This is a genomic window from Microbacterium sp. ARD31, assembly GCF_031844425.1.
In genome coordinates, this window is record NZ_JAUZVE010000019.1 from 1 (window position 1) to 108,529 (window position 108,529).

Sequence of the window (108,529 nt, forward strand, 5' to 3'; positions counted from 1 at the left end):
TGGAAGATCCGAGCCATCCGGTGGCTCGGATCTTCCACGCTCTCGGCGTCGACGCTGTCGGCGCCAGCCGAGGATCCCCAGCCGGTGGGGCGGGGCTCCCGCCCGAGGCGGCCGATCAGGTCCCGGCGTGGGTTTGCCCGTAGGCTTGCGTCTCGTGGCAGGCATCGACTTCGACGTAGAGATCAAGCAGCTCCAGGCGACCATGAAGACCATCGGCCAGGTCCTCGACCTGGACAGGATGCGCGCCGAGATCGCCGACCTGGGCGAGCAGGTCGCTGCGCCCGACCTCTGGGACGACCAGGGCAACGCCACACGCGTCACCGGTCGCCTCTCCGCCCTGCAGGGCGAGCTCGACCGCTTCACCAGCCTGGAGACCCGCATCGAGGACCTCGGGCTGATGGTCGAGATGGCGCAGGAGGAGGGCGACGCCGACACGCTGGCCGACTCCGAGGCCGAGCTCGGCCGCGTCAAGAAGGCGGTGGAGTCCCTCGAGATCCGCACCCTGCTCTCCGGCGAGTACGACGAGCGCGAGGCGATCGTGACGATCCGCTCCGGCGCCGGCGGCGTCGACGCCGCCGACTTCGCCGAGATGCTGATGCGGATGTACACGCGCTGGGCCGAGCAGCACAAGTACGGCGTCGAGGTCTACGACGTCTCCTACGCCGAGGAGGCGGGCATCAAGTCCGCCGAGTTCGCCATCCACGCCCCCTACGCCTACGGCACCCTCTCGGTGGAGGCCGGCACGCACCGCCTGGTGCGGATCAGCCCGTTCGACAACCAGGGGCGCCGCCAGACCTCCTTCGCGGCCGTCGAGGTCGTCCCCGTGCTCGAGCAGACCGACGAGATCGAGGTCGACGAGAACGACATCCGCGTCGACGTCTTCCGCTCCGGCGGCCCCGGCGGCCAGTCGGTCAACACCACCGACTCCGCCGTGCGCCTGACGCACATCCCCACCGGCATCGTCGTGTCCTGCCAGAACGAGAAGTCGCAGCTGCAGAACAAGGCGTCCGCGATGGTCGTGCTGAAGGCCAAGCTGCTCGCGCAGAAGAAGGCCGAGGAGGCCGCCCTCAAGAAGGACCTCAAGGGCGACGTCGCCGCGAGCTGGGGTGACCAGATGCGCAACTACGTCCTCAACCCCTACCAGATCGTCAAGGACCTGCGGACCGGACACGAGTCCGGCAACCCCAGCGCCGTCTTCGACGGGGACCTCGACGACTTCATGGAGGCCGGCATCCGCTGGCGCCGCGGCGCGGAGAAGGTCGAGGCCTGAGCCGGTGACGTCCTGGGAGGACGTCCGGCTCCAGCTGGCGCGCGAGCTGCTGACGCTCGACGACGACGAGTTCGTCGTGGTGGGCGAGCCCGAACCCGCCGCTGCCCCGGCCCGGGGCCTGCTCCGCAGGCGACCGGCTCCCGCACCGACCCGCTACGTCCAGGTCCGCCGCGACGGTGAGCACTGGTACGCCGAGTGCGTCGGCGCCATCGCGTTCGGCGGCGACTGGGACGTCGACGACGCCACGCACGACCGGCTGCGCGACCTCGGCTGGCTGGTCCCGGGCGACGACGACCCCTCCGGCGTGCAGCCGTCCTACCCGAACTACTGGCGGGTGCTCCCGCGCGCGGAGGCCGACCGCACGGCGGCCCTGTGCGCAGGGGCGCTGGAGCTGCTCGGTGCGGACTCGTCCACCCTGGAGTGGCGCCGCGACGCCTGACGGCTGGTCAGCCCGTGGGCTCGAGCGCCCCGGGCGGCAGCGCCGTGGCGAACACGCGGTAGAGCGACGTCGCGGAGACCGGCAGCAGCGCGCCGGCCTCGTCGTCCACCACGTGGGCGCCGTCCGGACCGTCGACGACGACCAGGTCGCGGTGCTCGCCGGCCCACCCGACCCGCAGCCGCCACGCGAGAGCGGCCCCGGCCTCCCGCAGCGCCTCGTGTCGTACGGCGTCGTCGGCCGACAGCAGCCGTTCCGCCGCGTCCTCCGGGACGGAGCGCGGCTCGCTCGCGGACGCCCGGCGCGGACCCGTGCGGGTCATCCGCACCAGCGCCGCCGCGAGGTGGGAGGGCGGCAGCACCATCAGCTGGTGGAGGCCGGGACGCACCGCCAGGAGCACCACGGCGCGCTCGGCGTCGACGCCGGCACGGTGGAGCTGGACCGACGTGCCGGCGACCAGCACCTCCACGGTGACCAGGGGACGGCGCAGCGTCTCCAGCGCGGGTCCGAGACCGACGCGCTCGAGCTCGCCGACCGCCCCGGGGTCCTCGCCGCCGAGGAGGGCTGCGACGCCGTGGTCGTCGAGGCGCACCACGCCGTCCTGCACGCTGATCATGCGGTCGCCCCCGCCCGGGGGCCGGTGAGCGGCCGCCAGGCGGCCGCCACCTCGGCGAGCTCGTCGGCGACGCCGTCGTAGGCCCAGGTCTCGACGGTCGCGGTGAGGGTCCACCCCAGCTGGTCGTCCGCGACGAACCACTGCTCCATGGTGAGGGCGCGACCCGTCTGGTCGACGTGGTGGGCCAGCCGGCGGCCGCCGGGACGGCCGTCGACCACGAGCCGCTCGAGGTCGACGAGGAGGTAGTCGTCGAGCATCGTCGGGAGGACCTCGTCGGACCCGACCTGCCAGTCGCGGAAGGTGAGCCCGCCGAGGTCGTCGCAGGTGAGCACCAGGTTGGACCGGAACCCGTCGGGCCGGTCGAGGTCCACCGGCTCGACCGCGGTCCACACCGTGCCCGGACGCGGCCGGGCGACCTTGTCCCAGCCCCGGGGGATGGCGGGTGCCGCGAACGCCACGTCAGCCACGGGCACCCGTGCCGCTCCTGCCGCCGCGGGCGACCTGCTCGCGGTACCACCGCGGCTGGACCGCCGCGGGCACCGGCAGCGGCAGGACGGCGTACGCCAGCCAGGTCAGCAGCCCGGCGAGCGCCAGCACGACGCCCGGCCACGTGGGCAGGTCCAGGCGCTCGGCCGCGCCGATCAGGGCACCACCGACGAGCGCGACCGCGAGCGCCGGCCAGAGGACCAGCACGTTGCGCTGGGCGAAGTCGCGGTAGGGGCCGCGCGCCCACTGCCGCGCGCGGGAGGTCTGGCCGCGGCGCTGCCACAGGTTGACGGCGACGAGCGCCAGGGCGCCCACGAGCATGAGGAGGTAGATCATCGTCTCAGTCCCAGAAGCTGATGGCGTCGCCGACGTCGGACAGGGCGTCGCCGGCGTTGGAGAGCTGGTCACCGGCCCAGTCGGCCGCCGCGTCGGCCGCGTCGCCGACGGGGTCGAGGATGGCCTGGCCGACCTCGGAGCCCACGAAGCCGCCGATCGCACCACCCACGATGCCGCCGACCACGCCGCCGACGACGGTGCCGACGCCCGGGCAGATGGCCGTGCCGATCGCGCCGCCCGCCCAGGCGCCGCCCTGGGCCCCGGCCCACGCGCCGGCCGCGGTCGTGGCGCCCATGGTGGCCGCGCGGGTGCCCTGCTCGACGTCGCCCATCGTCGGGTCGTCGGCGTCGGCCTGCCACTGGTTCCAGCCGGCGCTCACGGCGGTGACCACGGTCCCGGCCCGGCCGGCCCACTTGCCGGCGGTCGCCCAGGCGTTGCGGGTGGCGGCGTTGTAGGACGTGGCGTGGAAGTTCTTCGGGTCGGTGGCGGCCCAAGCGCGCTGCCAGAACGTCATGCCGCGGGCCGTGCCGAAGCGGCCGTTGACGCGCGGCTGGAAGACGCCGTAGCGGCTGTTGACCATCCAGCTGACGCCGGCGCCCAGGCCGAGGCCGCCGAGCCCGAACAGCCAGGCGCCGATGTCGTCGCCGTCGGCGAAGTCGGGCGGGAGGAAGCCGAGGCGCTGGAGCAGGTCGACCACGAAACCGTCGCCGGTCGACTTCTTCACGCCGTCGCCGAGGCGCTTGTGCGCCTCCTGCTCCTTGGTGCGGGCCGCGTCGGCGATCTCGACGGCCTCGTTCCACGCCGCGACGACGTCGTTGTGGGCGGTGGCCTGCTCCGGGGTGGGGTCGGTGGGCGCGACCGGTCGGACGAGCGACTCGCCGCTGGTGCGGACGCCGCCCGCGACGCCCACGCTGCGGGCGTGGGCCATCCGCGACCGGACCACGTCGAGCTCGCCGGCGAAGTCGGTGAGGGCGGTGCCGAGGCCCTCGAGGCGGTGGTCGAGCTCGCGCAGGTCCTTGCCGGCGGCTTCGACGCGCAGCTCGAAGCCCTGGGCGGCGTGTCCGTGCCAGGTGCCCGTGGCGGTCGCGGCACGGCGTACGTCGCTGGCGGCGCGGGTCACGGTCGTGCGGGCGGTGCCGATGTCCGAGGCGGCGGTGCGGCAGGCGGCCGGGTCGCCGTGGACGACGAGGTCGAGGAGGTCGCTCACGGGACCAACCCCGCTCCGCGCTGCTGGGTCGACGTCGCGACTGCCTGGTCGGTGGCCCGCACGTCGGCCGCGGTGGTGCGCAGCGACTCGGCCGTGGCGCTCACCTCGCCGGCGACGGCCGCGACCGCCTCGGCGAGTGCGGCCAGCGCGGTGCCCACCTCGTCGGTGGACACCCCCGCGTCAGGACGCGTGCGGAGGGAGGGTGCGCCGTCGGCGAGGGCCGTGCCGGTGCTGTCGAGGATCCCGGCCGCGGAGTCCAGCGCCGCAGGGTCCACCTGCAGTCCCGCGGCGGATCCGCCGGTGCTGGTCGAGGTCATGGCCGGGATCCTCCCACCCGCGGCCGGGTCCGAAACCTCCCGGCCCACCCGAAGGGCTCACCTCCAGGGCAGTCGCAGCCACCCGTCGAGGACCTCGGCCACCGCGGCGTCGACGCCGGCGGGCATCGATGCCGACGCGCCGTCGACCGCGACCACGCCGGCGCGGTCGCCGACGGCTCCGAGCCACAGCGCGCCGTGCCCGCCGCCGTACTCGTAGGTCGCCAGCGTGACGCCGTTCGGGAGCGTCCGGATCGCCATCTCCGGCCCGCCGCTGCACGAGCGGAGCTCCTCGACCATGCGGTCGACGTTGCGCCGGCCGGTCGTCTCGTCCAGGAATCCGCCCAAGGCCCAGGTGATGCCACGGGGGCTCCCCGACGCCGAGCTGCTGCGGGCGCCCTCGGTGACCTCCAGGGACAGGCAGGGGGTGTTCGGCACGCCGGACCCCCTGCCCCCCTCGGCTGCACGCCACCCGGCCAGCGCGTCGGTCAGGTCGCTGTCCATCACCTCCGGCAGCTGCGGCACCTGCACGGCGGCCGGGGCGTCGGGATCGTCCTCGAAGGTCTCCTGGACCTCGCCCGAGCGCAGCCCGGCCACGACCGCCTCGGCGACGCGCTCGACGACGTCCGAGGGGGCGACGCCGGCGCGGCCCCCGACCTGGAGGGTCAGGCGTCGCGCACCGATCTGCGTCGTCCACACGTCGGTCATCGCCGTGTCCGCGTCGGTCGGGGGTACGGCGACGTGACGCACCTCGGTGCCGTCGACCTCGATCGTGGTGGCTCCCGTGCAGGCGCCGTAGGCCGCCTGCTGCTCGTCCGCGGCTGTCGCGGCGTCCGGGTAGTCAGTGAAGAGGGCTTGACCGATGGCGAAGTCGTCACCCAGGAAGCGAGAGAGCCCGCCTCCCGTGTCGGGCGCCTTCGTGCGTCCGTCCTCGGTCGAGAAGCAGGTGGGCAGGCCGAACCCGCCGCCGCCCTTGGGGGAGAACCGCTCCCACGCCTCCCAGCCCGTGAGCCAGCCCTCGGTGGCCGCGTCGAGCGCTGCGGCGTCGAGCGGCGCGCCGTCGGCACCGCCGGCGACCCCGCCGCCCGACGGCAGCAGGCGCGGCACGGCCAGCCCGCCACCCACGAGGAGCGCGGCGGCGAGCGCGGCGGCACCCACCCGCGTACGGCGTCGCCGGCGGGCGGTCGCGACCGCCGCGGCGGCGCCGGGGGAGGGGGCATGGGCGAGGTCGCGGGTGAAGGTGGTGAAGGCGCGCTCGAGGACGTCATGGTCAGGCATGGGTGTGGGCTCCGTTCGTCTCGTCGGCGAGGAGGGCTGCGAGGGCGGTGCGACCGCGGGAGAGCCGGGCCTTGATGGTGCCGACGGGGGAGTGCTCGATACGGGCGACCTCGTCGACCGGGAGGTCGGCGAGGTGGTGGAGGACGATCGCGCGCCGCTGGGCCTCGGGGATGAGGAGCAGCGCCTGCACGAGGGCGGTGCTCGTCTCGTCGGGTGCGGCGGTGACCGGCTCGGTGCGGTGGCGGGCCAGCCAGGCGGCGGCGACCCGGCCCCGCCGCCAGCGACTCACCGACAGCCGGGTGGCGACCTGGCGCACCCAGGCGGCCGGCTGGTCGTAGCCCGACACCCGGCCCCAGTGCGTCCACGCCTTCACGTAGGCCTCCTGGGCGAGCTCCTCGGCGACGCCGCGGTCCCCGGTGAGGGCGTACGTCACCGCCAGCGTGCGCGACCACGTGGCCTCGTAGAACTCGGCGAAGTCCGCCTCGGCGCTCCCGCGCATGCACTACCCCCTGTCGGTCCGGCTGTCAGGGCGTCCCTGCCGGACCCCGTCACCCACCCAACACGCTCGTCGGGCCGTGGTGGTTGCACCGCGGGGCGGGTTTCGGGGATGCGCACACCCCTCACGTAGCCTCGACGCCGTGATTCGCTTCGAGAAGGTCACCAAGACCTATCCCGGCCACCCCCATCCCGCGCTCGACAACATCTCCGTCGACGTCGAGAAGGGGGAGTTCGTCTTCCTCGTCGGATCCTCGGGCTCCGGCAAGTCGACCTTCCTCCGCCTCGTGCTGCGCGAGTACCGGCCGACCACCGGCCGCGTCTACGTCGCCGGCAAGGAGATCAACCGGCTCGCCAGCTGGAAGGTGCCGCGGCTGCGCCGCGACATCGGCACCGTCTTCCAGGACTTCCGCCTGCTGCCCAACAAGACCGTCACCGAGAACGTCGCCTTCGCGCTGCAGGTGATCGGCAAGTCCCGCAAGGAGATCAAGGACGTCGTCCCGGAGACGCTGGAGCTGGTGGGCCTCAGCGGCAAGGGCGACCGCATGCCCGACGAGCTCTCCGGCGGCGAGCAGCAGCGCGTCGCGGTGGCCCGCGCCTTCGTCAACCGGCCGATGATCCTCATCGCTGACGAGCCCACCGGAAACCTCGACCCGACGACGTCGGTCGGCATCATGAAGCTGCTCGACCGCATCAACCGAACCGGTACGACGGTCGTGATGGCCACGCACGACGCGGGCATCGTCGACCAGATGCGCAAGCGCGTCATCGAGCTCGAGAACGGCCACGTGGTGCGCGACCAGGCGCAGGGCGTCTACGGCCACCAGAACTGACCTTCCCCAGAACCCGATCGAGAGCCCCCACTCCATGCAGCTTCGCTACGTCTACTCCGAGCTCGGCCAGGGCCTGCGCCGCAACCTCTCCATGCACCTCGCGGTGGTGCTGACCCTGTTCGTCTCGCTGACCCTCGTCGGAATCGGCGTCCTGTTCAACCAGCAGGCCGCGAAGGCCGCCGACCACTGGGGCAACCAGCTCCAGATCACCGTCTACCTCTGCCGCGCCAACGACAGCGCCGCGGTGTGCCCCAACGCGGTCACCGACGCGCAGAAGACCGAGATCTCGCAGGTGGTGCAGGACAACCCGGAGGTCGACGACTTCCACTTCGAGTCCAGCGAGCAGGCGCTCGACAAGGCGCGCGAGCTCTACGGCGACGAGCTGTTCTCCGGCGACAACCCCGCGATCACCGCCGAGGACATGCCCCAGACGATCTGGATCACCCTCCAGGACCCGGAGCAGTACGAAGGCATCACCAGCGCGGTGCAGGGGCTCGACGGCGTCTCCAAGGTCCGCGACATGCGCGAGCAGGTCGCGCCGATCCTCGAGTCGATCAACATGCTGCAGTGGGTCGCGCTCGGCACGGCCGCCTTCCTGGTCTTCGCCGCCCTGCTGCTGGTGGCCAACACCATCCGCCTCGCGGCGTTCGCGCGCCGCAAGGAGATCGGCATCATGCGGCTGGTCGGCGCCTCCACGCTCTACATCGCGCTGCCGTTCCTCCTCGAGGCGCTCGTCACCGCCCTCGTCGGTGTCGTCCTCGCGGGCGGGGCGCTGTGGGGCTTCATGTACTTCGGCATCGACGAGCTCTCGCAGAACCGCCTGAAGTTCGTGCCGTGGATCGGCTGGGACGAGTTCTGGCTGGCCGCTGGAGCCGTCGCGATCCTCGGTCCGCTGCTGACGTTGCTCCCGACACTCGTGTTGACGCGGAAATACCTCAAAGTCTGATCCGCGGAGGTTAGCGTCTAGGCGTCTTCCCGGCCTCGGCCCGGGACGGCGACCTTCCCCGCTTCCCCAACGCAAAGGCTTCCCCCGGTGCGTACCTTCCCCCGTACCGCTCATCGCCGCATGGCCGCACTCGTCGCGGTCATGGCCCTGGGCGTCTCCACGGTCCCCTCAGCACAGGCCGACGACCTCAAGGACAAGAAGCACAAGGTCGAGCGCCAGCTCAAGGGCGCCCACGAGGACCTCGACGAGTCGAGCGCCCAGCTGCGCAAGGCCAGCGCCCGCCTCGAGGCGGCGCACCAGCAGCTGGGCGTCGCCAAGACCCGGCTGGCCACCGCGCGGGGCAAGGTCGAGGTGGCCCGCGAGCAGGACGCCCGGATGCAGGCCGAGCTGGCGCAGGCGGAGGCCGACCTCGCGGCCGCCGAGGCTGCCCTGGCCCAGGGGCAGGTCGACCGCGAGCAGCAGCGCCAGCGGGTGGCCACGACCGTCGCGGACATGTACTCCGAGGGTGACCCCGAGCTGATCGCCTTCTCCTCGCTGCTCGACGCCGAGTCGACCGAGGAGCTCACCCGCCGCGACGGCGTGCGCGACGTGGTCGTGGGCCAGGAGGCCCGGGCGTACGACGAGCTCAAGGCCGCCGAGGTCCTCCTCGAGGTCCAGGAGCAGCAGGTCTCCGACGCGCGGGACGACGTGGCCGCCAAGCGCCGCGCCGCCGCCGAGCACCTCGAGCTGATGCGTGCGCTCGAGGCCGAGCAGCAGGCGGCCAAGGACTCGGTCGTCTCGCTGGTGGTCGAGCGCCGCGACGCCCGCGGCGACGCGCGTCGGGCCCGCGCCCAGGACGTCGCGAAGCTGCGCAAGCTGGCCGCGCAGCAGAAGAAGATCGAGGAAATGCTGCGCAAGCGCGCCCTCGCCGCGCTCCGCCGCCAGCGTGCGCAGGCCCGCTCCCAGGCCGGCGGCCCGTCCAACGGCCTGCTCGCCCACCCGGTCGACGGCTACGTCACCTCGCCGTTCGGCTACCGCGAGCACCCGATCTACCACTACTGGGGCCTGCACGACGGCGTCGACTTCGGCGGCGGCTGCGGCACCCCGCTCAAGGCCGCCGCGCCCGGCAAGGTCGTCGCGTCGTACTGGAGCGACGTCTACGGCCACCGGCTCGTCATCGACCACGGCGTCATCGCCGGTCGTGGCGTCGCCACCATCTACAACCACGCCAGCAGCTACAGCGTCGGCGTCGGCGCGCAGGTCTCCGAGGGCCAGGTCATCGGCTACGAGGGCTCCACCGGCTGGTCCACCGGCTGCCACCTGCACTTCACGGTGATGGCCAACGGCCGGGCCGTCGACCCGATGAGCTACTTCTGATCGGTCTCGGCCGTCCACCGCTCGACTCGAGCGGACAAGTGGTCGCTCGAGCGGACCCGTGGTCGCCCGACGGCCGACGTGGGCGCCGTACGACACTGGTCGACCGCAATGGTCGCCTGACGCCCGGCATGCCGGGTGTTGAGCGGCCACATGTCCGCTCGAGTCCAGATCTGGTCGGGCGGAGAAACCCGCCGTGAAACCGCCGTGCACGCAGCTGGAACGCTCTGGGAGGATGGCTCCATGGCGAAGGAGCAGGGCCAGAAGATGGTCGCGCAGAACAAGAAGGCCCGCCACGACTACCACATCGAGGACACGTGGGAGGCCGGCCTCGTCCTGATGGGGACCGAGGTGAAGTCCCTGCGCCAGGGGCGCGCGTCCCTCGTCGACGGCTTCGCCGAGATCGACAACGGCGAGGCCTGGCTCCTCGGCGTGCACATCCCCGAGTACAGCCAGGGCACGTGGACCAACCACTCGGCCCGGCGCCGTCGCAAGCTGCTGCTCAACCGCTCCGAGATCGACAAGATCGAGCGCAAGATCACCGACAAGGGCTACACGATCGTGCCGCTGTCGCTGTACTTCAAGGACGGCCGCGCCAAGGTCGAGATCGCGCTCGCCAAGGGCAAGAAGGCCTACGACAAGCGCCACACCCTCGCCGAGCGGCAGGCCAACCGGGAGAAGGTCGAGGCGGTCCAGCGCCGGCTCAAGGGCCACCGGGACTGAGCGCCCGCATGGATCCCCGCGCGTTCGCGGCGGACCTGGGCCTGCCCGGCCTGCAGGACCTGCACACCCACTTCCTCCCGCCACGGGTGATGGCCAAGGTGCGCGCCCAGTTCGACTCCGCTGGGCCACTGATCGGTCGGCCGTGGCCACTGCACTACCGCGACGAGGACGACGCGCTGGTCGAGACCCTGCGCTCCTACGGCGTCCGGCGGTTCACGGCCCTTCCCTACGCCCACAGGCCCGGCATGGCCGAGTTCCTCAACGACTGGGCCGCCGGGTTCGCGGCGCGGGTGCCGGAGGCGGCGGTGTGCGGCACGCTCTTCCCCGAGCCCGACGTGGCGGCGTACGTCCGCTCCCGCTCGGAGACCGTCCAGGTGTGGAAGGTCCACGTTCAGGTCGGCGCGTTCACCGTCACCGACCCCCTGCTGGACGAGGCGTGGGGCATCGTGGCGGAGACCGGCACGCCGGTGGTGCTGCACGCCGGCAGCGGGCCGGTGCCTACCGAGCACACCGGCCCCGGCCCGGTCGCCGAGCTGCTCGCACGACACCCGCGGCTGCGCCTGGTGATCGCCCACGCCGGCGCGCCGGAGTACGCCGAGTTCCTCTCGCTCGCGGAGTGCCACGAGCGCGTCGCGCTCGACACCACCATGGCGTTCACGCCCTTCTTCGAGGAGATGGGCGGCGCCTATCCGACTGACCTGCTGCCCCGGCTGCGCGACCTCGGCCTGGCGGGCCGGGTGCACCTGGGCAGCGACTTCCCGAACATCCCCTACCCGTACGCCGTCCAGCTCGAGTCGCTCGCGCGGCTCGGCCTGGGGGAGAAGTGGCTGCGGGCGGTCTGCTGGCACAACACCGCCGCACTGCTGGACTGATCCACCCCGGGAATCTCGGCGGGGACCCTTGACGGGGGATAAGTAAGTGCGGTGAACTAACTAATGTGACCCCGAACACACCCGTCGGACGCCCGCTCCGGCCGCAGGGCAAGCTCCTCCAGGAGGACGCCCGACGGCACCACCGCTCCCTGCTGCTGCAGCAGCTCTTCCGGGAGGGCCCGGCCAGCCGCGCGGACCTCGCCCGCGCGAGCGGCCTGACCCGCGTGACGGTCTCCGACCTCGTCGGCGAGATGCTCGCCGAGGGGTTCGTCACCGAGCTGGGCGCGCCGGCGGAGAGCCGGGTGGGCAAGCCCCCGACGCTCGTCGGCCTGGCGGCCGACTCCCACCACATCATCGCCCTCGACCTGTCCGAGACCGACTCGATGTCCGGTGCGGTGGTCAACCTCGCCGGCACCGTGCTCTCGCGCCACGAGGTGCACGTGGACGGCGCCGAGGGGGAGCAGGCGGTCGAGCTGGTCCAGCAGCTGGCGGCGGAGCTGATGGAGATGACCGAGCGTCCGGTGCTCGGCATCGGCGTCGGCAGCCCCGGCGTGGTGGACACTGCTGGGACCGTCATCGACGCGCCCAACCTCGCGTGGAGCGACACCCCGCTCGCGGCCCGGCTCGGCGAGGTCTTCGACGTGCCCGTCTTCGTCGCCAACGACGCCAACACCGCGGTGCTCGGCGAGCACACCTTCGGCGAGTCCGGCGACGGCGGCCTGATGGTGATCCGGGTCGGCACGGGTGTCGGCGCCGGGCTGGTGCTGGGCGGCTCGCTGCTGCACGGCCACCTCGGTGCCTCCGGCGAGATCGGACACGTCGTGGTCGACCCCGACGGCGAGCGGTGCGCGTGCTCGCGCACCGGCTGCCTGGAGACCGTGCTGTCGGCGCCGCGGCTTCGGCGTCGTACGGCCGAGGAGGGGGTCGACGGGCCGGCCGCCCTGGCCGAGGTCGGCACCCGGCTGGGGGAGGTGCTGGCGCCCATCGTCGCCGCGCTGAACCTCCACGAGATCGTGCTCAGCGGCCCCGCTGAGCTTCTCGGCGGTCCGCTGCTCGACGCAGCGGACCGGACCATCCGCGAACGGACGATGCCGGTCAGCTCGGCCGGCCTCACCGTCCGCACCTCCAAGCTCGGTGATGACGTCGTGGTCGTTGGTGCGGCCGTCCTCGTCCTCGCCGGCGAGCTGGGCGTCTCGTGAGCCCCGCTACCCCAACAGGTACCCGCACGAGGTACACCGATGAGAGGAACACTGTGGTGCGCATCAAGAAGTCACTGACCGGGGTGGCGGTCGCAGCTCTCGCGCTGACGACGCTCGCCGCGTGCGGAAGCGACGACGACAGCTCGTCGAGCGACGACGGCGGCGCCGAGTCCGCCGACATCCGCGTCTGGCTCAACGGCACGGACACTCCCCAGGAGGCCCGTGACTGGCTGAAGAAGACCTTCGAGGACCAGAACCCCGGCTCCACGCTGACCATCGAGCAGCAGGAGTGGGACGGCCTCGTGGAGAAGCTCACCACGTCCCTCTCCAGCGAGTCCGAGACGCCCGACGTCGTGGAGATCGGCAACACCCAGGCGCCGACCTTCACCTCGGCCGGCGCGTTCGCCGACCTGACCGACGAGCTCGACGACCTCGGCGGCGACGACCTGCTGCCGGGCTTCGTCGAGGGCGCGACCGTCGACGGCAAGACCTACGCCGTGCCCTACTACGCCGGCTCGAAGTACATCTTCTACCGCAAGGACCTCCTCAAGAAGTCCGGCCTCGAGGTGCCGACGACGCTCGAGGAGTTCGTCGACGCGGCGATCACGCTGAAGAAGGACAACCCCAAGCCGGCCAGCTTCTCCGGCTTCTGGTTCCCGGGGCAGGACTGGCGCAACGGCGCCGCGTTCATCTGGGACGCCGGGGGCGACCTGGCCACCGAGGACGGCGGCGAGTGGACCCCGGCGCTCAGCTCGCCGGAGTCGGTCGCCGGCCTGGAGACCGCGCAGAAGCTCTTCATGGAGGCCTCCGGTGCGCCCAAGGACGGCAACGAGGCCGACCCGTGGACGCCGTGGTGCGCCGGCGAGGTCGGCATGATGTCGACGCCCGGCTGGGTCAAGGGCCTCATCGAGGACCCGGAGACCGGCTGCCCGGACACCTTCGCCAAGCAGATGGGCGTCTTCGCGCTGCCCGGCAGCGACGGCTCGCCGGCCCCGGTGCTGCTCGGCGGCTCCGACATCGCGGTCGCCGCGAAGTCGCCGAACCAGGACCTCGCCCGTGAGGCGGTCGCGCTCATGCTGAGCGACGACTACCAGACGATCATGGCCGAGAACGGCCTGACGCCGGCCAAGGAGTCGCTCGCCTCGCTGCTCGGCGACGACGAGTACGCCGCCGCGACCATCGAGGCCGCGTCCAACGCCAAGCTCACCCCGGCCGCGCCGGGCTGGGCCAACGTCGAGGGCTCGCGGGTCCTCGAGGACCTGTTCAGCGCGATCGCCCAGGGTGGCGACGTGGCCGAGCTCGCCGGCAAGGCCGACGAGCAGATGAGCGGTCAGCTGAACGGCTGACCCCGCAGACGGCACGGCGGGGGCGGCGCGAGCCGCTGCCCCCGCCGCAGCCTGCCCGGGAACGGATGACGAGCCAGCATGATGAGCACGCGCACCGCCGCACGTGAGGAGGCCGCGATGACCGAGCGCGAGGACGCCGTCCGTCCTCCCGTGCGCTCCCGTCGCGCTGCCCCCCTGCCGTACCTCCTGATCACCCCCGCCGTCCTCGCCCTCTGCCTGGCGCTCGGCTACCCGCTCGTGCGGCAGGTGCTGCTGTCCTTCCAGGAGTTCGGCCTGGCGCAGCAGTTCGGGCGTCCGCCGGAGTGGGTCGGGCTGGCCAACTACCGTGAGCTGTTCACCGACGCCTACCTCTGGCGGGTGACCCTCCGCACGGTCGTGTTCTGCCTGGTCAACGCGGCCGTCACGATGCTCGTCGGCGTCGGCCTCGCGCTGGTGATGCAGTCGATGTCGCGACCGGTGCGGCTGCTCGCGCAGACCGGGCTGCTGCTCGCGTGGGCGATGCCCGTGGTGGCCTCGCTGACCGTGTGGCAGTGGCTCTTCGACACGCAGTACGGCGTCATCAACTACCTGCTCACCGCCCTCGGGGGCGACTTCCAGGGCCACGGGTGGCTGCTGCGGCCGCTGTCGTTCTACTTCGTCGCCACCGTGGTCGTGGTGTGGATGAGCGTCCCGTTCGTCGCCTTCACCGTGTACGCCGCCCTGACGCAGGTGTCCGGCGAGCTGGTCGAGGCCGCGGAGATCGACGGGGCCGGCCGGGCCCAGCGCCTGCGCCACGTCGTGCTGCCGAGCATCCGCCCGGTCCTGATGGTGGTCGGGCTGCTGCAGGTGATCTGGGACCTGCGGGTCTTCGCCCAGATCTACATCCTGCAGAAGGCCGGCGGCAGCGCCACCGACACGAACCTGCTCGGCACCTACATCTACCGGCTGGGCATCGGCGGCGGCGACTTCGGCACCTCGGCGGCCGTCGCGATCTTCATGCTCGGCCTCACCGTGCTGCTGACCTTCCCCTACGTCTGGGCGATGATCCGCCAGGAGAGGACCGACGCCTGATGTCCCGCTCGACGCCCCGTTCGACCCGCTGGCTGGCCGACGGCCTCGGCGTGCTCACCTTCGTGGTCGCGGCCTTCCCGGTCTACTGGATGGTCAACAGCTCCTTCCTCGACCGCAACGAGATCCGCAACCCGGTCCCGACGTGGGTGCCGTTCGGCGGTGACCTGGACAACTTCCGCACCGTCTTCGAGACCGACCAGTTCGTCGACGCGCTCAAGGTGAGCCTGATGGTCACCGGCCTGACGATCGTGGTCGCGCTGTCCTTCGCGTTCGTGGCCGCGGTCGCGGTGTCCCGCTTCCGGTTCCGCGGGCGGATGTCGTTCATCGTGACGCTGCTGGTGATCCAGATGATCCCGGTCGAGGGGCTCTTCATCTCCCAGTACAAGATGCTCGAGACGATGGAGCTGCTCAACACCGTCGTCGGCCTGACGATCGTCTACGTCGCCGGCGTGCTCCCCTTCACCATCTGGACCCTGCGCGGCTTCGTCGCCGGCGTCCCCTACGAGCTCGAGGAGGCCGCGATGATGGACGGTTGCCCCCGCATGCAGGCCTTCCTACGGGTCACCTTCCCGCTGCTCGCGCCGGGACTGGTCGCGACGGGCGTCTTCGGCTTCATCCAGGCCTGGAACGAGTTCACCCTCGCCCTCGTGGTGATGACCCGCGAGGACCGGCGCACCCTCCCGCTCTGGCTCTCGACGTTCACCGACGTCAACAGCGGCACCGACTGGGGCGGGATCATGGCGGGCTCGACGCTCATCGCGGTGCCGGTGATCATCTTCTTCCTCGTCGTGCAGGGTCGGATGGTCAGCGGCCTCACGGCAGGCGCGGTGAAGGGATGAAGACCACCCCACGACGTTCTTCTCCTCCGCTGCGCTCCCCCGAACAACGCCGCGGGGACCCCGGTGCGGCAGAGGATCGAGCCACTGACGTGAGAGGGCTCGCGCTGCAGGTGCTGCTGCCCGGCTTCACCGGTACGACGCTGCCCGACGACTACCGCGCGCTGCTCGAGGAGGGGCTAGGCGGGATCTGCTACTTCGGCAGCAACACCGCCGACGGTGCCGACGCGACGGCTGCGCTGAGCGCCGCGATCCGGGCGGCCAACCCCCGCGCGGTGATCGCCGTCGACGAGGAGGGCGGCGACGTCAGCCGGCTGCACACCCGCGCACCCAGTCCGGTGCTCGGCGCCGCTGCCCTCGGCGCGATCGACGACCTCGACCTGACGGAGGCGGTCGGGCGCTGGGTCGGGCAGGAGCTGGCCGCGGTCGGCGTCACCCTCGACCTCGCCCCCGACGCGGACGTCAACAGCGACCCCGACAACCCGGTCATCGGCACCCGCAGCTTCGGCACCGACCCGGAGCGGGTCGCCGAGCACGTCGCGGCGTGGACGCGCGGCCTGCAGTCCACCGGCGTCGGCGCGTGCGCCAAGCACTTCCCCGGGCACGGCGACACCGCCACCGACAGCCACCTCGACCTGCCGCGGATCGCCGTCGACGCCGACACCCTCGCCGCCCGCGAGCTCGTCCCCTTCGACGCGGCCGTCGAGGCCGGGACCCGCGCCGTGATGACCTCGCACATCGTGGTGCCGGCGCTCGACCCCGACCGCCCGGCCACGTTGAGCCCGGTCGTGCTGGGCATGCTGCGCGACGTGCTCGCCTTCGACGGCGTGGTCGTCAGCGACGCGCTCGACATGGCGGGCGCCTCGGGGCGCCACGGCATCCCGGAGGCAGCCGTGCTCGCGCTGGTGGCTGGCTGCGACCTGCTCTGCATCGGGCCGGACAAGCCGGCAGCGCTGGTCGAGGAGATCTGCGACGCGGTGCTGGCCGCGGTAGCGGACGGCCGGCTCGACCGGGCTCGCCTGGCCGAGGCCGCCGCCCGCGTGGCCGCCCTGGAGGCTCCCGTCGGGGGCGACCGCGAGCCTCCCGACCGGCTGCGCCAGACCGAGGCCGCCCACGGGGCGCTCCTGGTCGAGGGCGCGCTGCCCGACGTCACAGGCGCCGCGGTCGTCAGCGTCGCGACCACGGCCAACATCGCGGTCGGCGACGTCGCGTGGGGTCTGGGCCCCGACGTCACGGTCGACCCGGACGCGCCGGACGGGATCCCCGACGGCGTACCCCTCGTCGTGCAGGTCCGCGACGCGCACCGCCGCCCGGAGGTGCTGGCGCTGCTGGACCGGCTGTCGGGCGACGGCCGCACGGTCGTGGTCGTCGAGTGGGGCTGGCCGGGGCCGTACGACGGCGGGCTTGCCAGAATCTGTACGCGTGGGTCGTCCGCACCGGGCGTCGCCGCGGTGGTCGAGGTGTTGCGAGAGGCAGGGTGGACGCGGTGAGTGCCGCACTGGCAGGGACTCGATCGGTCGGTCTCGACATCGGCGGGACCAAGACCCACGGGGTGGTCCTCGAGCCGGACGGCACGATCCTGGCCGAGGTGCGGGAGTCGACCGTGCCCGGTGCCGACGGCGTCACCGCCACCGCCGCCCGGGTCTTCGACGCGCTGCGCCGCTCGACCGGCCTGCCGCTCGACGCACGGGTCGGCGTCGGCGTGCCGGGGCTCGTGGACGGCGGGCGCGGCATCCTGCGCCACGCGGTCAACCTCGACCTCAACGGTGACGACCTGCCCCTGCGCGACCTGCTGGCGGACCGGCTCGGCGTCCCGGTCGTCATCGAGAACGACGTCAACGCGGCCGCGCTCGCCGCGCGCGCCCTGGCCGGGGTCGACGACGTGGTCTACCTCAGCGTCGGCACCGGGCTGGCGGCCGGGCTGGTGATGCAGGGCAGCCTGCGCCGCGGCGAGCACAGCGCGGCGGGGGAGATCGGGCACATCCCCGTCGACCCCGAGGGCGCCCGGTGCGGCTGCGGCCAGCGCGGCTGCCTCGAGACGATCGCGTCCGGCGCCGCGCTGTCGCAGGCGTGGCCGACGACCGAGCAGTGGCCGGCCGCGGCGCTCTTCGCGGCCGCGGAGTCCGGCGATCCCGCGGCACTCGCCGTGCGCGACCGCTTCTGCTGGGGCGTGGCGAGCGCGATCCGGGTGCTGGGCCTCACCATCGACCCCCAGCGCATCGTGCTGGGCGGCGGCGTCGCCGAGGTCGGTGAGCCCCTGCGGCTCGCGGTGGTCGAGCGGCTGAAGGTGCTGGGGGAGGGGTCGCCGTTCCTGGCGTCGCTGGGGCTGGCCGACCGGCTGACCGTGGTGCCGCCGGGCTATCCGGTGGCCGCCGTCGGTGCGGCGATCCTCGGCCGCTGAGCCCGTGCCGGGTTCCTGTCCCTCGCTACGGTGAGGGGCGTGGAGCCCGGTACCTGGATCGACGTCCTGCTCGTCCTCGCCTTCGTGCTGATGGGCGGCGTGTTCGCCGCGACCGAGCTCGCCCTGGTGTCGCTCCGCTCGGCGCAGGTCGACAAGCTGGAGGCCGAGGGCGGCCGCGGCCACGCCGTCGCGTCCTTGGCCCGCGACCCCAACCGCTTCCTCTCAGCGGTGCAGATCGGCGTCACCGTCGCCGGCTTCTTCTCCGCCGCGTTCGGCGCCTCGACCCTCGCGCCGTCCTTCGCGCCGGCCTTCGAGAGCCTCGGGGTGCCGGCGCCGGACACGGTGTCTCTGGTCGTCACGACCCTGGCGGTGTCGTACCTCTCGCTGGTCCTCGGTGAGCTCGTGCCCAAGCGGCTCGCGCTCCAGCGCTCAGTGCAGGTGTCGCGGCTGTTCGCGCCCCCGCTGGGTCGCTTCGCGCGGGTGATGACTCCGGTGATCTGGCTGCTCTCGGTGTCGACCAACGCGCTCGTCCGGCTGCTCGGCGGCAACCCCGACGCCGCCGGGGACGAGGTCGACGAGGAGGAGCTGCGGATGATGATCTCGGGCCACGAGGACATCCCCGAGGACGAGCGCAAGATCGTCGACGACGTCTTCGAGGCCGGTGACCGCTCGCTCAGCGAGGTGATGAAGCCCCGTGGTGACGTGGTGTTCCTGCGCGGCGACCTGCCGCTGGCGAGCGCCGTCGCGGTGATCGCCGCCCAGCCCTACACCCGCTATCCCGTCACCGGGCAGTCGTTCGACGAGGTGCTCGGCTACCTCCACCTGCGCGACATCCTCGGCCACGCCGACGAGCGCAACCTGACCGTCGCCGACATCGCCCGTGAGCTTCCGGTGCTGCCGCGCACCAACCGGGTGCTGCCGTCCATCGACCAGCTCCGCCGGCTCGGGGCCCACATCGCCCTCGTGGTCGACGAGTACGGCGGCACGGACGGCATCGTCACCCTCGAGGACCTGATGGAGGAGCTCGTCGGCGAGATCCAGGACGAGTACGACACCGACGCCGATGTCGACGCCTCCGCCGACCCCGCGACCGTCGACGCCGGCCTCACCATCGAGGAGTTCGGCGAGCGGACCGGCGTCGCGCTCGAGGACGGCCCCTACGAGACCGTCGCCGGCTACGTCCTCCACCGCCTCGCGCGGATGGCCGGGACCGGCGACCGGGTCCCCGTGGGCGACCACGTGCTGGAGGTGGCTGACGTCGACGGCCACCGGATCACCCGCGTCCGCCTTCACCGCACCCCGGTCGAGGCGGACGAGCCGGCCGGCGGGGCGTCCTCCGCCGAGGTGTGAACCAGGCACACCCGACCTCCGGCGGGTTGAGCGTCACCCACCGGCGCGTGCTGCCACGATGGGCGCACCTCGGACCATCGGGAGACCCATGCGCGCCAGCCCCCCGCTCGCCGTCCTCGCCAGCGGACTGACCCTGCTGGCTGCCCTGCTGGCCGCGCCGGCCCACGGGCTGGCGCTGCGGCTCGACCGTGCCGCGTCGGCCGTCCTGGCGCTCTCCGGCTCGCCCGCGCGGGCGGGGGAGGCGGCGCCCCTCGCCCTGTCGCTCACCGACCCGGCGGGCGCGCCACTGGCCGGCGCGACCGTCACCCTCGAGCGGCGGGTGGCCGGGACTTGGCAGCCGCTGGCCACGGTCGTGACCGACGCCGCGGGGGCCGGCGCGGCGGCCCTGCCGATGTCGACCGTCGCGGACGACAACGTGGTGCGGGCGTCGTACGCCGGCGACGGGACGCAGCCGCCCGCCACCAGTCCCGAGGTGGCCGTACCGCTCGTGCGCTGGAGGAGCAGGGTGGTCCTCGACGCGCCGCGGAAGGTGCGCGACGAGCAGGCGATCACCCTCTCGGTCCGGTGGGCCACGGCAGCCGGCGCTCCTGTGTCCGGTCCGGTGCGGGTGCAGGAGCGCACCCGCCGGGGCTGGCGCACCCTGGCCGAGGTCGTCACGGACGCCGCCGGTGCCGCCACCGTGACCGCGACGCCCCGCACCGACACGGCCTACCGTGCCGACGCGCCTGCCCTGGACTGGGTCGACGGCGACACGAGCACTCGCGCGCGGGTCGACAACGTGCCGCCCGTGTCGCCGGTGTCGGTGCGGGGCGCGCCGCGGCCCCGGGTGCGGCTCCCGGCGCAGCCGCGGGCGGTGGAGGCGGGCGCGCACGCGCGCGTCGGTCCCGTCCCCGACGGGGTCTGGCGGTCCATGGTGGGCCGCTCGTGGCGCCCGGGCTGCCCGGTCGGGCGCGAGGGCCTCCGGCTGCTGCGCACCAACTACGTCGGGTACGACGGCTACCGCCACCGCGGCGAGCTCGTCGTGGCCGCGTCGGCCGCTCCGGCTTTCGCCTCGCTCTTCACCGAGCTCCACGACCGGCGGATCCCGGTCCGGTCGATGTACCGCGTCGACCGGTTCGGCTGGTCGCCTCGCCTGCACGGCGCGGACGACGTGCGGTCCATGGCCGCCGGCAACACCTCGGCCTTCAACTGCCGCCACGTCGTCGGGCGCCCCGGCGTCCGGTCACCGCACGCCTGGGGCCGTGCGCTCGACCTCAATCCCTGGGAGAACCCCTACCGCGTGGGCGGCCGGTGGCTGCCCAACGCGTGGTGGGCCGGCCGGTCCCACCCGCGGGTCGCCTGGCGGGGCCGTGGGCACGCCGTGGTGCAGGTCCTGCGCCGGCACGGCTTCCGGTGGACCTACGGCACGATGGACTCCCAGCACTTCGACGCGCCCGGCGGCGCACGGATCACCACGCGGCTCTCCGCCCGGTGCCACGGCGTGTGCCACTGACCCGCAGGAATACCGGTGGGCGCGGGTCGGTTGGACCACGTAGACTGTGGTCATTGACAAGTTCAGAGGGGCTGATCGGTTTCGACTTGGGACGTTAGTTCCAGGGGAAGCGGGTCGAGAAGCCAGCGTCATCTCGTAAACGATCGCTGGAAACACATAGTTGCCAACTCCAAGCGCAACGACTTCGCTCTCGCTGCCTGAGCAGTGATCGAAGGGTCTGACCGGGCATCCGTCTCCGTCCCGGACCCAGGCCTCATCTAGGAGACTTGCTGGTCACTCTCTGTCAGGAGGGGTGACCGGGACTCAATCCTGACTGAGCCCGTCGGCGACGTGTCTGTGCGAGCGCCGGGGCCGAGAAAAGCGACAGCACAGACTGCACCCGGAGAAGACCTGGTTCGGCGCTCGAGGACCGGGGTTCGATTCCCCGCAGCTCCACGCTCGACCGAGGGCGACGTGTGTCACGGCTACGCCGTTGACCACGTCGCTCTCGCCATTTCTGCCGCGCCCTCAGCGCGGGCCGGTGTCGGTCCAGGGCGTGCTGGCCGCCATGGCGAGCGCGCGCTTCTTCACGAACGGGTCGGCCTGGTTGTAGAGCCACGGCCGGCCGAACCAGACGAAGCCGTCGACGTACGCCGCCGCCTGTTGGCGCTGCGGATCCGGGAGGCCCCACTGGGGGTCGGCGGGGCGCGGCGTGGGCGGGATGCCCAGGGTGACGCAACGCTTCATCGTCGGTCTGCTGCAGGTGCGGGCGTTGTTGCGCAGGCCCCGCGGCGTCGCCGAGATCATGTCGCGCCACATGGTGGGCCGGCCGGACTTCGCGGTGTCGATGATGAAGTGCGGCGCGGCGTAACCGTCGGCCACGAGCTCGGCGATGATCTCCATCCCGCGGTCGATGTTCTCGACCGGTCCGGTGTAGTGGGTGGAGTCGAGCGCGAACCCGCGGGCGTGCTGGATGCCGCTCAGCTTCAGGATCTCCGCGCACCTCCACGACTCCTGCGCGGTGCCGTTCTGGCACCAGTCGGCCGCCCCGGCGTCGATGTAGACGCTGGTGTTCGGCAGCGCGCTCAGGGTCTGGGTGGCCCAGGTCAGCAGCTCCGACTTCACCGCGCGGTCCGGGGCGCAGAGCAGGAACGGCCCGTCGGGCTGCATGACCACGAGCGTGTGCGCGTCGCCGATGCCGGCGGCGAGCTCCTGGACGTAGGTGCGGTAGCTCGCGGCCTCGGCCGGCGTCGTCGGACGTCGGCACGCCTCGCCCTCCCACGGCACCATCCGGAAGACCGCCATCTGGGAGAGGGTCTCGGGGTTGCCGGCCTGCGAGTTCGCGACGTAGTCGGTGACCGTCGCCCGGACCCGGGCGTCGGGGAGGTACTTGCCGTACCACTTGGTCCGCGGGCGCTCGGCGATCGTCGCCAGCGCAGCGCGGGTCGCGCCCTTCGCGCGCATGTAGGGCCGCCACACCTGGTCCTGCGGCCCCCGGTACACGCCCCACAGGCGGTACGCGAGCGGGTTGGTGGGGTTCTCCGCGTGCGGTTCGGCCGGCGCGAGCCAGACCGGCAACGACGTCGCGCGTTCGTGCCGCTCGCTCGGGGCGATGGCCGCTGCGCCGGTGGTGGGTGCGACGGCCGGCGCCGTCAGCAGGAGCAGGACGGCGAGGGCGCGGACGATGAGTGGGCGTGACATGGCGACGTCCATGGTGCGCGAGGCAGCGGCGACTCGTGGGCTTTTCGGCGGATTGGCCCGACAGTGGAGCGTACGGCCGGACCTAGCGGCCGTTGGCTCCACTGTCGGCTGGCAGGCTCTGCCCATGACCGACGCCGCGCCCTTCGACACCCTCGCCGCCCTGCTCGACGAGCGCTGGACGTGCCGGCAGTTCCGCCCCGACCCGGTGCCGCGGGCCGACATCGAGCGGCTGCTCACCCTCGCCCAGCGCACGCCGTCGTGGTGCAACACCCAGCCGTGGCAGGTCGTCGTCACCAGCGGGGAGGGGACCGACCGGCTGCGCGCGGGGCTCGCCGAGCACGTCATGTCGCAGCCGCAGGCGCCCGACTTCGCGTTCCCGGCGGCCTACGCCGGGGTGTTCCGCGATCGGCGCCGCGAGTGTGGCTTCCAGCTCTACGACTCGGTCGGGATCCGCAAGGACGACGCCGATCGCCGCCTGGAGCAGATGCTGCGCAACTTCGACCTCTTCGGCGCCCCGCACGTCGCGATCCTCACCACCGAGGCCGACCTCGGCGTCTACGGCGCCGTCGACTGCGGGCTCTGGACCAGCTCGTTCCTGCTGGGCGTCCAGGCGCTCGGGCTGGCGGCGGCCCCACAGGCGGCCCTCGCGGGCTATCCCGGCTTCCTGCGCGAGCACCTCGGGCTGCCCGAGCACCGCCTCGTCGTGGCCGGCATCTCGTTCGGGTTCGCCGACACCGACCACCCGGTCAACGGCTTCCGCACCTCGCGGGCGTCGCTCGACGACGTCGTCACGTGGGCCGACTCCTGAGGAGCACCGGTCGCGGGACGGGTGGGAGGCTGGCTGCATGGACACCGAGACCACCCGTGGCTGCGTCTTCTGCCGGATCGTCGCCCGCGAGCTCCCGGCCGAGGTCGTGCTCGACAGCGAGGACTTCGTCGGGTTCCTCGACACCCGGCCGGTGTTCAAGGGGCACGTCCTGCTCGTGCCCCGCGAGCACGTTGGAACCCTGCCGGACCTGCCCGCCGGGCTCCGCGACGGCTTCCTGGCGGCCGCCCAGCGGCTCGCGACCGCGGTGAAGGACGGCCTCGGCGCCCAGGGGTCCTTCGTGGCGATGAACAACACGGTCAGCCAGTCGGTCCCGCACCTCCACCTGCACGTGGTGCCGCGCACCAAGGGCGACGGCCTGCGCGGGTTCTTCTGGCCCCGCACGAAGTACGCCGACGGCGAGGCGGCGGCGTACGCCTCGAGGCTCCGCGACGCACTGGCCGGCAGCTAGGGACAACCAAACCGCCCGCTGCGACGTCTCCCGGTCAGACAAAGGGGGACACATGCACACCACACCGACCATCCGCCGTGGCCTGGCCGCGCTCGCGCTGCTCGGCGCCGGCCTCGGCAGCACGCTGCCGGCGAACGCCGACGCCACCGAACCCGGCCCGGCGATCGCCACCGCGGACCGCGCGGGACTGCCCGTGCCGACCACGGCGACCGTCGCCGCCGACCAGCTCGGCCCGGACTCCGTCGTGGCCGTCGTGACGCAGGGCGACCTCGAGAAGCGCAACGCGGCAGGCCTGGCCCGGTCGCTCGAGGTGATCACGCCGGACGGCGTCCGGCACCCGGTCTACACCGTCGACCTCGAGGAGGGCCCGCCCGACGTCTACCCGGGCGACTTCCTCATCGCCGACTGGCGTCCGGAGACGCACACGGCGCTGCTGCGCGTCCTGACCGGCGGCGAGCGCGACCGCCTCGTGTCGTACGACGTCACCACGGGCGCGACGCACGCGATCGACCCGCCCCGGCGAGGCGCCTTCTTCGCGCTGCAGCCCGACGGGTCGGGCGTGCTGATGGGGACCTACGGGACCGGGCGCCGGCCGGGCCGGGTGGGCACCCTCGACTGGGACGGCACGCGGACGTGGCTGCCGGCGCGGACCGAGGGGTCGGCGATCACCAGCGCCGACGGCCGCACCCTGGTCACGGCGGCCGGTCGCCGGTGGTGGGTCACCGACCTGGCCGCGGGCACCAGCAGGGTGATCGACACCCGCGGGTCCTGCATCCCGCGCCGCTGGCACGACGCCGACTCGGTCGTCGCGATGTGCGGCACCACGCGGTGGAGCCAGCTGCGCCGCGTCGACCTCGCCGGCACCTCCGGTGCGCTGGGGATCCGGCACACGGCGAGGACCCGCGCCGCAGGATCGCCGGTCTTCGACGACGGCGACGTCCGGGAGGTGCAGGGGCGGTCCTGGTACGAGTCCTACGGCGGCTGCGGCGGCGCCTTCCTCACCCGGCAGACGGATGCGGGGAAGGCCCGACTGGTGCGGGTGCCGGGCAGCACCGGCGCCCTGTCGCTCCTCGGGACCCGCGACGACCGGCTCGTCCTCGCCCACCAGAGCGACGACTGCGCCTCGGACAGGACGCGTGCGACGCTCACGCTCTTCGACCCCGTCGGCAAGGACGAGACGGTCCTGACCCGGCTCGGTCGCCACGAGGCGTGGCGCGAGGTCCTCACGGCGACCGAGGTCCGGTCCTGGATCTGGTGAGTCGCTCAGCGGTGCCCGGCGAGCGGGTCGGCCTCCGGTGCAGGCGCCGAGACGTCGAGCGCCGCGCGGAAGGTCCACGGCTCGTGGCGCCGTCGTAGCGGGTTGCCGGTCGCGCGCGCGGCGATCACGAAGGCCGCCGCACCCACGACGAAGCCGGCGAGGACGTCGACGAAGAAGTGCCAACCGAGGTAGACCGTCGCCACGCAGGTGAGCGCCAGGAAGGTCCAGCTCGCGACCCGGATGGTGAGGGGCAGCCGCATCACCGTCACGGTCAGGCAGATCGTGAGCATCACGGCCACGTGGAGGGAGGCGAAGGCGGCGATGGTCTGGACGGCTCCGGTGTCCCACGGACCCGCCAGCACCTTGATCCGGTCGGTCAGCAGCATGTCGCGCACCTCGCTGTTGGGCGTGCGCGGCAGCGAGGCGAACCACTCGGGACGGGAGTACGTCGGCCCGAGCGAGGGCAGGACGTAGTAGAGGACCACGCCCAGGCACCAGTCGACCGACACCGCGGTGACGTACCAGGCGCCGTAGGCCGACCGGCGGGTCCAGACCAGCGCGATCGCCAGGCTCGCGGGAACCAGGCCGATCCAGATCAGGTAGACCGCGGCCATCACCCAGTTGGCCCACGACGTGCCGAGCACGTCGTGGAGCAGCACCGCGGGATCGTGGCCGAGCCACAGGACGCGGTCGATCCTCGCCAGCTCCGGGTCGGCGATGCGGTCGGTGACGAACGGGACGAAGCTCTTGAGGTTGCGGAACGCGACGTAGGCGACGTACCAGGTGACCAGGCCGGTCAGCGTGAACCAGATCTGGTCCCGGTTCCACCGCTCGACCAGCACCGACCTGACCGAGGTGCCGATGAACGTGCGGTTGCGCCGCACGACCAGCGCCCACCGGGCGAGCACGTCGAGCAGGACGGCAGAAGCCACGATCACCGGCAGCCGGAACCACGTCGGCAGCGAGGCCCCGTCGGGGTCGCGCAACGGCAGGTGGTGCGTCCACGCCACGAGCGCAGCAGTCAGCGCCATCACGACCGCCACGACCGCAGCGGCCCCGAAATCCCTCCGGCCCATCCCCACACCGTAGCGAGCCGGGCGGCTCGATAGCCTGATCGGCGCAGTTCCTTCACCGATTTTCCACCTCGAGCGCAGGAGTTCCCATGGGCCGTTTCGACCAGCGAGTCGCCGTCATCACCGGAGCAGCACGAGGCATCGGCTTCGGCATCGCCCAGCGCTTCGCGAGCGAGGGAGCCTCGATCGCGATCCTCGACCTCGACGAGTCCGCCGCCCAGGAGGCCGCCGGTCGGCTGGACCTCACCGACGGCGCGCGGGCGATCGGCATCGGCTGCGACGTCGTCGACGGCGCCGCCGCCGAGGCAGCCGTGCAGCGCGTGGTCGAGGAGCTCGGTGGCATCCACATCCTGGTCAACAACGCCGGCATCACGCGCGACAACCTGCTGTTCAAGATGACCGAGGAGGACTGGGACCTCGTCATGGGCGTGCACCTCAAGGGCGTCTTCAACATGACCAAGGCCGCGCAGTCGCGCTTCGTGGAACAGAAGTACGGGAAGATCCTCAACCTCTCGAGCGTCTCCGCGCTCGGCAACCGTGGCCAGGCCAACTACTCCGCCGCCAAGATGGGCATCCAGGGGCTCACCCGCACCCTGGGCATCGAGCTCGGCCCGTTCGGCATCACCGCCAACGCGATCGCGCCCGGGTTCATCGTCACCGAGATGACCGACGCCACCGCGCGACGCCTGAAGATGGAGCCCGAGGAGCTGCAGCGCGTCAACGCCGAGGCGACCCCCGTGCGCCGGGTGGGCCAGCCCGAGGACATCGCCGCAGCGGCTGCGTTCCTCTGCAGCGACGATGCGTCGTTCATCACAGGGCAGACGCTCTACGTGGACGGCGGGCGCAAGCTCGGCTGACCGCGATTTGGACCACGGGACGGGGTCTGCCACGTTGGATGGCGATTTCAGCACCTCCGTCCCGGGCAACGCCGAGTCCTGCCCCACCGGGACGGTCCCCCGAGAACGTCGAGGGCAGGAGTGGGGGACCCACAGGTTCCACGCCGGTCCGCGCAGGCCCAGGTCAGCGCGCGCCCGGCTCGGGGTGAAGCCACCACCCGGTGGCGGGGCACTTTCCAGCCCCAACCCGACAGCTCACCTCACAGGCGTGGGAAAGGACACACACTCATGCCTGCGATCACTCGTACGGCGCGAGCCTGCGCGCTCGCCCTCGCCGGACTCGGCGTCACCGCATCCACGATGACCGCCCTGCCGGCCACCGCCGCCGGGGACACCGTGACCCGCGACCCCGGCGCCACGACCCCGACCAGCGCAAAGACCAGCGCAAAGACCAGCGCCAAGGTCACCGCCCGCAAGCGCGTCAGCCGGCGCGTCGTGGGCGCCAAGGACACGGCCATGCGCCAGCGCGGCGACGCCTACGCCTACGGCGGTGCCGGGCCGTCGCGCTTCGACTGCTCCGGCCTGGTCTTCTACAGCTACCGCCGCGCCGGCTTCGACGTCCCGCGCACGTCCGGCGCCCAGGCCGGCTTCGCCCGCCGCATCGCGAAGAAGGACATGCGCGCCGGCGACCTGATGTTCTTCTACGGCAGCGGCGGGGTCTACCACGCGGCGATCTTCCTGCGCTGGTCGCGCGGTCACGCGGTGATGGTGCACGCGCCCGGCTCGGGCCAGCGCGTGCGCGTCGCGGTGCCGTGGACCTCCCGCTGGTTCGGCGGCACGCTGCGCCGTCGCTGAGCCGCCTCCGGATGCCGGTGAAAGGCTCGGATTGGTAGGCACATCCTGCTGATCTACCCTGTGGCGCGCCTTCCCTCCTCGGGGAGGGCGCGCCCCCACACTTGCTAGGCAGCAAACCCCCGCTCGATCGGAGTCCCCCGTGCGTCACCGTCCCCACACCTCCTCGTCCAAGGCCGTCGCGGCCGTGGTCGTCGCAGCCTCGCTGCTGCTCGCCGCGTGCGGCGGTGGCGACGACGAGGAGGCGCCCGCGGCGTCGCCCGAGGAGCCCAGCTCGGAGGCGACCAGCGAGCCGCCCGAGCCGACGTACTGGCCCCTGACGGGTCTCGAGCGCACGGGCAAGGCACCCAAGCACCCGGTGATCGTCACCAAGGTCGACAACACGTCCTCCAGCGCCCCGCAGGTGGGCCTGGGGGCCGCGGACCTCGTCGTCGAGGAGCTCGTCGAGGGCGGCTACACCCGCCTCGCGGCCTTCTACTACTCCACGGTGCCCTCCGACATCGGTCCGGTCCGGTCGATGCGCGCCAGCGACATCGGGATCGTGCCCGAGGGTGCCACCGTGGTGACCAGCGGCGCCGCGCAGGTCACGCTCAACCGCGTCCGCGCCGCGGGCATCCCGTGGATCACCGAGGGCGCGCCCGGGGTCTACCGCGAGAGCTCCCGCTCGGCCCCCTACAACCTCTTCGCCCGCCTCGGCGAGATCTCCAAGCGGCTCAAGGCCGACGAGGAGCCGCCGCCGTACCTGCCCTGGGGCACGAAGGCCGACCTGCCCAAGGGCGGCAAGGCGCGCACCCTCACCGCCGACTTCGGCGCGCACTCGACCTCCTGGCAGTTCCAGGGCGGTGGCTACGTCAACACCGACTCCTACGCCGCCGAGGGCGACCAGTTCCCGGCCGACTCCGTGCTCGTGCTGCGGGTCAAGGTCGGCGACGCCGGCTACCGCGACCCGGCCGGCTACCCGGTCCCGGAGACCAAGTTCGAGGGCACCGGCGCCGCGCTGCTGTTCCACGGCGGCCGGGTCATCCGGGGCACGTGGACCAAGGACGGCCTGACCGGCGCGATCGAGCTGGCCACCAGGTCGGGCGACCTCACGGTGCCCGCGGGCCGGGTGTGGATCGAGCTGGTCCCCGCCGCCAACGGCAACGTCACCTTCGCCAAGTAGCGCCCGGTCCGGGAGTCCCGGCGCCGCCCTCGAGCAGCTGCCGGAGCCCGGTCAGGACGAAGCCGATCGCGGCCTCGGCCCGGTCGGCCGCGGCCGCCGGGTCCTCGCTCGCCGCGACCGACCCGCCGGCCGCCGACATCGCGCCGAAGAAGATGTGCGTGAAGGTGTCGAGCATCGGTGCGTCGAGCTCCCACTCGTCCGAGGTCAGGACCGAGCGCACCACCTCGTCCACGACGGCGTACGTCGAGCGCTCCTCCTGCTCGCGAAAGCGGGCATGCCCCAGGACCGAGGGTCCGTCGGAGACGACGATCTGGCGGTACGACGGCTCCTGCACGGCGGCGAGGAAGGCACGCAGCCCCGCGAGCGCCTGCTCCCACGGGTCGTCGTGCCCGGTCCTCGCCGATGCGATGCCCTGCGTCGCGCGCTCCTCCACCCGCTCGAAGGCCGCCTCGAAGATCGCCTGCTTGCCACTGAAGTGGTGGTAGAGCGCGCCCTTGGTGACGTCGGCCCCGGCGACGATCGCGTCCAGGGAGGTCGCCTGGTAGCCGTGCTCGGCGAAGAGCCGCTCGGCCGCGTCGACGAGGGCGTCGCGGGTCGAGGCGGACCAGCGCTGCCGGCGCGAGGGGGTCGGCTGCGAGGCGGGCGTGGTCATCCGCGCAGCCTAGGATTCAGCGGCGCCGCTCGCACCCCTTCAGGGACTCCCCACGCAGGCAGCGGTCGCGGCCGCGGCTGGCGTCGAGGCGGTCGCGCCCCGGCCCACCGTCGAGCACGTCGGCGGCATAGCCGCTGACCAGCACGTCGTTGCCGCCGCCGCCGAAGGCGTGCACCTTCGCCTTCATGACCCAGCGCAGCCGGAACAGCTCCGGAACGTCGCTGCCGCGGAACACGATGAGCCCGGGGCCGTCGTTGCCCTCGACCTGGAACTCCTCGGTGCTGGCCACCTTGGCGAAGCGCCCACCGCCGACGTCGATGCGCCGCTTCGGCACGCTGATCGTGACGTCGTAGCGGTTCTTCCCACCGACGTACGACGACAGCGCCACCTTGTCGCGGCCCTGGCCACCGATGACGGTGCGGGGCTCGTCGGCCTTCATGCCGCGGCCGATGCCGAGCTCGAAGTCGTCGTTGCCGGCGCCGCCGCGCGCGAACGTGTCCTGGGCGGTGCTGAAGCCGTCGTCGCCGTCGCCGCCCAGCAAGGAGGTCCCGCGGGCGTCCTTCGCTGCGACGAGGTAGTCGTCGCCGTCGTCACCGCGGAGGGTGTCGGCGCCGTGGCCACCCCCGACGACGTCGTCGCCGACGCCGCCCTCGACCACGTCGACGCCGGGGACCGAGGTGTCGGAATTTCTCTCGTCGGGAGCCCAGCTGAGGTCGCCGTGCAGCAGGTCGTCGCCCGGGCCGCCGGAGATCCGGTCGTCCCCTCCTCCGCCGTGGACCTGGTCGTCCGCCGGGCCGCCGGTGAGCACGTCGTCGTACCGCGAGCCGACGATGCCGGTGAACTTGCCGGCGGGCGTCGCGGCAAAGGTGTCGGTGCCCTCGCCGGTCGCGGTGAGGGTGGTGAGGTCGACGGTGACCGGACCGGCCGCGTTGGCGTAGGAGACCTGGTCGGCGTAGACGCTGTCGACGAAGTCGATGTCCTCCCAGCCGCCGTCGGCCCCCAGGTCGACGTGGTCGTCGCCCGGGCCGGGCTCGACCACGTCACCCCAGTAGTCGTCGTCGGGGTAGTACCAGTCCAGGCCGCCGAAGAGGCGGTCGTCGCCGGCGCCGCCGACGAGGTGGTCGTCGCCGTCGAGGCCGCAGATCGTGTCGTTGCCGCCTCCGCCGTCGATCCGGTCGCGCTCGTCGGTGCCGACGATCACGTCGTCGCCGGGCGTGCCGACCGTCCACGGGACCGGGTACGTCGTCGCCGGCGCGACCACGATCGTGGCCGCCTTGCCGTCACAGGTCTCCCCGGCGGCCGAGGCGGGGGTGGTGCCGGTCAGGGCAGGGGCGATGGTCACGGTGGCGGCCAGTCCGAGTGCGGCGGCCAGGGGCGTCGTACGCATGGTGTTCTCCTTCCGAGGACGGGAGGGAGACTCGCAGGACGGCCGATTGGTTGTCATAGTGGACGACATGCACCTGGCGTCGGGGATGCTGCTGGTGGCGACACCAGCGCTGCAGGACCCCAACTTCGCGGACACCGTCGTGCTGCTCCTCGACGTCACCGAGGAGGGCGCCCTCGGGGTGGTGCTCAACCGGCCCTCCCACATCCTGGTGGCCGACGTGCTCGAGGCGTGGCACGAGGTCGTCTCCGAGCCGGAGGTCCTCTTCCGCGGCGGCCCGGTCGGCACCGACGGCGCGCTCGCGGTCGCCCGGCTGCGTGACGTGCAGGACCCGCCGGTGGGCTGGCGACCCGTCGCCGGCCTGCTCGGCATGGTCGACCTCGACACCCCGGCCGAGCTCGTGGACGGCTCGCTGGCCACGATGCGGGTCTTCGCCGGATACGCCGGCTGGGGCGCGGGGCAGCTCGAGGGCGAGGTCGAGGAGGGCAGCTGGTACGTCGTCAGCAGCGAGGCCGGCGACGCGTTCCGCGACGACACGAGCGGCCTGTGGCGCGACGTGATGCGACGCCAGCCGGGCATGCTCGCCTGGCACGTGAACCGGCCCGTCGATCCCGACATGAACTGAGTCCCGAGTTAGGCTCTTCCATCATGAGCACCATCGGATTCTCCCCGGGCACCCAGACGATCGAAGAGCGTCAGACCGTCCCGACCGATGCGGGCGACCACGAGCGGTTCTCCCACTTCGTGCCCAAGGACAAGCTCACCGAGGCCATGGTCATGGGCACCCCCGTGATCGCGCTGTGCGGCAAGGTGTGGGTGCCCAGCCGGGCCCCGGAGAAGTACCCCGTGTGCCCGGAGTGCAAGGAGATCTGGGAGCAGCTCAACCCCGGTGACGACCAGTCCGGTGGCGACGCGGGCTCCGACGGGTGACGGGGCGGCCTGACGCGCCGCTGCCCCCCGCGTGGCCCGACCGGGCCGCCTGGGGCACCGCGCCCTCCCTCCGTGCCTGGCAGCAGGCGGCGATGGACCTCTACCAGTCCCGCCAGCCCCAGGACTTCCTCGCCGTGGCGACGCCGGGCGCGGGCAAGACGACGTTCGCGCTCACCGTCGCGGCCGACCTGCTGAGCCGTCGGGTCGTCGACCGGATCACCGTCGTCGCCCCCACCGAGCACCTCAAGACGCAGTGGGCCGAGGCCGCCGCCCGCGCCGGCATCCCGATCGACCCGACCTACTCCGCCGGCAAGGGCCGCACGTCCGACGACTACGTCGGCATCGCGGTCACCTACGCCGGCGTCGCGGTCAACCCGCTCGCGATGCGCATCCGCACCGAGCGCTTCAAGACCCTGGTCATCCTCGACGAGATCCACCACGCCGGTGACGCGCTGTCGTGGGGCGAGGGCGTCCGCGAGGCGTTCGACCCGGCTGCGCGTCGGCTCTCCCTGACCGGCACGCCGTTCCGCTCCGACATCAACCCGATCCCCTTCATCAGCTACGCCCCCGGCGAGGACGGCATCCCCACCTCGAAGGCCGACTTCACCTACGGCTACGCCCACGCCCTCGCCGACCACGTCGTGCGCCCCGTGCTGTTCATGGCGTACTCGGGGGAGATGCAGTGGCGCACCCGCGCCGGCGACGAGGTGGTCGCCCGGCTGGGCGAGCCGCTCACCAAGGACATGCACGCCCAGGCGCTGCGCACCGCGCTCGACCCGCAGGGGTCGTGGATCCCGGCGGTGCTGGAGGCCGCGGACCGGCGCCTGTCGGAGGTACGACGACACGTGCCCGACGCCGGCGGCCTGGTAATCGCCAGCGACCAGGACTCCGCCCGCGCCTATGCCGCCCTGCTGAAGAAGATCAGCGGCGAGGCGCCGACGGTGGTGCTGTCGGACGAGAAGGGCGCGTCGAAGAAGATCGCCACGTTCTCCGACTCCGACAAGCGCTGGATGGTCGCGGTCCGCATGGTCTCCGAGGGCGTCGACGTGCCGCGCCTGGCCGTCGGCGTGTGGGCGACCACCACCTCCACACCGCTGTTCTTCGCGCAGGCCGTCGGCCGCTTCGTGCGCGCCCGGTCGCGCGGGGAGACCGCCTCGGTGTTCCTGCCGTCGGTTCCGCACCTGCTCGAGTTCGCCTCCGACATGGAGGCCCAGCGCGACCACGTGCTGGGTCGGCGGGTGAGCGACGAGGACGACATCTTCGCCGCCGAGGAGGGCCTGCTCGCAGCGGCCAACGCGGAGGAGGCGGCCTCCGGCGAGCTCGAGATGTCGTGGGAGGCGCTCGGCTCGACGGCGTCCTTCGACCACGTCCTCTACGAGGGCGCCCAGTTCGGCCACTCCGGCGAGGTGCACGTGGGCTCCGAGGAGGAGATGGACTTCCTCGGGATCCCCGGCCTGCTCGAGCCCGACCAGGTGCGCGAGCTGCTGCACTCGCGCCAGAGCGAGCGGGCCCGCAGGCAGAAGAGCGAAGGTGGGGGAGACCGCGTCGTCGAGTCCGTCGAGCAGCTCACCACCCACCAGCAGCTCGGGGTGCTGCGCCGCGAGCTCAACGGGCTGGTCGCCGCCTGGCACCACCGCACGGGCCAGGCCCACGGGATCACCCACGCCGCCCTGCGCAAGGAGTGCGGCGGGCCGCCCGCGGCGGTGGCCAACGCCGAGCAGCTGCACGAGCGGATCAACCGGATCCGCGAGTGGGCGATGCGTCAGTCCTCCTGACGCACGCGGTGCGCGACCTCGTCGCGCCCCACTAGTGTCGTGACATGCCCGCGGAGACCTCGCAGACCCTCGACCGCGGCCTTCGCGTGCTCAAGGTGCTCGCCGAGAGCCCGGAGGGCCTGACCGTCACCGAGCTGTCCAACCGGCTGGTGGTCAACCGGACGGTCGTCTACCGGCTCATCAGCACCCTCGAGCAGCACGGCCTGGTGCGGCGCGACGCCCGCTCCCGGCTCTTCGTCGGGCTCGGCGTCCTCCAGCTGGCGGCGGCGGTCCAGCCGCTGCTGCGCGACCTCGCGATGCCGGTGCTCCGGTCGCTCGCCGAGGCGATCGGCTCGACGGCGCACCTGACCGTGGCCGACGGCGACGAGGCCCTGGCGCTCGCGGTGGTGGAGCCGACGTGGACCGACTTCCACGTCGCCTACCGCGTGGGCGCCCGCCACCCGCTCTCGCAGGGGGCGGCCGGCAAGGCCATCACCCTGCTCGACGGGGGCGAGTCGTCGTACGCCGTGACGAGCGGCGAGCTGCAGAGCGGGGCGCGCGGCCTGGCCGCCCCCGTGCGCGGCGTCGAGGGGCTGCGTGCGAGCGTCGGCATCGTCACCCTCGACGGCGCGATCGACGAGTCGGTGGTGGCCCCGCAGGTGATCGCCGCTGCGGCGGAGGTCGCCGAGCGCCTGCGGTGAGGCGTCAGCCCTCGCGGAACGGCCTGATGCCCGGGCCGGGGCGGGTGGCGACGTCGCGGCGACCGGTGACCTCGTGGCCGTCGCGGCAGCGCAGCACGACGTCGACCTGCGCGCCGCAGCCGACGTGCTCGAACTCGACGGGGGAGCCCTCGGGGTCGGCGAGGTAGCGGTCTCCCCAGGCGCGCACCGCGACCAGGACGGGGTAGAGGTCGAAGCCCTTGTCGGTGGGGCGGTACTCGTGCCGCTCGCGCTGGCCGGGCTCGCGGTAGGGCTCGCGGCGCAGGATGCCGGCGTCGACGAGCAGCGCGAGCCGGTTGGTGAGGACCTGCCGGGGGATGCCGGAGTGTCGCCGCATGTCGTCGAAGCGTCGTACGCCGTTGAACACCTCGCGCAGCACCACGAGGGTCCAGCGCTCGCCCAGCACCTCCATGGCGCGGCCGACCGTGCAGTTGTCCGTGGACCACTGGAGGGCGGTCGGTCCCGTACTGGCGGTGGCGGTCATGCCGCCAGCCTAGGTCTCGTTGACAGACTCAGGCAAGGAATGCGACGCTGGGTCCATGACGCAGACCCAGGACCGGACCCCGCCGGAGTACGCCACCGAGAGCCGCACCTTCTCCTGGGCCACGCCCGGCCAGGCCGACCTGACCCGGCTGCTCGAGCTCGACGGGCTCCAGCAGCTGCAGGCGATGCGCGACGGCGAGCTGCCGCACCCCCCGATCATGGACACGCTCGGGTTCACCGACCTGCGGCCGGAGCCCGGCCGGGTGGTCGTCGAGATGCCGGCTGCGGAGTTCCACTACAACCCGCTCGGCGGCGTGCACGGCGGGGTCATCTCGACCCTGCTCGACACCGCGGCGGCCTGCGCGGTGCACACCACCCTCGCGGTGGGGGAGACCTACACGTCGGTCGACCTGACGGTGAAGTTCCTGCGGCCGGTGACCGTCGACTCCGGGCTGCTGACCTGCGAGGGCACGGTGATCCAGCGCGGCCGGCGTACGGCCCTCGCGCAGGCGCAGCTCACCGACGGCGGCGGCCGGCTGGTGGCCCACGCGACGTCGACCTGCCTGATCATGCGGGCGGGCGGCTGACCGCCGTCGCGAGCGGCACGACGCGGTAGGGGATCTGCGTGGCCAGGGCGATGACGGTCGTCGAGCGCTCGATGCCGGGCTCGGTGAGGACGAGGTCGATGACGCGCTGGAGGTCGGAGTTCGAGCGCGCCACCACCCTCGCCCACATGTCGCCGGCGCCGGTGATCGTGTAGGCCTCGAGCACCTCCGGGATCTCGGCCAGGTGCCGCGCCACGGCGTCGTGGCCCGCGCCCTGGCGGATCTCGAGGGTCAGGAACGCCATCACGGGATAGCCGATCGCCTCCGCGGAGAGGTCTGGTCCCCAGCCGGTGATCACGCCTGCTGCGGTCAGCTTGTCGAGCCGCGCCTGGACGGTCCCGCGGGCGATCCCGAGACGCCGGCTCGCCTCGAGCACCCCGAGGCGGGGCTCGCCGGCGAAGAGCTCGATCATTCTGCTGTCGATCTCGTCCATCGGGCCCTCTCGACTGTGCAACTTGCGCAACGTTTCGTCGTACTGTTGCACACCTTGCGAGGTGTTGGGAGGGTTGGCCGCATGACGACTGACATCGCCTCGACCGGTGGCGCCCTGACCGTGGACGAGATGAAGGCCGACCTGTCCCTGGAGCAGCTGCGGCAGCTCGTGGGCCTCGTGGAGTACGACGCCGAGTCCGACCCCTTCCCGGTGACGGGCTGGGACGCGATCTGCTTCGTGGTCGGCAACGCGACCCAGGCGGCCCACTACTACGCCTCGGCCTGGGGCATGGACCTCGTCGCCTACTCCGGCCCGGAGAACGGCAACCGCGACCACAAGTCGTTCGTGCTCAAGTCGGGCTCGATCAAGTTCGTGCTGAGCGGCGCCGTCTCGCCCGACAGCGACCTGATCGCCCACCACGCCAAGCACGGTGACGGCGTGGTCGACATCGCCCTCGAGGTCCCGGACGTCGACCAGTGCATCCGCCAGGCCGTCTCGGCAGGCGCGACCGTCGTGCGCGAGCCCGAGACGATCAGCGACGAGCACGGCTCGGTCCGCATCGCCGCAATCGCGACCTACGGCGAGACCCGCCACACGCTCGTCCAGCGCACGGTCGACGGCCAGACCTACGCCGGCCCCTACCTCCCCGGCTACGTCGCCGTCGAGCCGCGCTGGCACAAGAAGGACGACCAGCCCAAACGCCTCTTCCAGGCGCTCGACCACATCGTCGGCAACGTCGAGCTCGGCAAGATGGACGAGTGGGTCGGCTTCTACAACCGGGTCATGGGCTTCGTGAACATGGCCGAGTTCATCGGTGACGACATCGCCACCGACTACTCCGCCCTGATGTCCAAGGTCGTCGCCAACGGCAACCACCGGGTGAAGTTCCCGCTCAACGAGCCCGCGGTGGCGAAGAAGAAGTCGCAGATCGACGAGTACCTCGAGTTCTACCGCGGCCCCGGCGCACAGCACCTCGCACTCGCCACGGGCGACATCATCTCCACCGTCGACGCGCTGCGCGCCAACGGCGTGGAGTTCCTCAACACCCCCGACTCCTACTACTCCGACCCCGAGCTGCGCGCGCGGATCGGCGAGGTGCGGGTGCCGATCGAGGAGCTGCAGAAGCGCGGCATCCTGGTCGACCGCGACGAGGACGGCTACCTGCTGCAGATCTTCACCAAGCCGCTCGGCGACCGGCCGACGGTGTTCTTCGAGCTCATCGAGCGCCACGGCTCCCTCGGCTTCGGCAAGGGCAACTTCAAGGCCCTCTTCGAGGCCATCGAGCGCGAGCAGGACAAGCGCGGCAACCTCTGACGGTCCGCGACGACCGTCGCGGCACACCGTGGAAGATCCGAGTCACCTGGTGGCTCGGATCTTCCACGTTCCGGCGGCGGTCCCCGGGATATCCGGTGACTCACGCCGCCGTCCGGCACGCCATCCCCCGCGCCGAGGTGGCAGGCTGGGCGCATGATGATCCGACCGGCCGAGCTGGCCGCGATCAAGGCCGGGAGGATCGACCTCGCCTTCCGGCGGTGGGCGAAGCCGCGGGTGGTCGTCGGCACACGGATGCGGACCGGGGTGGGCGTCATCGAGGTGACCTCGCTGGAGCAGGTCAGCGTGAGCCGGCTGCGGGCCGAGGACGCGCAGCGCGCGGGCGCGCCGTCGCTCGCGGCGCTCAAGCAGGCGCTGGCGGCTCGCCCCGACGACCCGGCGTGGCGCATCGGGCTGGCGTACGCCGGTCCCGACCCGCGCGAGGAGCTGCGCTCGCGGGTGCCCGACGCCGCGGAGATCGCCGAGATCGGCGCGCGGCTCGACCGCCTCGACGCGGCGTCGGCGTACGGGCCGTGGACGCGCGAGACGCTGGACCTCATCGACCGCAACCCGACCGTGCGCGCCCCGGACCTCGCGGCGCAGGTCGGCCGGGAGACTGCGGACTTCAAGAAGGACGTCCGCAAGCTCAAGGAGCTCGGCCTGACCGAGTCGCTGGCCATCGGCTACCTGCTGTCCCCGCGCGGTGAGGCGGTCGTCGACGCGGGGCTGCCGGAGCCCCGCGTGCGGGCGAAGCGCGAGCAGGGGACGCCGCTGCCGCGCTCGATCGGAGCACCCGCGACGCGGGCCCTGCGTGAGGCCGGCGTGACGACCCTGGAGAAGGTCGCGACCTTCTCCGCCGACGAGCTGGCCGCGATGCACGGCGTCGGCCCCATCGCCATCGCGCGACTGCGCGACGCGCTGGCCGAGCTGGGGAACGGACTGGCGGGGGAGCCCCGCAGCACCTAGAGCGGGGCGCCGCCGGGTCAGTGCGCCAGGAGTCCCACGCCGAGCGCGCCCATGACGACGGCGATCGCCGAGTCGAGCACCCGCCAGGCGGTCGGACGGGCGAAGAGCCCGCGGAGCAGCCGCGCGCCGTAGCCCAGCCCGAAGAACCACACGAGGCTCGCGATGAGGGTGCCGGTCAGGAACCACCAGCGGTCGGTGCCGAAGCTGTTGGCCACGGTGCCGAGCATCAGCACCGCGTCGAGGTAGAAGTGCGGGTTGAGCCACGTCAGCGCCAGGGTGAGCAGCACCGCCCGGCCGGGCGTGAGCGCGGCGCCCTCGCCCGCCTCGAGCGCCGCCGGCCGCCAGGCGCGCATCGCGGCGTGGATGCCGAAGGCGATCAGGTAGAGCCCGCCGAGCACCTGGGCGACCGGCAGGACCGCCGGCCATCGCTCGAGCACCACGCCCAGCCCGGCGACGCCGGCCGTGATCGCGACCACGTCGGAGAGCAGGCACGTCAGCACGATCGGCAGCACGTGCTCACCGCGGATCCCCTGGCGTAGGAGGAACGCGTTCTGGGCGCCGACGGCGACGATGAGGGCGAGTCCGGTCAGCAGACCGGTGAGGACAACCTGGAACATGCTGACAACGTTAGGACGGGAAACGTCTTCACTCCAGCGAAGGATTATGAGGAATCATTAGCAGGTCTAAGTATGATGGTCCTCACGCGGTCGGCCTCGGTCTTTCGAAATTGTGAGATCGCGCCACGATGTGGCCCCGCTCACATATCGTCGTGCCGGCTGCCAACGCCCGTGACCGCATCTGCCAAGGAGCTGAGCGATGCACCGTGATCCCAGGAGAGCCGTCGGGCTCGCCGCGATCCTCGTCGTGGCGCTCACAGCGTGCGGTGCGTCGGCGGACGACACCAAGGGTGGCGAGGGCGCTGCGGCCCAGTCCGAGAAGGAGCAGCTCCGCACCATGGTCGACCAGGTCGACGCGATGAAGGTCGTCGAGTGGCGCGGGCAGCTCCTCACGGCCAACCCGGACAGCGGTGGCAAGCAGATCCTCGAGCTGAGCGGCCGGTACGACCCGGGCTCGGGCTCGAGCACCCTGGCCATGGACTCCGTGCTCGACGGGGAGGTGCAGCAGGTCGACTACGTGGTGGTCGACGGCCGCACCTACTTCAACAGCGACGACTGGGGTGCCGGCGCCGAGGACTGCTACGTGGACATCACCGACGACGCCTCGCGCACCTGGGCGATCCCCAGGGACCTCGACCCGAGGTGGTCGGTGAACAAGGCGCGCGCGGTGCGCCCGATCGGCAGCGGCGTCGCCGTGGACGTCCGCGGGTCCAGGCTGATGGACGGGTTGCCCCGCGGCCTCTTCCAGGACGTCCCGGCCGCGGTGGACAAGATCAAGGTGAGGGCGATCGTGAAGGGACACGGCCCGCTCGTCGAGGTCGCCGTCGACGTGGCCGGCATGTGGGGCAAGGTCCCGCCGGAGGCGCTCGCGGGCTTCGACACCCGGCGCTCGGGCTGGTGGGCGATGACGATGCGGGAGTCGGGGGACGGCTCACCGATCGAGGAGCCCCGGCACGTGTTCGACAACACGGTCACCGCGCCGACCCAGTGCACACGCGCCTGACGTGCCTGCTCCCGACGGGCGACACCCGACGTGAGTGACCTGACCCAGCTCGACCCGGTGTCGTTGCGCACGCTCGCCGTGGCGGTGCGCCTCGGCACCTTCGAGGCGGCCGCGCGCGAGCTCCACGTGACCCCCTCGGCGGTGAGCCAGCGCATCAAGGCCCTGGAGACCCGGGTCGGCCGGGTGCTGCTCCACCGGGTCAAGCCGCTGGAGCCCACGGAGGCCGGACTGGTGCTGGTCCGCCTCGCCACGCAGACCGAGATCCTCGAGCGCGAGGCGGTCGCCGAGCTGGTCGAGGGGACCGACGCCGACGCGACGGCGTACACCTCCCTGCCCATCGCGGTGAACGCCGACGCGCTCTACGGCTGGTTCGTCGACGCCCTCGCCGAGGTGCAGTCGCGGCACCGGGTCGTGTTCGAGGTGGTGCGGGAGGACCACACGCGTACGGCGGAGCGGTTGCGGCGCGGCGAGGTCGTGGCGGCGATCACGGGCGAACCGAAGCCGGTGCCCGGCTGCCGGGTGGTGCGGCTGGGACGCCTGCGCTACGCGGCGGTCGCGACCGCGGACTTCCACGCCGCGCACTTCGCCGACGGCGTCGGGTCGGCCACGCTGGCCGAGGCACCGATCGTCGCCTTCGACCGCAACGACTCCCTCCAGCACGACTTCATCCGCCGGGTCACCCGCCGCCACCTCGCGCCGCCGGTGACGTACCTGCCCTCGGTGCGCGAGTTCGACCGCGCCATCCGCGTCGGCATGGGCTGGGGGTTGCTGCCCGAGTCGGACGTGGCGGGCGAGCTGGAGGAGGGCACGCTGGTCGAGCTCGTGCCGGGACGCCGGTCCGAGGTGGCCCTGTTCTGGCAGCACTGGCGGCTCGGGTCGACCCTGGTCGCCGACCTGACCGAGGAGGTCGTGGTGGCGGCGCGGCGCTGGATGGCGTCCTGAACGGATCCGTGATTCGCCTGACAGGCCGCGAAACCGGCCTCTAGGCTGCCGGGCGGGATGGGCACGGAGCTCGTCACGGATCGGATCGGGGACTCCCTGTGACTCGTCGCAACGTTACGTGGGCCGCTGCCCTCGCCACGGGGCTGCTCCTGACGCTCTCCGCCTGCGGCGGGTCCGGCGAGGCCGCGGCCACCAAGACCACCGACGTCCTCATGGAGGGCGAGCAGCTCGACGCCATGGTCGCGCAGGTGGAGAAGATGGGCATCATGGAGTGGCACGGCCAGCTGCTCACCAAGAACCCCGACAACGGCGGCAAGCGGATCTTCGACCTCGACGGCCGCTTCAGCCCCGCGACGGGCTACAGCCAGCTCTCCATGGACTCCGTCATCGACGGCAACGCCCAGCAGATCGACTACCTCGTCGTGGCCGGGCGCACGTACTTCAACAGCGAGGCGTGGGGCCCGAACGCGTCCTCGTGCTGGGCGGAGATCACCGACGACCAGAGCCGCAGCTGGGGCCTGCCCACGGACCTCGACCCGACCTGGCCGGTGACCGCGTCGCGCGCCATCCGGCTCGCCGGCGACGGCGTCGCGGTCGGCATCCCGGCCAAGAAGGTGCTCACCGGCATGCCACGGGGACTGTTCCCGGAGGTGCCCGAGGGCCTGGCCGACGTGGAGGCCAACGGCGTCGTGACGCCCCACGGCTCGCGCTTCATCGAGGTGAGCGTCGACGTGCTGAACATGTGGAACGACGTCTCCGAGGAGGCGCTCGCGAACATCGAGACGCGCAAGGCCGGCTGGTGGGCGATGACGATGAAGGAGTCGCAGGACGGCACTCCGATCGCGCCGCCGAAGTACGTCTTCGACCCGGCGCAGACGCCGCCGAGCCAGTGCAAGCGGGCCTGACCGGCTAGCGCACCACCCGTCAGAGCACCCGTCAGAGCACCTTCGAGAGGAACGACTGCGTCCTCTCGTGCTGCGGGTCGGCAAGCACCCGGCGGGGGTCCCCCTGCTCGACGATGACGCCGCCGTCCATGAAGACCAGGTTGTCGCCGACCTCGCGGGCGAAGCCCATCTCGTGGGTCACGACCATCATCGTCATGCCCTCGGCCGCCAGGTCCTTCATCACCGCGAGGACGTCGCCGACCAGCTCGGGGTCGAGCGCGGACGTCGGCTCGTCGAACAGCATCATGTCGGGGTTCATCGACAGCGCGCGGGCGATCGCGACGCGCTGCGACTGGCCTCCGGAGAGGTGGGCGGGGTAGGCCGACTCCTTCTCCGACAGGCCGACCTTGGCCAGGTTGGCGCGGGCGACCTCGACCGCCTCGTCCTTCGTGCGGCCCTTGACCTTCTCCTGCGCGATGGTCAGGTTGCGCAGGACGGTCATGTGCGGGAAGAGGTTGAACTGCTGGAAGACCATCCCGATCCGCGAGCGGAGCTTGTCGACGTCGGCGTCGGGATCGGTGATCTCCTCGCCCTCGACGAAGATCTTGCCGCTGGTGGGGGTCTCGAGCAGGTTCACGCAGCGCAGCAGGGTCGACTTGCCGGAGCCCGAGGGGCCGATGACGCAGACGACCTGGCCGTGCGGCACGTGGAAGTCGATGCCCTTGAGTACCTCGTTGTCGCCGAAGTACTTGTGGAGGTCCTGGACGTCGATCGCGGCGGTGGCGCGGTCGGCGGGGGTGGGAGTGGTGTCGGTGGTCATCAGCGGGCCCTCTCCGCGCGGCTCTCCATGCGACGTACGACGATCGACAGCGGCACCGTGATCAGCAGGTAGCACAGGCCGATCACGATGATCGGGGTCAGGTTGGAGGACGAGTTCATGCCCTCGCGTCCGAACTTGGTCAGCTCGTAGCCCGAGAGCGAGAGGCCGAGGATGTAGACCAGCGACGAGTCCTTGGTGAGCAGGATCAGCTCGTTCGTCAGCGGCGGCAGGATGATCCGGAACGCTTGAGGGACGACCACGCTGACCATGGCACGCCCGTGGGACATGCCGAGCGAGCGCGCCGCCTCCATCTGACCCTTCGGCACGGCCTGGATGCCGGCTCGGATCGTCTCGGCCATGTACGCCCCGCCGACGAGCCCGAGCGCCAGCGTGACCACCCCGAGGTTGCCGAACGGGATCTCGTACGCCGGGAACGCGAGGTTGAACCCGACGCTGAGGGCGATGAAGACGACCAGCGCCGGCAGACCGCGGAACAGCTCGATGACGCCAGTGGCGATCCATCGGTAGGGACCGACGCTCGAGAGCCGCATCAGCGCGAGGACCAGCCCCAGCAGCAGCCCGAAGGCGAAGCCGCACGCCGTGTAGATGATCGTGTTCTTGAGTGCGATCGTCAGGACGCGCGGGAACTGCTCCTTGACCAGCTCCCAGTTCCAGAAGGCTCGTTGGATCTGCCCCCAGTCCGCGACGAAGGCGATGACGAGCACCGCCGCGACGAGGACGGCGTACTGGACGTAGCGCCACCGGGCAGCGCGTTGACGGGGACTCGCCATGTACTCACATCACCTTCGTCGGCGGGCAGGGGCGTCACTCGGTGGGAGCGGTGCCGAACCACTTCTCGTAGACGGAGTCGTAGTCGTCGCTGGCGATGCCGTCGTTGATGGCAGTGAGGAGGTCGTCGTTGCCGTCCTTCTTCACCGAGAAGCCGTACTCCTCGCCGGTCTCGAACTCCGTGACCACCTCGACCTCGGGGTTCTCGCTGACGAAGTAGTTGAGCAGGCCGTTGTCGTTGACACCCGCGTCGGTCTTGCCGGTGAGCACCGCCTGCTGCATGAGGGAGGAGTCCTCGTAGGAGACGATCTCGGTGTCCTCCGGGGCGTTCTCCCGCACGTAGTCGGCGCCGGTCGTGCCGTCCTGGACCGCGACCTTCTTGCCGGCGAGGTCCTCCAGCGAGCTGATGCCGGAGCCGGTCTTCGTCATCAGCGCCTGGGTCGCCGTGAAGTAGGGGTCGGTGAAGTCCATCACCGCGGTGCGCTCATCGGTGATGGTCATCGCGCCTGCGGCAACGTCGCACTGGTTGGTGTTGAGCGCCTCACCCGTCGTGATGGTCTCCCAGGCGACATCGATGACCTCGGTCTCGAGGCCCTCCGCGTCAGCCGCGATCTTCAGCACGTCGACGTCGAACCCGACGACCTCGCCGCCCTCGGTGAACTCGAACGGCTCGTAGGGCAGGTGCGTGCAGATGGTGAGCGTGCCCGCCTTGACCAGCTTGAGGCCGGACTCCGTCGTCGTGGAGGTGTCGTCCTTGGCGCACCCGGCCGCGGTCAGGGCGAGAGCAAGGGAGCTGAATCCGATGGCGAGGGCTCGAGTGTTCATGACGACCAGACTAGACCGGGCGTGACCTGGGTCTCGCGCCACCTGCTGCGGGCATGATGTGCCCGTGCCCACCTACGTCGCCTTCCTGCGCGCGATCAACCTCGGCGCGAAGCGGAAGTTCCCCAAGGACGCCATCAAGGCCGCGACCGAGGCCGCCGGCGGCACGGACGTGGAGACCTACATCAACACCGGCAACGTCCGGCTCACCCACCCGGCCCGGTCGGTGACGAAGGTGCAGTCGGCGCTGGAGGAGGCGTACGCCGAGGCGGCCGGCTTCGAGGTCCCGACGGTCGTCTTCACGACGAAGGACCTCGCCGCGCTGACGGCCCGCGGCGAGGAGCTGGACGCGGGCCACGACGGCGACGTCGCCAACCACTACGTCACCCTCTTCGCGACGCCTCCCACCGCGGCGGCGGTGGAGGCCGCCCACGCCCTCGAGCACGCGGGGGAGCGCGTGGTGGTCGACGGTCGCGCCGCCTACGTCCTCCTCGACGGCAACATCCACACCTCGAAGCTGCTGTCCTCCAAGCAGTTCACGGCGCTCGGGCAGGGCACGGCGCGCACCATCAAGGTGCTGCGCGCCGTCACCGAGAAGTGGTGCTGAGCCGGTCCCCGCTCAGGCGATCTCGACGCCGGCGCCGGTCATCTCGGTGATCGCCGCAGCGGTCGTGTCCTCGGCCACGCCCGCGCACAGGGCTGTCAGGACCCGGGTCTCGAAGCCCTCCCGCGCGCCGTCGAGGGCCGTGGCCCGGACGCAGTGGTCGGTGGCGATGCCGCACACGTCGACCTCGGTCACCGACCGCTCGCGCAGCCAGTCGGCAAGCGCGGCGCCGGACGCCGTACGGCCCTCGAAGCCGGAGTACGCCGCCTGGTGCTCGCCCTTGTAGAACACCTCGTCGAAGGGCTGCGGGTCGAGGTTGGGGTGGAAGCCGGCGCCCTCGGTGCCGACCTTGCAGTGCACCGGCCACGACTGCGCGTAGTCGGGCTTGGCCGCCCAGTGGTCGCCCGGGTCGACGTGGTGGTCCTTGGTCGCCACCACCACGTGGTACGACGGCGCGCCCTCGCCCTTCGACGACCACCGGTGCAGGAGGTCGCCGATGTCGGCCGCCACGCGGGCACCACCGGCCACCGCGAGGGACCCGCCCTCGCAGAAGTCGTTCTGGACGTCGACCACGATCAGTGCCCGTGCCATGTCCCGAGCCTAGCGGGACGAGCGGGTCAGGCGCCCTCGTGGAGGGTCGGGATCACCGGCTCGCCGGCGGACATCATCGTGACCGCGCGGGGGAGCTCGGCGAGCGACGAGCGGTGGCGGTCGCGGGCCTCCTCGAGGGTGGCGCGGCCGACGACGCGGCCGGCCTCGACCAGCGGCACGAGCAGCGAGCGGTCGTCGCCGTCGTCCGCGGGCGGCTCGCCGATGCCGACGACCTCGGCCTGCGCCCGGCCCGAGGGGGAGCGGCGGCGCAGGGCGTACTTGCGGCCGCCGATGGAGGCCTTGTCGGTCGACCGCTTGGCGACCGAGACCATCGCCCCGTCGTCCCCCTCGCGGGCGACGAGCTTGTAGACGAAGCCGCACGTCGGGTGACCGGAGCCGGTCACCAGCTGGGTGCCGACGCCGTACGCGTCGACCGGCGCGGCGGCCAGCGCGGCGATGGCGTGCTCGTCGAGGTCGCTGGTGACGACGATCCGCGTCGAGGTCGCGCCCAGCCTGTCGAGCTGCTCGCGGACCTCGCGCGCCACCTCGGCGAGGTCGCCGGAGTCCAGGCGTACGGCGCCCAGGCCGGTGCCGGCCACGTCGACCGCGAGCGCGACCGCCTCGGCGACGTCGTAGGTGTCGACGAGCAGCGTGGTGCCGACGCCGAGGCTCTCCACCTGGGCGACGAACGCGTCGCGCTCGCTGTCGTGCAGGAGGGTGAACGAGTGGGCCGCCGTGCCCGTGCTGGGGACGCCGTGGAGGTGGCGCGCAGCCAGGTTGCTCGTCGCGTCGAAGCCGGCGACGTAGGCCGCCCGGGCCGCGGCGACGGCCGCCTGCTCGTGCGTGCGGCGCGAGCCCATCTCGATGCACGGCCGACCCGCAGCGGCGAGCGTCATCCGGGAGGCGGCCGAGGCGATCGCGGAGTCGTGGTTGTAGATCGAGAGCAGCACGGTCTCGAGCAGGACCGCCTCGGCGAAGGTGCCCTCCACCACGAGCAGCGGGGAGTAGGGGAAGTAGACCTCCCCCTCGGGATAGCCCCAGACGTCGCCGGAGAAGCGGTACGACGCCAGCCACTCGAGCATGTCCGGCTCGACGACCCCCTCCAGCATCGCGAGCGCCGGTGGGTCGAAGCGGAACGACTCGATGGCGTCCAGCGCGCGGCCGACGCCCGCCACGACGCCGTACCGGCGGCCCTCGGGGAGGCGGCGGGGGAACAGCTCGAACACCGACCGGCGGTCGGCTGTCCCGGCGTGCCGCGCCGCCTGCACCATGGTGAGCTCGTAGTGGTCGGTCAGCAGCGCCGTGGTGGCTGGGCTTGAGCTCGTCACGACCGACACTGTGCCACGATGGGCGCGTGTCAGCCGCCAGTCCCGTCGAGGTCGAACCGACCCAGGCTCCTGACGAGATCACCTTCCTCTCCAAGCCGTGGGTGACCCTCGTCTGGGACGACCCGGTCAACCTGATGTCCTACGTCGCCTACGTCTTCCAGAAGTACTTCGGCTACGACAAGGCCAAGGCCGAGAAGCTCATGCTCGAGGTCCACAACGACGGCAAGTCGGTGGTCTCGACGGGCACCCGCGAGGAGATGGAGCGCGACGTGCAGGCGATGCACGAGTACGGGCTCTGGGCGACGATGGAGAAGGCCACCTGAGGATGAGCGGGTTCGAGCACCACGTGAAGTCCGACCGGATCATCGCCACCTTCACCGGGTTCGAGGCCGACCTGCTCAGGTCGCTGGCCTCGCAGATGGTCGAGCTGCTGCGCAACGAGCGCGCCGAGCCGGCCCACCCGGCCGCGGACCCCTTCGACGCGCTGATGGCGGAGTTCTCCGGCGCCACGACCATCCCGGAGGACCCGGTGCTCGCCCGGCTGTTCCCGACGGCCTACCCCGACGACGAGGAGGCCGCCTCGGACTTCAGGCGCTTCACCGAGAGCGGGTTGCGCGACGGCAAGGCCGCGGCGGCCGGGCTGCTCATCGACACGCTCGAGGAGGCGGGCCTGCCGCCCGAGCTCACGGAGGAGGGCCTCGTCTTCGACGTCGAGCTGACCCGCGCCGAGGCCGAGACGTGGATGCGCGCGTTCACCGACATCCGGCTCGCCCTCGCCACCCGACTGGGCATCGAGGCCGGCGACGAGGACTACTGGCACTCGCTGCCCGACGACGACCCGCGGGCCCAGGCGCACGACATCTACGAGTGGGTGGGCTACCTCCAGGAGACCGTGGTCGAGGCGCTGACATCGTGAGCCCCTCGTGAGGGCGTCGTGAGCCCGATCCCCGACTTCGTCGTCGAGGTCCGCCGCAAGATCGGTCACGACCCGCTGTGGCTGCCGGGCGTCACGGCCGTGGTCCGCCGCGGCGACCAGGTGCTGCTCGTGGAGCGCGCCGACAACGGCCGCTGGGCGCCCGTCACCGGCATCCCCGACCCGGGCGAGGAGCCTGCCGTCGCCGCCGCGCGGGAGGCGCTGGAGGAGACCGGCGTCCGGATCCGTGTCGACCGGCTCGCCTCGACGGGCGTCCACGGCGAGATCGTGCACGCCAACGGCGACCGGGCGACGTACCTCGACCTCACCTTCGCCTGCACGTGGGTCGAGGGCGAGGCGCACGTCGCCGACGACGAGTCCACGCAGGTGCGCTGGTGGCCGATCTCCTCGCTCCCGCCCATGGAGGACGTCATGCGCGCGCGGATCGACGCGGCGCTCAGCGGCGAGCGCGAGGCGAGGTACGTCGCCCCCGCCGGGCAGGACGACCACGAGCCGCCTCCGGTCCTCGCGCCGCCCGCGCCGGTCCTCGGCGTCGACGCCTGTCCGTCGGGCTGGGTGGGCGTGGTCCTCGACACCGACCTCCGCGCCTCCGTCTTCGTCGCCCCGACCATCGCCGGGCTGGTCGACCTGGTGCGGGAGAGCCACGACGTGGCGGTGGTCGGCATCGACATCCCCATCGGCCTGCCCGACAGCGGCGGCCGGCTCGCCGACGCCGAGGCCCGGCGCGAGCTGGTCGGCAAGTCCTCGTCGCTCTTCAGCACGCCGGTGCGCGCAGCGCTCGAGGCGGCGACCTACGAGGAGGGCCGCGCCGCCAACCTCGCCGCGACCGAGGGGCGCACGAGCGTCAGCGCCCAGGCGTACGCCTTGCGCGAGAAGGTGCTCCAGGTGGATGCCTGGGTACGCGCGGAGCCGGGCGTGGCGGTCGTCGAGGTGCACCCCGAGCTGAGCTTCGCCCGGATGGCCGGCCACCCGCTGCTGGAGCGCAAGAAGGACGCCGACGGCGTGCGCGTACGCCGCGAGGCCCTCGCCGCGCACGGCATCGTCGCGCCGCCGTGGTTCCGCGGGTCCGGCTTCGGCGAGGACGACCTCCTCGACGCCTGCGCGGTCGCGTGGACCGCCGTACGCCACTCGCTGGGCGTCTCGGAGTCGTTCCCGGCCACTCCGGAGGTGTTCTCCGACGGGATCCCGGCGGCGATCCGCGCGTAGGGCCTCCACGTCTGGCCGGGCGACTAGCCCGAGTGCGTGAGCACCCCGTAGCGCTCGCGCGACGCCAGCGCCCAGCGGGAGACCGGCACGGACACCGCGGCCACGGCGAGCATCAGCGCCGCCAGGACCAGCCAGCCGGCCTCGCCCATCTCGACGCAGAGGAGCGTCACGACCGGCGGCCCGACGACCGCGATGACGCTGAAGCCGAGGCCGGCGAAGCCCTGGTACTGGCCCTGCCGCTCGTGCGGGGCGAGGCCCATCTGCAGGCCCCACTGGCCGCCCGAACCGATCATCTCGCCGACCACGTGGGCGAGGGACCCGAGGACCAGCACGACGACGGCGAAGGTGGCGTCCCCGCGGTCGGCGAGCGACACCACGGCGAACCCAACGGCGATCCACACCGCCCCGCGCAGGAGGGCGCGGGACCCGGCCTCGACCGAGTCCGCGCGGCGGGAGAGCCGCACCTGGAACAGCGCGACGCAGGCGGTGTTCAGCACGAGCAGGATCGCCACCATGACCGGCGGGGCCGCCGTGCGCTCCGAGATGTAGAGCGCCAGGCCGAGCTCCATGACGAAGAAGTGGAGGGAGTAGAAGCCGGTGAGCGCGACGACCACGACGTAGGGCCAGTCGCGCAGCACCGCGAGCCGCGGCTCGCCCTCGATCCGCACGTAGCCGGGGAGGTCAGGCAACCGCGTCGAGTTCCACGCCGCGAAGCCGGTGAAGACGGCGTTGATGAGGAAGACCGAGACATAGGCCCACGGCTCGTCGATGACGAGGGCCGCTCCGCCGAACACGGACCCGAGGCCGATCGCGGTGTTGGTGACCGCGCGCAGGTAGGCCTTGAACAGCACGCCGCGACCGCCCGTGGCGAGCTGCGCGATCACGCCCTGCTGGACCGAGCCGGCCGAGCGCTCGAAGAACGCGAGCAGCGACAGCAGCAGCGCGAGCTGCCACGGCGTACGAGCCAGCACGGGAAGCGCGCTGGTCAGCGCGGCGCCGGTCATGCACAGCGTGAGCACGCGCCGCGGTCCGCGCGTGTCGCCGAGGTGGCCCGCCGGGACCTGGACGAGGATGCCGACGATCGCCGAGACCGAGATGGCGAGCGCGACCTCCGCGGCGGAGAAGCCGACCTGCCGGGTGAAGTAGAGGGCGCTGGTCGTCATGACAGCACCGCCGCCGAACCGGTTCGCGAACGACCCCAGCGCGAGGACGCGCAGGTCCCGCTCGACCGGGATGCCCCGGCGGGTCAGCGGCGCGTGCGCCTGCGTGACCGACATCTGTCCCCCTCGAAAGTCTCTCGATGTCAAGACTATGTGGTGAGACGCGCGGTCGCGGCACCGGTGGCCTGCCTAGGCTGGCGACGTGCTGACGATCGACCAGGAGACGTACGACGCCATCGTGGCGCACGCCAGGCGCGACCACCCCGACGAGGCGTGCGGGGTGGTGGCCGGCCCGGAGGGCAGCGACCGTCCGGAGCGGTTCATCCCGATGGTGAACGCCGCGGGCAGCCCGACGTTCTACGAGTTCGACTCCACCGAGCTGCTGGCGCTCTACAAGGACATGGACGCCCGCGACGAGGAGCCGGTCGTCATCTACCACTCCCACACCGCCACCGAGGCCTACCCGAGCCGCACGGACATCGGGCTGGCCAGCGAGCCCAACGCCCACTACGTGCTCGTCAGCACACGCGAGCACGGGAATAGTGAGGGTCCGGTGGAGTTCAGGTCCTACAGAATCATCGACGGTGTCGTGACCGAAGAGGACGTCACGGTCACCCCGACCCCCGAGCACCAGAGAGCGAGCACCCCCTGATGGCCATCGAGGTCCGCATCCCCACGATCCTCCGCACCTACACCGACGGCGCCAAGGCCGTCGAGGCCTCGGGCTCCACCTTGACGGCGCTGATCGACGACCTCGAGGGCAACCACCCCGGCATCAAGGAGCGGCTCGTCGAGACCAAGGACGGCTCGGAGGACCTGCGCCGCTTCGTCAACGTTTACATCAACGACGAGGACGTGCGCTTCATCGGCGGCCTCGGCGCCGAGGTCTCCGACGGCGACCAGGTCGTCGTGCTGCCGGCCGTCGCCGGCGGCTGCTGAGCCCGGCCCGTCAGCGGCCTCAGCCCAGGATCCCGCGCTCGTACGCCGTCGCCACCGCGGCGGCGCGGTCGCTGACGCCGAGCTTCTCGTAGACGTGCACGAGGTGCGTCTTGACCGTCGCCTCGCTGACGAACAGCTGCTCGGCGATCACCCGGTTGGACCGGCCGCGCGCCACCAGCGCGAGCACCTCGCGCTCCCGCGCGCTGAGCACCCCGGAGGCGGACGGCCGGCGCACGTGCGAGGCCAGGCGCGACGCCACGGCTGGTGACAGCACGGTCTCGCCGGCCGCGGTCGCGCGGACCGCGTCGAAGAGCGTCTCGGCGGGGGTGTCCTTCAGGAGGTAGCCCGTCGCGCCCGCCTCGATCGCGGCGACGGTGTCGGAGTCGGTGTCGTACGTCGTCAGGACGAGCACGGCGGCGCGGGCGCCGCGGGCGCGCAGCTCGCGGAGCGCGTCGACGCCTCCGCCGCCGGGCATCCGCAGGTCCATCACGACGACGTCGGGGTCGGTCGCGAGCACCCGCTCCACCGCCTCGGGACCGCTGGCGGCCTCGCCGACGACCTCGAAGCCCGCCACGCCGGCGAGCATGCTGCGCACCCCGTCGCGCACGACCGGGTGGTCGTCGACGACGACGATCGTGATCGGGGTGGGGATCGGGGTGGGGGTCCTCGCGTCGGGTCTCATGCGGCCTCCCGGGTCAGCGCAGGCAGGCGCGCCGAGACCGCGGTCCCGCGCCCCGCGCCGGACTCCAGCGTGAGGTCGCCGGCCAGGCGGGCGACCCGCTGGCGCATGCCGCGCAGCCCGAAGGAGCTCGACGCGGGCGGCGCGCCGACGTCGAAGCCGACCCCGTCGTCGCGCACGTCGAGGACGACCTCGTCGCCGTCGTAGGACAGCGTGACCCCGACCCGGGTCGCCGCTGCGTGCTTGGCGACGTTGGCCAGCGACTCCTGCGCGACCCGCAGCACGGTCGCCTCCACCTCCGGGTGCAGCGGCACCGGGTCGCCGACCACGACGGCGTCGGCGCGCACGGCGTGCGCCGACGACCAGGCCGCCACCACCCCCGACAGCGCGTCGGCCAGCGTCGCCCCGTCGAGGTCGCCCGGGGACAGGTCGAGCATCGAACGGCGCGCTTCGGCCAGCGCCAGTCGGGCGAGGTCCAGCGCGCGCTGCTGGCGCTCCCCGCCGACCGACGCCTCGAGCTGGGTGACGATGCCGGCGAGGCTCTGGGCGGTGGTGTCGTGGATCTCCCGCGCCAGCCGGGCCCGTTCCTCCTGGACGCCCGCGAGCCGCGCCTGGTCGACCAGCCGCGCGTGGAGCGCCTCGTTCTCCGCCATCGCCTGCTCGAGCTCGGCGTTGAGGCGGGCGAGCTCCTCGGCGCGCTGCTCGGTGCGCAGGCCCATGTTCATGAACGCGACCGCGAGCCCGCCGTTGACGAGGACCAGCGCGGCGAACAGCGCGGCCTGGCCGGCGCTCTCGGGGGGCAGCCCGCCCGACTGCGCCCCGGCCTGGGTGACCGCGACGACGAGCACCGCGACGTGCACCCAGCGGCGGTCGAGGGCGTCCCACGCGTCGATGAAGCCGAAGAAGCCGAAGATGGCGTAGAGCGGGTTGAGCCAGCACAGCACGAAGGCCAGCGCGGTGCGCCCGACGTAGTGGAGCGCGCCGGGGCTCGGGGTCAGGAGCATCCACGCAGCAGTGGCGCCGGCGATCGCGAGGGTCGGCGGGACCGGGGCGGCCGCGTCGCCCATCGAGGGCGAGGCGACCACCGCCACCAGGCTGGACAGGCCGAGCAGGCCGAACGGCAGCCAGCGCAACCAGCGCTCCTCCACCGGCTCCCCCGTCACGGCGCCATCTTGGCAGGTCGTGGGCCTCACTCCCACCGGAACAGCCTCACCGCCACGAGCGACAGCACCACTGTCCAGCCGCCCATCACGGCGAGGTCCAGGAGGTCGGGACGCAACCCCTGCAGGGCGTCGTTGAGGGCCTCGGCGCCGGCTCCGAGCGGGGTGAGGACGACCACGTCGCGCAGCCAGCCACCCATGGACTGGACCGGGAACCACAGCCCCGAGCTGAACATGAGGGGGAAGAACACGATGGTCCCGACGGTCTGCACGACGCGGGTGTTGGGTGACACCGACGTCACCGCGGCGCCGATGGAGAACGCCGCAGCGGTGGCCAGCACGCCGCTGGCGGCGTACCAGCCCACCGAGCCCGGCAGGGGTACGTCGAACAGCACGCGCGCGGTGCCGAGCGCGAGGACTGCGGACACCAGGACGGCGCCGGCGTGGAGCACCACCTGGGAGCCCAGCAGCATCGCGGGGTGCACCGGGGTGGTCCGGAGCCGGCGCAGCACCCCGCTCTCGCGGTAACCCGCCACGACGGGAGGCATCGCCATCAGCGCCGCCATGATCATCGCCAGCAGCACCACGACGGAGGCGTAGAGGTCGATGACGCGCTGACCGCCGAGCGCCGCGTCGGGCTCGCCGAAGTCGGGCACCAGCCCCAGCACCGCCAGCAGCAGCGTCGGGAAGAGCAGGATCCAGAACAGCGAGCCGAGCTCGCGGGTGAAGAGGGTGGCCTCCGTGCGGAGCACGGCGAGCGCCGCCCGGCGCGCGCTGCCCGTCTGCGGGGTGGGGGATGCGTCGGTGGCGGTCATGCGGGCTGCTCCTCGGTCTCGGCGTCCAGTGGGGTGTCGGTGAGCTGGAGGTAGGCGGTGTCGAGGGTGCCGTCCACGACCCGGAGGGCCGACGGGGTCACCCGCTGCCGGCGCAGTCCGTCGAGGACGTCCAGGGCGGCCCCGTCACGCCCCTCGACCACGATCCGCCCGGCGTCGGTGCGGACCGAGGAGACGGACGCGAGCTCGCGCAGGGACTCCAGGTCGACGGCCTCGTCGGCGGCGAACGACGTGACGGTGGCCGCGGTCGCGCCCGCGATGAGGCCGCCGGGGGTGTCGAGGGCGCGGATCCGGCCCCGGTCCACGATGGCGATCCGGTCGCAGAGCTGCTCGGCCTCCTCCATGGAGTGGGTGACCAGCAGGACCGTCACACCGTCGGCGCGCAGGTCGCGCACCACCTCCCACACGCCGCGGCGCGCGCGGGGGTCGAGGCCGGTGCTCAGCTCGTCGAGGATCACCACGCGGGGACGACCGACCAGCGCCAGGGCGATCGAGAGCCGCTGCTGCTGGCCGCCGCTGAGGTCGCGGAACCTCGTCGTGGTCCGCTCCTCGAGCCCGAGCCGCCCGACGAGCCCGCGCCACGGCACGGGGTCGTCGTACAGCGCGGACCACAGGCGCATCGCCTCGGCCACGGTGATCTTCGGCTGCAGCCGGCTCTCCTGCAGCTGCACGCCGAGGACGCGCGTCAGCCGGGCGCGGTCGGCGACGGGGTCCAGTCCGGCCACGCGCACGGTGCCCGCGTCCGGGACGCGGAGACCGGCGACGCACTCGACCGTCGTGGTCTTGCCGGCGCCGTTCGGTCCGAGGATGCCCAGCACCTCGCCCTCGCCGACCTCGAGGGAGATGTCGTCCACGGCGACCTTGTCGCCGTAGGCCTTGCGCAGGCCGGAGATCGTGATCATGGGTCGAGCCTGCTCGACCGCACCGTCTCGCACATCGGGCAATCAGCGCTGCCGGCCATCCACCGATCGGTGGATGTCATGCTTGCCGCATGCGCTTCGACAGCCTGCTGGAGTCCGTCGGCGGCACGCCCCTCGTCGGCCTGCCGCGGCTCTCGCCGAGCCCCGACGTCCGCATCTGGGCCAAGCTCGAGGACCGCAACCCGACGGGCTCGATCAAGGACCGGCCCGCGCTGCGGATGATCGAGCAGGCCGAGAAGGACGGCACCCTGCGTCCCGGCTGCACGATCCTCGAGCCGACGAGCGGCAACACCGGCATCTCGCTGGCGATGGCGGCGAAGCTCAAGGGCTACCGCATCGTGTGCGTGATGCCCGAGAACACCTCCGAGGAGCGGCGCCAGCTGCTGCGGATGTGGGGGGCCGAGATCGTCTCCTCGCCCGCCGCCGGCGGCTCCAACGAGGCCGTGCGCGTGGCGAAGAAGATCGCGGGCGAGCACCCCGACTGGGTCATGCTCTACCAGTACGGCAACGACGCGAACGCCCTCGCGCACGAGGAGGGCACCGGCCCCGAGCTGCTCGCCGACCTCCCCGGGATCACCCACTTCGTCGCCGGTCTCGGCACGACCGGCACGCTCATGGGCGTCTCCCGCTTCTTCCGCCGCGCCAAGCCCGACGTGCGGATCGTGGCGGCCGAGCCGCGCTACGGCGAGCTGGTCTACGGACTGCGCAACCTCGACGAGGGCTTCGTGCCCGAGCTGTACGACGCCTCCCTCATCGACGCCCGGTTCAGCGTCGGCCCGCGCGACGCCGTGCGCCGGGTGCGTGAGCTGCTCGAGCTCGAGGGGATCTTCGCCGGCATCTCCACCGGCGCCATCCTGCACGCCGCGCTCGGGCAGGCGGCCAAGGCCGTCAAGGCGGGGGAGCGCGCCGACATCGCCTTCGTCGTCTGCGACGGCGGGTGGAAGTACCTCTCCACCGGTGCCTACGAGGGCACCGTCGACGACGCCGAGGACGCGCTCGACGGCCAGCTCTGGGCCTAGGGGCACGCCCGCGGAGGTCTAGGCTCCGTCCATGCACCGGGTCGCCCGCGTCCTCCCGCTCCTCGCGCTCGTCACGACGCTGGCGGCGACGCCTGCTCGGGCCGGTGGTGCGGGCGACGACCACCTCCGGACGACGACGCCCGGCCAGCAGAGCGCGGAGGGCTACGCCATCCCGGTGCGCCGGCGGGTGACGTACTCCGTCGCCACGCGCGGACGGATCACGACCTCGCTGGCGCAGTTCCGGCGCCAGGCGCAGCAGACGTACGCCGACCCGCGCGGGTGGCGCTACGGCGGGGTCGAGTTCCGGCGCGTGCGCCGCGGCGGCGACTTCACGCTGGTGCTGGCGGCCGCGGGCACCGTCCCGTCGTTCTCGTCGGCCTGCTCGGCGACGTGGTCGTGCCGGGTCGGCCGCTTCGTGGTCATCAACCAGGACCGGTGGAAGCACGCCTCACCGGCGTGGAACGCCGCGGGTCGCTCGCTGCGCGACTACCGCCACCTCGTGGTCAACCACGAGACCGGTCACTGGCTCGGGCGCGGGCACGCGTCCTGCCCGGCCGGCGGGGGACCGGCGCCGGTGATGATGCAGCAGTCCAAAGGCACCGGCGGGTGCCGGTTCAACCCCTGGCCGCTGGGCTGGGAGGCGGCTGCCGTCAGGGGGCGGCGGTGAGCCGCAGGTCCTGCAGGACGTCGTGCTCGCTGCCCTCGACCGGGGGCAGGTCCAGCAGGTCGAGCGCGAGGTTGGCGACCATGCCGTTGCGGACCGGCTGGCGCTGCGCGTCGTAGGTCGTGCGCCGCTTCCCCGGGTCCTGGTAGGTCGGGTTGATCGCGTAGAGGTCGACGCCCTTGTCGACGGCCGAGCCGCGGGCCATGAACACGACGCGGTAGTTGTCGAGCACCCGCGCGTCGTCGTGGCTGGGGCCGCGGCCGCCGTGGTCGCTGGTCAGCAGGATCGTGGTGCCGGCCTTGCGGGCCGGGTCGGCGTTCACCGCGGCGACCACGCGCCCGACGAGCGCGTCGGCCTTGCGGACCGCACGGAGGTACGGCCTGGACATCCAGCCGTGGGCGTGGCCGGCCACGTCCGGCGGCGAGAGGTGCAGGAAGCGGAAGTCGCGGTCCTGGTCGAGGTCGGCGACGAGCTCGTCGACGAGCTCGGCGTTGTCCTCGTTGACCGTCGTGCGGTCGATCGCGTCGGGCCACGAGCGCTGCCACAGGGTGAACTTGGTCTTCGCCGCGAAGAGCGCGGCCGAGCCGCCGGCCGCGTCGACGGCGGTGAAGACCGATGCCACGTCGTGGCCCGCGGCCTCCTGCACGGTGTTGGGCACGAGACGGTTGTCGTTCCAGGTCACGCCGTGCCCGCCGGTGGAGGCCTGGATGCGGCGCCCCGTCACCATGCCGGTGTGGTTGGGCAGGGTGACCGTCATCTCGCGCTCGGTGCGCGCGTTCATCGTCGAGGCGCCGGCCTTCATGAAGCGGTAGAGGTTCGGCAGCTGCCTCTTGCCGAGCTTGCGCACCGCAGCGACGCTCATCCCGTCGATGGAGATCGCCAGCACCGACTCCGAGTCGGCCTTCCGACCGGCCTTCTGGTCGGCCTTCATGGCGACCTGGCGCGGGGCGTCCGCGGCCGGTCCCGACGCGACGACGGCACACGCGGGGGCGCCGAGCAGCAGGGAGCCCGAGACGAGGGCGGCGGTCAGCGAGCTGGCGAGGGAGGTTCGTCGGAGCACTGACCGACCCTAACCCGCGTGTGGTCCCAGGCCGGGCTCCGCGCCACTGCCCTGCGCGGCGCGGACGGTCGTGTGACCGGGGCGACGCCCGCGACGGCGTGACCGGTGACGCCCCACCGCCTAGCCTTCTGCTGTGCCGACCCACGACCCGCGGACCACCGCCGATGCCCCCATCGGCATCTTCGACTCCGGGTTCGGCGGGCTCACGGTCGCGCGTTCGGTGATCGACCAGCTGCCGCACGAGTCGGTCGTCTACCTCGGCGACACCGCGCGCCAGCCCTACGGGCAGAAGCCGATCGGCGAGGTCCGCGAGTACGCCCTCGAGTGCCTCGACCACCTCTACGGCCAGGGCGTCAAGGCGCTCGTCATCGCTTGCAACTCCGCGAGCGCGGCCATGCTGCGCGACGCCCGCGAGCGCTACGACGTCCCCGTCGTCGAGGTGATCCTCCCGGCCGCGCGCCGCGCCGCCGCGGCCACGCGCAACCGCCGGGTCGGCGTCATCTGCACCCGCGCGACCGCGAGCTCGATGGCGTACGACGACGCGTTCGCCGCGGTCCCGGACCTCGACCTCCACATCCAGGCGTGCCCGCGCTTCGTGGACTTCGTGGAGCAGGGGGTCACCGGTGGTGACGAGCTGCTGGCCGCCGCCCACGAGTACCTCGACCCGCTGGTGGCCGCGGATGTCGACACCCTCATCCTCGGCTGCACCCACTACCCGCTCCTGACCGGCGTGATCTCCTACGTCATGGGTGACCGGGTCACCCTCGTGAGCTCCGCGGAGGAGTGCGGCAAGGACGTCTACAAGATGCTGGCGAGCACGGGGCTGATGCGCGAGACGGGCGAGCCCGACTACACCTTCGCCACCACCGGCAGCCCCGAGGACTTCGCGACCGTCGGCCGCCGGTTCCTCGGCTCCGAGCTGCTCAGCGCCAGCCAGTTCGCCGGGGGCCTCGGGTGAGACTCACGGTCGTCGGGTGCTCCGGCTCCTACCCCGGCCCGGAGTCGGCCGCGAGCTGCTACCTCCTCGAGGAGGAGCACGAGGGCCGCACCTGGCGCATCCTGCTCGACCTCGGCAACGGCGCCCTCGGCCAGCTGCACCGCTACGCCGACCCGCTCGCCGTCGACGCGGTCTTCGTCAGCCACCTGCACGCCGACCACTGCCTCGACCTCTGCGGCTACTACGTGATGCGCAAGTACCACCCCACCGGCCACCAGCCGCGGATCCCGGTGTGGGGCCCGGCCGGCACCGCAGACCGGATGGCGCGCGCCTACGACCTGCCGCTCGACCCCGGCATGCACGAGGAGTTCGACTTCCGGGAGCACCCGAGCCGCGCGCACGGCGAACCCGTCCGGGTCGGCCCGTTCACCGTCGAGGCGCACCCCGTGGTGCACCCCGTGGCCGCCTTCGCGCTGCGGGTGAGCGCGGGCGGTCGCACGCTCGTCTACTCCGGCGACACCGGCCCGTGCCCCGCGCTGGACACCGCCGCCGCCGACGCCCACCTGTTGCTGGCCGAGGCGTCCTTCCGCAGCGTCGACGACAACCCGCCCGACCTCCACATGACCGGCACCGACTGCGGCCGCACCGCTGCGAAGGCCGGTGTCGAGCGGCTCGTGCTCACCCACGTCCCGCCGTGGCACGACCCGGCCGACGCCGAGGCGGAGGCCCGCGCCGAGTGGGACGGCCCCGTCGAGCTGGCGCGTGCGGGGGCGACGTACGAGGTCTGAGCGGGGATGCTCAGACCAGCCCGGCGTCGTGCACGACCATCGCCACCTGCACGCGGTTCGTGCTGCCGAGCTTGGTGAGCAGCCGCGAGACGTGTGACTTCACCGTCGGGATCGAGAGGTAGAGCTCGGAGGCGATCTCGGAGTTGCTGAGACCGCGCCCGACGCAGACCGCCACCTCGAGCTCGCGCTCGGTCAGCACCGTCAGCCGGTCGGCGGCGGTCGAGGTGCGCTCGGTCGTGGAGGTGCTGCGCAGGCGGGAGACCAGGCTGCGGGTCGCGGAGGGGGAGAGCATCGCGTCGCCGGCGGCCACCGTCCGGATCGCGCTCACGATGTCGCCGGGCGGGGTGTCCTTGAGCAGGAAGCCGTCGGCGCCGGCCGCGACCGCGCGCACGACGTGGTCGTCGGCGTCGAACGTCGTCAGCACGACGACGGCGGGCGGGGCGGGCCCGCTGTGCAGGCGACGGGTCGCCTCGAGGCCGTCCATCACCGGCATCCGGATGTCCATCAGCACCACGTCGGGCCGCAGCGCCTCGACGAGCTCGAGGCCCGCCTGCCCGTCGCCGGCCTCGCCGACCACGTCGATGTCGACCTGGCCGCCCAGCATGAGCGACAGCGCCGAGCGCACCAGCGGGTCGTCGTCGACGAGCAGGACGCGGATCACGCGCTCCACGGTAGCCACGCCTCCAGAACGAACGTCGAGCCGTCGGTGCGCTGCTCGAGCCGGCCGCCCCTGAGCTCGGCGCGCTCACGCAGCCCGACGAGCCCCAGGCCGGCGCCCGGCGCGCCGGTCGGTGCGCCCCGCAGCGGGTTGGTCAGCACGACGGTGATGCCGGACCCGGGGTCACCCGTCGAGCGGATCGCCACGACCGATCCCGGCGCGTGCTTGCGCACGTTGGTGATGCCCTCCTGGACGATCCGGTAGACCGTGCGACCCGTCGCGACCGGCACCGCGGCGGACGGGTCGACCTCGTCGGAGAAGGCGACGTCGAGGCCGAGGGTGCGCGCCTCGTCGACCAGCGCCGGGATGTCGTCGTACGTCGGCTGGGGGCGCGCCGTGGGCGGCCCCGGGTCGTCCTCGCGCAGCACGCCGAGCACGCCGCGCAGCTCGTGGAGGGCGTCGTTGGCCTGCCCCTGGATCTGCCCGAGCCCCTCGCGGAGCCGGTCGCCGTCGAGGTCGTCGCGGAAGGCGAGCGCGCCCGCCTGCATCGACACCTGCGTGATGCGGTGGGCGAGCACGTCGTGCATCTCGCGGGCGATCTGGGCCCGCTCGGTGAGGCGTGCCTGGGCGATGCGCAGCTCCTGCTCGCGCTCCGCGCGCTCGGCGCGGGTGCGGAGGTTCCAGATGACCTCGCGGCGCGAGCCGATGTAGAGGCCCCAGCCCATCATCCCGGTGTTGACCGCGAGGTTGACCAGCGTGGTGATGACCGGGTCGTTGTCCTCGATGGGCGCGATCGTCGTGTAGGTCTGGGCCGCCACGAAGTTGGCCCCGCCGACGACCACCACCTGCCAGAAGCTGCGCCGGGTCGCGACCGAGACGGCGGCCAGCGTCGCCGGACCTGCCGCCAGCCCCGACAGTGCGCTCATGGCGGCGATCGTCAGCGCGATCGGCACAGGTGCGCTGCGCCGGAACCACACGAGCACGAAGGCCGCGCAGCCCAGCGCGACCTCCGTCACGAACAGGGCCGGGTGCGCGCGCCACTCGACCGCCGCGACCGTCTGCCAGACCCCGGCCGAGATGGCGAGCGCGAGCGCGTACCGCCATGCCTGCGCGACCCAGGTCAGCTCGGGCTGGGTCTCGGAGAGGGCGGGACGGGGCTCCACGGCGCTCAGGGTAGCGAGCGGATTTCCTACTTTGGTCGCACCTGCCATCGCCTCAGGGACGATGCGCGGTCGCCGCCCGACCCCGCAGGCTGGTCGTACCACCGCGTGGAGGGAGCTGCGCGGCGTGGGGCCGCGTGCAGTACTGGTCCCACAAGGGGTAGGGACCTGTGAGCCGGGTCCGGTGACTCACGGGGGTGACCGGACCCGGCTCCGTCATGTGCAGCCTCTAGGGTCGAGCCATGACTCCGAGCCCCCGAGAAGACGGTCGTGCCGACGACGAGCTCCGCCCGATCACCATCACCCGCAACTGGCTCGACCACGCCGCCGGCTCGGTGCTCGTCGAGTTCGGCGGCACCCGGGTGCTGTGCGCCGCGTCGGCCTCGGAGGGCGTGCCGCGGTGGCGCAAGGGCTCCGGTCTCGGCTGGGTCACCGCCGAGTACGCCATGCTCCCCGCCGCCACCAACACCCGGTCCGACCGCGAGTCGGTCAAGGGCCGCATCGGCGGGCGCACCCACGAGATCTCGCGGCTGATCGGCCGTTCCCTCCGCGCCGTCATCGACTACCGCGCGCTCGGCGAGAACACGATCGTCCTCGACTGCGACGTCCTCCAGGCCGACGGCGGCACCCGCACCGCCGCCATCACCGGGGCGTACGTCGCCCTCGCCGACGCCGTCGCGCACCTGCGCGGCAACGGCGCGCTGACCGGCGAGCCCCTCACCGGGTCGGTCGCCGCGGTGAGCGTCGGCATCATCGACGGCGTGCCGCGCCTCGACCTGCCCTACGTCGAGGACGTCCGCGCCGAGACCGACATGAACGTCGTGATGACGGGGGAGGGGAAGTTCGTGGAGGTGCAGGGCACCGCCGAGGGTGCGGCCTTCGACCGCGCCGAGCTCGACGCGCTGCTCGCCCTCGCGGAGAAGGGCTGCGCCGACCTGACCCGGCTCCAGCAGGAAGCACTTCTCGGTGGCTGAGGTGCGAGCGCAGCGAGCCTCGAGACCACGCGTCTTCCTCGCCTCTGCGAACGCCAAGAAGATCGTGGAGATGCAGCGGATCCTCGCCGAGCACGTCCCCGACATCGAGGTGCTCGGCATCGGCGACGTCGACGGCTACGTCGAGCCGGTCGAGGACCAGCCGACCTTCGCGGGCAACGCGCTGCTGAAGGCACGCGCCGGCGTCGCCGCCACGGGCCTGCCGTCCGTGGCCGACGACAGCGGGCTGTGCGTCGACGCCCTCAACGGCATGCCGGGCGTGCTGTCGGCCAGGTGGTCGGGGGCCGACAAGTCCGACGCGCGCAACAACGCGCTCCTGCTCGACCAGCTCGGCGACGTGCCCGACGAGCGCCGCGGCGCCCACTTCGCCTGCGCCGTCGCGTGGGTGATGCCCGACGGCCGCGAGCGGGTCGTCGAGGGACGCATGGACGGTCGCATCATCCGCGAGGTGCGGGGCAGCGGCGGCTTCGGGTACGACGTCGTCTTCGTCGCCGTCGAGCACGACGCCGAGGGCCTGACGTCCGCGGAGCTCGACCCGGCCGAGAAGGACCGCATCTCCCACCGCGGGCGCGCCCTGCGCGAGCTGGCGCCGTACGTCGCCGCCGACCTCAGCTGACCGCCGCGGCGTCGTCGCGGGCGCCGACCCGCTTGCTCACCCACGTGCCCCACAGGGCGGCGAACAGGAACATGACGAGAGAGTAGACGGCGGCCGGCACCGAGATCTCGACCTCGTCGAGGACCTCGACCGCGACGAAGATCGCGAGGGTGGCGTTGTGCACGCCGACCTCCATCGACGAGGCGATGGCCTGCGGTCCGGTGACACCGAAGGCCTTCGGGACGACGTAGCCCACGACGAGGCTGATGGCACAGAAGAGCGCGGTGATCAGGCCGACGTCGGCGAGGTAGTCCCCGACGTTCTCGAGCTGGTCGAGCAGGATCCCGAGGACCAGGATCGCGAGGATCACCGCCGACCCGATCCGCACCGCCTTGTCCATCCGACGGGCGAAGCCGGGGGCGCGGTGGTTGACCAGCATGCCGATCCCGACGGGCAGCAGGATCAGCGCGAAGACCTTGACGATCTCGACGAGCGGCATCGACACGTCGTCCTGCCGGTCGAACCACGCGATGGCGAACCCGGTGATCAGCGGCAGGGTCACCACCGCGATCACGGTGTTGATCGCGGTCAGGGTGATGTTGAGGGCCACGTCCCCGCGGAAGAGGTGGCTGAACAGGTTGGCGGTGGTGCCGCCCGGCGAGGCAGCGAGCAGCAGCATGCCGATGCCGAGCAGGGCGGGGAGGTCGAACAGGACCACCAGCCCGAAGCAGATCGCGGGCAGCAGCACGACCTGGCACGCCAGCGCGACGGCCACCGCCTTGGGCGCGCGGCCGACCCGGCGGAAGTCGTTGGGGGTCAGGTCCAGGCCCAGCCCGAACATGATGATCGCGAGCGCGAGGGGCAGTCCGACGGTCGTCAGCGCGGAGTCCATGCGCGGACCCTAGTGGTGACGGGCGTCACACGGCAGCGACTCGCGAGATCGGGTGCGCCCGGTGAGAGTCGAACTCACACTGTCACGGACCTAAACCGTGTGCCTCTGCCTGTTGGGCTACGGGCGCAAGGGGCCCATCCTCACACGTGCGGCGGTCGTGGCCGCTGCGACGTACGTGAGGGGGCGACATCCGCCGCACGTGCGGCGTGCGTCCTCAGTCGAGGCCCAGGTCGCGGCGCAGCTTGGCGACGTGGCCGGTGGCCTTGACGTTGTACTGGGCGAGCTCGACCTTGCCGGCCTCGTCGATCACGAACGTGGAGCGGATCACGCCCTCGACCTCCTTGCCGTAGAGCTTCTTGGTCCCGAAGGCGCCGTAGGCCTGGTGCACCGCGACGTCCTCGTCGGAGAGCAGGGTGAGGGTGAGGCTGTCGCGCTCGCGGAACTTCGCGAGCTTGGCCGGCTTGTCCTTCGACACGCCGAGCACCTCGTAGCCCGCCCCGCGGAGCGAGTCGAGCGACTCGGAGAAGTCGCAGGCCTGCTTGGTGCAGCCGGGGGTCATCGCGGCCGGGTAGAAGTAGAGGATCACCTTGGAGCCCCGCAGGTCGGCCAGGCTCACCTGCTCGCCGGTGTCGCTGGTGAGGGTGAAGTCGGGCGCGGCGTCGCCGGTGGTGAGGCGGTCGGACATGGCTGCTCCTGTGCTCGAAGATGGGCCGGTGTGGTTGTTGCAAGGGATTTGCAATAAGGTCGCAGGGTGCCGACGCGGTATCGGGGGATCCGTGTCGGCCACCAGACATCCAACCAGCCCGGCGAAGCGACCGGGCCAGCCCCAGGAGCGACCACGTGCACGTGCCCGACGGCTTCCTCGACGCCCCGACCTCGGTCGCCACGGGTGCCGTGGCCGTCGCGGCCGTCGGCATCTCGCTCTGGGGCGCGCGCCGCGAGCTCGACGACCGTACGGCGCCCATGGCCGGGCTCGTCGCGACCTTCGTCTTCGCCGCCCAGATGATCAACTTCCCGGTCGGGGCCGGCACCAGCGGACACCTGATGGGCGGGGCGCTCGCGGCCGTCCTGGTCGGGCCGTGGACGGCGGTGCTCTGCCTCACCGTGGTGCTGCTCGTCCAGGGCCTGCTGATGGCCGACGGCGGGATCACCGCGCTCGGCACCAACATCACCCTGATCGGCATCGTCACGGTGGCGGTCGGGTGGGGCGTCTTCGTGGTGCTGCGCAGGCTGCTGCCCACACGCCTGTCCGTCGTCGCCCCGGCCGCCGCGGTCGGCGCGCTGGTCAGCGTCCCGGCGGCCGCCCTCGTCTTCACCGCCCTGTTCGCCGTCGGCGGCCAGGCGCCCGTCGACCTCGGCGCCGTCGTCACCGCGATGCTGGGCTGGCACACCGTCATCGGTATCGGCGAGGCCGTGGTCACCGGCCTGGTGGTGAGCAGCGTCGTCGCCTCCCGCCCGGACCTCGTCCACGGTGCGCGACCGCTCGTCGCCCGCCGCGAGCTCGAGACCAGGAAGGTCGAGGTCGCATGAGCACCCGCCGCTTCTTCGCCGTCGCGCTCGTCGTCAGCCTGCTCGTCGCGGGTGTGGCCAGCTACTACGCCTCCTCGCACCCCGACGGCCTCGAGTACGTCGCCGAGCAGACCGGGTTCCTCGACTCGGCCGAGGACTCCGCGACCTCCGACAGCCCCCTCGCCGACTACCAGACCTCGGGCATCGACGACGACCGCCTCAGCGGCGGCGTCGCCGGAGTGGTCGGCGTCCTCGTCATGCTCGCCCTCAGCACCGGCCTGTTCTGGGTCATCCGTCGGCGGGAGCCGCGCGACGCACCCGACCGCACGGAGGCCTGATGGGCGCCGGGCACGGCCACCGGCTCCACTTCCACGGCCACAGTCCCGTCCACCGCGCCCCCGCGCACCTCAAGATCCTGGCCCTGCTGGCCTTCATGCTCGTCGTCGTCGCGACGCCCGGCGAGGCCTACCCGGTGTTCGCCGCGGAGCTCGCGGTGCTGCTCGGCGTGATCGCGGTGTCGCGGGTGCCGGTGACGTACCTCCTGCCCCGGATGGTGGTGGAGGTGCCGTTCGCCGTCTTCGCCGTGCTCATGCCCTTCATCGCCCACGGGCCCCGCACCGAGATGCTCGGGCTCACCGTCTCCGAGCCGGGGCTGACGTCCGGGATCGCGCTCCTCGTCAAGGGCAGCATGGGCGTGCTCGCGTCGCTGACCCTGGCCGCGACGACCGAGCCCCAGGACGTGCTCCGTGGCCTCCAGCGCCTGCGGATGCCCGACCTCGTCGTGCAGATCATGGGCTTCATGATCCGCTACCTCGACGTGGTCACCGCCGAGCTGTCGCGCATGATGACCGCGCTGCGCTCGCGCGGCTGCGACCCCCGCTCGCCGCGCCACTGGCCGGTGCTCGCGCGGTCGCTGGGAGCGCTGTTCATCCGGTCCTACGAGCGCGGCGAGCGCGTGCACCTCGCCATGCTGTCCCGGGGGTACGACGGTAGGTTGCCGGAGTGAGCCTGCCCGTGCTGGACGTGCGCGACCTGGCGTTCGCCTATCCCGACGGCCACCAGGCGCTCTTCGGCGTCGACCTGCACGTCCACCAGGGTGAGCGGGTGGCCCTCCTCGGCCCCAACGGCGCCGGCAAGACCACGCTCGTGCTGCACCTCAACGGCATCCTCACCGCCGGCCGCGGCACCGTCGAGGTCAGTGGGCTGCCCGTGGCCAAGCAGCACCTGCGCGAGATCCGCCGCCGCGTCGGGATCGTCTTCCAGGACCCCGACGACCAGCTCTTCCTCGGCACGGTCCGCCAGGACGTCGCGTTCGGCCCGGCCAACCTCGGCGTCACGGGCGCCGCGCTGGACCGGCGGGTGATGGAGGCGCTGGAGAAGGTCGGCATGGCCGACTTCGTGGACCGGCCTCCCCACCACCTGTCCTACGGCCAGCGCCGCCGGGTCGCGGTCGCGACCGTGCTGGCCATGGAGCCGGAGGTGCTCGTGCTCGACGAGCCGTCGTCGAACCTCGACCCGGCCTCGCGGCGCGAGCTCGCCGACATCCTCCGCAGCCTCGACGTCACCGTGCTGATGGTGACCCACGACCTGCCCTACGCCCTCGAGCTGTGCCCCCGCAGCGTGGTGCTCAGCGAGGGGGTGGTGGTGGCCGATCGGCCCACGTTCGACGTGCTCACCGACGAGGCGCTGATGGCCGCCCACCGGCTCGAGCTGCCCTGGGGCTTCGACCCCCGGCGCATTGATAGCCTTCCCGGGTGACCCAGGACATGAGCGCGCTCGAGCGCGAGATCGAGGAGACGCGCCAGCGACTGGCCGCGACCATCGACCAGCTCGCCTACCGTGCCCACCCCAAGACGATCGTCGGCCGCCAGGTGACCACGGTGAAGTCGCACTTCGTCGACCTCGACACCGGTGCGCCGCGCACCGACAACATCCTCAAGGCGGCCGGTGCCGTCGTGGGCGTGGTCGTGCTGTTCGCCGTCGTCCGCAAGGTCGCGAGCTGAGCACGCCCGTGGGCGGGTCCGCCCCGATCAAGATGCTGCACGACCGCCTCCTCGTCGAGGTGGACAAGGAGGCTGGCGAGCGCCGCTCCACCGGCGGCATCGTCATCCCCGCGACCGCGGCGATGGGCGCCCGCCGCCTGGCCTGGTCACGCGTGATCGCCGTCGGCCCCCACGCGCGGGCCGTCGAGGTGGGCGACCGCGTGCTGTTCGACCCCGAGGACAAGGCCGAGGTCGAGGTCCACGGCGAGGTCTACGTCGTCATGCGCGAGCGCGACGTCCACGCTGTCGCCGCCGAGCGCCTCGACGGCGGCTCGACCGGCCTCTACCTCTAGCAACCACCCGACCCGCCAGGAGCGCCTGATGGCCTACCTCGTCAAGCAGTCCCACCGCGCCCCGGCCGTCACCGAGCCGGTCCCCGTCGACGACTCCCTGCCGCGCGCGTGCATCATCGGCGCCGGGTCCTCGGGCATCGCCGCCGCCAAGCAGCTCTACCTCGCCGGCATCCCGTTCGACTGCTTCGAGCGCGGCGGCGACATCGGGGGCACCTGGGTCTACGACAACTCCAACGGCCAGTCGGCCTGCTACGACACCCTCGAGATCAACACCTCGTGCCCGCGGATGGCCTACTCCGACTTCCCGATGCCGGCGGACTACCCGCCCTACGCCCGGCACGACCAGGTCCACGCCTACTTCGAGCAGTACGTCGACCACTTCGGCTTCCGCGACACCATCACCTTCCACACCACCGTCGAGGACGTCTCGCGCGGCGCCGACGGGCGCTGGGACGTCCGGGTCACCGGCCCGGACGGGACCGAGACTCGCACCTACGACGCGGTGCTGGTCGCCAACGGCCACCACTGGGACCCGCGCTGGCCCGAGCCGGCGTACCCGGGAGAGTTCGACGGCGAGCAGGTCCACGCGCACGACTACCGCTCCGGCGAGCAGCTCGAGGGCCGCGACGTGGTCGTGGTCGGCGCCGGCAACTCCGCCATGGACATCGCCGTCGAGTCCTCCTACCGCGCCCGTACGACGACCTGGTCGGTGCGGCGGACCGAGTGGGTGCTGCGCAAGTTCTTCCTCGGCAAGCCCAGCGACCAGGGCCTCCTGCCGCCGGGCTGGGTGCCGTGGTGGGTGACCGCCACGCGGCTGCGCATCGGCGCGCTGACGGCGGGCAGCATGACGAAGTACGGCCTGCCCGCCCCGAGCCACAAGCCAGGCCAGTCGCACCCAGTCCAGTCCGAGAAGATTCGCGAGCGGCTGGCCGCGGGTGCCGTCAAGGCGAGGCCGGGGATCGAGCGGCTCGACGGTGACCGCGTGGTGTTCGTCGACGGCACCAGCGCGCCCGCCGACCTGATCGTCTGGGCCACCGGCTACAAGGTGAGCTTCCCGTTCCTCGGGCCCGACCTCGTCTCCGTCGAGGACAACGAGCTGCCGCTGTGGAAGCGCACCGTGCACCCCGACCTGCCCGGGCTGTTCTTCATCGGCCTGCTCCAGCCGATCGGCGCGGTGATGCCCCTGGCCGAGGCCCAGTCCGCCTGGGTCGCGGAGATGCTCGGTGGCCGCTACCTCCCGCCGTCCGACGCGGTCATCCGGCGCCAGATGGTCGCCGACCACGAGCGCAACGCCCGGAGGTTCTACGCCTCCCCGCGCCACACCATGGAGGTCGACTTCGACCACTTCCTCTGGGACCTCGAGCGCGAGCGCGCCGCGGGTCGCGAGCGCGCGGAGGCGGCCACCTCAGCGCTTGCCGCACCGCTCGCCGGGGTCCCGGCCGCGCCCGCCCCCACGGGCGGGGCACGGATCCGGCGCACGCTCGCCGGCCTGGCCCTCCGCGCGGCGCGGTGGAAGGCCGTGGGGGAGGTGCCCCAGCGCGGCGTCCTGGTCGGTGCACCCCACACCTCCAACTGGGACTGGGTGCTCACCCTCCTGCTCGCGTGGCGCTACGGCATCACCATCCGGCTGCTGGTCAAGCGCGAGCTCTTCGTCGGACCGCTGGGCTGGCTGCTGCGCCGCACCGGCGCGGTCGAGCTGGACCGCAAGAACCCGGCCACCACGATCAAGGAGCTGCTCGCCGAGGCCGAGGGCGGTGACCCCTGGCTCCTCGGCATCGCCGCCGAGGGCACCCGCTCGCGGGGGGAGTACTGGAAGTCCGGCTTCTACCGGATCGCCCAGCAGACGGGCCTGCCCATCACGCTGGCCTACCTCGACGTCCCGTCGCGCACCGTGGGCTGGGGGCCGACCTTCCACCCGAGCGGTGACGTCTCGGCCGACATGGACGTGCTGCGCGAGTTCTACGCCGACAAGACCGGCTTCAAGCCCGAGGGCTTCACCCCGCCGCGGCTCCGCGAGGAGGGCTGACCCGACCCTCCCACCCTAGGGGTGTGGGCGATTACCCGTGCCGTCGCGCGAGGGCTAGGTTGAACGCGCAACCGAAGGGAGCAAGCAATGGCATTTCTGCTGTGGATCCTTGCCGTCATCCTCGTGGTGGCCGGCATCGTCTCGCTGATCCGGGGTCAGATGCTCTGGGGCATCGTCCTGATCATCGTCGGCCTCCTGGTCGGCCCGGGCGGGGTCAGCCTGTTCACGAAGTAGCAACCGCAGGACGCAAGGAGCCGGTCCCCGAGGGACCGGCTCCTTGCTGTTCCGGGACCGGTGCGCACGCCGGGTGCGGAAACGCCGAGAGCCGGCCCCGAAGGACCGGCTCTGTGCCCTCGACGAGGGAGTGGTACGCCATCAGGGACTCGAACCCCGAACCCGCTGATTAAGAGTCAGCTGCTCTGCCAATTGAGCTAATGGCGCAGGCGGTGAAGCGAGGACAACATTACCGCGTCCCGACCGGCGTGCGAAATCGAGGGGGCACCCCAGCCGTCGGCCCGGCCGCCGGGCCGCTCAGAGATCGGCCAGGACGGCCTGCGCGGCGTTGTGCCCCCCGAGCCCGGACACGGCGCCGCCCCGGCGGGCGCCGGAGCCGCAGAGGAGCACCACGTCGTGCTCGGTCTGCACGCCCCACTGCTGGGCCGGCGTCTCGAGCCGCGAGCGGTTGGGCGCCCACGGCCACTCGAGGTCGCCGTGGAAGATGTGCCCGCCCGGCATGGCGAGGTCGTTCTCGACGTCCTGGGGGATCTTCGCCTCGAGGCACGGGTTGCCGTCGGCGTCGGTGGCCAGGCAGTCCCGGATCGGCTCGGCGAGCACCGCGTCGAGCGACGCCAGGGCCCTGCCGGTGGCGACGTCTCGCGCCGACGGGTCCGCGTCGAACAGCCCGGCAGGGGTGTGCAGCCCGAAGTAGGTCAGCGTGTGCGCCGATCCCGCGCGCTCGCCGAGGATCGAGGGGTCGGTGAGGCTGTGGCAGTAGACCTCGCCCGGGATCGGGTCGGGCACCGCGCCGCCGGCGGCGGCATCGTACGCCCGTTCGAGCTGGGTGTAGTCCTCGGCGAGGTGGAGGGTGCCGGCGAACGCGACCTCGGGGTCGGCACCGGAGCGCAGGCGCGGCAGCCGGTCGAGGAGGAAGTTGATCTTCAGCTGTGAGCCCACGGGCTTGGTCTCGGCGTCCTCTCCCTCGCCGAGCAGGATGCGCAGCACCCACGGCGCGACGCCCGAGAGGACCCGTCGTGCGGTGACCGACCGCTCCTGCGAGCCGTCGTGGAAGGTCACCTCGGCGCCGTCCGGGCCCGGCGCGATGGCGCTCACGCCGGCGCCGGTGACGATCTCGGCGCCCGCACCGACCGCGGACCGGGCGAGCGCGTCGGTGACCGCGCCCATGCCGCCGATCGGCACCCGCCACTCGCCGGTGCCGTTGCCGATGAGGTGGTAGAGGAAGCAGCGGTTCTGGATGAGCGAGGGGTCGTCGAGGGACGCGAACGTGCCGATCAGGGCGTCGGTGGCGACGACCCCGCGGACGGTGTCGTCGGTGAACCGGGACGTGATGGCCCGGCCGAGCGGCTCGGTGACGACGTCGTTCCAGATCCGCTCGTCGACCAGCGAGCGCACGTCGCGCTCGAGCGGCAGCGGCTGCATCAGCGTGGGGGAGACCGCCTCGGCGAGCCGGCCGACCTCGGCGTAGAAGTCCTGCCAGGCGGCGTACTCCTCGTCGCCTCCGGTGAGCTCGCGGAACGACGCGCGCGTCGCCTCGCCCTCGGGCCGCTCCACGAGCAGGCCGCCGGTGCGGTCGCCGCGCACCCACGGGGTGTACGACGCCGTGGTGCGCGAGGCCAGCCGCACGTCGAGGTCCAGGTCGGCCATCAGCTGCTCGGGCATCAGGCTCACCAGGTAGGAGTAGCGCGAGAGGCGGGCGGGCTGGCCGGCGAACGGCTCGACCGACACGGCGGCGCCACCGGTGTGGCCGAGCCGTTCGAGGACGAGGACGTCGAGTCCGGCGCGGGCGAGGTAGGCGGCGCTGACGAGGCCGTTGTGGCCGCCGCCGACCACGACGACGTCATAGCTGCTGTTGCCGGGAGTCACCGGCCCAACGTAGACCCTCAGCCGCTGAACGAGTCGTTGGGCACGACGACGGCACGCCCCCGCACGTTGCCGTGCGCGAGGTCCCGGTAGGCGAGGGGCGCGTCGTCGAGGGTGTAGATGGTCGACTCGGCGCGGAGCAGGCCCCGCGAGGCCAGCTCCAGCACCTCGACGAGCTCCTGGCGGTTGCCCCAGTAGGTGGTCTGGACGCTCGTCTCGTAGGGCAGGCCGAAGAACGACACCGGCAGTGTGCCGCCGGCGATCCCCACGATGGTGAGGTCGCCCATCTGGCGCACGACCTGGGCGCCCGTGGCCAGCGTCTCGTCGGACCCGACGAAGTCGAGCACGACGTCGACGCCGCGACCCTCGAAGGTGGCGGCCCGGACCTGGGCGGCGGTGTCCGGCCCGGGCGACATGGCGAGGTCGGCGCCGAGCGTGACCGCGTGCTCGCGCGCCGCCTCGCGGCCGTCGATGGCGATCACCCGCGCGGCGCAGACGGCCTTGAGGACCTGGACGGCGAGGTGGCCGAGGCCGCCGACGCCGATCACCAGCGCGGTCGCTCCGGGGCCGAGCTTGGCGAGCGAGCGTCGTACGGCGTGGTAGGGCGTGAGTGCCGCGTCGGTCAGCGGGGCGGCGTCGACCACCTCGAGGCCGTCGGGCAGCGGGACGAGGTGGCGCGCGGACTCCACGAGCATCAGCTCGGCCATCCCGCCGTCCATCCCGAGCCCGCCCCCGCCGCTCGGCACCGGCGCCAGGTCGGGGCGCTCGCAGTAGGTCTCCAGCCCGCCCAGGCAGTGCTCGCAGCGACCGCAGCCCCACGCGCCGACCACGGCGACCGGCTGGCCGACCTCGACGCCGGTGACGCCGGCGCCCAGCGTGTGCACCCACCCGGCGTTCTCGTGGCCGAGCGTGAACGGCGGCGACCACGGCAGCGTGCCGGGCTCGAACTCGTGCATCAGGTGCAGGTCGGAGTGGCAGGCGCCGGAGGCGCCCACCTGGATGAGGACCTGACCCGGCCCCGGCTCGGGCACGGGCACGTCCTCGAGCACCGCGTCGCTCTTCCAGCTGTTCAGTCGCAGGGCCTTCACCGGATCCTCCTGGTCGTCGGGATTCGTCGTCGGGACTCGTCGTCGGGACCCTTCCAGCATCCCCCCGCGGACCACGTGTGATCAGGGTCGCTCGGCGCGGGGGGTCGGGCCCTTGGTCCCTACGTGCCGTCCGCCCCGCGGAGGACCGTGGGAGGAGAGGGGCAGAGCCCCGCTCGCGACCCGGAGGAGGACGCCATGATCGAGCACTCGGACAGCAGCACGGCACCCCCGGTGGTGGTCGCCGTCGGTCCCGACGACTGCCGCGCCGCGGTCCGGTACGGCGCCGAGCAGGCGCTGCGGGCCGGTTGCCCGCTGCACCTGGTGCATGCGGTGCCGGTGGTCCCGCAGGGCCCGGAGACGGTGCTGATCACCGCCGAGGGCGTGGAGAAGTTCGGGCGGGAGAGCCTGGCGCTCGCCGCCGAGCAGGCCGAGGACGTGGTCCACGGGCTGGTGCCGGTGGTCGAGGTGCTCCACAAGGGGGCGCCGGTCCCGGTGCTGGTGCGCGCGGCGAAACAGGCGCGGCTGGTCGTCCTGGAGCACCGGCACCTCTCCCGCCTGGCGCGGCTGGTGAACCGCACGATCGCCGGCGGCGTGGCCGCCCACACCCGCGTGCCCGTCGTCGCGGTGCCGACCGCCTGGCGTCCGCCCGGTGGTGACCCGGTCGTGGTCGTCGGCGTCGACGTGCCCGAGCGCTCCGCCGCCGTCCTGGCCGCGGCGAGCTCCGAGGCCCGGGTCCGGGGGGCGTCGCTGCGCGTGGTGCACGCCTGGTCGCTGCCCGACCCCTACGACGGGCTGCGCATCAGCCCCGAGGAGGCGCAGCGCTGGACCGACCGCTCGCGCGCGGAGATCTGCTCGGCGCTGGACGCGCTCGGCGACGTCGAGGTCGCGATCGAGGCCGACGTCCGGGTGCGGCGGGCCACCACCGTCGAGGCGCTGCTGGAGGAGAGCGCCGACGCGGACCTGCTGGTCGTCGGACGCCACGACCCCCTGCTCCCCGTCGGCTCGCACATCGGCCCGGTCGCGCGCGCGGTGCTGCGCGAGGCCACCTGCCCGGTGATGCTGGCGGCGCCCGAGGTACGCCGCTAGGGAGGTGCCACCCCACCCCTGCCCCCGTAGGGTCGACGGTCGGGGGGAGGGAGGGGTACAGCATGTGGGAGACGATCCGATCACGGATCGACGACAGGCTCAGCGACCCGGTGTGGTGGAACGACGTCCTCCAGCTGGGCAAGACGGTCCTCGCCGCCGTGGTCGCGTGGGTCCTCGCGGCGAGCGTCCTCGACCTGCCGCAACCGTTCCTGGCGCCGTGGTCCGCGCTGCTGGTGGTGCACGCCACCGTCTACCGGACGTTCTCGAAGGGCAGCCAGCAGGTGGCCGCCACGGTCGTCGCAGTGGTGCTCGCGTCGGCCGTGGGCGAGACGCTGGGGCTGAGCACGGGAGCGGTCGCCCTGCTGCTGGCGGTCGCGCTCCTGCTGGGCGCCGTGCCGTGGCTGGGAGCCGAGGCGACCACCATCGCGACCACCGGGCTCGTCGTCCTCACCACGGGCTTCGACAGCGACGTGATGCTGATCTCGCGCCTGCTCGACACCGCCATCGGCGTGGCCGTCGGGCTCGCGGTCAACGCCGTCGTCTGGCCGCCGCTGCGCCGCCACACCGCCGCGAAGGCTCTCGACCGCATCGACGACGGGATCGGGGAGCTGCTGGTCGACATGGCGGACGGGCTGGCGGAGAGCGGGAGCACCGAGGACGCCCGGGAGTGGGTGGAGCGCACGCGCGACATCGACCAGGACCTCGACCACGCGTGGGCGCTGGTGCGCCAGGCCCAGGAGAGCGCCCGGATGAACCCGCGTCGCTCGGCCCGGCAGATGCGCGACCCCCAGCAGTGGCACGAGCTGCTGCGGCGGCTCGAGCAGTCGGTGGCGGAGACGCGGAGCCTGGCCCGGACGCTCGGCGCCCAGGCGCACCACGGTGCCCTCGACGAGCGGTTCGCCCGCCGGTGGGTCGCCATGCTCCGCGAGGCCGGGCGGGCCGCGGTGGAGGGCGACCCCGCCACGCTGGTCGACGTACGCCGACAGCTGCAGGAGTACAGCGACGAGCTGCGCGCCACGGAGCGCTCGCCCCAGTGGCCGGTCTACGGCGCGCTGATCATCAACCTCCGCAACATCGTCGACTCCCTCGACGAGGTCGCGGCAGCCAACCCCATCAGGGGCCGGCCCCTGCGGCTCGGCATCCCGCGCCGCCTCGGAGGTGTCGAGCGCAGCTGACGCCGCGTGCTTGCCGGGGACGACGGGGTCCCCGCCGGCATGGGTCAGTCGGCTTCCCAGTAGGGGCCCGTGCGGTGGCGGTCGGGCTCGACCGTGGTGACCGGGCGGCGCGTGGTGACCCACGTCCTCCGGATCGTGCCGTCCGCACCGCGCACCATCCGCGCCTCGCGGAACTCCGCGTAGGTGGTCGTGTAGGCGTCACGGGAGTTGCGCGGGTGGTCCCACTGGTAGTCGAAGTTCCTGACGTACTGCCGCGCCACCCGCCTGCCCTGGACGGTCATCCAGATCTCGTCGTTCGCGGTGCTGAGGCTGGCCCAGTTCGACGACCCGGTCAGCACCATGCTGCTGTCGGGGACGCCGTTGTAGGTGCCCTGGACGACGAGGTACTTCTGGTGGCTGTAGTAGTCGAGGATCAGGTCGTCCTCGCCGTCGTGGTTGAGGTCGAAGTCGTCGTCGGTGTTGTAGTCCATGCCGGTCGACCGCAGCGGGATCCGCCCGCGCGCCGTGGGCGCGCCCAGGACCTGCTTGGTGTGGTAGCCGATGAGGCCGTAGCTGACGCGGACGTCGCAGCCCTCGGCGTACTTGTTCCTGATCGCCGCGGCGAGGTAGTCCCCGCGCCGGCCCCGCATGGTGTGCATCGAGAGGGCGAGGCGGGTGCGCTGCTGCCCGCCGGCGCCGTCGGGGGTCAGGCACTGGACCCGGTCGAGCATGTCGATGACGAGGTCGTTCTCCGGGCCGGAGAGCTTCGGGAGCGCCCAGACGGTGTGCTTGTCGACTGAGTCGTCGCAGGCGGCGGCGGTCGGCGTGCCGCAGAAGTGGCGCGGCGGGCGTCGGGTGTCCCAGTCCTTCTTCATGTTGTTGAAGAGGGAGACGAACTGCCGGAAGAGGGTGTGGTCGCCCGAGGTGAAGTAGAGGTCGTTCCACTGGTGGAGGGCGGCGTTGAGCATCATGTTCGCCGAGCCGACGGCGATGACGTCCTTCGACCTGCCCGCCCGGGTGAAGGAGTAGAACTTCGAGTGCAGGTTGTTGTACTCGTTCTGCGTGCTGCGGCAGCCCGCCCGGCACTTGTAGATGAAGCTCTTCTTCTTCCGGTTGGTCCCGACCTCGGCCCGGACCGCCTGCATCGCGCGGGTGTCCTGGTGGTCGTTGAGCAGCATCTGGACCCGTACGCCGCGACGGTGCGCGGCGATCAGCGCGTTCGCGACCGGCATGCGGTCGAAGGAGTAGACCGCGATCCGGATCGTGGCGCGCCTCGGCGTGTGCCGGATGGTGCGGATGACCTCGCGCTCGATCGTGAAGTGGCCCGCCTTGCGGTGCGGGTCGTTGAAGAAGGGCCCGCGGGGCGCCTTCCAGTGCTGCGGCTTGGCGGCGCGCACGTCGGGGGCGCCGGCCGCCGTGCGCGAGTCGTCGTACGACGCCCAGGCCGGGACGGCAGCGCCCCACGACAGGGCGAGGAGCACGAACGCGACGACCCAGCGGGTGGAGCACCTCGACACGGACACACCTTCCTGGGTTCGCCGGCGAGGAGGACACCTCGACACGTGCGGTGGAGAGCACGAGCCGGGCACAGCAGTGCCCGGCACGCCTACTTGACGCGACTCGAGCCCTCCGCGTCAAAACGGCGAGCCGTGGAGACGGGTGGAGACGGATCGAGCCCCCGGCCGCTGGCCGGGGGCTCGATCACTCGGGGTGAGTAACGGGACTTGAACCCGCGACATCCGCGACCACAACGCGGCGCTCTACCAGCTGAGCTATACCCACCATGTCTGCTCGCACGGATGCGAGGACGACGTGAAGTGTAGGGCAATCAGGCGCCAGATCCAGCATCGGGACCGAGGCCGGTCAGCTGGCCGCCGTGGCGTGCGGCGATCTCCTTGGCCTGGGAGCTGTCGGGGCCGGGCTGGGGCACGAAGACGGCCTCGCGGTAGTAGCGCAGCTCCTCGATGCTCTCCTGGATGTCGGCCAGCGCGCGGTGGTTGCCGCGCTTGGTGGGCGCCGCGAAGTAGGCACGGGGATACCAGCGGCGGGAGAGCTCCTTGATGGAGGACACGTCGACGATGCGGTAGTGGAGGAACGACTCGAGCGTGGGCATGTCACGGGCGAGGAAGGAGCGGTCGGTGGCCACGGTGTTGCCCGCGAGCGGGGGACGCGTGCCGTCGGGGCAGTGCTCCTTGATGTAGGCCAGCACCTGCTCCTCGGCCTCCGCGAGCGTCGTGCCGCCGGCGAGCTCCTCGAGCAGCCCGGAGGTCTCGTGCATGGTGCGCACGAACTCGACCATCTGGTCGAGGGACTCCTGCGACGGCTTGATGATGACGTCGACGCCCTCGCCGAGGACGTTGAGCTCGAAGTCGGTCACCAGCGCCGCCACCTCGATCAGCGCGTCGGCGCCGAGGTCGAGGCCGGTCATCTCGCAGTCGATCCACACCAGTCTGTCGGTCACGACCCGCCACCCTACAGACCGCCGCCGACGGCCCTTCTCAGGCTCGACTCAGGCTCACCTCCTACCCTTCGGGATGTGCGTGCGGATGTGAAGGACTGGTTCGGCCTCGTCGCGCGGCTCGTGACCGGCGGCGTGTGGATCGTCGCCGGCTCCCTCAAGCTGCCCTACCCCGCCGACAGCGTCCGCGCGGTGCGTGCGTACGACCTCCTCCCGGAGTCCGTCGTGCCCGCGGTCGGCCACCTGCTGCCGGTCGTCGAGGTCGTCGTCGGCCTGTGCCTGGTGCTCGGCGTGCTGGTGCGCAGCTCCGCCGCCGTGTCCGCGCTGCTCTTCGTGGCGTTCGTCATCGGCATCAGCAGCGCCTGGGCACGCGGCCTGTCGATCGACTGCGGCTGCTTCGGCGGCGGGGGAGAGATCCCGGACGCGGCGGCCAAGTACCCCGGCGAGATCGCCCGTGACGTGGGACTTCTGGCCCTGTCCGCCTGGCTGGTGGTCCGGCCACGATCGCGACTGGCGCTCGACACCGTCCTGTTCCGCACGTCCGGCGACGACGACGTCGTCGACACCGATCACCTCGACACCGACCACCTCGACACCGAAGGAAGCCTCGATGGCGCAGAAGAAGAGCTCGCACAGGACCGCGCAGGAGAAGGCCGCGGCACAGGCCCGGCGTGAGCAGCGCCAGGCGCGCACGCTGCGGGCCCGCGAGCAGGCCGAGGAGCGCCGCAAGGCCGCGAAGCGCCGCGAGCAGCTGACCCGCGCCGGCATGATCGCCGCCGTGCTGGCGCTCGTCGTGGGCGGCTACTTCCTCATCACCAGCCTCGGGTCGGACAAGCCCGACACCGCCCCCGAGGGCGCCAGCGGGAACTACGGGATGGTCCTCGGCGACGCGGACGCCCCGAAGTCCGTCGTGGTCTACGAGGACTTCCTCTGCCCGTTCTGCGGCCAGCTCGAGCAGACCGTGCGCGACCGGCTCGACGCAGCGGTCGAGGCCGGCGAGGTCAAGGTCGAGTTCCGGCCGCTGCCGTTCCTGGAGCGGATCGACGACTACTCGCCCCGCTCGGCCAACGCCTTCGCCGTCGTCCTCGACGCGTCGGGTCCGGAGGTCGCCAAGGAGTTCCACGACCTGCTCTTCGACAACCAGCCGTCCGAGGAGGGCCCGTTCCCCAGCGATGACGACCTCGTCGACCTGGCGGTCGAGGCAGGGGCGACCGAGTCCGAGGTGCGCCCGGGCATCGAGGACATGGCCTTCGAGGGCTGGGTCGACGCGGCCGGCGAGGCAGCGTCCAAGGCCGGGGTGAACTCGACCCCGACCGTGCTGATCGACGGCGAGAAGGCGACCGGCACGACGATCGACCAGATCGCCTCGGAGATGGTCGACTGACCGGGCCGGGCGACGCTGCCGCGGTCCTGAGACACTGCGGGGCGTGAGCCTCCAGGACTTCATCGCCGGACTGCCCAAGGCCGAGCTGCACGTGCACCACGTCGGGTCGGCGTCGCCGCGGATCGTCTCCGAGCTCGCGGCGCGCCACCCCGACGCCGGGGTGCCGAGCGACCTCGAGGGCCTGAAGGACTACTTCACCTTCCGCGACTTCGCTCACTTCATCGACGTCTACCTCGCCGTCGTCGACCTGGTCCGGACGCCCGAGGACATCCGGCTGCTGACCTACGAGGTGGCGCGCGAGATGGCCGAGGGCCAGAACCTCCGCTACGCCGAGCTCACCTGCACGCCGTACACGTCCGTCGTGCGGGGCATCGCCATCGAGGCCTACACCGAGGCGATCGAGGACGCGCGCGTCGCCGCGGAGCGTGACTTCGGGCTGGTGCTGCGCTGGATCTACGACATCCCGGGGGAGTCCGGGCTGCCCGCCGCGGACGCCACGCTCGAGTACGCCCTGGACCACCGCACGGACGCGCTCGTGGGCTTCGGGCTCGGTGGTCCGGAGATCGGGGTGCCCCGCGCGCAGTTCCGCGAGCACTTCGACCGTGCCCGCGCCGCCGGCCTCCGGTCCGTGCCGCACGCCGGGGAGACCACGGGCCCCGAGACGATCTGGGAGTCGGTGCGACTGCTCGGCGCCGAGCGGATCGGGCACGGGACCTCCGCCGCCCGGGATCCCGAGCTGCTGGCCCACCTCGCCGAGACGGGCGTGGTGCTCGAGGTGTGCCCGACCTCCAACATCGCCACCCGTGCCGTCGAGCGCATCGAGGACCACCCGCTGAGGGCGTTCGTGGACGCCGGGGTGACCGTCACCATCAACTCCGACGACCCGCCGATGTTCTCCACCTCGCTCAACCACGACTACGAGGTGGCCGCCGGGCTCCTGGGCCTCGACGAGACGGGCGTCGCCGACCTCGCCCGGGCGGCGGTCGAGGCGTCCTTCGCCGCCACCGACGTCAAGGCGCGGGTGCGCGGGGAGATCGACGCGTACGCCGTCCATGCGGGTCCGCGCGTCTGAGCCCGGGAACGTCATTGGCCCGGCGGACTCATACTCCGCCGGGCCTGCACCGATCCTCACGGCAGGTGGGCGGCCGACGGGGGAGGTGGCCCGGCGTGTCGGCCATCGGGCCCGCGCCGAAGTAGGGTCCCCGCGTGCGCTTCCTCCTCGGGCTCTTCGGGCCGACCCTGACCCACGACCGGTTCCTCGCCGACCGCCACTTCGGCGGGCTCGACGGGGTCCGGGCCATCGCGGCCCTCGCCGTCGTGGGGTTCCACTTCAGCGGGCCGGCCCCGATGTTCGCCGGTGGTTGGCTCGGCGTGCACATGTTCTTCGTGCTGTCCGGCTTCCTGATCACCACGCTGCTGCTGCGCGAGGAGGCCGCGACGGGCCGCATCTCGCTGCTCGGCTTCTGGGTGCGCCGCATCTTCCGCATCGCCCCGGCCTACTACGCCGCCCTGCTGGGCTCGGTCCTGCTCCTGAAGTGGAACGGCGTCTACGAGGCGGCCGGCGGTCCGGAGGCGATCACCTGGTTCCTCACCTTCAACCCCGAGCTCGCGCCGAGCTTCATGAACTTCACGCAGGCCTGGACCATCGGCATCGAGCAGAAGTTCTACCTCGTCTGGCCGCTGCTGGGCTTCGTGCTGCTGCCCCTGGTCGGTGTCGCGCTCGGCAGCGCCGCGCGGGCGCGGGCGGTCGCCTGCGCGCTGATCCTGCCCGCGATGCTGTGGCTGATCTGGCACCACAACATCTCGTGGGTGCACTACGTCGCCATCCTGCTCGGCTGCGGCGTCGCGCTGATGATGCACGCCCGGCCGACCTTCCGGGTCCTGTCCCTGCTGTCCTCGCGCGTGGTCCAGGTGGCGCTCATCGTCGCCCTCTACTGGGTGCAGAGCCACTCCGCCGAGCTCACGGCCCGCTGGGCGGGCCCCGAGCAGCTGATCCTGATCTTCTCCGTGCTGTGCGCGCTGGGCCTCCCGAGCCTCTGCGGACGCACCGAGGTCAGCCGGGTGCTCGCGATCACGCCGTTCAGGTGGCTCGGCGAGCGGTCGTACTCGATCTACCTGTTCCAGGTGATCGGCGGCCACTTCGTCGCGATGGCGCTGCCGGCGTGGCCCAACAACCTGCACAAGACGCTCGTGGTCCTGGTCGTCGTGGTGATGATCGCCGACTTCGTCTACCGCTTCGTCGAGCGGCCCGGCATCCAGGCGGGCCGCTGGCTCGCGTCGTGGCTCGCCGCCCACCCGCTCCGCCGGCGCCCGGCAGCGCAGGTCCCGGTCGAGGCCGTGCCCGCCGTGGGGGACGTGCTGCCGGTGGGGGCCGCGCCACAGCGCCCCCGGCAGGACTCGAACCTGCAACCCACGGATTAGAAGGCCGTTGCGCTATCCATTGCGCCACGGGGGCAACGGCGACCAGTATCCCAGTCGCCGCCGCCCCCGTTGACGCAGGTTGACCCTGCCGGCGTCAGGCGGGCACGCCCTCCGGCACCGCCGCCCGCGCGTCGCGGTCGGCCGACTCCGACGGGGCGGGGTCCTCACGCCACGGCGTACCGCTGCGCGGGGCGTCGTACGCCGCCTGGTCGAGGATGCCCTCGCGCTTGGCCACGATCGTCGGCACCAGCGCCTGGCCGGTGACGTTGACCGCGGTGCGGCCCATGTCGAGGATCGGGTCGATCGCGAGCAGCAGGCCCACGCCCTCCAGCGGGAGGCCCAGGGTCGACAGGGTCAGGGTGAGCATGACCGTCGCGCCGGTGACGCCCGCCGTGGCGGCCGACCCGATCACGGAGACGAACGCGATGAGCAGGTAGTCGGTCACCGACAGGTCGAGGCCGAAGAACTGGGCCACGAAGATCGCCGAGATGGCCGGGTAGATCGACGCGCAGCCGTCCATCTTGGTGGTGGCGCCCAGCGGCACCGCGAAGGAGGCGTAGGCGCGCGGCACGCCCAGGTTGCGCTCGGTGACGCTCTCGGTCACCGGCATCGTGCCCACCGACGAGCGCGACACGAACGCGAGCGAGATCGCCGGCCAGGCGCCGGAGAAGAACTGCTTGACCGACAGCCCGTTGAGGCGCAGCAGCACCGGGTAGACCACGCCGACGACCAGCAGCAGGCCGGCGTAGATCGCTGCGGTGAAGGTGCCGAGCGAGCCCAGCGCGTCCCAGCCGTAGGAGGCGACGGCGTTGCCGAGCAGGCCGACGGTCGCGATCGGGGCGAGGAGGATGATCCACCACAGCACCTTCTGGACCACGACCAGCGCGGAGCGGACGAAGGTGAGGAACGAGTCGGCCGCCTCGCCGACCTTGAGGGCCGCGATCCCGGTCGCGATGGCGACCACGAGCAGCTGGAGCACGTTGAACGACATCGACACGCTGCCGTCGTCGTTCGCCGAGCCCTCGAGGCCGAGGACGTTCGCCGGGACGAGGCCGGTGAGGAAGTCCAGCCACGAGCCCGTGCTCGAGGGTGCGCCGGCCGCATCGGAGGTCACGCTCGTGTGGTCACCGGGCTGCAGCACGAGGCCGAGTACGATGCCGATCGAGACCGCGATGAGTGCGGTGATCGCGAACCACGCCAGTGTCTTCCAAGCCAGCCGCGCAGCGCCCGTGACGTCGCGCAGGTTGGCGATCGAGGCCACGATCGCGAGGAAGACCAGCGGCGGCACGACCGCGCGCAGCAGCGTGACGAACGTGCTGCCGATCGTGCTCAGGGTCTCGGTGAGCCAGTTCGGGTCGACCTCGCCGGTCGCGTCGACGCCGTCCGCGCCCATGCTGCGGGCGACGAGACCGAGGGCCACGCCCAGGACCAGTCCGATCAGGACCTGGACGCCGAACGAGGGGAGACGGAGGCGGCGGGTGCGCTGCTCCGGCTCAATAACTGAAGTATTCATACTGGAAAGATAACCTTTCAGTACCGCACGCCGCCGATGCGGGTGCGGACGACGTGCGGGATCAATCGACGGCACACCGGTGGCGACAGAGCGCGCTCCCGGTGCGGACGAGGTCGACGGCACGACGCTGCGTCAGCAGGTCGCCGACGGTCGTCGGAGCAGTGGTCGAGTCGCGCACACCAGTGCCAACCGGGCGCCCCCGCCCGGGATTCCGTGGTTCCGGTCACAGGAGGCGGTGGCGATCCCCTAGGGTTCGGCCATGTCCCGTCGCCGCGGTGCCCCCCTGGCCGCCCTCCTCGCCGCCGTCGTCCTGCTGCTGCCCACCGCGGCCCACGCGGAGAAGGTGGTGACCGAGGACCCCGCCGGTGACGTCGTCACCATCGTCGACGACGACCTCGAGCAGACGACGCCTGCTCCGGACCACGCAGGCGCGGACGTCGTGCGCACGGTCGTCGCGCACGGTGACCACCGCGTGGCGATCACGGCGCACTTCCGCGGCCTGGGGCGCGACCCGATCCACTTCACCTTCGTCCGCGTCCGTACGCCCAAGGGCACCTACGACCTGCTGGTCGAACGCTGGGGCGGAACGCCCGTCACGAGCCTGACTCGCGGCGAGGACGAGGTCGACTGCCGCGCGCTGAAGGGCAAGGCCGACCTGCGCACGGACACGGTCGCCGTCACGCTGCCGGCGGCGTGCCTGGGATCGCCTCGCTGGGTCCAGGTCGGTGTGGGGGCGCTCTCCGTCGACGCCGACCAGGTGGACCAGGAGGTCGCTGCCGGCTACGTCGACGACGCGCACCGCGCGGGCGAGATTCGTGACGACCTGGCGTGGGGCCCGAGGGTCCGTCGCGGCTGATCCTCAGCGCGACAGCAGCACCATCACCTCGTAGTGGGTGGTGTGCGGGAACATGTCGAGCACCCGGGCCTGCACCGGGCGCAGCGACGGCATCGCGGCGAGGTCCCTGGCGAGCGACTCGGCGTTGCACGAGGAGTAGACGACGTGCCGCACGCCCGACTCCTCCAGCCAGGTGGACAGCCCGGGTCCGATGCCGCGTCGCGGCGGGTTGACCACGACGAGGTCGGGGACGGTCGGCTGCTCGAGCGCCCACTGCGTGGCGTCGGCCGCGACGAAGGCGACACCCGCAGCCCCGGTGGCTCGCGCCGCCTCGATCGCCTCGGCCGACGCCTCGACCCCCACGACCTCGCGGTCCGGGCCGGTGAGGTGCAGCGCGAACCCGCCGACCCCGCAGTAGAGGTCCCACACCGTCCGCACGTCGATCAGGTCGTCGACCCACGCCCGCGCCTGCTCGTAGAGCGCCTCGGCGACAGGTGTGTTGGTCTGGAAGAACGACCGCGGTCCCAGCGCCAGCGTCACGCCTGTGGCGAGCCGCATCGGCATCGTCGACTCCGGCGTGAGCACGATCTCCCGCTCGCCCTCGAGCACCGCCTTGTGCTCGGGCTGGACGTTGAGGGTCACCACGCGCAGAGCCGGCAAGGCGTCCAGGAGCGCTGGCAGGCGCGAGCGGACCTTCGCCTCCAGCGCCGTCGACCGCATCACCAGCCGCAGCATCAGCTCGCCGTCCGGTGACTCGGTCAGCAGGACGTGCTTGAGCTCGCCGCGCCGCGCCGCGACGTCGTACGGCACCAGGGCGGCGCTGCTGATCCAGGAGGCGATCACGCCGAGGGCCGCCCGGAGGCCGTCGGAGTGCAGGCCGCAGTCGTGCAGGTCGATCCCGGCGAGGTCGCGGTCGAGGATGCCCAGCGTCGGCGCGTCGACCGTCCCGCCGACGGCCATCTTCGCCTTGTTGCGGAAGCCCACGTCCGGGCCGGCGACGGTCGGCAGCCACACCGGGGCGTCGACGAGCGAGCGCGCGTGCGCCTCGTTGTCGGCGAGCTGCTGCTCGCGGGCGACCCCGAGGAGCGTGCAGGAGCGGCAGCGGAAGGCGTCGTAGTGGTGGCAGCGCGGCAGCCCGTCGACGACCCGCAGGCTGGGTGTCGGCGCCGGGTCAGCCACCGATGCGGGAGCCCATCCACTCCTCCACGTCGGCCGACGAACGGGGGAGCGACGCCGACAGGTTCCGGTTGCCGTCGGCGGTGACGAGGATGTCGTCCTCGATCCGGATGCCGATGCCGCGCAGCTCCTCGGGGACGAGCAGGTCGTCCTCCTGGAAGTAGAGGCCCGGCTCGACGGTGAGCACCATGCCCTCGGCGAGGTCGCCCTTGGGGTAGATGTCGGTCGACGCGCGACCGCAGTCGTGGACGTCCATGCCGAGCATGTGCGAGGTGCCGTGCAGGGTCCAGCGGGCGTAGACCTTCGACTCGGGGTCGAGGGCCTCCTCGGCGGGCACCGGGAGCAGGCCCATGTCCGCGAGGCCGTGGGCGAGCACGTCCATCGCGGCGTGGTGCGCGGCGAGGAAGGCCGCGCCGGGGCGTACGGCGTCGATCCCGGCCTGCTGCGCCTGGTGCACGAGGTCGTAGAGGTCGCGCTGGAGAGGCGTGAAGGTCCCGTCGACGGGGAGGGTGCGGGTCACGTCGGCGGTGTAGAGGTTGTGGCCCTCCACGCCCATGTCGAGCAGCACGAGCTTGCCGGGCTCGATCGCGCCGGTGTTGTCGATCCAGTGCAGCGTGGTGGCGTGGGAGCCGCCCGCGCAGATCGAGTCGTAGCCGATGTCGTTGCCCATCGCCCGTGCGCGGCGGAAGAACGTGCCCTCGATCCAGCGCTCGCCGAACTCCCGCACCCGGTCCCACTCGCGGACCGAGTCCTCGAAGCCGAGGGTGGTGATGTCGCAGGCCTCCTGCAGCTCGCCGACCTCCCACTCGTCCTTGACCAGCCGCAGCTCGTCGGCGACGCGGGCCAGGTCCTCGTCGGTGGTGATGTCGCGGGTCTTGCGGTCGTCGTCGAAGGACGGCAGGTCCTTCACGTGGCGCACCTCGATGCCCAGGGAGTCGGAGATCTCCTGGGCCGAGGGACGCCGTCCGGCCCACAGCTCGCCGTACTGGCGGTCGCGGAAGAACTCGTCGGTGTCACGCTCCGACCGCGGCCGGGCGTACAGGACGGACTCGCCGTCCTCGACCACCAGCACCGCGTCGGAGGTCTGGTTGCCGGTGAAATAGGTGTGCGCGGTGTCGGGGCGGAAGCGGTAGTCGGTGTCGTTGGCCCGCACCTTGTAGGTCCCGGCGGGGAGCACCAGCCGCTCGCCGGGGAACGCCTCGGCCAGCCTCGCGCGGCGAGCGGCCGCCCAGTCGGCCACCGGGTGGCGCGGCAGCTCGAGGTCGCGGTTGCCCCAGCCCTCGCGCATGAACGCGGCGTAGGCGGCCGGGACGGCGGGGTCGTGCGACTCGGTCCTCGGCTGGTCGGCAGCGCTCTCGGCAGGGTTCTCGGCAGGGTTCTCCGCAGTGGGCTCGCTCACGCGGCCACTGTACGACGCTCGCGCGCACGCGCACGAGGCAGACGGGCCACCCCCAGAGGGGTGCGGCGGAGGGGCCCCGGGGCCCCTGCTCCGTTAGGGTCGGGATCATGCACCGAGGCCGCCGCGACAGTGTTGCCTTCACCGTCGTGGTGGGCGTGCTGGTCCTGCTCGGCGGGATCGCGATGGCGCTCGTCGTCGGCCTGTCGGGAGCCCCTGGTTCGCTGGCACTCGCGGCCCTGCTCGCCGCCGTGCCCGTCGGTCCGCTCGTGGGCTGCTTCATGTGGCTCGACCGCTACGAGCCGGAGCCGCGCAACCTCCTCGTCGCGGGCCTGCTGTGGGGCGCCTTCGTCGCCACGGCGGCCGCCCTGGTCTTCCAGGGGATCGGCATGGCAGGCGGCGCGAGCGAGCGCGACAGCCTGTCGGTCCTCGCCCCGGTGACCGAGGAGGCCACGAAGGGCTTCTTCCTCCTCCTGCTGCTGTGGTGGCGCCGCCACGAGCTCGACGGCGTCCTCGACGGCATCGTCTACGCCGGCATGGTCGGCATCGGCTTCGCGTTCACCGAGAACATCCTCTACCTCGCCGCCGCCTACGACGGCACCGACGGCATCGGCCCCGGAGGGACTACGGCGCTCACCGGCACCTTCATCCTGCGGTGCCTGATCAGCCCGTTCGCGCACCCCTTCTTCACGGTCTTCATCGGCATCGGGGTGGGCCTCGCCATCGCCTCGCGCCGGGTCGCGGTGCGTGTGCTCGCTCCGGTCGTCGGATTCGTCATCGCCGCGGCGCTGCACGGCTTCTGGAACTCCTCGACCCTGTCGGGCACCGGTCACTTCTTCGTGGTCTACGGGACGATGATGTTCCCGGCGTTCCTCGGCGTGGTCGCCTTCGCGGTCTACCGGCGCCGATCGGAGCGACCCCTCCTCGGTGAGGCCCTCCAGGACGCCGCGGACCGTGGGCTGCTCCCGGCCACCGACATCCCCTGGCTGGTCGACCTGCGGGCCCGACGCCACGCCCGTCGCTGGGCCCGGCACCAGGGCGGCCCGCAGGGCGAGCGCGCGATGCGCGCCTACCAGGCAGCGGCCGTCGAGCTCGGCTACCTCCACCACCGCTACCTCCGTGGCACCGCGCCCGACGACTTCAGCGTCCGCGGGCAGGAACACGTCGAGGAGCTGCGGCGCATCCGTCCCTACATCTCCTTCCCCGGACAGGTGGTGCCCACCCGATGACCGACAACACCGCGATGGTGACCGCGCTGGTCCGCCTGCGCGGGGCGCTGCAGGAGGCGCGGCTGCCCCTGGAGCTCCCCGGCGCCGACGAGCAGCGCGCGGCCCGCGCCGAGATGGTCGACCAGCTCGAGGACTACGTCATCCCGCGCCTGATGACCCTCGACGCGCCGCTGCTCGCGGTGGTCGGCGGCTCCACGGGGGCCGGCAAGTCCACGCTCGTGAACTCGATCGTCGGCACCCGCGTCACCACGCCCGGTGTGCTGCGACCCACCACCCGCTCGCCCGTGCTGGTCCACCACCCCGACGACGCGAAGTGGTTCGGCCAGGACCGGCTGCTGCCCGAGCTCGAGCGCGTCTCGCGCCAGACCAACGACCCCGAGGCGCTGCAGCTGGTCGCGTCGCCCGCGATGAGCCCCGGCCTGGCGATCCTCGACGCGCCCGACATCGACTCGGTGGAGGAGCGCAACCGGGTGCTCGCCGCCCAGCTGCTCGCCGCAGCCGACCTCTGGCTCTTCGTCACCTCCGCGGCGCGCTACGCCGACCAGGTGCCGTGGGACTTCCTCCGCAAGGCCGCCGAGCGCTCGGCCGCCGTCGCGATCGTGCTCGACCGCACGCCGCCCGAGGCCGTCGACACCATCTCCACGCACCTCGCCCGCATGCTCGCCAGCCGCGGCCTCAAGGACTCCCCGCTGTTCACCGTCGAGGAGGGCCCGGTCTCCGACATGGGCCTGCTGCCCTCCGAGTCGGTGATCGAGATCCGGCAGTGGCTCCAGGCCCTCGCCGACGACCAGGAGGCGCGCGCCGCGGTCGTCCAGCAGACCCTCGACGGCGCCATCCGCACCCTGGGACGTCGTACCCACGCGGTGGCGGACGCCGCGACGGAGCAGACCGATGCCGTACGCCGCCTGCGCGAGGACGCCAACGACGCCTACGACCGGGCCATCACCGCCGTCAGCGAGGCCTCGGCCGACGGCACCCTCCTGCGCGGCGAGGTGCTCGCCCGCTGGCAGGAGTTCGTGGGCACGGGCGAGCTGCTGCGGTCGCTCGAGACCCGGGTCGGCTGGATCCGCGACAAGGTCGTGAACGCGATCAAGGGCAAGCCCCAGCAGGCCGAGCGCGTCACCGTCGCGGTCGAGTCGGGCCTCGAGACGCTGATCCTCGAGCACGCGGAGGCCGCCGCCGAGCGCGCCGAGGCGTCGTGGCGCAGCACGGCCGCCGGTCAGGTGCTGGTCAAGGACGCGGGGGAGGACCTCGGTCGCGCGTCCCGCGACTTCCGTCGCCGGGCTGAGCGCGCCGTGCGCGACTGGCAGGCCGACGTGCTCGAGATGGTCCGCACCGAGGGCGCCGACAAGCGCTCGACCGCACGGTTCCTGGCGTTCGGCGTCAACGGCCTCTCCGTGGCGCTGATGGTGGTGGTCTTCGCCCACACTGCCGGCGTCACCGGCGCCGAGGCCGGCATCGCCGGCGGGTCCGCCGTCCTCGGCCAGAAGCTGCTCGAGGCGGTCTTCGGCGACCAGGCGGTGCGGTCGCTGGCCGACCGCGCCCGCCGGCGGCTGGAGGCGTCGGTGGGCGAGCTGCTCGATGCGGAGCGCCGCCGCTACACCGACCTCCTCGACAGCCTCGAGGTCTCGCCGGAGGCTCCGGAGCGGATGCGGGCGGCGGCCCGGAAGGTCGACGATCTGCGGTATGCCGCGACGCACACCACCCGGGGTGCGGTGGTCGAGGACAGCGAGCCCTAGGGTTGAGTCCCGAGATGTCCGCCAGAGCCGTGAGGGAGTCATGACGTCGTTGCTCGAAGGGGCCAAGAAGCTGGTCACCAGGAGCTCTGACATCGGCGCCCGCGTCGACGGACTCGAGCGGGCCGCGGCCGCCGCGCGCGGCCGCGTGGACGATGCCGTCGTCGACGACGCCACCGCCGTCGCCGCCCGCGCCGCGGGCCGCCTCAAGCTCTCCGCCGACCACACGGTCGTCGCCCTCGCCGGCGCCACGGGCTCCGGCAAGTCCTCGACCTTCAACGCGCTGACCGAGCTCGAGCTCGCCGCCGTCGGCGTACGCCGCCCCACCACGTCGTGGGCGACCGCGTGCGTGTGGGGCAAGGAGGGCGCCGAGGAGCTGCTCGAGTGGCTCGGCATCCCCGCCCGGCACCAGGTGACCCGCGACTCGATGCTGTCCAAGGGCGACGAGGACGCCGAGATGCGCGGTGTAGTGCTGCTCGACCTCCCCGACCACGACTCCACCGAGGTCTCCCACCACCTGGAGGTGGAGCGCCTCGTCCAGCTCGCCGACATGTTGGTCTGGGTCCTCGACCCGCAGAAGTACGCCGATGCGGCGATCCACGACCGCTTCCTCAAGCCCCTGGCCGGGCACCGCGACGTCATGCTGGTGGTGCTCAACCACATCGACTCGGTGCCCGAGGACCGCCGCCAGTCGATGGTCGACGACGTACGCCGCCTGCTCGAGGCCGACGGGCTGCCCGGTGTGCCGGTGCTCCCTGTCAGCGCCCGCCACGGCTGGGGCATCGACGAGCTCCGCTCGCTGATCGTCAAGCGGGTGGCGGAGAAGAAGGCCACCCGCGCGCGGCTCGAGGCCGACCTGCGCACGGCCGCCCAGCGGCTGCAGGAGGAGGTGGGCAGCGGCACGGCCCCGACGCTGTCCCCGGAGCGCGTCGCCGCGCTCGACGACGCCTTTGCCGACGCGGCCGGTGTGCCGATCGTGGTGAAGGCGGTGGCCGACTCCACCCGGATGCGCGCCAACCGGGCCACCGGGTGGCCGGTGACGGCGTGGTTCTCGCGGCTGCGTCCCGACCCGCTCAAGCGGCTCCACCTCGACCTCGGGGCATCGGGCAAGGAGCTCACCGGCACCGCCCGCACCTCCGTGCCACAGGCGACCGGGGTCCAGCGGGCCCGCATCGACAGCGAGGTGCGCGCGCTGGCGGACCAGGTCGGTGAGGGGATGGCCCCGGCGTGGGCCGGCGCGGTGCGCGCGGCCTCGGTCTCGCGCCTGCCCGACCTCAACGACCGGCTCGACCGCGCCGTCGCGGCCACCGACCTCGGCGCGGCGAAGATCCCGTTCTGGGCCGGCCTGGTGCGGGTCCTGCAGTACCTCCTCATCCTGTCCGCCGTGGTCGGGGCCGGCTGGCTGGCCCTGCTCGCGCTCGGCTCCTACGCCCGGCTCCCCGAGCCGCCAACCCCTGAGGTCGGCGCGTTCCCCGTCCCGACGCTGCTGCTGCTCGGCGGGATCGGGCTCGGGCTGCTGCTCGCGCTCGTGTGCCGCTGGCTGGTGTCGATGACCGCGAGGTCTCGCGCCCGCGCCGCCGACAAGCGGCTGCGCGACGCGATCTCGGAGGTCTCCGCCGAGGTGGTCGTGGAGCCGATCAAGGCCGAGCTGGCGTCGTACGCCGCGGTCCGCGACGGCCTCTCCGCAGCCCTGAAGTAGGCGTTCGCGGGCCGCGCTCCGTCCACAGGGACGACGGGACCCGCGTCGTCCACAGGCTCCGGCCACCATCGGCCGGGACTGTCGGGCGCGCTGTCGAGCCTTGGGGGAGCGCGGCGGACCCTCCGCCGCCCCCACAGGAGGCATCGTGCGATGAACGACACCCAGATCACCCTGACCGGCTGGATCGGCGGCCCCGTCACGCTCCGCGACCTCGGCGACGGGCGCCAGGTCGCCTCGTTCCGCCTCGCCTGCACCCCTTCGCGCTTCCGCGACGGGGAGTGGGTCAAGGGCACCACGACCTGGCACACCGTCAAGGCGTGGAACCGGCTGGCCGGCCACGTCGCCCAGTCGCTCGCCAGCGGCGAGCCCGTCGTGGTGCACGGCCGGCTGGTCGCCGACGTGTGGGAGCGCGACGGGCGTCCCCAGACGTCGTTCGAGGTGGTCGCGAGCGCGGTCGGCCACGACCTCACCCACGGCACGACCGTCCTCACCCGGCCGGTGCGGGCCGAGGTGCCGAGCGAGGCGCCGACCGAGGCCCCGACCGAGGTCCGCGACCCGGTCCCTGTCGAGGCGTCCGTCCCCTCGGGTGCCGAGGCCGCCTGAGCCGCGGGCGCGACCGCGGCCGGGAGGGGTGGCAGTCGCAGTCGGGCCGGGAGTCCCGGTGCGATTGTCGGCCCGGCCGCGGTTCCCCGTAGGCTCGCCCGCATGGCTGAGTACGTCTTCACGCTGCGCAACGTGCGCAAGGCCCACGGTGACAAGGTCGTCCTCGACAACGTCACCCTCTCGTTCCTCCACGGCGCCAAGATCGGCGTCGTCGGACCCAACGGCACGGGCAAGTCCTCGCTCCTCAAGATCATGGCGCAGCTCGACCACGCCAACAACGGCGACGCGATCCTCGACCCCGAGGCGACCGTCGGCATGTTGCAGCAGGAGCCGCCGCTGACCGAGGGCAAGACGGTCCTCGAGAACGTCGAGGAGGCCGTGGGCGACCTCAAGGCGAAGATGAAGCGCCTCGAGGACGCCTACATGGAGATGGGCGACCCCGACGCCGACCAGGACGCCCTGATGCAGGAGACGGGCGACCTCCAGACCGAGCTCGACAACGCCGGCGCGTGGGATCTCGACAGCCGTCTCGACCAGGCCATGGACGCGCTGCGCTGCCCGCCGCCGGACGTGCTGGTCGACAACCTCTCCGGCGGCGAGCGCCGCCGCGTGGCGCTGTGCAAGCTGCTTCTCCAGCAGCCCGACCTGCTGCTCCTCGACGAGCCCACCAACCACCTCGACGCCGAGTCGGTGCAGTGGCTCGAGGGCCACCTCGCCTCCTACCCCGGCGCCGTCCTCGCCGTCACCCACGACCGGTACTTCCTCGACAACGTCGCGCAGTGGATCCTCGAGCTCGACCGCGGCAAGGCCCACCCCTACGAAGGCAACTACTCCACCTACCTCGAGACCAAGAAGGACCGGCTCAAGGTCGAGGGCCAGAAGGACGCCAAGCGCGCCAAGATGCTCGAGAAGGAGCTGGAGTGGGTCCGCTCCAACCCCAAGGCCCGCCAGGCCAAGAGCAAGTCGCGTCTCGCGCGCTACGAGGAGATGGCGGCCGAGGCCGACCGGATGCGCAAGATCGACACGTCCGAGATCAACATCCCGGCCGGCCCGCGCCTCGGCGACATCGTGCTGGAGGCCGACGGGCTCGGGAAGGGCTTCGAGGGCCGCACCCTCATGCACGACCTGTCGTTCAAGCTGCCCCGCGCGGGCATCGTCGGCGTGATCGGCCCCAACGGTGTCGGCAAGACCACGCTGTTCCGGATGATCACCGGCTCCGAGGAGCCGGACGAGGGCAGCCTCACCGTCGGACAGACCGTGAAGCTCTCCTACGTCGACCAGAGCCGCGGCGGCATCGACCCGAACAAGAACGTCTGGGAGGTCGTCTCCGACGGCCTCGACTTCATCAAGGTCGCCAACTTCGAGATGAACAGCCGCGCCTACGTCGCCTCGTTCGGCTTCAAGGGCCCCGACCAGCAGAAGAAGGCCGGCGTGCTGTCCGGTGGCGAGCGCAACCGCCTCAACCTCGCGCTCACCCTGAAGATGGGCGGCAACCTGCTGCTCCTCGACGAGCCCACCAACGACCTCGACGTGGAGACCCTGTCCTCGCTCGAGGACGCCCTGCTCGACTTCCCCGGCTGTGCCGTGGTGACCTCCCACGACCGCTGGTTCCTCGACCGCGTGGCCACCCACATCCTCGCCTGGGAGGGCGATGACGAGGACCCGGCGAAGTGGTTCTGGTTCGAGGGCAACTTCGCCTCCTACGAGGAGAACAAGGTCGAGCGCCTCGGCATCGAGGCGGCGCGCCCGCACCGGGTCACGCACCGCCGCCTGACCCGCGACTGACCGAGCCCCCGTCCCCGACGGTTCATCACGGTACGTCGCCGAATGGGCGCTTGCCACGGTCAACTGACCGTGGCAGGCGCCCATTGGCCTGCATACCGTGGTGGACCAGCGGCAGCGGCGACTAGCGGATCTCGGACTCCGGGTGGCGAGTGACGAGGTGGTCGGCCACCCGGTCGAAGACCCGGCCGACGGCAGCGAAGTCCTCGTCGGCGACGAGGTCGACGAGGTTGCGCCGTACGCTCTCGACGTGGCACGGCGCGGCCCGCACGAGCAGGTCGTAGCCCTTCTCGGTCATCGTGGCGACGACCCCGCGGCCGTCCTCGGGGGTCGTGCCGCGGGTGACGTAGCCGACCGCCTCCATCCGAGCGACGGTGTGCGTGACCCGGCTGCGCGAGTGTGCCATCGCGTCGGCCAGCTGGGCCATCCGCATGGCGCGGCCCGGCCGCTCGGAGAGCCGGACCAGCACCTCGTACTCGGTCAGCGACATGCTGAACTCACGGCGCAGGTCGTCGTCGAGCCGCTCCTCGAGCAGGGTCATGCCCATCATCAGGGCACGCCACGAGTGCTGCTGGTCGTCGTTGAGCCAGCGCGGTTCCCCCGGGGTGGTCATGGGGGGCAGCCTAGTGTCAGGAGAGCCGCTCGAGGATCAACGCCATGCCCTGGCCGCCGCCGACGCACATGGTGATGAGCCCGGTCGACTTGTCGTGCCAGTCGAGGCTGTTGAGCATCGTGTTCTGCAGGCGGGCGCCCGTCATGCCGAACGGGTGGCCGACCGCGATGGCGCCGCCGTTCACGTTGAGCCGATCGAGGTCGATGCCGAGGTCCTGGTAGGACGGCACGACCTGGGCCGCGAACGCCTCGTTGATCTCGACGAGGTCGATGTCGCCGATGCTCATGCCGGCGTGCTTCAGCGCGTTCTTCGTCGCCTCGACCGGGCCGAGGCCCATGATCTCGGGGGAGAGGCCGGAGACCCCGGTCGACACGATCCGGGCGAGCGGCGTGAGACCGAGCTCGGCGGCCTTGGTGTCGGACATGACCACGACGGCGGCAGCACCGTCGTTGAGCGGGCAGCAGTTGCCCGCGGTGACCACGCCGTCGGGGCGGAAGACCGGGTCGAGCGCCGAGATGGCGTCGTACGTCACTCCGGCGCGGGGGCCGTCGTCCTGGGTCACGACGGTGCCGTCGGCCAGCGTGACGGGGGTGATCTCGCGCTCCCAGAAGCCGTCGGCGATCGCCTTCTCGGCGAGGTTCTGCGAGCGGACCGCGAACTCGTCGAGCTCCTTGCGGTCCAGTCCGCGCAGCCGCGCGACGTTCTCGGCCGTCTGGCCCATGGCGATGTAGATGTCAGGGAGCTGGCCGTCCTCGCGGGGATCGGTCCAGTCCTTGCCGCCCTTGGCGTACTCGGCGGTGCGCGCCTCGGCGTCCTCGAAGAGCGGGTTGCGGGTGCCGGGGATGTGGTCGGAGGTGCCCTTGGCGAAGCGCGAGACGGTCTCGACGCCCGCGGAGACGAAGATGTCGCCCTCGCCGGCCTTGATGGCGTGGAAGGCCATCCGGGTCGTCTGCACCGAGGAGGAGCAGTAGCGGGTGACGGTGGCGCCGGGGACCTCGAGGCCGAGCAGGGTGGTGACCACGCGGGCCATGTTGTTGCCGGACTCGCCACCGGGCAGGCCGCAGCCGAGGAGGAGGTCCTCGATCGTGGTGGGGTCGAGCGCGGGGATCTTGTCGAGCGCGGCCTGGACGACGAGGGCCGTCAGGTCGTCGGGACGGAAGTCCTTGAGCGAGCCCTTGTTGGCGCGGCCGATGGGGGAGCGCGCTGCGGAAACGATCACTGCCTCGGGCATGGGAGAACTCCGGTTACTCGTCGGTCACTGTCTCCTCGCAGACTAGTGCCCCGTCAGGACGTGGTCTGCCCCAGCCCGCTCAGCAGCTGCTCGACGCTCTCGCCGACGAACGTACGCCGCCTCCGCGGGGGCAGCAGCAGGGACGCCAGCAGCACCCCGTCGAGGGCAGCGACCAGCGTCTGGGCCGAGGCGCCACCGTCCTTGCCCGCGCCCGCGAGCACCGCGTCGACCATGGCGACGAGGTCGTCGCGCCAGAGGGCGAACCGTTGCGCCAGCTCCGGGTCGCGCGTCGCGGCGACGGTGAGCTCCAACCGCGCGGCCAGCAGGTCGGGCTGGTCGAGCCAGCGGGAGAACAGCCGCGACACCTCCGCCACTGCACGCTCGTGGTCGCCGGGGCAGGTCGCGAGCCGCCCGCCGAGCGCCTCCACGTCGGCGGCGAGGCGATCGGCCACGAAGTCGCCGAGCGCGCCGAGGAGCGCACTGCGGGAGCGGTAGTAGGCCGAGCTGCTGCCCTCGGGCAGGCCGGCCTCGCGGTCCACCGCACGGTGCGTGAGCCCGCGGTTGCCCTGCTGCGCGAGGACGGTCGTGGCCGCCGCCAGGATCTCGCGGCGACGCGGCGTCAGCTCCTCGTCGGCTCTGCTCACGGGTCCTCCGTCCGGTCCGATCGGTGACGCAGGACACTACCCGCCGGGGTTGCTCTACGCATGTAGAAGAGTAGTCTTCTACATGCGTAGAACTTCTTCATCTGTAGAAAGGAATCGCCATGCAGCTCATCGACCCCACTGCTGTCGTCACCCTCCTCGTCGTCGTCGGCATCGCCGCCCTCGCCGCGATCGCGATGGCCGCGGCCGTGCTTCCCTCCACCCTCCGGGTGACCCGCCGCGACCGGCAGGCGCGCCACGAGTCGATCCCGACCTACTACGGGCGCCTCCACTTCGCCAGCTGATCGACGCCGCCCGGTCAGCGTTGGCCGGGCCGAGCCGGTGGCTGAGCACCGCCGAGGCACGGCCCGGTCGTCTGCGACGATCGGGACGTGCGCCATCTGTACAAGTGCCCGCTGCGATGGGCCGACCTGGACCTGCTGGGCCACGTCAACAACGTCACCTACGTCGACTACCTCCAGGAGGCGCGGGTGGACATGTTCCGCACCCACGCCCCGGACAGCCGCAGCGAGGACCTGGCCGAGGGCGTCGTGGTCGTCCGGCACGAGGTCACCTACGTCTCCTCGCTGACGTTCTCCTTCGAGCCCGTCTCCATCGAGTGCTGGGTCACCGAGATCCGCGCCGCGAGCTTCACGATGGGCTACGAGGTCTTCGCCGAGGACGAGGCCGGCGAGCGCACCGTCTTCCTCCGCGCCCGCACGGTGCTGACGCCGTACGTCTTCGCCACCGAGCGTCCGCGCCGGCTCAACGACGCGGAGCAGCAGTCCCTGGGACGGCTGCTGGAGCCGGACGAGCCGGTCCGCCCGACGCGGCCGCCCGAGGTGGTCGAGGTCCCCGGCGGGCACTACCCGGTCCACGTGCGCTTCTCCGACGTCGACGTCTACGGCCACGTCAACAACGTGAAGTACTTCGAGTACTTCCAGGAGGCGCGCATCCAGCTGATGATCGCGCAGGGCCGCGAGCTCGGCGCCGGCTACCACCTCGTCGTGGCCCAGACCGACGTCGACTACCGACGCCCGATCCTGTTCCGCGCCGAGCCGTACGACTGCCGTACGTGGGTGTCGCGGATCGGCACCACCTCGGTGGTGTTCGAGTCGGTGGTGCACGACGGCGACGAGGTCCTCGCCCGCGCCCGGGTGGTCGGGGTGTGCATCGACAGCGCGACCGGTCGCCCGGCCCCGGTGCCCGACGAGCTCCGCGCGCTCGTCAGCGGGTGATCCCCGGCGTCAGGCCGGGTCCTCCATGGTGTTGACCATGAACTGCGCCGCGTGGGTGACGTAGTCCCAGAAGCGGGCGTCCTGCTCCGGGGTCAGCTCGGCGGCATCCAGCCCGGCGCGGAAGTGCACCAGCCACCGCTGGGCGGCGGCCGGCGTCACGGCGAAGGGTGCGTGCCGCATCCGCAGGCGCGGGTGGCCCCGGGTGTCGGAGTACGTCGTCGGCCCGCCCCAGTACTGGACGAGGAACAACGCGAACCGCTCCTCGGCCGGGCCGAGGTCCTCCTCCGGGTACATCGGGCGGAGGACGTCATCGGTGGCCACGCCCTCGTAGAAGCGGTGCACGATGGTGCGGATCGTCTCCGCCCCGCCGATCTCGTCGTAGAAGGTCGTGGTCACGCGACCATTCTCCCGTCCCGCGCCAGCCCGGTCAGGTCGGGGTGTCCCCGGCGGCCTCCGTGGACGCGGCAGACGGCGAACTCTCCTGCCAAGCGATGCGCTGGGCGACCGCGAGGTTGATGCCCTCGTGCTCGAAGCGCGCCTTGACGCGCTCGCGCATGGTCCGCGCGACCGCCCACTGCTCGAGCGGGGCGGTCTTCAGCGTGACCCGTACGACGATCCCGTCGACGCCGAGGGACTCGACGCCCCAGACCTCGGGCTCCTCGATGATGAGCCCCTGGAACTCCTCGTCCTCCCAGAGGTCGTGCGCGACCTCCTCCAGGACGCGTCGTACCCGCGTCAGGTCCTCGTCGTAGCCGACGGTGACGTCGAGCACGGTGCGCGCCCAGTTCTGGCTCATGTTGCCCACGCGGAGGATCTCGCCGTTGCGGACGTACCAGACCGTCCCGTTGACGTCGCGGAGCCGGGTGACCCGGAGGCTGACGGCTTCGACCGTGCCCGAGGCCTCGCCGAGGTCGACCACGTCACCGACGCCGTACTGGTCCTCGAAGATCATGAAGATGCCGGAGAGGAAGTCCTTGACCAGCGCCTGGGAGCCGAAGCCGAGGGCGACGCCGATGATGCCCGCGCTGGCGATGAGCGGGGCGATGTCGTAGCCGAGCTCGGAGATGAACATCAGCGCGACCACGGCGAACACGACGCCGGTGATGATGCTCTTCAGCAGCGAGCCCATCGTGGCCGCGCGTTGCACCCGGCGGGTGAACCCGGGGTCCTCGCGCAGGTTGAGGGCCGCGCCCACCTTGCCGCCCGCGATCGCACGGCTCAGGCGGTTGGGAAGCACGCCGACCTCGGCGCGCTTGACGACGCGGTCGATGACCCGGTGGAGGAGCCACCGGACCAGCAGTCCGATGAGGATCAGTCCCACCAGGGCGGACGGCTTGCCGACGATCCAGTCGACCGCGGTGGCCAACTTCTCGTTGCCGGTCTGGTCGAGGACCCACGTGCAGAGGTTCTCGTCGCTGGAGCAGGTGGTGAGGGGGTTGGTCTCGCTCCCGGAGACCTCGGTCACGTTCATGATCGGGGTGATGAGGGGGTGAGGCATGCCCGCCAGTATGGCGATAGCCTTGTCGTCGTGACCAAGCCCGTCATCTCGCCCCCGTCGTCCCCGCACTCGTCCCGGCGCCGCGCCCGCGCGCTCGTCCTGGCGAGCGCCCCGGTGCTGGCGCTGACCGCCGCCCCGGCGCACGCCGACATGCCCGAGGGGTGGGCGCCGGTCACCGACGTCGACGAGCTGCACGCCCTGATGCTGCTCGTGGGCGCCCCGCTGCTGCTCTTCGTGCTGATCGCCGTGGCGGTCTACCTCCCCGCGATGATCCGCGGCGAGCGGCTGCTGCCCGACCACTCCGCCGGTGAGGGCACGTGGATCGGCGGCCCCCGCCAGGGCGTCGCCGAGCTCCCGGCCGCCGACGGCGAGGACTCCCGAGCGGGTGGCGCCAGTGGCAGCTGGTGAGCTGCTGAGCGAGTCCGACCGGCTCGCCCTCGACCGCGCGATCCGGCTGGCCGAGCAGGCCTGCCGCTTCGAGTTCTCCGTCTACGTCGGCCCCGCCGAGGATGACGACACCCGTGCCTGGGCCACCCGTCTGCACAACCGGCTCGTCGCGCCGGCGCGCAGCGTGCTGGTCCTCGTCGACCCGCGCCGACGGGTCACCGAAGTGGTCACCGGCGGCGACGTACGCCGTCACCTCACCGACGCCGAGGTCGAGCTGGCCGTCGTGGCCATGGCCTCCGAGTTCGGCGCGGGCAACCTCCTCGGCGGCCTGCTGCGCGGCATCGCCATGCTCGCCGACCACGCCCGCCCGCAGAACACCCTCCACGCGGGCTGAATGGCGCTCGCTGCGCTCGCGCGTGCTCGGCGCCCCTGAAGACGTCGTCTTCCCTCGTCGCTCCCGAGCTGCCTCGCTGCGCTCGTCGCGCTCGCTCGCTCCTCGGTCCAGACGACGTCGGGCGCCGAGCGCGGGTGGCTGGGGAGGCTGAGCCGATCCGCGCATGAGCGCGACCGGGCACTTCGTTCCTCGCCCCGAATGACGACCGGGCACTTCGTTCCCCCGTGGAGGGGAACGAAGTGCCCGGTCGAGGTGCGCTACGGGAAGGAAGTGCCCGGTCAGCTGGCGTCGTAGGCCTGGTTGGTCAGTGCGCGGGCGATCTCGGCCCGGGCCTCGCCGATGTAGCGCTTGGCCTGCTTCGGCGCGTCGGAGGTGGCGAGCCACTCGTCGAGACGGGCGAGCGTTGCCTCCGAGCCCAGGGGCTTCGGGAAGCCGTACTCGAGGACCGTCGAGGCCTTGTGGAAGCCGAGCACGTCGACGAGGGTCTCGGAGGCGGTGAGGAACTTCTCGAGGTAGGGCTCGAGGACGTCCTCCTGCCCGAACCGGAAGATCGAGAAGGCGATCTCGCGCGAGGTCTCGTTGGGCGTCGACGGGTCGAGGATCGCGTTCCAGGCGGCCTCCTTGGCCTCCGGCGTGGGCTGCGACGCGCGGGCCGCGGCCGCCTGCTCCTTGCCGGAGATGGTCTTGTCGACCTCGAGCTCGGCGTCGATCTCGGCGTCGCTGAAGCGCCCCGCCCGCGCGAGTGCGGTGATGAGCACCCAGCGCATGTCCTGGTCGATCGCGAGGCCGTCGACGGCGAAGGAGCCGTCGAGCAGGCCGATCAGGTCGCCGAGCGCGGCGTCGCTGCGCGCGGCACCGGCGTAGGAGCGGGCGAAGGTGAGCTGGTGGTCGCTGCCCGGCTCGGCGGCCAGCAGCAGCTCACGCAGCCCCGACTCCCACGTCGCCTTGAGCTCGTCGCGGTGCGCGGGGTCGGAGTAGAAGCTCACCGCGAGCGCCGTCGACGCGGGGATCCGGGTGACCGCCCAGGCGTCGGTCTCCTGGCCGATGTTGGCCAGCACGAGGTCGAGCCAGTCGCGGGTGCGCATCTCGCCGTCGCGGGTCATGTCCCACGCGGCCCCCCACACGATGGCGCGGGGGAGCGAGTCCTCGAAGGTCGAGAGTGCGGAGATCGCGGTGTCGAGCGAGCGCTCGTCGAGGCGGATCTTGGCGTAGGCGTGGTCCTCGTCGTTGAGCAGCAGCAGCGCCGGCTGCTCGACCCCGACCAGCTCGGGTACGTCGGTGCGCTCGCCGTCGACGTCGATCTCGAGGTAGTCGCGCCGGACGAGCCGGCCGTCGACCTCGTCGTACAGGCCGATGCCGAGGCGGTGGCGGCGCAGCGTCGGCCAGTCGGGGTGCGCCGACTGGGCGACCGCGAAGGAGGAGTAGCGGCCGTCGCCGTCGGTCTCGAACGCGGGCGCGAGGGTGTTCACGCCCGCGGTCTGCAGCCATTCCTGGGCCCAGCCGTCGAGCTCGCGGCCGGAGGACTTCTCGAGGGTGGCGAGCAGGTCCTTGAACTCCGGGTTGCCGTACTCCCACTCCTTGAAGTACGCGCGCAGGCCCTCCAGGAAGGGCTCGATGCCCACCCACGCGACGAGCTGCTTGAGCACCGAGGCGCCCTTGGCGTAGGTGATCATGTCGAAGTTGACCTCGACCGCGTGGAGGTCGACGTTGTCGGCCGCGATCGGGTGCGTCGAGGGCAGCTGGTCGGCGCGGTAGCCGGTCTGCTTGCGGGCGTTCGCGAACCCGGTCCACGCGTCGGTGAACTCCGTGGCGTTGGCCTCGCACCAGTAGCAGGCCCACTCGGCGAACGACTCGTTGAGCCACAGGTCGTCCCACCACTTCATGGTGACGAGGTCGCCGAACCACATGTGGGCCATCTCGTGGGTGATGACGGAGGCGCGGAACTCGAAGAACGAGCGCGGCTGGCGGCTGCGGGGGAGGTATTCATCGCGCAGCGTCACGCAGCCGGCGTTCTCCATGGCGCCGGCGTTGTACTCGGGGACGTAGAGCTGGTCGTACTTCCCGAACGGGTAGGGGTAGTCGAACTGCTCCTCGAAGAACTCGAAGCTCTGCTTGGTGAGCTTGACCAGCTCCGCGGTGTCCATGTGCTCCTTGAGCGACTGGCGGCAGTAGTGGCCGAGCGGGATGGTGCCGAACTTGCCCTCGTAGGTGTCGAACTCGCCGTGGTACTCGCCGGCGACGATCGCGGTGATGTAGGTCGACATGCGCTTGGTCGTGGGGAAGCGCCACACCGACACGCCGTCCTGCTCGGCAGCCTCCGGCTCGGGCGTCGGCGCGTTGGAGACGACGACCCAGTGCGAGGGCGCGGTGACGGTGAAGGTGAAGACGGACTTCAGGTCGGGCTGCTCGAAGGTCGTGAAGACGCGGCGGGCGTCGGGCACCTCGAACTGGCTGTAGAGGTAGACCCGGTCGTCGACGGGGTCGACGAAGCGGTGCAGGCCCTCACCGGTGTTGGAGTACGCGCAGTCGGCGGTCACGACGAGCGTGTTGGTCGCCTCCAGGTCGTCGAGCGCGATGCGGCTGTCGGCGTACGCCGTCGCGGGGTCGAGGGTGCGCCCGTTGAGCGTGATCTCGCGGACGGTCGGCGCGACCAGGTCGGCGAAGGTGCTCGACCCGGGCTGGCGGCAGGTGAACTCGAGGGTGGTGACGGAGGCAAAGGTGGTGTCGCCCGTCGTGAGGTCCAGGTCGATGGAGTACGACGTGACGTCCAGGAGGGCGGCGCGGGTGGCGGCCTCGTCCCGGGTGAGGTTGGTTCCAGGCATGCGCGCATCCTGCCACCTGGGGCCGCGTGCTCCGCCATGCCCGGGCGGGTGCCGAGAGGGGGCGCGATCCGTCTCAGGATGTAACTCATGGTGACACTGCTGTTGACGAATCGGCCGTCGATGGGCAGGTTGGCAGTCACAACCGCACAAGCACCCTGTCTCCGGGAGGGAAGACAATGCTCAAGGCTCGTACTCTCGCGCGCCGTCTCGGCCGTGTGGTCGCCGTGGTCGCGCTCGCGACCGCCTCGGCCTCGGCGCTGCCGGCTCCGGCCCAGGCCGACCCGATCGTGCCGATCGACTGGACGGTCGACGTCACCTCGCACCTCGCCAGGCTGGACAAGGACCTCGTCGTGCCGACGGGCACCTTCACCGGCGGCTTCGACGTCGCCACGTGGAAGATGACCGGTGACCTGGTCCTGCCCGAGGCGACCTCGCGCCTCGACCTCGGCTCGCTGCCGCTGGCGAAGGTGACGATGGCGATGGAGCAGGCCGCGCCGGTCACCGGCGGGGTGGACCTGTTCACCATGACCGGCCACGCCAGGTCCACCTTCCACGTGCGCATCCTGGCGATCCGCCCGGTCCTGACGCCGTGGGTCAACCTGGTCAACCCTGCGTGCCGGACCCGGACGCCCGTCGTCGCCGACCTCGGCGGCAAGGTCGACCTCGAGGCGGGCAGCACCTTCACCGGCACCTACGACCTGCCGAAGTTCACCGGCTGCGGCATCGGCGTGACCGCGGTCGTGAACCAGGTCGTGCCCGGGACGGGGAACACCCTGACCGCCCGGTTCACCCCCGCCCACTGACGCCGGCCCACGAGCAGGTGGCGGGCGGCCCGCCGGGAGGGACGGGCCGCCTGCCACCGGAGCGTGCCGTGACGTGCAGCCGCGGCGTGGCCGGAGCACGGAACAAGGCGCGGAATAAGTCGGGACCGGTGCGGGATTGTGGTCGACATGGCTACCGCTGACCTCTGGTTCGATCCCCTCTGCCCGTTCGCCTGGATCACCTCGCGCTGGATCCGCGAGGTCGAGCAGGTCCGCGACATCGACGTGCAGTGGCACGTGATGTCGCTGGCGTACCTCAACAAGGACAAGGACATCCCGGCCGAGTACCGCGAGATGCTCCAGGGCACGGAGAAGCCCGTGCGGGTCGCGATCAAGATCGCGCAGGAGCACGACAACGCGACCCTCGGCGACTGGTACACCGCGATCGGCACCCGCCGCCACAACAACGGCGAGGAGCTGTCGAAGGAGACCGTCGCCGCGTCGCTGGCCGACGTCGGCCTCCCGGCCGAGCTCATCGAGGCCTGGGACGACGAGTCGCTCGACGAGGCGGTGGCGAAGAGCCACCACGAGGGCATGGACGCCGTCGGCGACGACGTCGGCACGCCGACCATCCACATCAACGGCTCGGCGTTCTTCGGGCCCGTGCTGTCGAAGATCCCGCGCGGCGAGGAGGCCGGCGAGCTGTGGGACGGCGCCGTCGCCGTCGCGAAGTTCCCGTACTTCTACGAGCTCAAGCGCTCCCGCACGGGCGAGCTCGACTTCTCCTGACGCGTCCCGCCCAGCGTGCTCATGGACGCCACCCGGGGAATCCGGGTGGCGTCCGGTCACTAGGCTTGCGCCCATGACTCGTGTCCTGTCCGCCGTCGCCTGGCCGTACACCAACGGCCCGCGCCACATCGGCCACGTTGCCGGTTTCGGCGTGCCCTCCGACGTCTTCAGCCGGTTCATGCGGATGGCCGGCCACGACGTGCTGATGGTGAGCGGCACCGACGAGCACGGCACCCCGATCCTGGTGCTCGCCGACAACGAGGGCGTGCCCGCGCGCGAGCTCGTCGACAAGTACAACCAGGTGATCGTCTCCGACCTCTGCGGACTGGGACTGTCGTACGACCTCTTCACCCGCACCACGACCGGCAACCACTACGCCGTGGTGCAGGAGATGTTCGAGACCTGCCGCCGCAACGGCTACATGGTCGAGGAGACCACGAAGACCGCGATCAGCCCGTCGACGGGTCGCACCCTGCCCGACCGCTACATCGAGGGCACCTGCCCGATCTGCGGCTACAAGGAGGCCCGGGGCGACCAGTGCGACAACTGCGGCAACCAGCTCGACCCGACCGACCTGATCGACCCGCGGTCGAAGATCAACGGCGAGACCCCGGAGTTCAAGGACACCCAGCACTGGTTCCTCGACCTCCCGGCCCTGGCCGAGGCGCTGGGGGAGTGGCTCGACGGGCGCGAGGCCACCGGCCTCTGGCGCCCCAACGTGATCAAGTTCAGCCAGAACATCCTCAAGGAGATCCGCCCGCGCGCCATGACGCGCGACATCGACTGGGGCATTCCCGTGCCGGGCTGGGAGGACCAGCCGACCAAGCGGCTCTACGTCTGGTTCGACGCGGTCATCGGCTACCTCTCGGCCTCGATCGAGTGGGCCCGCCGGCTCGGCGAGCCGGAGAAGTGGCGTGAGTGGTGGAACGACGCCGACGCGGAGTCCTACTACTTCATGGGCAAGGACAACATCGTCTTCCACTCCCAGATCTGGCCGGCCGAGCTGCTCGCCTACAACGGTCGCGGCGACAGGGGCGGCGAGCCCGGCTCGTTCGGCACCCTGAACCTGCCGACCGAGGTCGTCTCCAGCGAGTTCCTCACCTTCGGTGACGCGCAGTTCTCGACCAGTCGCGGCAACGTCATCTACGTCGGCGACTTCCTGGCCCGCTACGGCGCCGACGCGCTGCGCTACTACATCTGCGCCGCGGGCCCCGAGACCTCCGACGCCGCCTTCACGTGGGCCGACTTCGTCACCCGCAACAACTCCGAGCTGGTCGCCGGGTGGGGCAACCTCGTCAACCGCACCGCCACGATGATCGCCAAGAACTTCGGCGAGATCCCCGCGTGCGGCACGCTCGAGGAGGTCGACGAGCAGGTGCTCGCCACCGTGCGCGACGGCTTCGGCACCGTCGGCGGGCTCATCGAGAAGCACCGGCTGCGCGCCGCGATCGCGGAGGCGATGCGGGTCGTTGGCGAGGTGAACAAGTACCTCACCGTCACCGAGCCCTACAAGATGAAGGACGAGTCGCAGCGTGAGCGGCTCGCGACCGTCCTGCACGTGGCGGCCCAGTGCGTGAGCGACTGCAACCTCCTGCTCGCGCCGTTCCTGCCGCACTCCGCCAACCAGGTGCACGCCGTGCTGGGTGGTGAGGGCGAGCTCATGCCGATGCCGCGCATCGAGCAGGTGGAGGAGCTCGAGCCGGGCAACGGCGCCGGGCACACGTCGTACTCGATCATCACGGGGGAGTACTCCGGCACACCTGCGTGGGAGCCGCGCCCGGTTACGGTCGGTGCGCCGGTCGCCAAGCCGACCCCGATCTTCACCAAGCTCGACCCGTCGGTGGTCGAGGAGGAGCTCGCCCGCTTCGGCGGCTGAGCGGTCTGGCTAGGCTCCGGACATGTCCACTGACGCGACCGCCGAGATGTACCTGCCGCACTTCGTGGTGAAGCAGAAGCTCACCATGATGATCAACCGCTACGAGATCTCCGAGTCCGACGAGGCGGGCAACCCGGTCCGCCTGATGGCGCTCGCCGAGCAGAAGCGGATGGCCTTCAAGGAGCAGGTCACCTTCTACTCCGACGCCGGCAAGTCGCGCCCGGTCTTCGGCTTCAAGGCGCGCAGGAAGCTCGACCTCAACGCCGGCTACGACATCACCGACGAGGGCGGCGCCCAGATCGGCTTCTTCCGCAAGGACTTCGGAGCCTCGCTGCTGCGCTCGACCTTCCACGTGGAGGGTCCCGGCTACACCGGCACCGGGCAGGAGCGCAACCAGGTCGTGGGGATGCTGCGGCGCTTCACCGACGTCGACTTCCTGCCCATCCACTTCGACTTCGCCGACGCGTCGGGCGCTCCGCTGTTCTCGGTCGAGCGCAAGATGTCGATCGGCGACCGCTACCGGGTCACCGTGCCGGACCAGCGGGTCGACTTCCGCGTCGCGGCCGCGATCGCGGTCGGCCTCGACGCGCTGATGTCCCGCTGAGGCCGGCGCCGTGATGTACCCCGAGGTCCGGGCGGCGGTCGCGGCGGACACCGGTCCCGACCTCCGTGCGCCCGGGTTCGACCTCGCCGCCCACCGCGAGGAGGTGCGCCGCGCCAACCTCGCCGAGCCCCGCGAGGAGGTCGCCGCGGTCGAGGACCTCGACGCCGACGGCGTGCCGTGCCGGCTCTACACCCCCGCCGACCCCGTCGAAGGGCTGGTCGTCCACGCGCACGGTGGCGGCTTCGTCCTCAACGACGTGGACGTGCACGACGCGGTGGTGCGGCGCTTCACCAACCGCCTGCGCCGCCGGGTGCTCAGCGTGGACTACCGGCGCCCGCCCGAGGACCCGTTCCCGGCCGCACCGGACGACCTGGACACGGTGGTCGGCTGGCTGCGCCGCGAGGGACCGGAGGGGCCGTACGCCGCCCACGGCGACTCCGCCGGCGCGAACCTCGCGCTGGTGGCCGCGCTGCGCAACCCCGGCTTCTTCCGCGCCGTCGCTCTCGTCTATCCCTTCCTCGACCCGCGCGCCGGGTTCGCGTCGTGGTCCGAGGGCGCCGACTCGGGGTTCGACCGGTCCGAGGCGGACTGGTACTGGCAGCAGTACGCCCGCAGCGAGGCCGACTACGCCGACCCCGACCTCGCGCCGCTGCTCTCCGACCGGCTGCACACCCTGCCCCCGACCTTCGTGGCGACCGCCGAGCACGACCCGCTGCGCGACGAGGGGGAGGAGCTCGCTCGCCTCGTCGCGGAGGCCGGGGTGGAGACCGTCGGCATCCGGTGCCTCGGCCAGGTCCACGGGTTCTGGCGCCATGCCGGGCTCACCGCCTCCGAGCCGCTCGTGCGCCAGGTCGCGGGGTGGCTCGACCAGCACCTCGAGCTCGGCGCGTCCGAACCGACGTAGTCGGGACGGAACCGGTGCGCGAGCCCGCAGCCGCTTGCGGCCAGGGGCTTGACATGATGTGCCCATGCGCGTTCACCTGGGTTCCGACCACGCCGGCCTCGACCTGAAGGACCACCTGATGACCTGGCTGGTCGACCACGGCTACGAGCCGGTCGACCACGGTCCCTTCGTCTACGACGCGCTCGACGACTACCCCTGCTTCTGCCTGCGCGCGGCCGAGGCGGTCGCCGGCGACCGCGCGGAGGGGCTCGACAGCCTCGGCGTCGTGATCGGCGGCTCCGGCAACGGCGAGCAGATCTCGGCCAACAAGGTCGAGGGCATCCGCTGCGCCCTCGCCTGGTCGGAGGAGACCGCCGCGCTCGCCCGCGAGCACAACGACGCCAACGTGGTGTCGGTCGGCGGCCGGATGCACTCCCTCGAGGACATGACCCGGTTCGTGGAGGTCTTCCTCACCACCCCGTTCAGCGACGACGAGCGCCACGTGCGCCGCATCAGCCAGGTCACCACCTACGACGAGACCAAGGAGCTGCCGCCGCTTCCGGAGTCGGCGCTGCGCGGGCCGGATGCCTGAGGGGCACACCCTCCGCCGGCTCGCCGACGACCTCTCCGCCGCGTTCGCCGGCCGCCGGGTCCGGGTCTCCTCGCCCCAGGGCCGTTTCGCCGCCGACGCCGAGCAGCTCGACGGGTCCCTCCTGGTCGGTGCCGACTCTGCCGGCAAGCACCTTTTCGTCGAGCTCGAGGGGGAGCGGTTCGTCCACGTCCACCTCGGCCTCATCGGCCAGTTCGACGTGCACCCCGACGTCGAGCTGGTGCCGGCGCCCGTCGGTGCCGTACGGCTGCGCCTCGTGACCGTCCCGCACGACGGCCTCCCGACGGCGTACGCCGACCTGCGCGGGGCGATCGTCTGCGACCTGGTCAGCGCCCATCGTCGCGACGAGGTCCTGTCCAGGCTGGGCCCCGACCCGCTGCGTCCCGACGCCGACCCCGACGTGGCGTGGCGCCGGATCTCCCGCAGCCACCGGCCCATCGGCGACCTGCTGATGGACCAGAAGGTGCTGGCGGGCGTCGGCAACGTCTACCGCGCCGAGGTCCTGTTCCGCCACCGCATCCACCCGCTGCGCCCGGGCGAGACGCTGCGGGTCGGCCAGTGGCGGGCCATGTGGGCCGACCTCGTCACGTTGATGTCCGAGGGCGTCAGCTCCGGCCGCATCGACACCGTGCGCCCCGAGCACACCCCCGAGGCGATGGGTCGGGAGCCTCGCAAGGACGACCACGGTGGCGAGGTCTACGTCTACCGCCGCACCGCGATGCCGTGCCTGGTGTGCGGGTCGAGCGTCCGCACCGGCGAGCTGGTGGGACGCAACATCTTCTGGTGCCCCAGATGTCAGCCGACTTTTCGGTCCCGCGCCGTACGATCTGCCTCCAACACCCCTGAGACGTCGCGAGGAGCTCGGCCATGAGTTCTTCCGTGGAGCGCCGCACCAACACCCGCGCGGGCGCGCGGCTGGGCGACGCCCTGGGCCGGGTGGTGCCGCGGGGGGCGCGGATGCTCGCCGCGCTCGTGGTGTCCACCGTGCTGGTGGGTGTCGCCATCTGGCAGCTCGGTGACTGGGTGCCGCTGGTGACCCTGCTCGTGCCGCTGGTCGTCTCGAGCCTGGTGCTGGGCCCGCGCCAGCTGCCGTGGTTCGTCGTCTTCGTGCTGCTCGTGCTGGCGATCACGGTGCCGACCCAGGACATCACGATCCGGACCTCCCTCGCCGTCGTGATCATGTTCGGGCTCGGGTTCCTGGTGCTCCTGTCGTCCTTCCGACGCTCGCGCCTGGGCGTCGCGGGCCTCCAGGGCGAGCAGATGTTCGTCGACCTGCGCGACCGCATCCTGCGCCAGGGCGGCATCCCGGCGCTGCCCCCCGACTGGTACGCCGCCGCCGAGCTGCGCTCCGCCGGTGGCACGCCCTTCGCGGGCGACTTCGTGGTCGCCTCGCGGGTCGGTGACCGGCTCGAGGTCGCGGTGGTCGACGTCTCCGGCAAGGGCCA

At 72.2% G+C, this 108,529-nt stretch carries 118 protein-coding genes, 4 tRNA genes, 1 other RNA gene and 1 riboswitch (1 of these 124 cut by a window edge); of the genes, 76 read left to right on the forward strand and 47 right to left on the reverse strand.

Features of this window, described 5'->3' with window-relative positions; genetic code table 11:
• Window positions 1-154: 154 nt before the first annotated feature.
• Both prfB and Q9S36_RS30270 read left to right on the forward strand, forming a co-directional pair.
• On the forward strand, window positions 155-1,270 hold the full coding sequence (gene prfB, locus Q9S36_RS30265; RefSeq protein WP_311288544.1) for a peptide chain release factor 2: 1,116 nt from the start codon (window positions 155-157) through the stop codon (window positions 1,268-1,270).
• A gap of 4 nt (window positions 1,271-1,274) precedes the next feature.
• The gene (locus Q9S36_RS30270; RefSeq protein ID WP_311288545.1) at window positions 1,275-1,709 is read left to right on the forward strand and encodes a TY-Chap domain-containing protein; all 435 of its coding nucleotides are present in this window, start codon (window positions 1,275-1,277) and stop codon (window positions 1,707-1,709) included.
• A 7-nt stretch (window positions 1,710-1,716) separates the two neighbouring features.
• Here the strand turns inward: Q9S36_RS30270 and Q9S36_RS30275 are convergent, their stop codons facing one another.
• From Q9S36_RS30275 to Q9S36_RS30305, 7 genes are read right to left on the reverse strand one after another with little or no spacing between them, the layout of a single operon-like run.
• On the reverse strand, window positions 1,717-2,322 hold the full coding sequence (locus tag Q9S36_RS30275; protein WP_311288546.1) for a hypothetical protein: 606 nt from the start codon (window positions 2,320-2,322) through the stop codon (window positions 1,717-1,719).
• Entirely contained in the window at window positions 2,319-2,795 is a 477-nt protein-coding gene (locus Q9S36_RS30280) for a hypothetical protein (protein WP_311288547.1), read from the reverse strand. Before Q9S36_RS30280 ends, Q9S36_RS30275 begins: the two co-directional genes overlap by 4 nt.
• Window positions 2,782-3,144: a hypothetical protein gene (locus tag Q9S36_RS30285; protein WP_311288548.1), complete on the reverse strand. Its 363-nt coding sequence runs from the start codon at window positions 3,142-3,144 to the stop codon at window positions 2,782-2,784. The genes Q9S36_RS30280 and Q9S36_RS30285 overlap by 14 nt, the downstream gene beginning before the upstream one ends.
• Window positions 3,145-3,148: 4 nt before the next feature.
• A complete protein-coding gene (locus Q9S36_RS30290; RefSeq protein ID WP_311288549.1) occupies window positions 3,149-4,351 on the reverse strand; it encodes a hypothetical protein in 1,203 nt (400 codons plus the stop codon).
• Window positions 4,348-4,668: a hypothetical protein gene (locus tag Q9S36_RS30295; protein ID WP_311288550.1), complete on the reverse strand. Its 321-nt coding sequence runs from the start codon at window positions 4,666-4,668 to the stop codon at window positions 4,348-4,350. The genes Q9S36_RS30290 and Q9S36_RS30295 overlap by 4 nt, the downstream gene beginning before the upstream one ends.
• Before the next feature lie 57 nt (window positions 4,669-4,725).
• Window positions 4,726-5,943, reverse strand: a complete 1,218-nt coding sequence (locus tag Q9S36_RS30300) for a hypothetical protein (RefSeq protein ID WP_311288551.1) — start codon at window positions 5,941-5,943, stop codon at window positions 4,726-4,728.
• Complete coding sequence (locus Q9S36_RS30305; RefSeq protein WP_311288552.1) at window positions 5,936-6,442, reverse strand: SigE family RNA polymerase sigma factor; 507 nt, start codon at window positions 6,440-6,442, stop codon at window positions 5,936-5,938. The genes Q9S36_RS30300 and Q9S36_RS30305 overlap by 8 nt, the downstream gene beginning before the upstream one ends.
• Before the next feature lie 139 nt (window positions 6,443-6,581).
• On the opposite strand from Q9S36_RS30305, the gene ftsE reads away from it, so the two are divergent.
• From ftsE to ssrA, 14 genes are all read left to right on the forward strand, one after another.
• Complete coding sequence (ftsE, locus tag Q9S36_RS30310) at window positions 6,582-7,271, forward strand: cell division ATP-binding protein FtsE (protein WP_311288553.1); 690 nt, start codon at window positions 6,582-6,584, stop codon at window positions 7,269-7,271.
• A 34-nt stretch (window positions 7,272-7,305) separates the two neighbouring features.
• Window positions 7,306-8,217 carry a permease-like cell division protein FtsX gene (ftsX, locus tag Q9S36_RS30315; protein ID WP_311288554.1) on the forward strand — a complete coding sequence of 304 codons (912 nt, stop codon included), beginning with the start codon at window positions 7,306-7,308 and terminating at the stop codon, window positions 8,215-8,217.
• A 120-nt stretch (window positions 8,218-8,337) separates the two neighbouring features.
• The gene (locus Q9S36_RS30320; protein ID WP_311288555.1) at window positions 8,338-9,573 is read left to right on the forward strand and encodes a peptidoglycan DD-metalloendopeptidase family protein; all 1,236 of its coding nucleotides are present in this window, start codon (window positions 8,338-8,340) and stop codon (window positions 9,571-9,573) included.
• Between the two features lie 240 nt (window positions 9,574-9,813).
• A complete protein-coding gene (gene smpB / locus Q9S36_RS30325) occupies window positions 9,814-10,293 on the forward strand; it encodes an SsrA-binding protein SmpB (protein WP_311288556.1) in 480 nt (159 codons plus the stop codon).
• 8 nt (window positions 10,294-10,301) lie between these two features.
• Entirely contained in the window at window positions 10,302-11,165 is an 864-nt protein-coding gene (locus Q9S36_RS30330; protein ID WP_311288557.1) for an amidohydrolase family protein, read from the forward strand.
• A gap of 65 nt (window positions 11,166-11,230) precedes the next feature.
• Complete coding sequence (locus tag Q9S36_RS30335) at window positions 11,231-12,364, forward strand: ROK family transcriptional regulator (RefSeq protein WP_311288558.1); 1,134 nt, start codon at window positions 11,231-11,233, stop codon at window positions 12,362-12,364.
• A 56-nt stretch (window positions 12,365-12,420) separates the two neighbouring features.
• Entirely contained in the window at window positions 12,421-13,710 is a 1,290-nt protein-coding gene (locus Q9S36_RS30340) for an extracellular solute-binding protein (RefSeq protein WP_311288559.1), read from the forward strand.
• Window positions 13,711-13,791: 81 nt separating this feature from the next.
• Window positions 13,792-14,760, forward strand: a complete 969-nt coding sequence (locus tag Q9S36_RS30345; RefSeq protein WP_311288560.1) for a sugar ABC transporter permease — start codon at window positions 13,792-13,794, stop codon at window positions 14,758-14,760.
• Window positions 14,760-15,599 carry a carbohydrate ABC transporter permease gene (locus tag Q9S36_RS30350; protein ID WP_311288561.1) on the forward strand — a complete coding sequence of 280 codons (840 nt, stop codon included), beginning with the start codon at window positions 14,760-14,762 and terminating at the stop codon, window positions 15,597-15,599. The genes Q9S36_RS30345 and Q9S36_RS30350 overlap by 1 nt, the downstream gene beginning before the upstream one ends.
• Before the next feature lie 89 nt (window positions 15,600-15,688).
• On the forward strand, window positions 15,689-17,086 hold the full coding sequence (locus Q9S36_RS30355; RefSeq protein ID WP_311288562.1) for a glycoside hydrolase family 3 N-terminal domain-containing protein: 1,398 nt from the start codon (window positions 15,689-15,691) through the stop codon (window positions 17,084-17,086).
• Window positions 17,083-17,997 carry an ROK family protein gene (locus tag Q9S36_RS30360; protein ID WP_311288563.1) on the forward strand — a complete coding sequence of 305 codons (915 nt, stop codon included), beginning with the start codon at window positions 17,083-17,085 and terminating at the stop codon, window positions 17,995-17,997. The genes Q9S36_RS30355 and Q9S36_RS30360 overlap by 4 nt, the downstream gene beginning before the upstream one ends.
• Before the next feature lie 39 nt (window positions 17,998-18,036).
• Window positions 18,037-19,347: a hemolysin family protein gene (locus Q9S36_RS30365; protein WP_311288564.1), complete on the forward strand. Its 1,311-nt coding sequence runs from the start codon at window positions 18,037-18,039 to the stop codon at window positions 19,345-19,347.
• A gap of 88 nt (window positions 19,348-19,435) precedes the next feature.
• A complete protein-coding gene (locus tag Q9S36_RS30370; protein ID WP_311288565.1) occupies window positions 19,436-20,839 on the forward strand; it encodes a M15 family metallopeptidase in 1,404 nt (467 codons plus the stop codon).
• A gap of 67 nt (window positions 20,840-20,906) precedes the next feature.
• Window positions 20,907-21,277: a transfer-messenger RNA gene (gene ssrA / locus Q9S36_RS30375) on the forward strand.
• Between the two features lie 69 nt (window positions 21,278-21,346).
• On the opposite strand, the gene Q9S36_RS30380 is transcribed toward ssrA, so the two are convergent.
• A complete protein-coding gene (locus Q9S36_RS30380; RefSeq protein WP_311288566.1) occupies window positions 21,347-22,519 on the reverse strand; it encodes a glycoside hydrolase family 6 protein in 1,173 nt (390 codons plus the stop codon).
• A 124-nt stretch (window positions 22,520-22,643) separates the two neighbouring features.
• Here Q9S36_RS30380 and Q9S36_RS30385 point away from each other — a divergent pair, with 124 nt between their 5' ends.
• Genes Q9S36_RS30385 through Q9S36_RS30395 form a run of 3 tightly spaced genes read left to right on the forward strand, consistent with a single transcriptional unit; the run spans window position 22,644 to window position 25,054 of the window.
• Window positions 22,644-23,327 carry a nitroreductase gene (locus tag Q9S36_RS30385; protein WP_311288567.1) on the forward strand — a complete coding sequence of 228 codons (684 nt, stop codon included), beginning with the start codon at window positions 22,644-22,646 and terminating at the stop codon, window positions 23,325-23,327.
• A 37-nt stretch (window positions 23,328-23,364) separates the two neighbouring features.
• Entirely contained in the window at window positions 23,365-23,796 is a 432-nt protein-coding gene (locus tag Q9S36_RS30390; RefSeq protein ID WP_311288568.1) for an HIT family protein, read from the forward strand.
• Window positions 23,797-23,848: 52 nt separating this feature from the next.
• Window positions 23,849-25,054 (forward strand): hypothetical protein, encoded by a 1,206-nt coding sequence (locus tag Q9S36_RS30395; protein WP_311288569.1) that lies wholly within the window; start codon window positions 23,849-23,851, stop codon window positions 25,052-25,054.
• Window positions 25,055-25,059: 5 nt separating this feature from the next.
• Here Q9S36_RS30395 and Q9S36_RS30400 read toward each other — a convergent pair whose 3' ends face one another.
• Window positions 25,060-26,130 (reverse strand): phosphatase PAP2 family protein, encoded by a 1,071-nt coding sequence (locus Q9S36_RS30400; RefSeq protein WP_311288570.1) that lies wholly within the window; start codon window positions 26,128-26,130, stop codon window positions 25,060-25,062.
• 86 nt (window positions 26,131-26,216) lie between these two features.
• Between Q9S36_RS30400 and Q9S36_RS30405 the strand changes: the two genes are divergently transcribed.
• The 3 genes from Q9S36_RS30405 (at window position 26,217) to Q9S36_RS30415 (ending at window position 28,977) form a co-directional block, all read left to right on the forward strand.
• Window positions 26,217-26,984 carry a 3-oxoacyl-ACP reductase FabG gene (locus tag Q9S36_RS30405; RefSeq protein ID WP_311288571.1) on the forward strand — a complete coding sequence of 256 codons (768 nt, stop codon included), beginning with the start codon at window positions 26,217-26,219 and terminating at the stop codon, window positions 26,982-26,984.
• Window positions 26,985-27,080: 96 nt separating this feature from the next.
• A riboswitch (cyclic di-AMP (ydaO/yuaA leader) is annotated at window positions 27,081-27,245 on the forward strand.
• Window positions 27,246-27,251: 6 nt separating this feature from the next.
• Window positions 27,252-27,818 (forward strand): NlpC/P60 family protein, encoded by a 567-nt coding sequence (locus Q9S36_RS30410; RefSeq protein ID WP_311288572.1) that lies wholly within the window; start codon window positions 27,252-27,254, stop codon window positions 27,816-27,818.
• Between the two features lie 139 nt (window positions 27,819-27,957).
• A complete protein-coding gene (locus tag Q9S36_RS30415) occupies window positions 27,958-28,977 on the forward strand; it encodes a DUF3048 domain-containing protein (protein WP_311288573.1) in 1,020 nt (339 codons plus the stop codon).
• Here Q9S36_RS30415 and Q9S36_RS30420 read toward each other — a convergent pair.
• Together Q9S36_RS30420 and Q9S36_RS30425 are read right to left on the reverse strand one after the other, a co-directional pair.
• Window positions 28,961-29,629, reverse strand: coding sequence for a TetR/AcrR family transcriptional regulator (locus Q9S36_RS30420; protein WP_311288574.1), 669 nt, complete (start codon window positions 29,627-29,629; stop codon window positions 28,961-28,963). The genes Q9S36_RS30415 and Q9S36_RS30420 overlap by 17 nt on opposite strands.
• A 16-nt stretch (window positions 29,630-29,645) precedes the next feature.
• Window positions 29,646-31,016, reverse strand: coding sequence for a calcium-binding protein (locus Q9S36_RS30425; protein ID WP_311288575.1), 1,371 nt, complete (start codon window positions 31,014-31,016; stop codon window positions 29,646-29,648).
• A gap of 67 nt (window positions 31,017-31,083) precedes the next feature.
• Here Q9S36_RS30425 and Q9S36_RS30430 point away from each other — a divergent pair, with 67 nt between their 5' ends.
• The 4 genes from Q9S36_RS30430 to Q9S36_RS30445 are packed head-to-tail and all read left to right on the forward strand — an operon-like array spanning window position 31,084 to window position 34,398.
• On the forward strand, window positions 31,084-31,638 hold the full coding sequence (locus tag Q9S36_RS30430) for a YqgE/AlgH family protein (protein ID WP_311288576.1): 555 nt from the start codon (window positions 31,084-31,086) through the stop codon (window positions 31,636-31,638).
• A gap of 23 nt (window positions 31,639-31,661) precedes the next feature.
• On the forward strand, window positions 31,662-31,943 hold the full coding sequence (locus Q9S36_RS30435; protein WP_311288577.1) for a DUF3039 domain-containing protein: 282 nt from the start codon (window positions 31,662-31,664) through the stop codon (window positions 31,941-31,943).
• The gene (locus Q9S36_RS30440; RefSeq protein ID WP_311288578.1) at window positions 31,940-33,718 is read left to right on the forward strand and encodes a DEAD/DEAH box helicase; all 1,779 of its coding nucleotides are present in this window, start codon (window positions 31,940-31,942) and stop codon (window positions 33,716-33,718) included. The genes Q9S36_RS30435 and Q9S36_RS30440 overlap by 4 nt, the downstream gene beginning before the upstream one ends.
• Window positions 33,719-33,762: 44 nt before the next feature.
• Entirely contained in the window at window positions 33,763-34,398 is a 636-nt protein-coding gene (locus Q9S36_RS30445) for a helix-turn-helix domain-containing protein (protein ID WP_311288579.1), read from the forward strand.
• Window positions 34,399-34,402: 4 nt separating this feature from the next.
• Here Q9S36_RS30445 and Q9S36_RS30450 read toward each other — a convergent pair whose 3' ends face one another.
• Window positions 34,403-34,900, reverse strand: coding sequence for a helix-turn-helix domain-containing protein (locus tag Q9S36_RS30450; protein ID WP_311288580.1), 498 nt, complete (start codon window positions 34,898-34,900; stop codon window positions 34,403-34,405).
• 55 nt (window positions 34,901-34,955) lie between these two features.
• Here Q9S36_RS30450 and Q9S36_RS30455 point away from each other — a divergent pair, with 55 nt between their 5' ends.
• On the forward strand, window positions 34,956-35,486 hold the full coding sequence (locus Q9S36_RS30455; RefSeq protein WP_311288581.1) for a PaaI family thioesterase: 531 nt from the start codon (window positions 34,956-34,958) through the stop codon (window positions 35,484-35,486).
• On the opposite strand, the gene Q9S36_RS30460 is transcribed toward Q9S36_RS30455, so the two are convergent.
• On the reverse strand, window positions 35,467-35,937 hold the full coding sequence (locus tag Q9S36_RS30460; RefSeq protein ID WP_311288582.1) for an Lrp/AsnC family transcriptional regulator: 471 nt from the start codon (window positions 35,935-35,937) through the stop codon (window positions 35,467-35,469). The genes Q9S36_RS30455 and Q9S36_RS30460 overlap by 20 nt on opposite strands.
• Before the next feature lie 81 nt (window positions 35,938-36,018).
• Here Q9S36_RS30460 and hppD point away from each other — a divergent pair, with 81 nt between their 5' ends.
• Together hppD and Q9S36_RS30470 are read left to right on the forward strand one after the other, a co-directional pair.
• Entirely contained in the window at window positions 36,019-37,251 is a 1,233-nt protein-coding gene (hppD, locus tag Q9S36_RS30465; protein ID WP_311288583.1) for a 4-hydroxyphenylpyruvate dioxygenase, read from the forward strand.
• Between the two features lie 153 nt (window positions 37,252-37,404).
• Window positions 37,405-38,214, forward strand: coding sequence for a helix-hairpin-helix domain-containing protein (locus tag Q9S36_RS30470; RefSeq protein WP_311288584.1), 810 nt, complete (start codon window positions 37,405-37,407; stop codon window positions 38,212-38,214).
• Window positions 38,215-38,231: 17 nt separating this feature from the next.
• On the opposite strand, the gene Q9S36_RS30475 is transcribed toward Q9S36_RS30470, so the two are convergent.
• Window positions 38,232-38,831: a LysE family transporter gene (locus tag Q9S36_RS30475; protein WP_311288585.1), complete on the reverse strand. Its 600-nt coding sequence runs from the start codon at window positions 38,829-38,831 to the stop codon at window positions 38,232-38,234.
• Window positions 38,832-39,030: 199 nt separating this feature from the next.
• Here Q9S36_RS30475 and Q9S36_RS30480 point away from each other — a divergent pair, with 199 nt between their 5' ends.
• The 3 genes from Q9S36_RS30480 (at window position 39,031) to Q9S36_RS30490 (ending at window position 41,681) form a co-directional block, all read left to right on the forward strand.
• Entirely contained in the window at window positions 39,031-39,834 is an 804-nt protein-coding gene (locus Q9S36_RS30480) for a hypothetical protein (protein WP_311288586.1), read from the forward strand.
• Between the two features lie 30 nt (window positions 39,835-39,864).
• Window positions 39,865-40,776 (forward strand): LysR family transcriptional regulator ArgP, encoded by a 912-nt coding sequence (locus Q9S36_RS30485; protein WP_311288587.1) that lies wholly within the window; start codon window positions 39,865-39,867, stop codon window positions 40,774-40,776.
• Window positions 40,777-40,874: 98 nt separating this feature from the next.
• Complete coding sequence (locus Q9S36_RS30490) at window positions 40,875-41,681, forward strand: hypothetical protein (protein ID WP_311288588.1); 807 nt, start codon at window positions 40,875-40,877, stop codon at window positions 41,679-41,681.
• A gap of 31 nt (window positions 41,682-41,712) precedes the next feature.
• On the opposite strand, the gene Q9S36_RS30495 is transcribed toward Q9S36_RS30490, so the two are convergent.
• The 3 genes from Q9S36_RS30495 to Q9S36_RS30505 are packed head-to-tail and all read right to left on the reverse strand — an operon-like array spanning window position 41,713 to window position 44,094.
• Complete coding sequence (locus Q9S36_RS30495; RefSeq protein WP_311288589.1) at window positions 41,713-42,480, reverse strand: amino acid ABC transporter ATP-binding protein; 768 nt, start codon at window positions 42,478-42,480, stop codon at window positions 41,713-41,715.
• The gene (locus Q9S36_RS30500) at window positions 42,480-43,271 is read right to left on the reverse strand and encodes an amino acid ABC transporter permease (protein ID WP_311288590.1); all 792 of its coding nucleotides are present in this window, start codon (window positions 43,269-43,271) and stop codon (window positions 42,480-42,482) included. The genes Q9S36_RS30495 and Q9S36_RS30500 overlap by 1 nt, the downstream gene beginning before the upstream one ends.
• 34 nt (window positions 43,272-43,305) lie before the next feature.
• Window positions 43,306-44,094 carry a transporter substrate-binding domain-containing protein gene (locus Q9S36_RS30505; RefSeq protein ID WP_311288591.1) on the reverse strand — a complete coding sequence of 263 codons (789 nt, stop codon included), beginning with the start codon at window positions 44,092-44,094 and terminating at the stop codon, window positions 43,306-43,308.
• Between the two features lie 64 nt (window positions 44,095-44,158).
• Between Q9S36_RS30505 and Q9S36_RS30510 the strand changes: the two genes are divergently transcribed.
• The gene (locus Q9S36_RS30510; RefSeq protein ID WP_311288592.1) at window positions 44,159-44,698 is read left to right on the forward strand and encodes a DUF1697 domain-containing protein; all 540 of its coding nucleotides are present in this window, start codon (window positions 44,159-44,161) and stop codon (window positions 44,696-44,698) included.
• 12 nt (window positions 44,699-44,710) lie between these two features.
• Here Q9S36_RS30510 and Q9S36_RS30515 read toward each other — a convergent pair whose 3' ends face one another.
• A complete protein-coding gene (locus tag Q9S36_RS30515) occupies window positions 44,711-45,286 on the reverse strand; it encodes an isochorismatase family protein (protein WP_311288593.1) in 576 nt (191 codons plus the stop codon).
• Between the two features lie 26 nt (window positions 45,287-45,312).
• Entirely contained in the window at window positions 45,313-46,557 is a 1,245-nt protein-coding gene (locus Q9S36_RS30520; protein WP_396653877.1) for a nicotinate phosphoribosyltransferase, read from the reverse strand.
• 83 nt (window positions 46,558-46,640) lie between these two features.
• Here Q9S36_RS30520 and clpS point away from each other — a divergent pair, with 83 nt between their 5' ends.
• From clpS to Q9S36_RS30535, 3 genes are read left to right on the forward strand one after another with little or no spacing between them, the layout of a single operon-like run.
• Window positions 46,641-46,937, forward strand: a complete 297-nt coding sequence (clpS, locus tag Q9S36_RS30525) for an ATP-dependent Clp protease adapter ClpS (protein WP_311288595.1) — start codon at window positions 46,641-46,643, stop codon at window positions 46,935-46,937.
• A 2-nt stretch (window positions 46,938-46,939) separates the two neighbouring features.
• Window positions 46,940-47,530: a DUF2017 domain-containing protein gene (locus Q9S36_RS30530; protein WP_311288596.1), complete on the forward strand. Its 591-nt coding sequence runs from the start codon at window positions 46,940-46,942 to the stop codon at window positions 47,528-47,530.
• Between the two features lie 18 nt (window positions 47,531-47,548).
• On the forward strand, window positions 47,549-48,754 hold the full coding sequence (locus tag Q9S36_RS30535; RefSeq protein ID WP_311288597.1) for a DUF429 domain-containing protein: 1,206 nt from the start codon (window positions 47,549-47,551) through the stop codon (window positions 48,752-48,754).
• A gap of 23 nt (window positions 48,755-48,777) precedes the next feature.
• On the opposite strand, the gene Q9S36_RS30540 is transcribed toward Q9S36_RS30535, so the two are convergent.
• Complete coding sequence (locus tag Q9S36_RS30540; protein ID WP_311288598.1) at window positions 48,778-50,031, reverse strand: MFS transporter; 1,254 nt, start codon at window positions 50,029-50,031, stop codon at window positions 48,778-48,780.
• A gap of 85 nt (window positions 50,032-50,116) precedes the next feature.
• Between Q9S36_RS30540 and Q9S36_RS30545 the strand changes: the two genes are divergently transcribed.
• Together Q9S36_RS30545 and Q9S36_RS30550 are read left to right on the forward strand one after the other, a co-directional pair.
• Complete coding sequence (locus tag Q9S36_RS30545; protein ID WP_396653870.1) at window positions 50,117-50,566, forward strand: Mov34/MPN/PAD-1 family protein; 450 nt, start codon at window positions 50,117-50,119, stop codon at window positions 50,564-50,566.
• On the forward strand, window positions 50,566-50,853 hold the full coding sequence (locus Q9S36_RS30550) for a MoaD/ThiS family protein (RefSeq protein WP_311288599.1): 288 nt from the start codon (window positions 50,566-50,568) through the stop codon (window positions 50,851-50,853). Before Q9S36_RS30545 ends, Q9S36_RS30550 begins: the two co-directional genes overlap by 1 nt.
• Before the next feature lie 19 nt (window positions 50,854-50,872).
• On the opposite strand, the gene Q9S36_RS30555 is transcribed toward Q9S36_RS30550, so the two are convergent.
• The 4 genes from Q9S36_RS30555 to Q9S36_RS30570 are packed head-to-tail and all read right to left on the reverse strand — an operon-like array spanning window position 50,873 to window position 54,427.
• On the reverse strand, window positions 50,873-51,535 hold the full coding sequence (locus Q9S36_RS30555; protein WP_311288600.1) for a response regulator transcription factor: 663 nt from the start codon (window positions 51,533-51,535) through the stop codon (window positions 50,873-50,875).
• Complete coding sequence (locus tag Q9S36_RS30560; protein WP_311288601.1) at window positions 51,532-52,695, reverse strand: sensor histidine kinase; 1,164 nt, start codon at window positions 52,693-52,695, stop codon at window positions 51,532-51,534. Before Q9S36_RS30560 ends, Q9S36_RS30555 begins: the two co-directional genes overlap by 4 nt.
• A gap of 26 nt (window positions 52,696-52,721) precedes the next feature.
• Complete coding sequence (locus Q9S36_RS30565) at window positions 52,722-53,507, reverse strand: ABC transporter permease (protein ID WP_311288602.1); 786 nt, start codon at window positions 53,505-53,507, stop codon at window positions 52,722-52,724.
• Window positions 53,504-54,427 (reverse strand): ABC transporter ATP-binding protein, encoded by a 924-nt coding sequence (locus Q9S36_RS30570; RefSeq protein WP_311288603.1) that lies wholly within the window; start codon window positions 54,425-54,427, stop codon window positions 53,504-53,506. Before Q9S36_RS30570 ends, Q9S36_RS30565 begins: the two co-directional genes overlap by 4 nt.
• A gap of 89 nt (window positions 54,428-54,516) precedes the next feature.
• On the opposite strand from Q9S36_RS30570, the gene Q9S36_RS30575 reads away from it, so the two are divergent.
• Both Q9S36_RS30575 and Q9S36_RS30580 read left to right on the forward strand, forming a co-directional pair.
• Window positions 54,517-55,464 (forward strand): cysteine synthase, encoded by a 948-nt coding sequence (locus tag Q9S36_RS30575; protein WP_311288604.1) that lies wholly within the window; start codon window positions 54,517-54,519, stop codon window positions 55,462-55,464.
• 31 nt (window positions 55,465-55,495) lie between these two features.
• Window positions 55,496-56,131, forward strand: a complete 636-nt coding sequence (locus Q9S36_RS30580) for a DUF3152 domain-containing protein (RefSeq protein WP_311288605.1) — start codon at window positions 55,496-55,498, stop codon at window positions 56,129-56,131.
• On the opposite strand, the gene Q9S36_RS30585 is transcribed toward Q9S36_RS30580, so the two are convergent.
• Window positions 56,115-57,188, reverse strand: a complete 1,074-nt coding sequence (locus Q9S36_RS30585; protein ID WP_311288606.1) for an alkaline phosphatase family protein — start codon at window positions 57,186-57,188, stop codon at window positions 56,115-56,117. The two genes, Q9S36_RS30580 and Q9S36_RS30585, sit on opposite strands and share 17 nt — an antisense overlap.
• A 133-nt stretch (window positions 57,189-57,321) precedes the next feature.
• Here Q9S36_RS30585 and murI point away from each other — a divergent pair, with 133 nt between their 5' ends.
• Window positions 57,322-58,146 carry a glutamate racemase gene (gene murI, locus Q9S36_RS30590; protein ID WP_311288607.1) on the forward strand — a complete coding sequence of 275 codons (825 nt, stop codon included), beginning with the start codon at window positions 57,322-57,324 and terminating at the stop codon, window positions 58,144-58,146.
• Window positions 58,143-58,913: an MBL fold metallo-hydrolase gene (locus Q9S36_RS30595; protein ID WP_311288608.1), complete on the forward strand. Its 771-nt coding sequence runs from the start codon at window positions 58,143-58,145 to the stop codon at window positions 58,911-58,913. The genes murI and Q9S36_RS30595 overlap by 4 nt, the downstream gene beginning before the upstream one ends.
• Before the next feature lie 10 nt (window positions 58,914-58,923).
• Here Q9S36_RS30595 and Q9S36_RS30600 read toward each other — a convergent pair whose 3' ends face one another.
• Window positions 58,924-59,574, reverse strand: coding sequence for a response regulator transcription factor (locus Q9S36_RS30600; protein ID WP_311288609.1), 651 nt, complete (start codon window positions 59,572-59,574; stop codon window positions 58,924-58,926).
• Window positions 59,571-60,734 carry a histidine kinase gene (locus Q9S36_RS30605; protein ID WP_311288610.1) on the reverse strand — a complete coding sequence of 388 codons (1,164 nt, stop codon included), beginning with the start codon at window positions 60,732-60,734 and terminating at the stop codon, window positions 59,571-59,573. The genes Q9S36_RS30600 and Q9S36_RS30605 overlap by 4 nt, the downstream gene beginning before the upstream one ends.
• A gap of 239 nt (window positions 60,735-60,973) precedes the next feature.
• Between Q9S36_RS30605 and rph the strand changes: the two genes are divergently transcribed.
• Window positions 60,974-61,705 carry a ribonuclease PH gene (gene rph, locus Q9S36_RS30610; RefSeq protein WP_311288611.1) on the forward strand — a complete coding sequence of 244 codons (732 nt, stop codon included), beginning with the start codon at window positions 60,974-60,976 and terminating at the stop codon, window positions 61,703-61,705.
• A complete protein-coding gene (rdgB, locus tag Q9S36_RS30615) occupies window positions 61,698-62,339 on the forward strand; it encodes an RdgB/HAM1 family non-canonical purine NTP pyrophosphatase (RefSeq protein ID WP_311288612.1) in 642 nt (213 codons plus the stop codon). Before rph ends, rdgB begins: the two co-directional genes overlap by 8 nt.
• Here rdgB and Q9S36_RS30620 read toward each other — a convergent pair.
• The 3 genes from Q9S36_RS30620 to bcp form a co-directional block, all read right to left on the reverse strand.
• Window positions 62,332-63,210 (reverse strand): bile acid:sodium symporter family protein, encoded by an 879-nt coding sequence (locus Q9S36_RS30620; RefSeq protein ID WP_311288613.1) that lies wholly within the window; start codon window positions 63,208-63,210, stop codon window positions 62,332-62,334. The genes rdgB and Q9S36_RS30620 overlap by 8 nt on opposite strands.
• 53 nt (window positions 63,211-63,263) lie before the next feature.
• Window positions 63,264-63,337, reverse strand: a tRNA-Leu gene (locus tag Q9S36_RS30625).
• Window positions 63,338-63,424: 87 nt separating this feature from the next.
• Entirely contained in the window at window positions 63,425-63,895 is a 471-nt protein-coding gene (gene bcp, locus Q9S36_RS30630) for a thioredoxin-dependent thiol peroxidase (RefSeq protein ID WP_311288614.1), read from the reverse strand.
• A gap of 155 nt (window positions 63,896-64,050) precedes the next feature.
• Here bcp and Q9S36_RS30635 point away from each other — a divergent pair, with 155 nt between their 5' ends.
• The 8 genes from Q9S36_RS30635 (at window position 64,051) to Q9S36_RS30670 (ending at window position 69,314) form a co-directional block, all read left to right on the forward strand.
• Entirely contained in the window at window positions 64,051-64,740 is a 690-nt protein-coding gene (locus tag Q9S36_RS30635) for an energy-coupling factor ABC transporter permease (RefSeq protein WP_311288615.1), read from the forward strand.
• Window positions 64,737-65,057 carry a PDGLE domain-containing protein gene (locus tag Q9S36_RS30640; protein ID WP_311288616.1) on the forward strand — a complete coding sequence of 107 codons (321 nt, stop codon included), beginning with the start codon at window positions 64,737-64,739 and terminating at the stop codon, window positions 65,055-65,057. Before Q9S36_RS30635 ends, Q9S36_RS30640 begins: the two co-directional genes overlap by 4 nt.
• Window positions 65,057-65,725: a cobalt ECF transporter T component CbiQ gene (gene cbiQ / locus Q9S36_RS30645; RefSeq protein ID WP_311288617.1), complete on the forward strand. Its 669-nt coding sequence runs from the start codon at window positions 65,057-65,059 to the stop codon at window positions 65,723-65,725. The genes Q9S36_RS30640 and cbiQ overlap by 1 nt, the downstream gene beginning before the upstream one ends.
• Window positions 65,722-66,477 carry an ABC transporter ATP-binding protein gene (locus Q9S36_RS30650; protein WP_311288618.1) on the forward strand — a complete coding sequence of 252 codons (756 nt, stop codon included), beginning with the start codon at window positions 65,722-65,724 and terminating at the stop codon, window positions 66,475-66,477. Before cbiQ ends, Q9S36_RS30650 begins: the two co-directional genes overlap by 4 nt.
• Window positions 66,474-66,722, forward strand: coding sequence for a DUF3618 domain-containing protein (locus Q9S36_RS30655; protein ID WP_311288619.1), 249 nt, complete (start codon window positions 66,474-66,476; stop codon window positions 66,720-66,722). Before Q9S36_RS30650 ends, Q9S36_RS30655 begins: the two co-directional genes overlap by 4 nt.
• A 32-nt stretch (window positions 66,723-66,754) precedes the next feature.
• Window positions 66,755-67,054 carry a co-chaperone GroES gene (locus tag Q9S36_RS30660; protein ID WP_311288690.1) on the forward strand — a complete coding sequence of 100 codons (300 nt, stop codon included), beginning with the start codon at window positions 66,755-66,757 and terminating at the stop codon, window positions 67,052-67,054.
• 28 nt (window positions 67,055-67,082) lie between these two features.
• Window positions 67,083-69,080: an NAD(P)-binding domain-containing protein gene (locus Q9S36_RS30665; RefSeq protein ID WP_311288620.1), complete on the forward strand. Its 1,998-nt coding sequence runs from the start codon at window positions 67,083-67,085 to the stop codon at window positions 69,078-69,080.
• Between the two features lie 87 nt (window positions 69,081-69,167).
• Window positions 69,168-69,314 carry a GPGG-motif small membrane protein gene (locus Q9S36_RS30670; RefSeq protein WP_311288621.1) on the forward strand — a complete coding sequence of 49 codons (147 nt, stop codon included), beginning with the start codon at window positions 69,168-69,170 and terminating at the stop codon, window positions 69,312-69,314.
• A gap of 131 nt (window positions 69,315-69,445) precedes the next feature.
• Here the strand turns inward: Q9S36_RS30670 and Q9S36_RS30675 are convergent.
• The 3 genes from Q9S36_RS30675 to Q9S36_RS30685 all read right to left on the reverse strand — a co-directional run bounded on the left by Q9S36_RS30675 (window position 69,446) and on the right by Q9S36_RS30685 (window position 72,265).
• Window positions 69,446-69,521 (reverse strand) — tRNA-Lys (locus Q9S36_RS30675).
• A gap of 90 nt (window positions 69,522-69,611) precedes the next feature.
• Window positions 69,612-71,180, reverse strand: coding sequence for an NAD(P)/FAD-dependent oxidoreductase (locus Q9S36_RS30680; RefSeq protein ID WP_311288622.1), 1,569 nt, complete (start codon window positions 71,178-71,180; stop codon window positions 69,612-69,614).
• Between the two features lie 17 nt (window positions 71,181-71,197).
• Complete coding sequence (locus Q9S36_RS30685; RefSeq protein ID WP_311288623.1) at window positions 71,198-72,265, reverse strand: NAD(P)-dependent alcohol dehydrogenase; 1,068 nt, start codon at window positions 72,263-72,265, stop codon at window positions 71,198-71,200.
• Window positions 72,266-72,460: 195 nt separating this feature from the next.
• On the opposite strand from Q9S36_RS30685, the gene Q9S36_RS30690 reads away from it, so the two are divergent.
• Both Q9S36_RS30690 and Q9S36_RS30695 read left to right on the forward strand, forming a co-directional pair.
• The gene (locus Q9S36_RS30690) at window positions 72,461-73,351 is read left to right on the forward strand and encodes a universal stress protein (protein WP_311288624.1); all 891 of its coding nucleotides are present in this window, start codon (window positions 72,461-72,463) and stop codon (window positions 73,349-73,351) included.
• A 62-nt stretch (window positions 73,352-73,413) separates the two neighbouring features.
• Window positions 73,414-74,526 carry an aromatic acid exporter family protein gene (locus Q9S36_RS30695; RefSeq protein ID WP_311288625.1) on the forward strand — a complete coding sequence of 371 codons (1,113 nt, stop codon included), beginning with the start codon at window positions 73,414-73,416 and terminating at the stop codon, window positions 74,524-74,526.
• A gap of 44 nt (window positions 74,527-74,570) precedes the next feature.
• Here Q9S36_RS30695 and Q9S36_RS30700 read toward each other — a convergent pair whose 3' ends face one another.
• The 3 genes from Q9S36_RS30700 to orn all read right to left on the reverse strand — a co-directional run bounded on the left by Q9S36_RS30700 (window position 74,571) and on the right by orn (window position 76,966).
• On the reverse strand, window positions 74,571-76,022 hold the full coding sequence (locus tag Q9S36_RS30700; RefSeq protein WP_311288626.1) for a phospholipase D-like domain-containing protein: 1,452 nt from the start codon (window positions 76,020-76,022) through the stop codon (window positions 74,571-74,573).
• Between the two features lie 192 nt (window positions 76,023-76,214).
• Window positions 76,215-76,287, reverse strand: a tRNA-His gene (locus Q9S36_RS30705).
• A 46-nt stretch (window positions 76,288-76,333) separates the two neighbouring features.
• Window positions 76,334-76,966: an oligoribonuclease gene (orn, locus tag Q9S36_RS30710; protein ID WP_311288627.1), complete on the reverse strand. Its 633-nt coding sequence runs from the start codon at window positions 76,964-76,966 to the stop codon at window positions 76,334-76,336.
• 75 nt (window positions 76,967-77,041) lie between these two features.
• On the opposite strand from orn, the gene Q9S36_RS30715 reads away from it, so the two are divergent.
• The 4 genes from Q9S36_RS30715 to Q9S36_RS51675 all read left to right on the forward strand — a co-directional run bounded on the left by Q9S36_RS30715 (window position 77,042) and on the right by Q9S36_RS51675 (window position 80,768).
• Window positions 77,042-77,638: a MauE/DoxX family redox-associated membrane protein gene (locus Q9S36_RS30715; RefSeq protein WP_311288628.1), complete on the forward strand. Its 597-nt coding sequence runs from the start codon at window positions 77,042-77,044 to the stop codon at window positions 77,636-77,638.
• Complete coding sequence (locus Q9S36_RS30720; RefSeq protein ID WP_311288629.1) at window positions 77,574-78,347, forward strand: thioredoxin domain-containing protein; 774 nt, start codon at window positions 77,574-77,576, stop codon at window positions 78,345-78,347. The genes Q9S36_RS30715 and Q9S36_RS30720 overlap by 65 nt, the downstream gene beginning before the upstream one ends.
• Before the next feature lie 43 nt (window positions 78,348-78,390).
• Window positions 78,391-79,419: an adenosine deaminase gene (locus Q9S36_RS30725; RefSeq protein ID WP_311288630.1), complete on the forward strand. Its 1,029-nt coding sequence runs from the start codon at window positions 78,391-78,393 to the stop codon at window positions 79,417-79,419.
• 245 nt (window positions 79,420-79,664) lie between these two features.
• A complete protein-coding gene (locus Q9S36_RS51675) occupies window positions 79,665-80,768 on the forward strand; it encodes an acyltransferase family protein (RefSeq protein WP_396653878.1) in 1,104 nt (367 codons plus the stop codon).
• On the opposite strand, the gene Q9S36_RS30735 is transcribed toward Q9S36_RS51675, so the two are convergent.
• The 3 genes from Q9S36_RS30735 to Q9S36_RS51680 form a co-directional block, all read right to left on the reverse strand.
• Window positions 80,730-80,802 (reverse strand) — tRNA-Arg (locus Q9S36_RS30735). The two genes, Q9S36_RS51675 and Q9S36_RS30735, sit on opposite strands and share 39 nt — an antisense overlap.
• Window positions 80,803-80,862: 60 nt before the next feature.
• Complete coding sequence (locus Q9S36_RS30740) at window positions 80,863-82,281, reverse strand: dicarboxylate/amino acid:cation symporter (protein WP_311288632.1); 1,419 nt, start codon at window positions 82,279-82,281, stop codon at window positions 80,863-80,865.
• A 61-nt stretch (window positions 82,282-82,342) separates the two neighbouring features.
• On the reverse strand, window positions 82,343-82,459 hold the full coding sequence (locus Q9S36_RS51680; RefSeq protein ID WP_396653875.1) for a putative leader peptide: 117 nt from the start codon (window positions 82,457-82,459) through the stop codon (window positions 82,343-82,345).
• Window positions 82,460-82,540: 81 nt separating this feature from the next.
• Between Q9S36_RS51680 and Q9S36_RS30745 the strand changes: the two genes are divergently transcribed.
• Window positions 82,541-83,137 carry a hypothetical protein gene (locus tag Q9S36_RS30745; protein WP_311288633.1) on the forward strand — a complete coding sequence of 199 codons (597 nt, stop codon included), beginning with the start codon at window positions 82,541-82,543 and terminating at the stop codon, window positions 83,135-83,137.
• A 3-nt stretch (window positions 83,138-83,140) separates the two neighbouring features.
• Here the strand turns inward: Q9S36_RS30745 and rlmC are convergent, their stop codons facing one another.
• Entirely contained in the window at window positions 83,141-84,295 is a 1,155-nt protein-coding gene (gene rlmC, locus Q9S36_RS30750) for a 23S rRNA (uracil(747)-C(5))-methyltransferase RlmC (protein WP_311288634.1), read from the reverse strand.
• Window positions 84,288-85,691, reverse strand: a complete 1,404-nt coding sequence (locus Q9S36_RS30755; protein ID WP_311288635.1) for an aminopeptidase P family protein — start codon at window positions 85,689-85,691, stop codon at window positions 84,288-84,290. The genes rlmC and Q9S36_RS30755 overlap by 8 nt, the downstream gene beginning before the upstream one ends.
• 107 nt (window positions 85,692-85,798) lie before the next feature.
• On the opposite strand from Q9S36_RS30755, the gene Q9S36_RS30760 reads away from it, so the two are divergent.
• The 5 genes from Q9S36_RS30760 (at window position 85,799) to ettA (ending at window position 92,740) form a co-directional block, all read left to right on the forward strand.
• Window positions 85,799-86,917: a PrsW family intramembrane metalloprotease gene (locus Q9S36_RS30760; protein WP_311288636.1), complete on the forward strand. Its 1,119-nt coding sequence runs from the start codon at window positions 85,799-85,801 to the stop codon at window positions 86,915-86,917.
• Entirely contained in the window at window positions 86,914-88,656 is a 1,743-nt protein-coding gene (locus tag Q9S36_RS30765; RefSeq protein WP_311288637.1) for a GTPase domain-containing protein, read from the forward strand. Before Q9S36_RS30760 ends, Q9S36_RS30765 begins: the two co-directional genes overlap by 4 nt.
• A gap of 40 nt (window positions 88,657-88,696) precedes the next feature.
• On the forward strand, window positions 88,697-90,352 hold the full coding sequence (locus Q9S36_RS30770) for a YfjP family GTPase (RefSeq protein ID WP_311288638.1): 1,656 nt from the start codon (window positions 88,697-88,699) through the stop codon (window positions 90,350-90,352).
• Window positions 90,353-90,502: 150 nt separating this feature from the next.
• Window positions 90,503-90,955, forward strand: a complete 453-nt coding sequence (gene ssb, locus Q9S36_RS30775) for a single-stranded DNA-binding protein (protein WP_311288639.1) — start codon at window positions 90,503-90,505, stop codon at window positions 90,953-90,955.
• 102 nt (window positions 90,956-91,057) lie between these two features.
• Window positions 91,058-92,740 (forward strand): energy-dependent translational throttle protein EttA, encoded by a 1,683-nt coding sequence (gene ettA / locus Q9S36_RS30780; protein WP_311288640.1) that lies wholly within the window; start codon window positions 91,058-91,060, stop codon window positions 92,738-92,740.
• Window positions 92,741-92,861: 121 nt separating this feature from the next.
• Here the strand turns inward: ettA and Q9S36_RS30785 are convergent, their stop codons facing one another.
• From Q9S36_RS30785 to Q9S36_RS30795, 3 genes are read right to left on the reverse strand one after another with little or no spacing between them, the layout of a single operon-like run.
• On the reverse strand, window positions 92,862-93,350 hold the full coding sequence (locus tag Q9S36_RS30785) for a MarR family winged helix-turn-helix transcriptional regulator (RefSeq protein WP_311288641.1): 489 nt from the start codon (window positions 93,348-93,350) through the stop codon (window positions 92,862-92,864).
• A 16-nt stretch (window positions 93,351-93,366) separates the two neighbouring features.
• A complete protein-coding gene (locus tag Q9S36_RS30790) occupies window positions 93,367-94,581 on the reverse strand; it encodes an acetyl-CoA C-acetyltransferase (RefSeq protein WP_311288642.1) in 1,215 nt (404 codons plus the stop codon).
• A 53-nt stretch (window positions 94,582-94,634) separates the two neighbouring features.
• The gene (locus Q9S36_RS30795) at window positions 94,635-95,225 is read right to left on the reverse strand and encodes a TetR family transcriptional regulator C-terminal domain-containing protein (protein WP_311288643.1); all 591 of its coding nucleotides are present in this window, start codon (window positions 95,223-95,225) and stop codon (window positions 94,635-94,637) included.
• Window positions 95,226-95,344: 119 nt separating this feature from the next.
• On the opposite strand from Q9S36_RS30795, the gene Q9S36_RS30800 reads away from it, so the two are divergent.
• Window positions 95,345-95,527, forward strand: coding sequence for a hypothetical protein (locus Q9S36_RS30800; RefSeq protein ID WP_311288644.1), 183 nt, complete (start codon window positions 95,345-95,347; stop codon window positions 95,525-95,527).
• Between the two features lie 87 nt (window positions 95,528-95,614).
• Window positions 95,615-96,460, forward strand: coding sequence for a thioesterase family protein (locus tag Q9S36_RS30805; RefSeq protein ID WP_311288645.1), 846 nt, complete (start codon window positions 95,615-95,617; stop codon window positions 96,458-96,460).
• A gap of 9 nt (window positions 96,461-96,469) precedes the next feature.
• On the opposite strand, the gene Q9S36_RS30810 is transcribed toward Q9S36_RS30805, so the two are convergent.
• Both Q9S36_RS30810 and Q9S36_RS30815 read right to left on the reverse strand, forming a co-directional pair.
• Complete coding sequence (locus Q9S36_RS30810) at window positions 96,470-96,856, reverse strand: globin (protein ID WP_311288646.1); 387 nt, start codon at window positions 96,854-96,856, stop codon at window positions 96,470-96,472.
• Window positions 96,857-96,887: 31 nt separating this feature from the next.
• Complete coding sequence (locus Q9S36_RS30815) at window positions 96,888-97,958, reverse strand: mechanosensitive ion channel family protein (RefSeq protein WP_311288647.1); 1,071 nt, start codon at window positions 97,956-97,958, stop codon at window positions 96,888-96,890.
• Window positions 97,959-97,988: 30 nt separating this feature from the next.
• Here Q9S36_RS30815 and Q9S36_RS30820 point away from each other — a divergent pair, with 30 nt between their 5' ends.
• Window positions 97,989-98,366, forward strand: coding sequence for a hypothetical protein (locus tag Q9S36_RS30820; RefSeq protein ID WP_311288648.1), 378 nt, complete (start codon window positions 97,989-97,991; stop codon window positions 98,364-98,366).
• Complete coding sequence (locus Q9S36_RS30825; protein ID WP_311288649.1) at window positions 98,353-98,739, forward strand: DUF5130 family protein; 387 nt, start codon at window positions 98,353-98,355, stop codon at window positions 98,737-98,739. Before Q9S36_RS30820 ends, Q9S36_RS30825 begins: the two co-directional genes overlap by 14 nt.
• A 278-nt stretch (window positions 98,740-99,017) precedes the next feature.
• On the opposite strand, the gene pepN is transcribed toward Q9S36_RS30825, so the two are convergent.
• The gene (gene pepN, locus Q9S36_RS30830) at window positions 99,018-101,561 is read right to left on the reverse strand and encodes an aminopeptidase N (RefSeq protein ID WP_311288650.1); all 2,544 of its coding nucleotides are present in this window, start codon (window positions 101,559-101,561) and stop codon (window positions 99,018-99,020) included.
• Between the two features lie 176 nt (window positions 101,562-101,737).
• Between pepN and Q9S36_RS30835 the strand changes: the two genes are divergently transcribed.
• From Q9S36_RS30835 to Q9S36_RS30870, 8 genes are all read left to right on the forward strand, one after another.
• Entirely contained in the window at window positions 101,738-102,364 is a 627-nt protein-coding gene (locus tag Q9S36_RS30835) for a hypothetical protein (protein WP_311288651.1), read from the forward strand.
• Window positions 102,365-102,511: 147 nt separating this feature from the next.
• Window positions 102,512-103,111, forward strand: a complete 600-nt coding sequence (locus Q9S36_RS30840; protein WP_311288652.1) for a DsbA family protein — start codon at window positions 102,512-102,514, stop codon at window positions 103,109-103,111.
• Window positions 103,112-103,184: 73 nt separating this feature from the next.
• Complete coding sequence (gene metG, locus Q9S36_RS30845) at window positions 103,185-104,987, forward strand: methionine--tRNA ligase (protein ID WP_311288653.1); 1,803 nt, start codon at window positions 103,185-103,187, stop codon at window positions 104,985-104,987.
• A 22-nt stretch (window positions 104,988-105,009) separates the two neighbouring features.
• The gene (locus Q9S36_RS30850; RefSeq protein ID WP_311288654.1) at window positions 105,010-105,591 is read left to right on the forward strand and encodes a hypothetical protein; all 582 of its coding nucleotides are present in this window, start codon (window positions 105,010-105,012) and stop codon (window positions 105,589-105,591) included.
• 13 nt (window positions 105,592-105,604) lie between these two features.
• A complete protein-coding gene (locus tag Q9S36_RS30855) occupies window positions 105,605-106,495 on the forward strand; it encodes an alpha/beta hydrolase (RefSeq protein ID WP_311288691.1) in 891 nt (296 codons plus the stop codon).
• A 64-nt stretch (window positions 106,496-106,559) separates the two neighbouring features.
• Window positions 106,560-107,066 carry a ribose-5-phosphate isomerase gene (locus Q9S36_RS30860; RefSeq protein WP_311288655.1) on the forward strand — a complete coding sequence of 169 codons (507 nt, stop codon included), beginning with the start codon at window positions 106,560-106,562 and terminating at the stop codon, window positions 107,064-107,066.
• Entirely contained in the window at window positions 107,059-107,955 is an 897-nt protein-coding gene (locus Q9S36_RS30865; RefSeq protein WP_311288656.1) for a DNA-formamidopyrimidine glycosylase family protein, read from the forward strand. Before Q9S36_RS30860 ends, Q9S36_RS30865 begins: the two co-directional genes overlap by 8 nt.
• Window positions 107,952-108,529, forward strand: partial view of a PP2C family protein-serine/threonine phosphatase gene (locus Q9S36_RS30870; RefSeq protein ID WP_311288657.1) — the 5' portion only. 508 nt of this gene lie beyond the right edge of the window; only the first 578 of its 1,086 coding nucleotides appear in the window; its start codon is at window positions 107,952-107,954; its stop codon lies off the right edge, out of view. The genes Q9S36_RS30865 and Q9S36_RS30870 overlap by 4 nt, the downstream gene beginning before the upstream one ends.

What these genes read in the sequence shown, in the direction of transcription:
- Q9S36_RS30860 (WP_311288655.1), top strand. Translation starts at nt 106,560, where the DNA reads ATGCGCGTTCACCTGGGTTCCGACCACGCCGGCCTCGACCTGAAGGAC.
- Q9S36_RS30865 (WP_311288656.1), top strand. Translation starts at nt 107,059, where the DNA reads ATGCCTGAGGGGCACACCCTCCGCCGGCTCGCCGACGACCTCTCCGCC.
- Q9S36_RS30305 (WP_311288552.1), bottom strand. Translation starts at nt 6,442, where the DNA reads ATGCGCGGGAGCGCCGAGGCGGACTTCGCCGAGTTCTACGAGGCCACG.
- Q9S36_RS30275 (WP_311288546.1), bottom strand. Translation starts at nt 2,322, where the DNA reads ATGATCAGCGTGCAGGACGGCGTGGTGCGCCTCGACGACCACGGCGTC.
- bcp (WP_311288614.1), bottom strand. Translation starts at nt 63,895, where the DNA reads ATGTCCGACCGCCTCACCACCGGCGACGCCGCGCCCGACTTCACCCTC.
- Q9S36_RS30565 (WP_311288602.1), bottom strand. Translation starts at nt 53,507, where the DNA reads ATGACCGCCACCGACGCATCCCCCACCCCGCAGACGGGCAGCGCGCGC.
- Q9S36_RS30660 (WP_311288690.1), top strand. Translation starts at nt 66,755, where the DNA reads ATGCTGCACGACCGCCTCCTCGTCGAGGTGGACAAGGAGGCTGGCGAG.
- Q9S36_RS30425 (WP_311288575.1), bottom strand. Translation starts at nt 31,016, where the DNA reads ATGCGTACGACGCCCCTGGCCGCCGCACTCGGACTGGCCGCCACCGTG.
- Q9S36_RS30760 (WP_311288636.1), top strand. Translation starts at nt 85,799, where the DNA reads ATGCACCGAGGCCGCCGCGACAGTGTTGCCTTCACCGTCGTGGTGGGC.
- Q9S36_RS30555 (WP_311288600.1), bottom strand. Translation starts at nt 51,535, where the DNA reads ATGAGACCCGACGCGAGGACCCCCACCCCGATCCCCACCCCGATCACG.
- pepN (WP_311288650.1), bottom strand. Translation starts at nt 101,561, where the DNA reads ATGCCTGGAACCAACCTCACCCGGGACGAGGCCGCCACCCGCGCCGCC.
- Q9S36_RS30740 (WP_311288632.1), bottom strand. Translation starts at nt 82,281, where the DNA reads ATGAATACTTCAGTTATTGAGCCGGAGCAGCGCACCCGCCGCCTCCGT.
- Q9S36_RS30690 (WP_311288624.1), top strand. Translation starts at nt 72,461, where the DNA reads ATGATCGAGCACTCGGACAGCAGCACGGCACCCCCGGTGGTGGTCGCC.
- Q9S36_RS30460 (WP_311288582.1), bottom strand. Translation starts at nt 35,937, where the DNA reads ATGGACGAGATCGACAGCAGAATGATCGAGCTCTTCGCCGGCGAGCCC.
- Q9S36_RS30570 (WP_311288603.1), bottom strand. Translation starts at nt 54,427, where the DNA reads ATGATCACGATCTCCGGCCTGCGCAAGGCCTACGGCGACAAGGTCGCC.
- Q9S36_RS30620 (WP_311288613.1), bottom strand. Translation starts at nt 63,210, where the DNA reads ATGGACTCCGCGCTGACGACCGTCGGACTGCCCCTCGCGCTCGCGATC.
- Q9S36_RS30855 (WP_311288691.1), top strand. Translation starts at nt 105,605, where the DNA reads ATGTACCCCGAGGTCCGGGCGGCGGTCGCGGCGGACACCGGTCCCGAC.
- Q9S36_RS30345 (WP_311288560.1), top strand. Translation starts at nt 13,792, where the DNA reads ATGAGCACGCGCACCGCCGCACGTGAGGAGGCCGCGATGACCGAGCGC.
- ssb (WP_311288639.1), top strand. Translation starts at nt 90,503, where the DNA reads ATGAACGACACCCAGATCACCCTGACCGGCTGGATCGGCGGCCCCGTC.
- Q9S36_RS30370 (WP_311288565.1), top strand. Translation starts at nt 19,436, where the DNA reads ATGCGCGCCAGCCCCCCGCTCGCCGTCCTCGCCAGCGGACTGACCCTG.
- Q9S36_RS30500 (WP_311288590.1), bottom strand. Translation starts at nt 43,271, where the DNA reads ATGGCGAGTCCCCGTCAACGCGCTGCCCGGTGGCGCTACGTCCAGTAC.
- Q9S36_RS30420 (WP_311288574.1), bottom strand. Translation starts at nt 29,629, where the DNA reads ATGACCACGCCCGCCTCGCAGCCGACCCCCTCGCGCCGGCAGCGCTGG.
- Q9S36_RS30405 (WP_311288571.1), top strand. Translation starts at nt 26,217, where the DNA reads ATGGGCCGTTTCGACCAGCGAGTCGCCGTCATCACCGGAGCAGCACGA.
- hppD (WP_311288583.1), top strand. Translation starts at nt 36,019, where the DNA reads ATGACGACTGACATCGCCTCGACCGGTGGCGCCCTGACCGTGGACGAG.
- Q9S36_RS30520 (WP_396653877.1), bottom strand. Translation starts at nt 46,557, where the DNA reads ATGGTGCAGGCGGCGCGGCACGCCGGGACAGCCGACCGCCGGTCGGTG.
- Q9S36_RS30770 (WP_311288638.1), top strand. Translation starts at nt 88,697, where the DNA reads ATGACGTCGTTGCTCGAAGGGGCCAAGAAGCTGGTCACCAGGAGCTCT.
- Q9S36_RS30790 (WP_311288642.1), bottom strand. Translation starts at nt 94,581, where the DNA reads ATGCCCGAGGCAGTGATCGTTTCCGCAGCGCGCTCCCCCATCGGCCGC.
- Q9S36_RS30395 (WP_311288569.1), top strand. Translation starts at nt 23,849, where the DNA reads ATGCACACCACACCGACCATCCGCCGTGGCCTGGCCGCGCTCGCGCTG.
- Q9S36_RS30850 (WP_311288654.1), top strand. Translation starts at nt 105,010, where the DNA reads ATGTCCACTGACGCGACCGCCGAGATGTACCTGCCGCACTTCGTGGTG.
- Q9S36_RS30580 (WP_311288605.1), top strand. Translation starts at nt 55,496, where the DNA reads ATGCACCGGGTCGCCCGCGTCCTCCCGCTCCTCGCGCTCGTCACGACG.
- Q9S36_RS30720 (WP_311288629.1), top strand. Translation starts at nt 77,574, where the DNA reads ATGGCGCAGAAGAAGAGCTCGCACAGGACCGCGCAGGAGAAGGCCGCG.
- Q9S36_RS30470 (WP_311288584.1), top strand. Translation starts at nt 37,405, where the DNA reads ATGATGATCCGACCGGCCGAGCTGGCCGCGATCAAGGCCGGGAGGATC.
- Q9S36_RS30300 (WP_311288551.1), bottom strand. Translation starts at nt 5,943, where the DNA reads ATGCCTGACCATGACGTCCTCGAGCGCGCCTTCACCACCTTCACCCGC.
- Q9S36_RS30430 (WP_311288576.1), top strand. Translation starts at nt 31,084, where the DNA reads ATGCACCTGGCGTCGGGGATGCTGCTGGTGGCGACACCAGCGCTGCAG.
- Q9S36_RS30285 (WP_311288548.1), bottom strand. Translation starts at nt 3,144, where the DNA reads ATGATCTACCTCCTCATGCTCGTGGGCGCCCTGGCGCTCGTCGCCGTC.
- Q9S36_RS30575 (WP_311288604.1), top strand. Translation starts at nt 54,517, where the DNA reads ATGCGCTTCGACAGCCTGCTGGAGTCCGTCGGCGGCACGCCCCTCGTC.
- ettA (WP_311288640.1), top strand. Translation starts at nt 91,058, where the DNA reads ATGGCTGAGTACGTCTTCACGCTGCGCAACGTGCGCAAGGCCCACGGT.
- Q9S36_RS30800 (WP_311288644.1), top strand. Translation starts at nt 95,345, where the DNA reads ATGCAGCTCATCGACCCCACTGCTGTCGTCACCCTCCTCGTCGTCGTC.
- Q9S36_RS30540 (WP_311288598.1), bottom strand. Translation starts at nt 50,031, where the DNA reads ATGTCGGTCACGCAGGCGCACGCGCCGCTGACCCGCCGGGGCATCCCG.
- Q9S36_RS30480 (WP_311288586.1), top strand. Translation starts at nt 39,031, where the DNA reads ATGCACCGTGATCCCAGGAGAGCCGTCGGGCTCGCCGCGATCCTCGTC.
- Q9S36_RS30835 (WP_311288651.1), top strand. Translation starts at nt 101,738, where the DNA reads ATGCTCAAGGCTCGTACTCTCGCGCGCCGTCTCGGCCGTGTGGTCGCC.
- Q9S36_RS30550 (WP_311288599.1), top strand. Translation starts at nt 50,566, where the DNA reads ATGGCCATCGAGGTCCGCATCCCCACGATCCTCCGCACCTACACCGAC.
- Q9S36_RS30400 (WP_311288570.1), bottom strand. Translation starts at nt 26,130, where the DNA reads ATGGGCCGGAGGGATTTCGGGGCCGCTGCGGTCGTGGCGGTCGTGATG.
- metG (WP_311288653.1), top strand. Translation starts at nt 103,185, where the DNA reads ATGACTCGTGTCCTGTCCGCCGTCGCCTGGCCGTACACCAACGGCCCG.
- Q9S36_RS30670 (WP_311288621.1), top strand. Translation starts at nt 69,168, where the DNA reads ATGGCATTTCTGCTGTGGATCCTTGCCGTCATCCTCGTGGTGGCCGGC.
- Q9S36_RS30295 (WP_311288550.1), bottom strand. Translation starts at nt 4,668, where the DNA reads ATGACCTCGACCAGCACCGGCGGATCCGCCGCGGGACTGCAGGTGGAC.
- rph (WP_311288611.1), top strand. Translation starts at nt 60,974, where the DNA reads ATGACTCCGAGCCCCCGAGAAGACGGTCGTGCCGACGACGAGCTCCGC.
- Q9S36_RS30640 (WP_311288616.1), top strand. Translation starts at nt 64,737, where the DNA reads ATGAGCACCCGCCGCTTCTTCGCCGTCGCGCTCGTCGTCAGCCTGCTC.
- Q9S36_RS30530 (WP_311288596.1), top strand. Translation starts at nt 46,940, where the DNA reads ATGAGCGGGTTCGAGCACCACGTGAAGTCCGACCGGATCATCGCCACC.
- Q9S36_RS30410 (WP_311288572.1), top strand. Translation starts at nt 27,252, where the DNA reads ATGCCTGCGATCACTCGTACGGCGCGAGCCTGCGCGCTCGCCCTCGCC.
- smpB (WP_311288556.1), top strand. Translation starts at nt 9,814, where the DNA reads ATGGCGAAGGAGCAGGGCCAGAAGATGGTCGCGCAGAACAAGAAGGCC.
- Q9S36_RS30390 (WP_311288568.1), top strand. Translation starts at nt 23,365, where the DNA reads ATGGACACCGAGACCACCCGTGGCTGCGTCTTCTGCCGGATCGTCGCC.
- cbiQ (WP_311288617.1), top strand. Translation starts at nt 65,057, where the DNA reads ATGGGCGCCGGGCACGGCCACCGGCTCCACTTCCACGGCCACAGTCCC.
- Q9S36_RS30435 (WP_311288577.1), top strand. Translation starts at nt 31,662, where the DNA reads ATGAGCACCATCGGATTCTCCCCGGGCACCCAGACGATCGAAGAGCGT.
- Q9S36_RS30765 (WP_311288637.1), top strand. Translation starts at nt 86,914, where the DNA reads ATGACCGACAACACCGCGATGGTGACCGCGCTGGTCCGCCTGCGCGGG.
- Q9S36_RS30815 (WP_311288647.1), bottom strand. Translation starts at nt 97,958, where the DNA reads ATGCCTCACCCCCTCATCACCCCGATCATGAACGTGACCGAGGTCTCC.
- Q9S36_RS30695 (WP_311288625.1), top strand. Translation starts at nt 73,414, where the DNA reads ATGTGGGAGACGATCCGATCACGGATCGACGACAGGCTCAGCGACCCG.
- Q9S36_RS30380 (WP_311288566.1), bottom strand. Translation starts at nt 22,519, where the DNA reads ATGTCACGCCCACTCATCGTCCGCGCCCTCGCCGTCCTGCTCCTGCTG.
- ftsX (WP_311288554.1), top strand. Translation starts at nt 7,306, where the DNA reads ATGCAGCTTCGCTACGTCTACTCCGAGCTCGGCCAGGGCCTGCGCCGC.
- Q9S36_RS30385 (WP_311288567.1), top strand. Translation starts at nt 22,644, where the DNA reads ATGACCGACGCCGCGCCCTTCGACACCCTCGCCGCCCTGCTCGACGAG.
- Q9S36_RS30515 (WP_311288593.1), bottom strand. Translation starts at nt 45,286, where the DNA reads ATGGCACGGGCACTGATCGTGGTCGACGTCCAGAACGACTTCTGCGAG.
- Q9S36_RS30450 (WP_311288580.1), bottom strand. Translation starts at nt 34,900, where the DNA reads ATGACCGCCACCGCCAGTACGGGACCGACCGCCCTCCAGTGGTCCACG.
- Q9S36_RS30840 (WP_311288652.1), top strand. Translation starts at nt 102,512, where the DNA reads ATGGCTACCGCTGACCTCTGGTTCGATCCCCTCTGCCCGTTCGCCTGG.
- Q9S36_RS30475 (WP_311288585.1), bottom strand. Translation starts at nt 38,831, where the DNA reads ATGTTCCAGGTTGTCCTCACCGGTCTGCTGACCGGACTCGCCCTCATC.
- Q9S36_RS30785 (WP_311288641.1), bottom strand. Translation starts at nt 93,350, where the DNA reads ATGACCACCCCGGGGGAACCGCGCTGGCTCAACGACGACCAGCAGCAC.
- Q9S36_RS30495 (WP_311288589.1), bottom strand. Translation starts at nt 42,480, where the DNA reads ATGACCACCGACACCACTCCCACCCCCGCCGACCGCGCCACCGCCGCG.
- Q9S36_RS30665 (WP_311288620.1), top strand. Translation starts at nt 67,083, where the DNA reads ATGGCCTACCTCGTCAAGCAGTCCCACCGCGCCCCGGCCGTCACCGAG.
- Q9S36_RS30350 (WP_311288561.1), top strand. Translation starts at nt 14,760, where the DNA reads ATGTCCCGCTCGACGCCCCGTTCGACCCGCTGGCTGGCCGACGGCCTC.
- Q9S36_RS30455 (WP_311288581.1), top strand. Translation starts at nt 34,956, where the DNA reads ATGACGCAGACCCAGGACCGGACCCCGCCGGAGTACGCCACCGAGAGC.
- Q9S36_RS30745 (WP_311288633.1), top strand. Translation starts at nt 82,541, where the DNA reads ATGTCCCGTCGCCGCGGTGCCCCCCTGGCCGCCCTCCTCGCCGCCGTC.
- Q9S36_RS30505 (WP_311288591.1), bottom strand. Translation starts at nt 44,094, where the DNA reads ATGAACACTCGAGCCCTCGCCATCGGATTCAGCTCCCTTGCTCTCGCC.
- Q9S36_RS30445 (WP_311288579.1), top strand. Translation starts at nt 33,763, where the DNA reads ATGCCCGCGGAGACCTCGCAGACCCTCGACCGCGGCCTTCGCGTGCTC.
- Q9S36_RS30330 (WP_311288557.1), top strand. Translation starts at nt 10,302, where the DNA reads ATGGATCCCCGCGCGTTCGCGGCGGACCTGGGCCTGCCCGGCCTGCAG.
- Q9S36_RS30320 (WP_311288555.1), top strand. Translation starts at nt 8,338, where the DNA reads ATGGCCGCACTCGTCGCGGTCATGGCCCTGGGCGTCTCCACGGTCCCC.